A 115343-nucleotide genomic window follows, 5' to 3' on the forward strand; every position below is an offset into this window, starting at 1 on the left:
AGTAGCCGAACCAGCAGGCCGCGAAGAGGCCGAAGGCGATCCAGTCGAGCGGGCTGAGCGAGTGCATCGGGACGCTCCGGCGCGGCGGGCACGAAAAAGGGCGGGCCCCGGAAGGCCCGCCCCCGGCCGGGATTCAGGCCGCGGTCAGGCCATCGCCTTCTTCAGGTTCTCGTCGAGCTTCGCCAGGAAGGCCTGGGTGTTCAGCCAGGGCTGGTCCTTGCCGATGAGGATGGCGAGGTCCTTCGTCATGGAGCCGCTCTCGACGGTCTGGATGCAGACCCGCTCGAGCGCCTCGGCGAAGCCGGTGACCTCGGGGGTGCCGTCCAGCTTGCCGCGGTGCTTCAACCCACCGGTCCAGGCGAAGATCGAGGCGATCGGGTTGGTGCTGGTCTCGCGGCCCTTCTGGTGCTCGCGGTAGTGGCGGGTGACGGTGCCGTGGGCGGCCTCGGACTCGACGGTGTTGCCGTCGGGGGAGAGCAGCACGGAGGTCATCAGGCCGAGTGAGCCGAAGCCCTGCGCCACGATGTCGGACTGCACGTCGCCGTCGTAGTTCTTGCAGGCCCAGACGTAGCCGCCCTCCCACTTCAGCGCGGCGGCAACCATGTCGTCGATCAGCCGGTGCTCATAGGTCAGGCCCGCCGCGTCGAAGTCTGCCTTGAACTCGGACTCGAAGATCTCGGCGAAGATGTCCTTGAACCGGCCGTCGTACTTCTTGAGGATGGTGTTCTTGGTGGAGAGGTACACCGGGTAGTTGCGCTGCAGGCCGTAGTTGAACGAGGCCCGCGCGAAGTCCCGGATGGACGCGTCGAGGTTGTACATCGCCAGCGCGACGCCGCCGCCGGGGAACTCGAAGACGTTCAGCTCGGTGGGCTCACCGCCGTCCTTCGGCGTGAAGGTCAGCGTCAGGGTGCCCTCGCCGGGAACGACCAGGTCGGTGGCCCGGTACTGGTCGCCGAACGCGTGCCGGCCGACCACGATGGGCTTGGTCCAGCCCGGCACCAGCCGGGGCACGTTGGCCATGATGATCGGCTCGCGGAAGATCACGCCGCCCAGGATGTTGCGGATGGTGCCGTTGGGCGAGCGCCACATCTGCTTGAGGCCGAACTCCTCGACCCGGGCCTCGTCCGGGGTGATGGTGGCGCACTTGACGCCGACCCCGTGCCGCTTGATCGCCTCGGCCGCGTCGACGGTGACCTGATCGTCGGTGGCGTCGCGGTGCTCGATACCGAGGTCGTAGTAATCGAGGTTCACATCCAGGTACGGATGGATCAGCCGGTCCTTGATGAACTGCCAGATGATCCTGGTCATCTCATCGCCGTCCAGCTCGACGACGGTACCTACCACCTTGATCTTCGACATGGATCGCCTCTCGAGTGTGCGGGCGCCGCACCGGGAGCCCCGGTGGCGCTGCTTGCTCCGAAGTTTAGGCGATCACCCCTGCCGCCCGATCCGGGTGGCGCCGGGCGCCGGCGGCTTGGCTCCTGTCCGAATCGGGTATTAGGTTGCACAACTATGACTCCCCCCTCCACCGACGCCCCGACTGCCGGCGGTACGGCTCGTGATCGCACTGACGTGGACGCCCTCGCTGAAAGCCACCTCGACGCCCAACTCGAGCTCGACCCGCTGACGGCCACCTTCATCGGCGCTCCCGGCTTCGACGACCGGATGCCCGACCTGTCCCCGGCCGGCCTGCAGGCCCTGGCGGAACTGAACCGGCGCACGTTGCGGGAGCTGGGCCAGGCCAGCCCGGCGGACGACACCGACAAGGTGACTATCGCCGCGATGATCGAACGGCTGGGAGTCCAGGACGACCTGTACGAGCTCGGGATGCCGCTTTCGGAGCTGAACAACATCGCCAGCCCGGTGCAGAACCTGCGCGACGTCTTCGACCTGATGCCCACCGGCACCGCCGAGGAGTGGTCGCGGATCGCCAGCCGGCTCAGTGCCCTGCCGGCGGCGGTCGAGGGCTACCTGGAGTCGCTCCGGCTGGCCGCCAGCCGCGGTGACGTCGCGCCGCGCAGGCAGGTTCAGGCGTGCATCGTCCAGTGCGAGGACAACCTGGGCCCAGACGGCTTCTTCGCCGGCTTCGCCGCCGGGGCCCGCGACGCGGCGACGATCCCGGACTCGCTGCAAGCCGACCTGGACCGGGGCGCGCAGGCCGCCCAGGCCGGTTACCAGCGGCTGCGCGACTTCCTCGCCGACGAGCTGATCGGCCAGGCGCCGGCCACCGATGCCATCGGCGCGCAGCGCTACCCGGTGCTGTCGCGCCAGTTCCTCGGCGCGTCGGTGGACCTGGCCGAGACCTACGCGTGGGGCCTGGACGAGGTGGCCCGGATCGACCGGCTGATGGCCGAGACAGCCGACGAGATCAAGTCCGGCGCCACGGTGGCCGAGGCGATCGAGGTCCTGGACGCCGACCCGGTCCGCAAGCTGCGCGGCACCGAGCAGTTGCAGGCCTGGATGCAGGAGCGATCCGACGCCGCGATCGAGGCCCTGGCCGGCAGCCACTTCGAGATCTCCGAGCAGCTCCGCAGGCTGGAATGCCGGATCGCGCCCACCCACACCGGCGTCATCTACTACTCCGGTCCCTCGGACGACTTCTCCCGACCGGGCCGGATGTGGTGGTCGGTGCCGGCCGGAGTCACCGAGTTCGCCACCTGGCGGGAGCTGACCACCGTCTACCACGAAGGGGTTCCGGGGCATCACCTGCAGATCGCCCGGGCGGTTGAGTGCAAGGACTCGCTCAACCGCTGGCGCCGGCTGGCGTCCTGGGTGTCCGGGCATGGCGAGGGCTGGGCGCTGTACGCCGAATGGCTGATGGCCGACCTCGGCTTCATGGACGATCCGGGCAACCGGTTGGGGCTGCTGGACGGCCAGTCGCTGCGCGCGGCCCGGGTCGTGATCGACATCGGCGTGCACTGTGACCTGCCGGCGCCGGCCGAGGTCGGGGGCGGCTCGTGGACCTATGACAAGGCGTGGCAATTCCTGAGCAGCCACGCCAACATGGCCCCGGAGTTCCTGCGCTACGAGCTGGAGCGCTACCTGGGCTGGCCGGGCCAGGCGCCGTCCTACAAGATCGGCGAGCGGCTGTGGCTGCAGCTGCGCGATGAGACTCGAGCCCGCGAAGGTGTGGACTTCGACCTCAAGGCCTTCCACCGCCGGGCACTGGACCTCGGCGGGCTCGGCCTGGACATCCTGCGGCAGGCGGTGCTTCGCGAGCTGTGAGCCGGGGGCTGAGACGCTGAACCCGGCAGGCGATCGCGCCTGCCGGGCGGCCGGTTCAAATACAGCTCAGATCCAGCCCAGCTCAGAGCAGGCCCAGCTCGGTGACCGCGTCGCGCTCGCTGACCAGCTCGGCGACCGAGGCGTCGATCCGGGTCCGGGAGAAGTCGTCGATCTCGATGCCCTGCACGATCTGCCAGCTGCCGTTCACCGAGACTGCCGGGAAGCCGGCGATCAGGCCTTCGGGAATGCCGTACGAGCCGTCGGAGACCATGCCCACCGAGGTCCAGTCGCCCTCGGCAGTGCCGTTGACCCAGTCATGGACGTGGTCGATCGCGGCGTTGGCGGCCGAGGCGGCCGAGCTGGCGCCGCGGGCCTCGATGATCGCCGCGCCGCGCTTGGCTACCGTCGGGATGAACTCGTTCTCGATCCAGGCCTGGTCAGCCACCAGCTCGGCGGCGTTCTTGCCGGCCACCTCGGCCTGCCGGATGTCGGGGTACTGGGTGACCGAGTGGTTGCCCCAGACGGTGAGCTTGCGGATCTCGCCCACCGGGGTGCCGGTCCTCTTCGCCAGCTGGCTCAGCGCCCGGTTGTGGTCCAGCCGCATCATCGCGGTGAAGCGGTCCTTGCCGACGTCCGGCGCGTGCGCGGCGGCGATCAGGGCGTTGGTGTTCGCGGGGTTGCCCACCACCAGCACCCGGACGTCAGAGGCGGCGCCGGCGTTGATGGCCTCGCCCTGGGGCTTGAAGATGCCGCCGTTGGCCGTGAGCAGGTCACCGCGCTCCATGCCGGCGGTGCGCGGCCGGGCGCCGACCAGCAGCGCCACGTTCACGCCGTCGAAAGCGGCCCGGACGTCGTCGGTGATGTCGATGCCGGCCAGCAACGGAAAGGCGCAGTCATCCAGCTCCATCGCGGTGCCCTCGGCAGCCTTGAGCGCCGGGGCGATCTCGAGCAGCCGGAGTCGCACCGGCACGTCGGGGCCGAGCAGTTGCCCGGCCGCGATCCGGAACAGCAGGCTGTAGCCGATCTGGCCGGCGGCGCCGGTGACGGTGACATTCACGGGTGTTTTCGTCATGCCGGCGACATTACCGCGCCGCCTTCCGGCCGCCGCGAGCCACCGGATGATGGTGCGCCCGGTTGGCGTGAGTTCGTCAAAGCGGTCCATCCCCGGCGTCGCGGAAGCTACTCAGCCAGGCCTGTGCACGCGTCAAGGCAAGGGGATCGAGGCCTGGCACAGTGTCCAGCCGGTCGCGTAGCGTCTCGCGGTCGACGATCCCCGCGCGCAGCAGAGCACTGACGAAATCCAGGTCCTTCTCTCGCAGGGCGCAGAGTTTGGACACGCACAGGTCGCCGGCTTCAGGGCAGACGCCCACCACTGTCTGCTGCCCGACCACCGAGTACGACTCAAGTCTGATCGCTCGTTGCTGCCAGTGCAGCGGCAATAGAGCGGTGCTGACGCTGACACCGTCGACGTAATAGCCATTGATGTGGTCGAAGGCCGAGTCCTCACCCAACACCCCCGACAGGCGGTGCGACAGGGCTTCGTCGGGGTCGTGCCAGGCGGCGATGTCGGCTTCACGGGATCGTGTCGCTTGATCGGGCAGTTCGTCCTCGGGGCGAGTGGCCAGAATGGCTTGGCTGCCGAGCACGAGTACCTCATCGACTTCAGCCACGTCACATGCCGCGCGGATCGAATGAAGCAGGTCTGCGCGGTTCACTTGCGATAGGCCCTGTTCAAGGCCGCGTTGCGCTCGTCCTCGGTGACGATCCCCAGCAGTGGACTGACCTGGCGCAGGTTCTCGCCGATCTCCCCGCCGACCAGAAAAGCTTCGACCATGCGCTCAGCCGGCAAGCTGAGGATGACGGCCCACTCATCAAGCCACCGCACGGCTCCCGGGGTGCGGAGCTTGCGGCGCATTCGCGCCAACTCGGCCTCCGCACGTGAAGGTGACACCTTGCCCTCAAGGATGTGGCGCGCTATCTCGCGGTGCAGCTCGTAATGAAACCTCGCGTCTGGCCTGTCGTACCGCACTCGCGGCGGTAGCGCGGGCTCATCGCGCCGACCGGCCAGGATGCGGTGTACGGCGACCTGATTAGTCCCCAGAGCGGCGGCGATGGCTCGCTGACTCAAACCCGCCTCCGCCGCTCGCACTACGGCGTCGGTCAGCCGCAGACGTGCTTGGGACAGCTCGTAGCTCGCTCTCGCCAACTCGAGCTGAACTCGTTCGGTCTCTACCGCCCGCGTCATGATACAAATTGTATCAGGACAGTGTCAGCTCCGGAGGCAGGGCCACCGCGACCAAAAAGGTGAACACCGCCAGCCCCCAGTAACAGGCGACGTCGAAGGCCCGCCGGCGCACCCGCAGCAGGCCGGCCTGCTCATTGCTCAGGGTCAGCCGGAAGAAGCCGGCCACCAGCATCCCCACAGCCATGCCGCCCACCGCGCGAAGCCAGTGCTGGGGCGCCAGCGCCACCGACAGCACCGCGGTCAGCTCGATCAGCAGCACCACGCCGAACGGGACCTCTTTGAGGTCGCGGCCCGGCAACCAGCTTGTCATCGCTCAGCCCGCAGCCAGGCGCTCGGCGGCAGCCACCACATTGCTCAGCAACATCGCCCTGGTCATCGGCCCGACACCGCCGGGGTTCGGGGCCAGGCAGCCGGCCACCTCGGCCACGCCGGCCGCCACGTCACCGGCGATCCTGCCGTCCACCCGGCTGACGCCGACGTCCAGGACGGCGGCTCCCGGTTTGACCATGTCGGCGGTGATCAGGCCGGCCACCCCGGCGGCCGCCACCACGATGTCGCCCCGGCGCACCTGGCCGGCCAGGTCGCGGGTGCCGGTGTGGCACAGGGTCACCGTGGCGTTCTCCGAGCGGCGGGTCAGCAACAGCCCCAGCGGCCGGCCCACCGTCAGCCCACGGCCGATGACCACCGCATGCGCTCCGACGATCGGCACGTCATAGCGGCGCAGCAGCTCGATGACGCCCATCGGCGTGCACGGCAACGGGCCCGGCTGGCCGAGCACCAGCGAGCCCAGGTTGTACGGGTGCAGGCCGTCGACGTCCTTGCTCGGGTCGACCCGGCTCAGGATCGCGAACTCATCCAGCCCGGTGGGCTGCTGGACCAGGAACGCGGTGCAGGCCGGATCGGCGTTCAGCTCGTCCACCACGGCCAGCACCTCGGCCAGGCTGGCGGTGGCGGGCAGCTCGCGCTGGATGCTGGCGATTCCGATCTCGGCGCAGTCGCGGTGCTTGGCCGAGACGTACCACCGGCTTCCGGGGTCATCGCCCACCAGCACGGTGCCCAGGCCCGGCACCACTCCTCGGGCGGCCAGCGCGGCGATCCGGTGCTTGAGCTCGGACTTGATGCTCGCGAGGGTCGCCTTGCCGTCCAGGATCGTTGCGGTCACCCCGCTCATCTTGCCAGTCCCGCTTCGGTTGCCCGCCCGCCACGGCAGCAGGCGGATCAACCGATCCGGACGCCGAGGTACTGGGCGAAGGCGAGTGCCTGCTCGACCTCGACCCGGGCGCCGGTGAGGTCGACGATCCTGGGGTCCAGCCCCTCGATCACCGCCCCGCGCAGGTCGGCGTCGCGCAGCGAGGCCTGCCCCCAGCGCAGCCCGCGCAGGTTGGCCCCGCGCAGCACGCAGCGGTCCAGCTTGGCCCCGGTGACGTTGGCGTCCACCAGCTTGACGTCGGTGAAGTCCAGCTCGCGCAGGTCGGCCCCGCCCAGGGACACGGCGGTCCAGTCACCGCCGGAGATGGTGACCGAGCGCAGCGGCGTGTCGGCGAACACCGAGCCGGTCAGCTTGCACTCGATCAGGCTGGCGTCGTTGAACCGGGTCCGGTTGAACGAGCAGGCCACGAAGGCGGTGCGCAGGTGCGAGGAGCCGTTGAGCTCGGCCCGGTCGAAGCTGCAGTCGGTGAAGCTGCACGCCTCGGTGCTGAGCTCGTCCATGGACGCCTCGTCGAACCGGCACCGGGTGAACTGCAGCCGCCGCAGCGACAGCTCCCGCAGATCCGTGCCGACGAAGTCCTCGTCGGCGATCTCCGGCCCGCCGGCCAGCAGCTCCGCGAACCAGGCCGGCAGGTCGGGCCGGTCATCGGAACTCATGACTGCCTGCACATCAGTGCGCGAAGTGCCGGGTGCCGGTGAGGTACATCGTCAGGCCGGCGGCCTCGGCGGTGGCGATGACCTCGCCGTCGCGGATCGAGCCGCCGGGCTGCGCCACCGCCCGGACCCCGGCGTCGATCAGCACCTGCAGGCCGTCGGGAAACGGAAAGAAGGCGTCCGAGGCGGCGTAGCTGCCGGCGGCGCGATCAGCTGCCCGGGCCACCGCCAGCCGGGCCGAGTCCACCCGGTTGACCTGGCCCATGCCGACCCCCACCGTGGCACGGTTGCTGGCAAGCAGGATGGCGTTGGACTTGACGGTCCGCACCGCGCGCCAGGCGAACTCCAACTCAGCCAGCTCGTCCTGCGACAGCGCCGCCCCGCAGGCCAGCGTCCAGTTGGCCGGCTCGTCACCGGCGGCGTCCAGGGCGTCGGCGTCCTGCATCAGCACCCCGCCCGAGATCGGCCTGGGCTCGACGCCGCGTGGTCGCGGGCCGGGAACCATCAGAAGCCGCAGGTTCTTCTTCGCCGTCAGCGCCTCCAACGCGGCCGGTTCGAAGGCCGGCGCCAGGATCACCTCGGTGAAGACGTCGCCGACCTGTTCGGCCAGCGCCGCGGTGACCGGCCGGTTGACGGCGATCACGCCGCCGTAGGCCGAGACCGGGTCGCAGGCGTGCGCCAGCGCGTGCGCCACGGCGACGTCGGGGCCGAGGGCGATACCGCACGGGTTGGCGTGCTTGATGATCGCCACGCACGGCTCGGCGAAGTCGAAGGCGGCCCGGTAGGCGGCGTCGGCGTCGACGTAGTTGTTGAAGCTCATCGCCTTGCCGTGCAGCTGCTCGGCCTGCGCGATGCCCGGCTCGGCGCCCTGCTGGATGTAGAGCGCGGCCCGCTGGTGCGGGTTCTCGCCGTAGCGCAGCACCTCGGCCCGCTCGAGCGCCACCCCCACGTAGGGCGACCAGCAGGACGACTCGGTGTGCAGGGACTCGGCGGCGGCGTCAGCCAGCACGGTCTGCTCACCGAACCAGTTGGCGACCGCGGCGTCATAGGCGGCGGTATGGGCATAGGCCCGGCCGGCCAGGCGTTGCCGGCTCGCCTGGTCGAAACCGCCCGCTGCCACCGCGGCCAGCACCTCGGGGTAGCCGGCCGGGTCGACCACCACGGCGACCGAACCGTGGTTCTTCGCCGAGGCCCGCACCATCGCCGGGCCGCCGATGTCGATCTGCTCGACGATCTCGGACTCCGAAGCTCCCGAGGCGACGGTCTCGCGGAACGGGTAGAGGTTCACCACCACCAGCTGAAAGGTGTCGATGCCCAGTTCTCGCACGGTGGACAGGTGCTCGGGGTTGCCCTGGTCGGCCAGCAGGCCGGCGTGCACGTGCGGGTGCAGCGTCTTCACCCGGCCGCCGAGGATCTCGGGAAAGCCGGTCACCGAGTCGACCGCGGTCACCGGTATGCCCAGCTCGGCGATCCGGGCCGCGGTCGACCCGGTGGAGACGATCTCGACGCCGGATTCGTGCAGGCCCCGCGCCAGCTCAGCCAACCCGGTCTTGTCATAGACGCTGACCAGCGCGCGGCGAACGGGAATACGGGTCATGAATTCGACTCCTCATGATCTTCGGTGACGCCTCGTCCAAGGCACAGCTGGCGGATCGTGTCGAGAAACAAAGGCTTCTCGGCAAGCTGGATGCGTTGTCGCAAGGTGTCGACGGTGTCGCCGGGGCACACCGGCACCGCCGCCTGGGCCAGGATCGGGCCGGTGTCGACGCCGGCGTCGACCCGGTGCACCGTGACACCGGTGATCTTGACGCCGTGCGCCAGCGCGTCGGCGACGGCATGCCCGCCCGGAAACGACGGCAGCAGCGACGGATGGGTGTTGATCATCTCGAACCGGCTGACCGTGGCCGGGGCCAGCACTCGCATGAAGCCGGCCAGCAGCACCAGGTCCGGGCGGTGACCGGCGATCGCCTCGGTGAGCGCGGCGTTCCAGCCGGCGCGGTCGGCGTAGTCGGCAAGGGGCGCCGCGAAGGTCGGCACCCCGGCCTCAGCCGCGCGTCGCATCGCCGGGCACCCCGGCCGGTCGGTGCCGGCGGCCACCACCCGGGCGCCGAAGTCCGGATCGGCGGCGGCGTCCAGCACCGCCTGCAGAGTGCTTCCCGAGCCGGATGCGAGTACGACGAGCCGGACGGTCACCCGGCCACCCTACTGGGGCCCGGCCGGGGCCGATCCGCGTGCCGCTAGCTGGCGTTGCGCGAGCGCGCCGCCGGCTCGGTGACCGGCTCCGGCTCGTGCGAGCGGGGTTGCTCGCGGGCTTCGGCCGGCTCGGTGACCGGCTCGGACCTCAGCACGTACAGGCCGGGCCGGCCCCGCTCGGCGAGCCGGTCGCGCAGCAGTTCCACGCCCAGCCAGAGTGCGGCCGCCAGCAGCACCAGCAGCGCGCCGGCAAGGCCGACCGCCCACCACCGCGCCCCGACGCCACGCAGCGCACCCGGGCCCAGGTCGCCGGCGGCCAGTCCGGTCAGCACCGCCAGCAGCGCGCCGGCCAGCGCCGCCGCGGCAGCGCAGTCGGCCAGCCGGCGGAGCCATCCCTGGTCCGGTGGCGCGGCCTGGGCGGGTTGCGTCTCCTGCGTCTCCTGCGTCTCCTGCGTCCCCGACACGAGGCGCAGCACCGCCCAGCCGGCCAGCAGCGCCAGCACCAGGATCGCCAGCGAGCCGGCCACCGCCGCCGGCTGCTCGAGCGGCAGCCCGGCCAGCAACGGAAACACCGGTAACCGGCCGGAGCTCACCGCGAAGGCCGACACCGAAGTGTGGACGCCGATATCGAACCCCGGGCCGGTCAGGTAACTGACGCCGGCCAGCGTGGCGTTCGGAGTGGCCGAGATCGCCAGCAGCGCGACCGGCAGTCCCGCCGCCCCGGGCGCGAGCTGGCGTTGCAGTGCCACCGCCTCGGAGAAGTGGGTGACCAGCATGCCCGCTGACAGCAGCGCGCCGGCCGCCAGGTAGCCGGCTGTCACCAGAGCCGCCGCCCGGAACACCAGCCGCCACCGGGCCGGCAGCCGGGACCAGACGAGCTCGGCGGACCGGGCGCCGCCACCGACGGCGAGCACGAACACCAGCGCCGCCACCGTGCTGCGCGGCACCGGCGCGTAGGTGCTGCCCAGCCGCGACCAGCCCGCCAGCACCGCCGAGGCCACCGTGTAGCCCAACGCCAGGCCGGCAAACCCGGACCAGGAGTCCTGGCGTCGGGCGTGCCCGGCTACCAGCCAGCCGAGCAGGACGGTCACCAGCAGCGGGGTCAGCGTGACCTGGGTGCCGGCCAGCACGATCCCGCCGTGCGCGCCGGCCAGCGCGGTCAGGGCGGCGGCTTTGAGCGCCGAGGACGCCGGAGTGGTGTCCGCCCCGGGCATGAACCAAGCCGCGTAGCTGGCCAGGGCGCAACAGCCGACGGCGATCAGCAGCAGGCCTACCCCGGAGACCACGCCGTGGCGAAACCGGGTCAGCCAGCCAGGCGGGTGCTGCTGGTCGGCGGAACTCACCCATCCAGGCTCGCAAAGCGGGCCGCGATGTCGGACCAGGCGCGCCGGGTGTGGCGACTATCGCCCGACCGGCCGGCCGCGCCTTACCGCGCGGTGACTGCGCAGGCTCACCGCGGTGGCTGCGGCCACTGGCCCGGCTGACCGGAAGGCGGCTGCTCGGGCTGGCCCGATGGCGGCTGGCCCTGCTGGCCGGGCTGCTGACCCGACGGCGCCTGGCCTTGCGGCCCCCAGGTGGACTGGCCCGGCTGGCCGGGCTGCTGACCCGGCTGGCCCCAGGAGGACTGGCCGTAGTGCGTCGGCTGCCCGTACCCGGGTTGCCCGGCTCCGGACTGCCCGTACGGCGGCTGGGCATATCCGCCGCGACCATAGCTGGGCTGGCCATAGCCTGGCCGGCCGTAGCCGGGCTGCCCGTACTGCTGTTGGCCGTACTGCGGTTGGCCATAGCCCGGTTGCCCGTACTGCTGTTGGCCATAGGCCGGTTGGCCATACCCCGGTTGGCCATACCCCGGTTGGCCGTAAGGCGCTGAGCCGTACGGCGGCTGGCCGTATCCGGGATAGGCCTGGCTGGCTGCCACGTAGTCCGCGGCCGCCTGCTGGGCCTGCAGCGCCCGGACCCGATCGGCCCGCACCGTCTTGCCGCTGCCGCGCAGCCAACCGAACACCAGCGCGATCGCCTGGCCGGCCGCGGTCAGCAGGCCGGCCACCGAACCGGCCTGGACGGTGGCGCTGTCGGGTTTGGCGATCATGCCGCCGAGCACGATGATCGCCGCGGCGGCAGCCAGCATGGCGGCCACCGGCGGTGTCTCGACCTGGTGCGGCCGGCCGGCCAGTATCTGGTGCAGGGTCACCCCGCTGGCGGCGAGCACCAGGCCGATCCCGGCCGCGCCGGTGCCGGAGTGGAAACCCGACATGCCGCCGGCGGAGTCACCTACGGTGCCGAACCACCCCAGGAATCCCCAGAGCACCATCGGCGCGCCGAGCGCCGCCCCCACCACGTCCCATGGCCGGGCTCGCACCAGGGCGCCGGCGGCCAGCTGATCGAGCTGATTCATGCCCCTGAATCTAGGCGATAACGCACCGCGGCGGCTGGGGACGGGTTATCGTCCCCAGCCGCCGGGTAGCGCCACGGGTCTGACGGACGCGAAAGCGTCAGCCGGAAAGGCGTCAGCTCCGGGCCGGCAGGGTCCCGCCGGTCTCGGTGAACCGCTTGAAGGACAGGCCGGTGCCGGCCAGCACAGCCAGCAGGCTGACCCAGTAGCCGATGCCGTGGCCCTTGTCGATCTTGACTCCGAGCGCGGCGGCGGTGGCTCCGCCGTCGTTACCCGGCATCACGAACAGCGCGAGCAGCAGCAGCAGTGAGGCCAGGGCGAAAGCGCCCAGCACGACCAGCCGGACCGGGAACGCCAGCCGCACCTTGCCGATCACATGCACCGCCAGCAGCACCGCCGCGCCGACCGCCAGCAAGGTGGCCATCGGCGCCAACACGCCATTCCAGCCGTTGACCGACACCTTCTGCGAGAAGGGAGCGATCTCGACCTTGTAGGTGAAGTAACTGAACAGCGAGAAGAGGAAAGCCAAGGTGCCCGCGGCGATGATCCCCCAGTCCAGCGGGTTGACGCTCTTGGGGTCGAAGCCCTGAAGGCCGGTCCGACCGGCGGCTGGCTGGTTGTAGCCGGGCTGCTGAACCCCCGGCTGGCCGTAACCGGCCTGGCTGACATCCGGCTGGCCGTAGCCAGGCTGGGCGGCGCCCGAGGGCTGGCCGTAGCCGGGCTGCTGAACCCCCGGCTGGCCGTAGCCGGGCTGGCTGAGATCCGGCTGGCCGTAGCCGGAAGGGGGCGGTGTGGGTGGTTCCGGCGGCAGGTTGCCGGGGCCAGGTTGCCGAGGCTCTTCTGTCATGGTCGTCTCCCCGATCTATGAGAGGTGCATACCTGTTCAGCCACGCTCGACGCGCACCGAGTTATACCGCGCCAGGGCGGCAAAGCGCAGCTGCCGAGCGGCATCGTTCGCAGCTAGCCAGCCAGCTCATCGCAGTTGGTGGGCACCCACTAAGTCACCCGTCCTCAACCGAGAACGTTTTAGTCATAATTGATATCTGGTGAGGGGTTTACACATGAGTGGGCTTGAGGTCTACTTCTGAGAGAGCCCAAAAGCTACGAAAACCCCATTCACTCCCACTGTCACCGCGCTGAGTAATCACGCTGCGGTCTATTCAGGCACGCCTCTGCCGACTGAAGCAGCACTGAACACACCGAGAAACCGGACGGAGGTGAGAAATGAAGAAGATCACGATCCGCAAGGCCGGCTCGGTGCGCCTCACCAGCGCCGCAACTGCCGCCTATGGAGGCATCTGCGGACCGATGCCAAGCGGTTAGACGCTCACCGGCCGTCGACGGTGACTACAGCACGTCCGCAGTCACCGTCGACGGCAATCTTGAAGGACCGCGGAATCTCATGGTTGATCTGCAATCTCCAGGCAGTGCTGGAACCGACGTCCCGGTGCTCGATGAGGACCGGCCGGTCGCGATGTACCCCCTGACCTATCTCGACGAGGGGGACGAGGTGACGGTCGGTCGCCTCGACGAGGGCGGCTTCGTCGTGCTGCCCAAGGACGGCGCGGAGCTGCTGCGCGTGCTGGAGAACGGCACACCGCCAAAGCAGGCAGCGCAGTGGTACCTGGAGACCTACGGCGAGTCCGTGGACATCAGTGACTTCGTCGCCGACCTCGCCGAACTCGGTTTCGTCCGCCCCCCAGGCGAGGCTTCGGTCGCCTCGGCGGCCCAACCCGTTCGGTGGACGCGACTCGGCAGGGCGGTGTACTCGCCGGTCGGCATTGCGGTCTACCTGGTGGTGCTTGCGGTGTTTTTGGTCGAAGCCATTCGCACACCGGGCATAGCGCCGACCTATTCCAACCTGTTCTTCACCCAGTACACGTCACTGATGCTGGTGGTGACCTTCTTGGGTCAGATGCCGCTGATCCTGCTGCACGAAGCCGCGCACACACTGGCCGGGCGCAGGCTCGGGCTGCGTTCGAAGCTGTCCATCGGCCGGCGCCTGTATTTCGTGGTGTTTCAGACCACGATGGACGGCCTGGTCACCGTTCCGCGTCGCAAACGGGTGCTGCCGATCCTGGCCGGCATCTACTCTGATGTCGCCGTCCTGGCGGTGCTCAGCCTCTTCGCCGCCGCGCTGCGGCATTCGGACGGAAGCTTTCCCTGGCCGGCCGCGGTCGCGCTGGCACTGGCGTACATGACATTGCTACGGATCGTGTGGCAATGCTGGTTCTTTCTGCAGACTGACATCTACTACCTGGTCGTCACCGTCCTGGGCTGCGTTGACCTGCACACCACCGCCAAGCAGGTGCTGAGCAACGCCTGGCGCCGGCTGACCGGACGGCCGACTCATCACGACCCGCAGAGCTGGCATCCGCGCGACCGCCGGGCTGCCCGTTGGTACTCGGCCCTGATGGTGCTCGGCTACGGCTTCGCGATCATCACGTTGGCAGCTGGGGTGATTCCCGCGGCCATCAGGATTTTCTCCGAGGCGCTGGGCCGGTTCGTCGGCCATGGCGGTGACGGCAACCTCGGGTTGGTCGACAGCGTCGTCTTCTTGATCCTGAGCATCGGCGAGGTCCTGCTCGCGGTCTACCTGTTCCGTCGTGAGCGCCAGAACAAGCGGGCAGCAGCCTCGGCCGGCCGCCGACGTCCCGAACCAGCACTGTCTTGAATCCAGGAGTGGTGATGTCACCCGATCAACCCAACCGACGCCCCGATCACCAGGTGGTGCTGGGCGCTCATCAACGTGACCGTGCCGCGGGCATCGCCGAGCTGCCCTCGCTCGCGCTGGTGGCCCCGCCGATCTCGGCCCATCGCCGGCTCCGCGGGCCCTACACCGCGACTGGTCAACTGATGCGCGTACTGGCGCCAGAGGCGTTGCGCCGCTGGCCTGAGCTGGTGCATGCCCACCAGATCGAGCTGCTCTGCGTGTCACCGGAACTGCGTGAGCTGGTTCCGGCGACCCTCGAGACCTTGACGTCGCTGGCGATTCCAAACGAGCGAACCCGGTTCTATTCCCGGATGCGGACCCTGCGACTGGCCCATGGACTGGTGGAGTTCGTCGGCGAGCATCTCCGGCGGCTCGGCGACGGCCCCGGCCGGCTGCTCATCGACGACGTGCACGAAGCCGACCCGACCGACCAGGAATTCCTGGCTGTCCTGTTGCGCCGCATCGACCCGGAGTTGCTGAACGTCGTGCTCGGCTGCACTCCGGATTTCTTCGAGCTGAGCGATGACCGGCCCGGTCCCGAAGTCACCGCTCCGCTGGCCGGGGGGCTGCCCGCGGCACTGCGGCGGCACTGCCAGTCGATCCGCACCGAACCGGCAGCGGCGCAGGACCAGAGCACCGAAGACGACCTCACCCTCGCGCGGCGCTTCGTGGCCGGCGACGGGGTGGACGACGATCCCCAGGTGCTCGCGGCCTGCTCGCGGCTGGACCCTCGCCAGCTAGCCGAACTGCACGACGAGCGGGCCGATGAGCTCAAGGCGACCGGCGATCGCTCCAGCGTGTACGGCGCGATCCCGTATCACCGCGAACACGGCGCCCAACCCCGCGAAGTGGTCCTGGCGGCGCTGTTCAAAGCCATGGAACACGGGATGTTGATGGGCTTCTACGACAGCTGCATCGACATGTGCCACCGTGGCCGCGCGCTGCTGGACCCCGAGGTCGACTCCGCGGGCGACACCGATCTCTGGTGGACCTTCACCGCCAAGCTGCCGACGTCGCTGTCGATCCTGGGACGAGGCGAGGAAGCCGAATTGCTCTGCGAGAAGACCCGCGCCGAGTCCCGCAATCCACTGCTCCACATCCAGTTCGCCTATGCCTCGGCGATGCTCTACACCCGGCACCTGCAGACCGAGCGCCGCGATGACGAGCGCGCGTTGGGCTGGATCAACATCGCGATCGCGATCTCCTCACTGGTGCCCGATCCGAAACAGCGTGCGTTCCACTCGGTCTTCAACTACAACGGGCTGGCGCTGATCGAAGCGCACCGCGGCCGGCCGCTGCGCGCCCTGGAACTGGTCACCATCGGGCTGGAGCAGCTGGACGAGCAACTCGAGCCCGGCGAGCACGAGTTGCACCGGTCGGTGCTGCGATACAACCGGGCACAGGTGCTGGCCGGCCTGGGGCGGGTCGAGGAGGCGTTGCAGGAGTACCAGACCGTCCTTGAATCGGACCCCAACTACCCGGAGTACCACTTCGACATCGGCAACCTGCTGCGCCGGCTGGGCCGGGATGACGAGGCGCTCGCGGAATACGAGACCACCATGACGCTCAGCCCGCCGTTCCCCGAGGTGTATTACAACCGAGCCGACATCTACGCCGCTGCCGGTGACTTCGACGCGGCCTTGAAGGATTTCGACTACGTCCTCGAGCTGAACCCCGAGCATGTCGACGCCCTGCTCAACCGGGCCGGGATCCTGGCCGACCTGGAACGGCCGGCCGAAGCGAGCCGGGACGTCGAGGCCGGCCTGGCGCTGGAGCCGCGCAACCCGCACCTGCTCAGCCTGCGGGCCCGGCTCGCCCTGGAGTCCGGTGACCTGGCCACCGCCCGCACCGTGATCTCCGACGCGCTGGCGGTCGACCCGGCGATGCCGCAGGCCTGGGCGCTGAGCGGGGCGATCGAGTACGAAGCCGGCGACTTCGAGGCCGCCATCGACAACCTGTCGCGCGCGGCCGAGCTCGCGCCCGACGCCGACGTCCTGTTCAACCGGGGCAGCGTCCGGCAAGCGGTCGGCCAGTGGGCTCTGGCGATCGAGGACTTCGACGCGGTCCTTGCGCTGGCCCCGGAGGAGACCCAGGCCTGGCTACGACGCGCTCAATGCCGAGACGCGCTGGGCGATCACGCCGGAGCGGCTGCTGACGCCGCTCGCAGTACGGCGCTGGAACCCGACCTGGCGGCCGAGGCTGCCGAACTCAGATCCGACGCGGTGCCGGTCAGCGGCTGAGCAGGTCAGCTACCGCGCCGCCAGGAGCCGGGACTCGCTCAGGAGCCGAGCAGCTCCCGCATCAGCCGGGCCGCCTCGCTGGGCGTCCGGCCGACCTTGACGCCGGCGGCCTCCAAGGCTTCCTTCTTCGCCTGCGCCGTACCTGACGAGCCCGACACGATCGCGCCCGCGTGCCCCATCGTCTTGCCCTCCGGCGCGGTGAACCCGGCGACGTAGCCGACCACCGGCTTGGTGATGTGCTCGGTGATGTAGGCAGCCGCCCGCTCCTCGGCGTCGCCGCCGATCTCGCCGATCATCACGATGGCCTCGGTGTCGGGGTCGTCCTGAAAGGCCTGCAGGCAGTCGATGTGGGTGGTGCCGATCACCGGGTCGCCGCCGATGCCCACCGCTGAGGAGAAGCCGAGGTCACGCAGCTCGAACATCATCTGATAGGTCAGGGTGCCGGACTTGGACACCAGCCCGATCGGTCCGGAGCTCGTGATGTCAGCCGGGATGATGCCGGCGTTGGACTTGCCGGGGCTGATCAGGCCCGGGCAGTTCGGGCCGATGATCCGGGTCTGGGAGCCCTTGCTGACGTTGTAGGCCCAGGCCGAGGTGGAGTCGTGCACCGGCACGCCCTCGGTGATCACCACGCACAGCCCGATGCCGGCGTCGATGGCCTCGATGATGGCGCCCTTGGTGAACGCCGGCGGCACGAACAGCACCGAGACGTCGGCGCCGGTCTTGGCCATCGCGTCGGCGACCGAGCCGAACACCGGCACGTCGGTGCCGTCGACGTCCACGGTCGAGCCGGCCTTGCGCGGGTTCACCCCGCCGACGATGTCGGTGCCCGAGGCCAGCATCCGGCGGGTGTGCTTCATGCCCTCCGAGCCGGTCATGCCCTGGACGATGACCTTGGACTCCGCGGTGAGAAAGATCGCCATGACTCAGGCTCCTCTAGTTGGCACTGTGTGCGAGCTGGGCGGCCTTGTCGGCGCCGTCGTCCATGGTGTCGGCCAGCGTGACCAACGGGTGCGCCGCCTGGGTCAGGATCCGCCGGCCCTCCTCGACGTTGTTGCCGTCCAGCCGGACCACCAGCGGCTTGGTCGCCGAACCGCCCAGCATGCCCAGCGCGGCCACGATGCCGTTGGCCACCGCGTCGCAGGAGGTGATGCCGCCGAAGACGTTGACGAACACGGAGCGGACCGCCGGGTCGCCCAGGATGATCTCGAGGCCGCTGGCCATCACCTCGGCCGACGCGCCGCCGCCGATGTCGAGGAAGTTGGCGGGCTTGACGCCGCCATGGGCCTCACCTGCGTAGGCGACGACGTCCAGCGTCGACATCACCAGGCCGGCGCCGTTGCCGATGATGCCGACCTCACCGTCGAGCTTGACGTAGTTGAGGCCCTTCGCCTTGGCCTTGGCCTCCAGCGGGTCGGCGGCCGCGACGTCCTCCAGGTCGGCGTTGCCGGCCTGCCGGAAGTCGGCGTTCTCGTCGAGGGAGACCTTGCCGTCCAGCGCCACCACGTCTCCTGAGGCAAGCCGGGCCAGCGGGTTGATCTCGACCAGGGTCGCGTCCTGCGCCACGAAGACCTGCCAGAGCTTCACCACGGTCTCGGCGGTGCCCTCGATCACCTCGGCCGGAAAGTTGGCCTCGGTCAGGATCTCGGTGGCCTTGGCCAGGTCCACCCCGGCCATCGCGTCGACCGGCACCTTGGCCAACGCCTCGGGCCGCTCGACGGCCAGCTCCTCGATATCCATGCCGCCCTCGGCCGACGCCATCGCCAGGAAGGTGCGGTTGGACCGGTCGAGCAGGAAGGAGAAGTAGTACTCGGCCTCGATCTGGGCGCCGGGGTCGATCAGCACCCGGTGCACGGTGTGGCCCTTGATGTCCATGCCGAGGATGGCCCGGGCCGCCTCTTCAGCCTCGTCGGGGGTCTTGGCCAGCTTCACGCCGCCGGCCTTGCCGCGGCCACCGGTCTTGACCTGGGCCTTGACGACCACCACGCCGCCGATTCGCTCGGCTACCTCGCGGGCCTGCTCGGGAGTGTCGGCGGTCTCACCCAGGCCGACCGGAACACCGTGCGCGGCGAAGAGCTGCTTCGCCTGGTACTCGAACAGGTCCACGAGTTCTATTCCGTCCTCTCGACATGCCGGGAGTTGCCGTGCATCAGCTAGTCAGGCTAGCCCGTCGCCAGGGACGTCCCTAAACCCGCGGACGTGATCTTCGCCAACTGTCGCGCGAACCTCGCCCGCTACCGCGTGATCCTTGCCGGCTACCGCGTGATCTTTGCCGGCTACTGGACGCCGGCGCCGACGTTGTCGCGCACCCAGTTGACGATCTCTTCCATGGTCGCGCCCGGCGTGAACACCTTCGCCACCCCGAGCCGGTGCAGCTCGGGCAGGTCGGCCTCAGGGATGATGCCGCCGCCGAAGACCACCACGTCGGTGACCTCGCGCTCGGCCAGCAGCTCGGTCAGCCGGCGGAACAGCGTCATGTGCGCGCCGGAGAGCACCGACAGCCCGACGCAGTCGGCGTCCTCCTGGATCACCGTCTCCACGATCTGCTCCGGGGTCTGGTGCAGGCCGGTGTAGATGACCTCCATGCCGGCATCGCGTAATGCCCGGGCCACCACCTTGGCGCCCCGGTCATGTCCGTCCAGGCCCGGCTTGGCCACGACCACCCGGATCCGCTCACCCATGTTCACTCCCGATCTCGTCCGTGCCCCTACACCGGTGACTTGCGCGGCTTCAAGCGCCGAGAAAGCTCCTAGGGAGGGTATGCCCACCAGCCGGCGCCCGCGCCACGCCTGCCGTTTCCAATCGCGGTGATCCGGACCGTTGTGTAAGAGTGGTTAACAGCGAGTAGCCGGTATGACTTCAGAGCGGATTGCCTCCAGAGCGGGATTGTGCCGATGTCTGTGCGGGGTTGGGTGTCGCGGGGCCCGGTGCTGCTCCGGCGCACCCCGGCCGCGCTGGCCAACGGCGCGCTGGCCGCCGGCCAGGAACTCATCTGGCTGACCGCGCACGCGCTGACCTACCCGGTAGGGCTGCTGGCCGAGCAGGTCGCGCTGGAGGACTCCCGCTACCGGACCGACACCCTGTCACCGCTCACCCGGGGACTGATCCTGGCCGACGTCACCGCCGCCGGACGGCCGGTGGTGCTGGTGCACGGCATCGGCGACAACCGCTCGGCCTTCACCATCCTGCGCCGCGCCCTGCGCCGGCGCGGGTTCGGCAGGATCGTCACCGTCAACTACTCGCCGCTGACCTCCGACGTCCGCAAGGCCGCGGCCGACCTGGCCAGCCAGGTGGAGCGGGTCTGCCAGCAGTCCGGCTACGAGCAGGTGTTCCTGGTGGGGCACTCCCTCGGCGGCATCATCGCCCGCTACTACGTGCAGTGCCTGGCCGGCGACGCCCGGGTCAGCACCCTGGTCACCCTCGGCTCGCCGCACGCTGGCAGCCAGCTGGCCCGGATGGCCCCACTGCTGGTCGGCCGGCAGCTGCGGCCGAACTCCGAGCTGATGCGTGAGCTGGCCGGGCCGGCGCGTTGCAGCACCCGGTTCGTGGCCATCTACTCCGACCTGGACGCGGTGGTGCCGCACCGCAGCGCCCGGCTGGAGCACCCGGACCTGCTGGTCACCGCCCTGCGGGTGCGCGGGGTGGGGCACCTGTCGCTGCTGGCCAACAGCACGGTGGCGCACGCCATAGTGGCCGCCCTGACCACCGAGACCGGCCTGCCGGCCGACCGTCCGGAGCGGAGTTCGACCGACGGCGCGCCGATGCCGGCAGGGTGATTTGCTGCAGACAGAAGCCGTACGTTACGGTCGGGCTCGCGTCCCCTTAACATCATGTCGAACGATCAACTACTTCGAACGTGCCGGGATGTCGTTGCGCATCTAAGTGCGCGTTCACCCTGCAGGGCATGGATCGAAGGTACGGAGGAAGCTGAGTGGGACGTCATAGCGCGCCCCGTTCGCCCGCACCTCTGATACCCGAAGAACCCGTCAAGAGCGGCCCCCGGCACGCCCGGCCGGTCGCTGCTCGCCAGTTCGCTGTCCGAGGCATCCTCGGTGGCCCGCCGGCCGGCCCAGGTCACCATTCCAGCGCGCTGCACCGCTCCGGCCACCATTCCAGCGCGCTTTCCCGCCCAGCCCATCACCGGGCCGCGACCCCGGCGCAGCCCAACCGGCCTCCGCTGTGGCGGCGCTCCCCGGCGGTGCCGGCCGCGGTGGCCGTCCTCGCGGTGTGGAGCAGCGCCAACCTCCCGCAGATGCTGAGCAGCGGGCATGCCGGCTCCGGCGCTCGGGCCGCCAGTTCCGAAGTCGAGCGCAACACCCTGGCCGCCGCCGGCACTGGCCTCGGCGGGGGCGGGCTGGCCGGCGGCGAGGGGTCCGATGCCGACGGCGGTTCCACCGCCGAGGATGTCAACACCATGGTCGCCGCGGCGCGGCTGGCCGCTGACCGCCGGGTGTCCCGGGGCGATCGGACGCCGCTCGGCGCCGCCTTGAAGGCGCCGGCCCGCAAGGCGACCGCGGTCAAGCCGGCCCGCAAGGCGACCGCTGTCAAGCCGGCCACGAAACCCGCCGCACCCGCCAAGGCTGCCCAAGCCGCCCAAGCCGCTGTCGGTCGCTGGGTGCGGCCCAGCGCCGGCGGGCAATCCTCCTGCTTCTGCATGCGCTGGGGCAGGATGCACGACGGCATCGACCTGGCCGGCCCGAACGGCTCACCGATCGTGGCGGTCGGCGACGGCGTGGTGGTCGAGTCCGGCCCGGCGGCCGGCTACGGGATGTGGGTGGTGATCAGGCACTCCAACGGTGACTACAGCGTCTATGCCCACATGTACCGGACCTACGTCTCGGTCGGCGAGCACGTCCGGGCCGGCCGGCACATCGCCGATATCGGGTCCAACGGCTACTCAACCGGCCCGCACCTGCACTTCGAGATCGCCAAGGGCAGCCCCACCGGGCCCCGCGTCGATCCGGCGCCCTGGCTCAGGGCCCGTGGTGTCGAGGTCGGCCCATACAACCCGAACGCCTGAGAGCCGAGCTCAGCTCCATCGGCGATACTGCCAGGGCAGCGGCCGGTGACACCTGCCGAGCACGACACAGGGGGTGGCCAGGGCGATGAGCAGCTCCAGCGCGCTCAGGCGCCGGCCGCTACGCCAGCTCGAGCTGCCCTCGGCCATCGTCGCCCAGGGCCGGCACGCGATCGTGATGTGGTGGTTGCTCTCACGCTCGCTGACCCTGACCATCCTGGTGTTCGGGCACGAGGGCGACGTCACCGGCGACCCCAAGTACTACGCGCGCAGCCTGCACCAGCTGTTCGAGGGCGGCGGCCTGCGCAACACCCTGCAGGAGTACCCGCTGCCGGTGTTCCTGGTGATCCTTCCCCAATTCCTGCTGGGGTTTCTCAATCAGGTCGCCTTCAGCATCCTGTTCGCGCTGTCCATGCTCGCCGTGGACGCGGTGTTCACCCGCTTCCTGTGGCGAGGTGACGGCCGCCGGCGCGGCGACGCGACCAACCTGTGGCTGTGGTTCGTTCCCGCGATCGGGCCGCTGGCCTACTTCCGCTTCGACCTGGTGCCCGCCGTGCTGGCCGGCGGCGCGGTCCTGGTCGCGATCCGCCGGCCGGCGGTGGCCGGCGCGCTGACCGCGTTCGGGGCCGCCCTGAAGCTGTGGCCGGTGGTGATGCTGCCCACCTTCCTGATCCGGCGAGGGGACCGCCGGCAGGTGCTGGCCGGCTTCTTCGGCACCGCGATCCTGATCGGCGGCGCCGCCGTGGCGCTCGGCGGCATCGAGCGGACCCTGTCACCGCTGCGCTGGCAGTCTGCTCGCGGCCTGCAGATCGAGTCGATCGCCGCCACCCCGCTGATGCTGGCCAGGATGATGGATCCGGTCGGCACCTGGGAGGTGCGGCTTTCGCAGTACAAGGCCTTCGAGATCTTCGGCCCCGGCGTGCACCTGGCCAGCCAGCTGACCAGCGTGCTGACGGTGCTCGGCGGGCTGCTGCTGGTGACGCTCTGGTGGCGGGCGCACTCGGCCCCGGCGCCCTCGGCCGAGACGCTCGGCTGGATCTTCCTGGCGACCACGCTGATCGTCACGGTCACCAACAAGACCCTGAGCCCGCAGTACCTGCTGTGGCTGGGCGGTCCGGCGGCCGCCCTGGCCGTCCGGGCGCCGGCCAACCCGGCGGTGCGCACCTTCGCCCGGGTGCTGCTGGTCACCGCGGTGGCGACCCAGCTGGTCTTTCCGGTCGGTTACAACGCGCTGCTCAAGACCCACTCGAACATGTGGCTGGTGACCCTGGACCTGGCGCTGCGCAACGTCTTGCTGGTGTGGCTGACCTGGTATGCGGTGCGCCAGGTGTGGATCCAGACCCGGCGGCGGCAGTGACCCCGCTGGCCCAGGCGGCCCGGTCGGTCCGGTCGGCCCGGGCCCGGATGAGCGCGCACTGGCAGGTCACACTGCTGACGGCGCTGCTGTTCACGGCCTACAGCGGCTACGCCGTGACCAGGCACGCCACCTACTTGACCGCGGGCTATGACCTGGGGATCTTCGACCAGGCGGTGCGCAACTACGCCCGCTTCCGGACGCCCGAGGTGCCGCTCAAGGGCACCGACTACAACATCCTGGCCGACCACTTCCACCCGATCATCGCGCTGGCCGCGCCGCTGTACTGGATCTGGAACAGCCCGAACGTCCTGCTGGTGCTGCAGGTGGCGCTGATCGCGGCCTCGGTGCCGGTGGTCTACTCGTTCGCGCTGCGCCGGATGGCACGCGGCGGGGCGCTGGTGGTCGCGGTGTCCTACTCGTGCGGCTGGGCGATCCAGGCCATGATCGACTTCGATTTTCACGAGGTCGCCTGGGGTGTGCCGATCCTGGCGGTGGCGATCGATGCCCTGGACCGCCGTGATGACCGGACGCTGCTGATCTCGGCCGGGCTGCTGATGCTGGTGCGCGAGGACATGGGCGCGGTGCTGGTGATGCTCGGGCTGCTGCGGATGTCGCACCGGCCGCGGCGCACCGGCTACCTGCTGGTCGGGGCAGGCGTCGCCGGCTACCTGCTGGTGACCTCGGTGATCATCCCGGCCTTCGCCGCGAACGGGCAGTTCGCCTACTGGACCTTCGACGCGCTCGGAGAGGACCTGCCGCACGCCCTGCTCAACATCGTTCTGCACCCGGTGCGCACCGTCGAGTTGCTGTTCACCCCGGCAGTCAAGGCCCAGACCCTGGCCTATTTCTTCGTTCCGCTGGCGCTGCTGCCACTGCGCTCGCGCTACGCGCTGATCGCGGTGCCGCTGCTGGCCCAGCGGTTCTTCAACTCCCGTGACCACCTGTGGACGACGCACTTTCATTACAACGCGCTGCCCTGGCTGGTGCTGGTGCTGGCGATGGTCGACGGCGGCGCCCGGCTCGGAATCTGGAGCAGGCCCCGGCTCAACCGCCTGATGCTGGCCTGGCTGCTCATCGTCCCGATCTACCTGACCGCGGTCGCCAACATCACCGCACCGGTTCTCCGTCGGATGCTGATCGGCTCGGCGTGGGAGATGAACGCGCACCTGCGCGCCCAGCAGGCCGCGGTGCGCCAGGTGCCACGTGATGTCTGCGTGTCGGTCGATGACCGCCTTGCCACCAAGCTGACCAGGACCAACCGGGTGACGCTGCCCGGCATCCCCACCCCGAGGAACGACTTCGTGGTGCTGGACATGTCCCAGGAGCAGGTGGGCTTTCCGCTGGACTCACCACAGAAGGTGCTGGCCGACTCGCGGGCGGCCGGCTTCGTGCAGGTGTTCGCCCAGGGTGACCTGCTGGTGTTGCGCTCCCCCGACTACACCGGTCCTTCCAGCCTCTGCCGGCCGTGACCCGCGCTCTTGCTGACAGCCGGCGCGGCCCACGACGCGAGAAGGCCGAGCCGCTCGGCGGACGGGGATCCAGGCTCGGCCGTGTAGACGATGAGCGCGAGGCCGGGCTCGGCGGTGATGGCGAGTTCCTCGTAGGCGAGGTGAGCTCGCCCACGACGGGGTGGCAGAACCTCTTGGTGCCGGTGCCGTGGGTGCGGACGTTGTGGTCGGCCCACAGTCGCCTGAACGTCTCGCTGCGCGTGGAGAGTTCGCCGACGAGGTCCTGGAGGCCGCGGTCGTGCGGGTTGCGGCCGGCCTCAGCCCGCATGACGCCGACGCACATCTCGGCGAAGAGGTCCCAGTCCGGGTAGAAGTCTCGCGAGGCAGGGTCGAGGAACTGGAACCGGGCCAGGTTCGGCGTGCGGCCACCGTCGCCCAGGACGGGCGAGTAGAACCCTCGGCCGAGGGTGTTGGTGACCAGAAGGTTCTGGTGCGAGTCGCGGACGAACGCGACGCCGTGGGTGATGGCCTCCAAGGCCCACTGCAGGCTGGGCCGGGAGGCGGCCTTGGCCGGAGTGCGGCGCCTGGCACGACCTGACGTGGGGACGCCGTCGGCGGCTCGGGCGAGGTCGAGGAGGTGGGCGCGTTCGGTCTCGTCGAGCTGCAGCGCCCGGGCAAGGGATTCCAGGACGCCGGACGATGCGCCGGCGATCTGGCCCCGCTCGAGGCGGGCGTAGTACTCGACGCTGAGGCCCGCGAGGGTCGCGACCTCACTGCGCCGAAGTCCCGGAACTCGTCGGCTCCCAGTGGCCGGAAGCCCGGCCTGGTCCGGGGTGATGCGGGCGCGACGGGTGGTGAGGAACTCACGCACCTCGCGGCGAACGTCATGGCGGTTGTCCACGCCTTCGAGCGTAGGCCGCGCTGGGCCGCGGTCCGAGCGTGAGAGGTTCCCTGTCAATGCACCTCTCGACAGTGCCTTCCTCCCCTCTGCGGTGGCGGGTTCACTCGATGGGAGTGGGACGACTGCCCGCGAATGAAACTGAGCGCCGTACCGGAGAACCGATGCCCCCGAAACCCCTGTCACACACACTTCTGGCCACGGCACTGTCCGCAGTGGTCGGCCTGGCCGGTGTCGGGTGCGGCGCCGACGAGACCGGCTCCGGCCGGCCCGCGGCAGGTGCGTCCTCGACAGGTGCGCCCCCGACAGGTGCGCCCGCGGCAGGCGCGCCCCCGACAGCTAGCCCTACCCAGTCGCACAACCCGCCGCCGACCTCCGAGAGCCCGCAGGACGATCGCATGAGAATCAACATCACCATCGGCGAGCAGCGCTTTCAAGCCACGCTCTCCGACAGCGCCGCAGCCAGAGATCTTCTCGCCCAACTACCGGTGACCATCGACATGGCCGACCATGGCGGGGTCGAGAAGACCGGAGCCTTGCCGTCACCGCTCTCCCTGGACTCTCAGCCCGAGGGCGCGGACCCCGACGTGGGAGACCTCGGCTACTACGCCCCTGGCAATGACCTCGTCCTGTACTACGGCGACCAGGACTACTACTCCGGCATCGTGGTGCTGGGCCGGCTCGACGGGACCGCCGCGCAGCGAATCTCGGCCATGCAAGGCTCTGTCACGGCGACCGTCGAGGCCTTCGATGAGTGAGGGTCACCGCGGGCCCCGTGGACCGGTGGCGCTCTCCGGGCCGACCGGCGACGTGCCCGCTCCGGAGCTGCGGGACTTCCTCGACCACGTGAACCGCGGCGCGCTAATCGAAGGCGGCTCGAAGCACCACCGGTTTATGCACGGCGCAGCGCAGGACGCGCTGCGGATCGTCGCCCGGATCAACACCGGATACCGCACGCCCGAGGAAGTGCGAGAGCTGCTCGCCGAACTCACCGGCAAGCCGATCGACGACTCGGTCGCCGTGTTCCCCCCGTTCTACAGCGAGTTCGGCAAGAACCTGACCCTCGGCAAGGATGTCTTCATCAACATCGGGTGCCGTTTTCAGGACACCGGGGGGATCACGATCGGGGACGGTTCCCTGATCGGCCACGGCAGCACCCTGACAACCCTGAACCATGGCCTGGACCCCGATCGGCGGGCCGACATGATCCCCTCGCCGGTGAGGATCGGTCGCAAGGTGTGGCTCGGCGCCGGGGTGACGGTCCTTCCCGGCGTGAGGATCGGTGACGGCGCCATCGTCGGCGCCGGCTCGGTCGTGACCAAAGACGTGCCGGCCGACACAATCGTCGCCGGCGTTCCGGCCAAGCTCCTCCGGGCGACGGGCTTCGACGCCTTCGGAGCTGAGTCAGGACTTCGGACCGCCGAGACGACCGTTAGAGCTTGACCAGCGGCGCGAACCTCAGCACCAGCCACTTGCTGCCCAGCGAGCCGAAATCCACCTCGGCCTGGGCTTTCTCGGCGGTTCCGCGCAGCGCCACCACGGTGCCCATCCCGAAGCCGTCGTGGCTCACCCGGTCACCGACCTGCAGGCTGGGCATCGGCTTGCTGAGCTTGGCGGCGCCGAACGTCGAGGGTCCGGTGGCGGTCGCCTTTCGTTGCGGGCGCTGGGCCCGGTAGCCGTGGTCGGAGTACTGACCGGAGCCGGCGTCTTCGGGGTAGCCGGTGAAGGGCTGCCGGTCGACGGCGCCGCTCCACTGGACGTGCTCGATCGGCACCTCATCGAGAAAGCGGGACGGCGGGTTGAAGGCCGGCTGCCCCCACGAGGTGCGCGCGACCGCCCGGCTCAGGTACAGCCGCTGCCGGGCCCGGGTGATGCCGACGTAGGCCAGCCGCCGCTCCTCGGCCATCTCGCCGGGCTCGCCGAGGGTGCGCAGGTGCGGGAAGATCCCGTCCTCCATCCCGGCCAGGAACACCACCGGGAACTCCAGTCCCTTGGCGGTGTGCAGCGTCATCAGCGTGACCACGCCGCCGCTGGCGTCCGGGATGGAGTCGGCGTCGGCGACCAGCGAGACGTGCTCCAGAAAGGCGTCCAGGTCTGCCGGCTCGTCCAGCTGGGCGCGCTGCTCCTCGAACTCGGCGGCCACGCTGACCAGCTCGCGCAGGTTGTCGACCCGGCTCTCGTCCTGCGGGTCGTGGCTGGCTTCGAGCTCCTTGAGATAGCCGGTCCGGCTCAGCACCTCTTCGATGACGTTGCTGGGGGTGCCGTGCTCCTCGCTGGCCGCGATCTGTCGCAGGTCACCGAGCAGCCGGACGAACTCGGCGATCGCGTTCGCCGAGCGCGAGGCCAGGCCGGGGATGTGGTCGGCTCGGATCAGCGCCTCGGCGAACGGGATCTGCTCCTGGCTGGCGAAGGTCTCGACGAACAGCTCGGCCCGCTCGCCGATGCCGCGGCGCGGGGTGTTGAGGATCCGGCGCAGGCTCACCAGGTCGGTCGGGTTGGCGATCACCCGCAGGTAGGCCAGCGCGTCGCGGATCTCCTTGCGCTCGTAGAACCGGACGCCCCCGACGACCTTGTAGGGCAGGCCCAGCCGGATGAAGATGTCTTCGAACACCCGGGACTGGGCGTTGGTGCGGTAGAACACCGCCACGTCGGACGGCTTGGCGAACCCGGCGTCGCTGAGCTCATCGATCTTCTGCGCCACCCAGCGGGCCTCGTCATGCTCGTTCTCGGCGACGAAGCCCTCGATCTGCGCGCCGGCGCCGGCGTCGGACCACAGGTTCTTCGGCCGCCGGTCGGGGTTGCGGGCGATCACCGCGTTGGCGGCGCCGAGGATGGTCTGGGTGGAGCGGTAGTTCTGCTCCAGCAGGATGGTGGTGGCGTCGGGGTAGTCCCGCTCGAACTCGTCGATGTTGCGGATGGTCGCGCCGCGGAAGGCGTAGATCGACTGGTCGGCGTCACCGACCACGCACAGCTCGGCCGCCGGCAGGCCGCCCGCGCCGTCCGGCCCGGGCGGGACCGGCTTGCAGAGCTCGGAGACCAGGACGTACTGGGCGTGGTTGGTGTCCTGGTACTCATCGACCAGGACGTGGCGGAACCGGCGGCGGTAGTGCTCGGCCACCTCGGGCAAGCCCTGCAACAGGCTCACGGTGCGCATGATCAGATCGTCGAAGTCCAGCGCCTGGGACTCGGTGAGCCGGCTCTGGTAGCGCTGGTACACCTCGGCCAGCACCTTCTCGGGCGCGGTGCCGGCCTGCTCGGCGAAGCGGTCGGCCGGGATCAGCTCGTTCTTGAGGTTGGAGATCTGGACCGCCAGCGAGCGCGCCGGGTACCGCTTGGGGTCCAGGTTCAGCTCGCGCACCACCATCGTCAGCAGCCGGCGGGAGTCGTCGGCGTCATAGATGGTGAACGAGGACTTGAGGCCGATCAGCTTGGCCTGGGCGCGCAGGATGCGCACGCACATGGAGTGGAAGGTCAACACCCACATCGCGTTGGCGCGCCCGCCGATCAACTCCGCGACCCGGGTCTTCATCTCACCGGCCGCCTTGTTGGTGAAGGTGATGGCCAGGATCTCGCCGGGCGAGGCGGAGCGCGCGGTCAGCAGGTAACCGATCCGCTGGGTGAGCACCCGGGTCTTGCCCGAACCGGCGCCGGCCACGATCAGCAGCGGTGAGCCGGCGTGCTCGACCGCCCGGCGCTGCTGGGCGTTCAGCCCGGCCAGCAGGCTCTCGACCGACAGGCCGGTACGGCGGGCCGGCACTCTGGGCGGCTGCTCCGGCTCCTGATCCGGCGCGAGGGTGGGCACGTCGAACAGACCCGCGTCAGCTGCCACCGGAGCAGGTCGGCGGCGGGGCAGGTCGGTGGCGGTGGTGCGGGCGGCATCGGCGGTCATCGGGTCCCAGCCTACGACGGGCCACCGTCAGAACTGCGGGAATCTGCCCGACGTCGAGCGCCGCCACCACCGGCAAGAGTGAGGTTGCCGGCTGCGGCCGGCGGCGGTGCGGCCGAGGCAGGGGTCGACCCCGCCGCGATCGGCGTCCTGCGCGGCCAGATCGACGCCCTCGACAAGGCCATCGCCCGACTGGTCGCCGAGCGTATCCGGCTATCCGAGCGCATCCAGTCGGCCCGGCTGATTGCCGGCGGCACCCGAATGGAGCTGGGCCGTGAACGCACGATCCTCGGCACTACCGGACTAGGCTGGGCAACGAGGGCACCGCGCTTGCCGAGGCAGTGCTGTGGCTCTGCCGGGGCACTTGGTAGAGGCCGGAATACTCACTTCTCGCGGCCCTATTCCTTGCAGATATCTTCTGCGTCGGTTCCATGATGTGCGACTACTGCGGTGCGCCTCGCTCGGCGTACACGGATAAGCCACGCTATAGGCATGGGTGATCCTGACGAGGACGACAAAGCTAACAAGCCATCGCCAGGTACGGATGTGGCTAAGTGGCTGTTCATCAGCGCCGTAGGAGCGTTGATCCTGTCGACCGTCACTCAACTGCAGGCGGACTACAAGTGGACGGCGCTCGTGCCGTTGTGGGCTCTGGCTACTGTTGGCTTGGTCGTGTGGGGAAGTCGGCGCCCGGACACCCTCCCCCTCGTCCAACGCTTAACCCCAGTTGCCGCAGGCCTTGTCTACCTGGCAACAACGGTACTTCTCACGATTAATCCCGATATCCCGACTGTCTGGCGTGTCACCCTACCGGGGCTTGCCTTCGCCCTCTACGGCCTATCTGTGGCACTCACCGGAGAGTTGGATCGGCCGAGCTCAACGAGACGCATGCAGGCAGCCACTGTGGGAGGTGGTGTGGCGGCGCTCGGGTTGGGTGTGGCGGCGCTCGGGTTCGGTGTGGCGGTGCTGATGCACAGCGAGGTCGGATTCGGTGTGGCGGGGCTCGGGGCGGGGGTCGCGGCGCTCGGGATAGGCGTGGCGGCGCTGATGCACAGCGAGGTCGGATTCGGTGTGACGATGCTCGGGGCGGGGGTGGCGCTGCTCGGGATGGGGGCGGCGGCGCTGATGCACAGCGATGTCGGATTCGGTGTGGCGATGCTCGGGGCGGGGGTGGCGATGCTCGGGTTCGGTGTGGACTCGCTGATGCGCAGCGATATCGGGTTCGGTGTGGCGATGCTCGGGTTGGGTGTGGCGGTGCTGGGGTGGGGTGGGGCAGTGGTGAAGACCAGTCACAGCAGAGGCTAAGCAATCGGCGCGACGCATCCGATGGCGTGAGCAGTCCAATTTGATATTCGTTCGCTTCTCGCTCGTGCTCTCGCTGCGATGCAGCGCTAGTAGCGCCTCAGACGATCCGGCGGTCGGCCGCCCACCGGGTCAGCTGGTGGCGGGAGGACAGTTGCAGCTTGCGCAGCACGTTGGAGGCGTGGGTCTCCACCGTCTTGACCGAGATGAACAGCTCCGTACCGATCTCGCGGTAGGAGTAGCCGCGGGCCAGCAGCCGCATCACCTCCTGCTCCCTGGGGGTGAGCTGGTCCAGCTCCGGGTCGGTCGAGGTCACCGCGCCGCCGGGCCCGCCGCCGTCGCGGAAGGCGTCCAGGACGAAACCCGCCAGCCTGGGCGAGAACACCACGTCCCCGTCGGCCACCCGGCGGATCGCGTCGGTCAGGTCCGCGCCCGAGATGGTCTTGGTGACATAGCCGCGGGCGCCGGCCCGGATCACCGTGATCACGTCCTCGGCGGCGTCGGAGACCGACAGCGCCAGGAATTTGGTGTCGGGCAGCTCGGGCAGCACCGCGGCGACCACCGCCGGGCCGCCGCCGTCGGGCAGGTGCACGTCCAGCAGCACCACGTCCGGCGCGGTGTGCCGGATGACAGCGATGGCCTCGGCCACGCTGGCGGCCTCTCCCACGATGTCGAGGCCCGAGCCGATCTCGGCGCGGACGCCGGCCCGGAACATGGCATGGTCATCGACCAGCACTACCCGGGGCTGGCCCGGTCCCGCGTCTTTGCTCATCTCGCTCATTCCAGTTCCACCCGCAGTTGCACTTCGGTTCCTTGGCCCGGACTGGACCTGATGCTCGCCGTGCCCTGCTGGCGCTGCAACCGGCCCACGATAGAGCCACGGATGCCCTGCCTGCTCGGGTCGATCCGGTCGGGGTCGAAACCGGAGCCGCGATCGCGCACGAAGACCGAGGCGCCGTCCTCAGCAAGCTCGGCGTACACCGACACGCTCGTCACCTGCGCGTGCTTGGCGGCGTTGACCAGGGCTTCGCGGCTGGCCGCCACCAGCGCGTCCAGCCGGGCGTTCATCGGGTGATCGCCGACCACCACCACGTCCACCGTGATGGCATAGGTGTCCTCGACCTCGGCGGCGGCGGCCTGCAGCGCGGCCGCGAACTGGCCGTTGGGCACCCCGCCGCCGTAGAGCTTGGTGCGCAGTTCGCGTTCCTGGCTGCGCGCCAGCCGGGCGACCTCGCGGGGCTGGTCGGCGCTGCGCTGGATCAGCGCCAGGGTCTGCAGCACCGAGTCGTGCAGGTGCGCGGCGATATCGGCCCGCTCCTCGTTGCGGATCCGTTCCCGGCGCTCGGTGGACAGGTCCCGCATCAGCTTCAGCCACCACGGGCCGGTGATCAGGGCCAGGCCGCCGGCGGTGACCAGCACCGCGGCCAGGCCCGCGCCCGCCGCCGAGATGCCTGCCCGGGCCAGGATGAACAGCGCTCCGGCGAGCACCAGGGTGACGCCGGCGATGATCCGCAACCAGCCGATCCGGTCGGTGGCCCCGACGGCCAGCGACGAGCTCGACAACCGCCGCCAGCGCTCCCGCTCGGTCTCTGACGCCTGCCGCCAGAGCAGCGCCCCGCCGAAGCAGGCCAGCAACGAGGGCACGAACCACCAGCCCAGCGGCAGGGTGTGCAGGTTGATCAGCAGCACCACCACGGCCACCGCCGCGATCAGGTACTGCACCGCATAGCGCGCCGAGCTTTCCGTGCCGTCCTCGGCCCGGGTCCGCAGCACGATCCAGAACGCCCCGTAGAGCAGCACCCCCAGCCCGGCGCTGCCGGCCAGCAGGACGAAGGCCAGCCGGACGAGGCTGCGCCGCACGCCCAGATGGTCGGCCAGCGCCCCGGCCACCCCGCCGAGCACCCGTCCGCGCACGTTGCGGTAGAGCCGCGGCGCTTGCTGCGGCTCTACGGAGCTGGGCTCGGTGGACAGGGGCGTGGTCATCGTGTGCCCATTCTGGCTGCCGCCGGCCCCGGGCGGCATCAGGTGAAGGCCCGAGTTCGGCGCCGGTCCTGCTGAGCGCGGCTCAGGGACGGTTGGGGGTGGTTCCCGATACCGTGACGGAGGTCCATTCAGCAGGCTGAACGGCATGACGATGACTGATCCCGGCTCGGCCGGCCAACCGCCCGGCTCGGGGAACGTCCCTCCCACCCCGCCGCCGCCGCTGTGGCCTGCCCGGCCGGCGTCCTACGGGCCCGGCCCTGGCGAGTCGGGCCCGCGCCGGTGGCTGCGGCGCAGCCGCGCTGACCGGATGGTCTCCGGGGTCGCGGGCGGGCTGGGCGAGTACTTCGGCGTGGACCCGGTGATCTTCCGGGTGCTGTTCGCGGTGCTGTCGTTCTTCGGTGGCGTCGGCCTGGTGATGTACGGCCTGGCCTGGCTGCTGGTGCCCGAGCCCGAGGTCGACACCTCGGCGCTGGACAAGGCCATCCTGGCGCTGCGGGTGCGTCGGGTGCCGCCGTGGCTGGTGCTGATCGGCGGGGCGGTCGTGTTGTGGGTGGGCTGGTTCTCGTGGTGGTCACCGGGACCGACCTTCCCGGCGATCCTGCTGATGGCAGTGCTGATGCTGGTGCTGATCCGCCGGCTTGAGCGCTTCGACGCCTCAGCGCCGGGTTCCTCGCCCGTTCCGGGCCCGGCGCCCCTTTCTGGCTCCGCCTCGGGCGCCGGCCACGAGCAGGCCGGGGCTGCCGCCCCCGCCGCGGCTAGGGTTGACCTGCGCAAGCCCGGCACGCCGGAGAGCCCGACGCTGGAGTGGTCACCGCCGGTGGCAGGCGCCACGGCCGCCGGGGCGCCGCTGATCGCGCCGCTGAACGACACCCGGCGATCGATGCAGGCCTGGCTGAGCGAGGCCGGGGCCGCGCACCGCCAGCGGGTCCGCCGGCGGCGGCCGATCAAGGTCGGGGTGGTCCTGTGCCTGGCGATCGCCTGGACCGTGGTGGCCCTGCTGGACGGGTTCAGCCGGGTGCCGTTCCCGGCCTACCTCTGGGTCGGCCTGGCGGTGCTGGGGACCGGCCTGCTGGTGAGCCTGCTGACCCGGCGCTCGACCCTGTCGCTGCTGGTTCCGATCGTGATCCTGACGGCGGCCGTGTTCGCCCTGGGCGGCACCCGGACCAGCCTGACCGATGGCTCGGGCGAGGCCGCGTGGAAGCCCACCACGGCCGAGCAGTTGGTCGATCGGCACCAGTTCGCCGGCCGGGCCGCCTTTGACCTGACAGCCCTGGGCGCCGTTTCCACGCCCCGCACCGTGCACATCCGGCAGGCCGCCGGAGAGGTGCGGGTGCTGCTGCCGGCCGGCCTGAACGCCACGGTGATCGCTGACGTCCACCTGGGCGAGATCACCGACGGCAGCGACTACGACACCGCTGAGCACCTCGACGGCATGGACGTCCACCAGGAGCTCACGCCGCCGGCCGGGGTGACCGGGCAGCCGATCACCATCTACGTGGACCTGGAAGCCGGCCACATCCAGGTGGAGCGCGCCACCAGCTGAGGCGCGGGCTGGCGCTCAGGCCTTGCGGGACAGGGCGGGGTATCGGACCGACCCTGCGTCGTGAGAGCAGTTCACGTTGACAAGGGGCCGGGGTCGTCATCTGACAGGACCGGCCTTGCCCTCGAGGTCAACACTTGCCTATATGGGTATACGATGGCGCTCATGGCACGCGCCGCGACGACGTCGGACGTCTTCAACGCGATTGCCGAGCCGCGGCGCCGGGAGATCCTGGTGCTGCTGCAGGCGGGTGAGCGGCCGGTGACCGAGTTGGCCCTGGAGCTGGGGATGACCCTGCCCGGGGCGTCCAAACATCTGCGGGTGCTCCGGAAGGTCGGGCTGGTGCAGGACCGCAAGGCGGGCAAGCAGCGCCTGTACGGCCTTAACCCGCGCGAGCTGCGACCTGTCCATGAGTGGGTCAGCGGGTTCGAGCGGTTCTGGAACGAGAGCTTCGACCGGCTGGACGCCTATGTGCAGGACCTCAAGCAGGAAAGACAGGAGGAGTGACCCATGGCAACCACAGGACGGGACGCGCCGGCGCAGTCAGCGACGGCCGACCGCGAGATCGTGATCTCGCGGGTCATCAGTGCCCCACGGGAGCTGGTGTTCGAGGCGTTCACCGAAGTCCGGCACCTGACGCGATGGTGGGGACCGGAGGGTTTCAGCACCACCACGCGGGCGTTCGAGTTCCGCGTCGGCGGGGAGTGGGACTTCGTGATGCACGGACCGGACGGGACGGACTACCAGGAGTGGATCACCTGGGCCGAGATCGCCCCGCCGGAGCGGATCGCGCTGCTGCATGGGGAGTCCCGCGACGACCCCAACGCCTTCGAGTCGGTCCTCACGTTCGAACCCGAGGGCGCGGCGACCCGGATCGAGATGCGCACGGTGTTCGTCACCAGAGAGCAGCGCGACGAGGCGGTCGAGAAGTACCACGCAATCGAGGGCGGCCAGCAGACCCTGAGCAACCTGGCTGCCTACGTCACCGAAATCGTTCAGAAGGTAATCGAGGACTGATGGCCCGAATGGTGTTCTTCAGCGTGTCGATGTCGCTGGACGGGTACATCGCGCCTGAGTCCCCCGAGGACTTGATGGGGCAGCAGTGGATGGAACTGCACGCGTGGATGTTCCAACAGCGGTTCCTCCGGGAGAACCTGAAGCTCGGCGAGGGCGGCGAGGAGGGGCGCGACAACGACATCGTGCGGGAGACGTTCGAGCGCACCGGCGCGAACGTGATGGGCAAGCGCATGTTCGACGCCGGCGAGCGGTCGTGGCCGGAGGAGGCGCCGTTCCACACGCCGGTCTTCGTCCTGACGCACGAGAAGCGTGATCCTTGGGAGCGGCCGGGCGGGACCACCTTCCACTTCGTCAACGACGGTATCGAGACCGCGCTCGACCAGGCCCGCGAGGCCGCCGGCGACCGAGACGTCCGCATCTCGGGCGGCGGTGCAACGATCCTGGAGTACGTGAACGCCGGCCTGATCGACGAGTTCTCGATCGCGCTCTCACCCATGCTGTTCGGCTCCGGAATCCGCTTGTTCGAGGGCGTGGACGCGGGCCGCGTGGCCCTGGAGCCGGTCCGCGCGGAGCCGACTCAGCGGGTGACCCACCTGACCTACGCCGTCCGGGAGCGGTAACCGTCTCGAGCTGTCGGTTGCGACTTCCTCGCCAGCGAGCTACTTCAGCAACTGGCGGGCGATGACCATCCGGTTGATTTGGTTGGTGCCCTCGTAGATCTGGGTGATCTGCAGAAGGCCCGTTCGCGCCCCGGTTTCGCGGCTGTCGGCGGCGCGGCTGGCGCACAGCTGGCGCAGAACCCATTCCGCTCAATGCCCCCTCCTGCCGATGCCTGCCGCCCGGTGCCGGGGCTGATTGCGCGAATCGAGCTACGCCGGACAGGTCTGGCGATGACCGAGACAACTCACCTCACTGTCCCCGACCACCTGCTGCCGTGCACGCATTTGCCGGTCGGCTCCCCCGCCCGGTTCTCCTGGACCCTGGAGGACGTCGCCGCCGCCCTGCAGATCAGCGTGCGGCACCTCAAGACCATCCGCGACGAGGACCCGAGCTTTCCAGCGCCGCGGCTGCTCGGCACCGTGCCCCGCTGGGCGCCGGCGAGCATCGCCCGCTGGCTGGCCTGCGACTCCACGCCGAGGGCTTCAGCGAACGACGAGGACGACGCCCCTGCCGAGGCCGTCCCAGAGCCGGCCGGCGCCACCCGGCGGCGCAAGCCACCGGCAGGTAGACCAGCGGCCAAGGCCGCCGCGCAGAGCGCGAGCAGCACGGGTCCGGTGTGGCATGTCTGAGCACACTCCGCGTGGCGCCGTGCCCGCCCGCGTCGACAAGGACAACCGGGTCGCGTTCTACCCCAGCGGCCTGGCCGGCGTCGGGCCGCGCCGGTACTACCGGGCCAGCTCTACCGTCGAGGCTGAGTCCTTCGCCGAGGCCATCATCAGCCTCGGCCGCGGCGGCGGCCCGCTGGAGACCCACTACACCGAACCGGCGTTCATGGCGATGAAAGCGTTCATCGCGCACCTGCAGAACGCGGGCGCCCCGCGCGGCACCTGGGTCCAGTACCGGTCCAACTGGAACTGCTGGATGCCGAAGCAGGTCGCGCTCGCCCGTTGCAGCGACCTAGCCGAGTTGCACTGGGCGAGGGTGTTCGCCGCCGCGGTCGAGAACGGCGCCAGCGTCGGCACCCTGTCCGCCATCGGTCGCACCCTCGGGGCGCTGATGACATTCGGCATGCACCACGGCTACTTCCAGTCCGAGCCGTTCGGGCCGACCAGGATGCGCCGGGACGTCGTGCGCGCCGCCAAGCAGGCTGCCATCAGCCGCGACGGCGACAACGCCACCGGCATCACCATCGACCTGTGCCCGGACCCCGACGAGATATACGAGTACGCCGAGGCCTTCGAAAGGGTCTATCCCGGCTACGGCCGCCGGCTGGTACTGCTGGCCTTCCACTGCGGTGCCCGCATCATGGAACTGGCCGCGCTGCGAGCCGACGACATCGACCCCGACCAGCTCACCGTCGCCATCGGAGCACAACTCGACCGCAACCGGCCCTGGCCAGCCACCCGCCTGCCCAAAAATCACAAGGCCCGCACCGCAGACCTGTGGGCGGACGGTGACGAGAACGCCCGCTCCCTCATCGCCGACGCCCGGACCCGGCGGGGGCCACACGCAGGCTGGCTCCTCCCACCGCTACCAGGCATCACGAACTGGGCCGACAAGCTCTCCCACCTGGCCACCGACGCAGCCCGAGCCTGCAGCTGGAAGGACACCTGGACCTTCCACTGGGCCCGGCACTCCTACGCCACCTACAGCCTCGCCCCGACCGCCCGTGGCGGCTACGGCCTGGAGCCGCATACGGTGCAGGCATCGCTCGGGCACGCCGACCCCGCCACCACCCAACGCACCTACGTCCAGCAGCTCCCCCGCGACGCCGATCAGCTGCGGGCACTCACCTCACGGCCAGCCGGTCAGCTGGCCTAAATCCAACGCCCTGCTCGGCACGAGCCGACTAGCAGAGGGCCTGCCGGTGTCTCCCGGTATTCGGGCACCCTCGCGGCTCATTGCCGGGGTCTCCGCCTAATCGACAGACGAGCGGTAGGGATCTCTCGTTCCTAAGAACGATAAGAACCCTAGGATTGATGCTGCGGCAGCGCCGCACAACGGCTAGGGGGTCACGCATGCAAAGGGCATCTAGTGCGCCGTGTCTGATATGTGAAATCTTGGCCGGCCGCCCCGGGACGCCCTTTGAAGAGGTGCTGCCGAACGTTGAGCGCAGTCAACAGATACTTGCTCAGCGCTCGTTGATTGCCGTCGTCGCCGATGTTGCTCCCATCGGACGTGGGCATTGCTTGGTCGTCCCCAACCGTCATGAGCTCTCCGTCATGCAGCTTACGTCGCTGGAGCGAAGGCAGCTAGCTGATAGCGCCTACGCGGCAAGCCGAGCAATCTCGGCGGCGTTCGGGGGGCCGGTCCTCATGTTCGAACACGGCCAGTGCCATCACCGCTCCGGGGATCAGGATCCGTGCGGGATCGACCACGCGCACCTGCACGTGGTCGAGTCTGATGAGTTCGCGTGGCAGAGAATCACAACCGCCTTCAAATTTAAGCCGCACCCAGGCGTGAACGCGTTATGCGCAGTTGAGAATGAACATTCAGGATATCTATTTGTTGAAGTTCCCAACGTTCGGGCGGCGGTTTCGTTTCATCCGAATCCGCCCAGTCAAGTGCTGCGTCGATTAGTTGCGCGGCGCGATTCGACTTCAGGAATCCTTTGGAACTGGAAGGACATGGTGCTTCTCTCGGAGGTTGCCAGTCTGGGCACTCAAATTATGGAGACCATCGCCTTGTTTCGAGACAGCTCAGCATTTCAGGCGCATCTAAGTGATCCTTTCAAACTGGACCCAGCAATTGAGCCCACACCCAGACTCGAGGAGATCTCGTGACATTCACGGTCCAGTTCGCACAGAAAGCGCTAATTGTCCGCGACGGCTGCGTTCTGCTGATACAGAAGGGTCCGGGCGACGTCCACAATCCGTATCGATGGGAAGTCCCAGGTGGACGGCTAAAGTCTGCCGAATCACTTGATGATCATCTAAAGCGAGAGGTCCTGGAAGAGGTGGGCCTCCATGTCTGGGTAGGCATCCCATTATCGATGTGGTCCTGGCGGCTTGGCGCGGCTGTCGACTCGCCGACTGTGGTTGCGGTGCTCCGTCTTTGCGTTCCCCTCGCCGGGACACCGACCTCATCGAATCAGGATGAAACAGACTTCATTAGCTCTTGGGAGTGGACCCCGGCCGAAAAGGTTGCACAGTACGACCTGATTCCCAACGCACGCAAGGCGATACTGGATGCTATCCAAGTCATTCCTGAGTCGCTGGCATTAAACCACCGAATCTCTGATTTGTGAGGGCTAAGTGATAGGACCGAAGACTCTGGAACAAGAGACTTATACCCGCGATGCCGCGCAAAGGTAAATTCTGGCAAGGATTACGTGGTGCTGGTGGTCCAAGTGGCCGGGCAGAGTCGGATCCTAACCCGTATCAGGCGTCTCCACCTGATGCCCATCTATCGCTCGATCAAGTTGAAGCCGAAGGTGACATCGTTGCTCTTGTCGCCTCAGCGTCGGGCGACTCGGCAACGATTATGCAGTCTGTTATCAGCCCTGGCGTTATCAACGTATTTGCGTCGTCTGATTGGATGTTACGTCCTCGACAGCTAAAGCCTGCCCCATCGCCATTTGTAGGGCGCACCGACATTTTGGAAGAACTTGATCGTCTTTGCAGCCCCGGACAGAACCCAACTATCATATCGGCGATCGACGGAATGGGCGGCATAGGAAAGACCGCCACGGTGCTGCACTGGGCGCATATGCGTCGTGAATCTTTTGTGGACGGAGACCTATATATCGATCTTCACGGATTTGACTTCCGTGATCCCGTCCCGCCGGCGACCGCGCTAGTCAGATTCATACGCGCGCTCGGTTTTCCTACTAGCGAGATCCCACAGGGGCTTGACGATCTTGCATCGCTGTTTCGAACTTTAGTCCACCATAGGCGCATGCTTATCTTTCTTGATAATGCGCGCGATGCATCTCAAGTCGAGCCGCTTCTTGCGGCCGGCGAGGGGCTAACTACAATCATCACGAGTAGGAATCGCATCACATCGGTTGATGTCGGAGCCCCGCTCAGGTCAATCACATTGCCACCTCTAAGCGTCCAAGAGTCCATGACTTTGCTCGACGAGCTGTCGGGGTCTGGGCGCTTCTTCCAAGCACCCGAGGCTCTCGAGGAGCTGTCGCGAAGCTGCGGGTTCCTGCCTCTCGCCCTAAATTTGGTAGGTGGGCGAATGGCTGGGCGCCCGCATCTGGCAGTCTCAAGACTCGTCGACGAGATTCGAAATTCACATGGTGGTGCCCTGCTCGGAGCATTGCGCAGCGGAGCTGCCGACACGCCGCATCTTGATGAGATCTTCGCCTGGTCGTATCACGGCTTGACTGCCCGTCAGGCGACAACTTTCAGGTTGTTGGGACTGCCCAACGCTGCCACGATCAGCATCGATGTAGCGAGAGCCCTCACAGGCGCGTCCACGGTCGACGACAACATCGACTCGTTGGTCCGCGCAAGTCTGGTAAATGAGGCTGAGGAGGATCGCTTCTACCTTCATGACCTGCTTCGCACGTTCGCACGCAGTCGTGCCATGGCGGACGAGACGGAAGAGACACGATCTTCCGCTATCCGCCGAATGGCTGCGTGGTATTTGGGCAGCTCAACGGCGGCCAGCAATATCCTAATGCCGGAACGCGTACTGCCTAGGGGGCTGCAAGCCGATCTCGCCGACGTGAAGCAATTCCGGGTATACGAGACCGCGATGGCCTGGTGTGAGAGGGAACGTACGAGCTTCGCGAGCGCAGTTCACGATGCCGCTCAGTACGGATTCCATAACCTCGCATGGCGTATGGCGGTGTCGATGCGGGGCTTCTATAACATTCGGAAGCACTGGACCGAATGGGAGTCGACCCACCTAGTGGCTCTCGACTCGGCCCAGGCTGATGCCGATGTGGCGGGACAGGCTCACGTCCTGAACGGTTTAGGCACGCTTATGCGACAAACGCACGATGCGTCGCGTGCCGTCGCCTACCATTCCCAGGCGTACGAGATACGACTGCGGCTCAACGATGAGTTCGGCGCAGCAACGGCACTCGATGGTATTGGTGCCGCCTTGCTCGATCAAGGTGATTTCGCCGGCGCCATAGCCCGGTTCGATGAAGCTTACAGGCTTGGCCTGCGCATTGGCAGTGCGCATAAGCAGGGCTGGTCATTGAGCAACCTCGGAGAGGCCGAGCTTGCCCGCGGCGATTTTGAGGCGGCGCGGACATACTTCCGCCGGTCTCTCGACGTTCGGTCCACCGTCGCGGACCCGTGGGGTGAGGGCCGCACCCGTCACTTTGTCGGCAAGGTCGAACTTGACGCGGGCAATTACAACCAAGCTGCCGACCTGCTCGGTGATGCGGCCGCATTTCGCCGGAGGATCGGAGATATCTGGGGAACCGCTTGGAGTCTCGCTGGGCAAAGTGAGGCAAATCTAAATCGGCAGCAGTGGGAGATCGCAGTCCAACTCTTGGGCGAGGCTGTGGCTCTGCTCGAGTCGATACGTGATCCCGACGCTGATTTGCTTCGTCTTCGACTATGCTCACTTACCGAGTCCGGTCCTGATTTGGTGACCCCAGGCTTTGACCATCTGGGGTTTTGAAGGCGTAGAGCCTGGGTCGTTGTGACCCGCTATTGCACGGAAGGGTGGTTTACGTGGAGATGGACGGGTGGGTACTGATTTCTGTTGTGACCGCCGTAGGAATCGCCATGATCTTGACGGTCATCTTGGTGTTGCGACGTGGTCCTGGACGGGTATCCGCTCGCCTGCCCGGTGCCCGCTTCACTGCGCGTCGCGATCCTGAACAGCGACCCGCAGTTGACGCGCAAGATCTTCGTTCACGGAGTGGTTCTGTAGCGATCAAGGACGGCACGGGCCGCGGTGTCAACGCTCTACGCGTTGATGCTCAAAGGGACATAGGGATTGAAAGCCGCGCCCAGTCACCCGCTCCAAGGCAAACACCGCCGGAATAGTGGCTTGATTTCGACCTTATCAGCGGTGCCACGGGTTGCTTGCAATGTCCGCGCCCGCTCAACTATGCGCCGAGAGAACCGTACTCCTATCGCCGACGCTCGTAGATTCATACAGCGTCGATGGCGAGGATGCCATGCCTAAGGCGGTTTCCATAGGCGACGTCATGCTGGATACCGTGATCACGGGTTGCGGCGTCGATCTCTTCTCGCCGAATGCCTTGGTGGGGGTCAACTTTGGTTCGATTCAGATGTTACCAGGCGGGAATGGAGTGTTCTTCGCGCAGGCCGCACTCACTGTCGGATTTGATCCTACGGTAATTGTCGGGCGGATTGGTGGGCGTGACGGATCGCCGGACCCTATCGGGCAGATATTGATGAATAACTTGGTCAGCTCCGGCTTGGTTTGCGACTTGGAATTTGATGCGCATTATCCGACGGGCCAAGCGGTGTTGATATACCAAGATCGAGACCGTCGGATTGTGATTGCCGACCGTGGCGCGAGTGGTCAGAATGACCTTTCCCTTGCACGGCTTCAACCGCACCTTGAAGGTGCAGATGTGGTGCACGTTTCGGGATACCTCGCTATTCCAGAGTTGCAGCGTCGTCAAATCATAGCGGTCCTAGGTCACGCAAAATCAATGGCCGTGAAGGTAGCAATAGACGTAGCTCCGCACAACATCGTAACGTTGATCGGCCCCGCTGAAACAAGGCGGTTCGTCCGCTCCGGAGATTTCATTTCGTGCGAGTTGGAGACCTTTATAGCGCTTCAGTCATCACCTGACCCGGTGCAGCATCAGGACCCTCGCACCGTGCACCTCGCTAGCCGCGAGTTCTTCCGTCCGGACTCTAGTGTACTCATTCGACTGAATGCTCTAAGCGACTTTCTTTGGTCGACTAAGTCAACCTTTGAAGTGTTCCGGATTCCATACACGGAGGGTTCAGCGAGCCTTCGGTTTACGGATCAAGTATTTGCTCAATGCATTTCGAGAGCACTGGCGGGCGCAGGATGATCGACTCCGATAACGCTTATCTCCAGACGCGTGACGCATACAACCAGATTGCTCGACGATACGCCTCAATATGGACGGAGGAAACACTAGATGTTGACCTCCTTAAAATGTTTAGGACATCACTAAAAGTGGGTTCGACCGTACTAGATGTTGGATGCGGGCCAGGGCAGTACTCGCGCCAGCTGCGAGCACTACAGTATGAAGTCATTTCGGTTGACTTCTCCTCGGAAATGGCGCGGATCGTTGTTGAGAATGACCAGGCTGCGGCGGGGTCTACGTTGGTGATGGATATGCGCCACCTTGGCATCGGCGACACACGCATAGATGCGATCTGGGCGTGCGCATCGACAGTACACATTACTGCGTCCGACATGCCCTCCGTTTTATCGGAATTCCGGCGGGTCTTAAAGCCCAATGGTCGCATCCTTGTGAATGCGATTGTATCTCCACTTGGACTCAGAGTTGAAAGCGCTGCAGAGGTTGCCGGTCGATCGACCGTCGGACGTACATTTCAACATTACCCGAACGAGGAAGCATTCACATCCATGCTCGCTGATTCGGGCTTTGGAATCGTGCGAACATCGCGGAAACGCATTGAAAGTCGCGTCCTTGAATGCTCGCGACACCCCACGAACATGTGGGTCAATTTCTTGTGTAAGCGCGTGGACTCCTAGCGACAAGACACGCGGTACTAGCTGTGACGGTACCCAGCCGGAAGCTCTTTCATGCGACCGCCACCCCTCAGTCCCACGGACCGGTGTCGTTGTCGGTCACCATGTCGGCATACTTGGACGCGTACTCGGCTTCGAGGTCGGCCATGTCCGCGAGGTAATCGGCGTAATGCGAGCGCCACACGTCCAGATAGGTGTCGGCGCCTTCGGCGATCACCGCCCCGGCCTCCAGCAGCGCGACCGTGACGGGAAGGTCGAGCCAGAAGCCCTGCGCGACGGTCGGAGTCCTGGTGCCGTCCTCGGTGACGTGGTAGCTGTAACGGAACGTGACCGCGGCCGGGTCGAGGTGGTTGAGCTCGTTGACGGCCGCCTTCAACTTGGCCAGGTCCCTATTTGCGTGAGCCTTTGCCTGCTGCTCGCTTCGCCCTTCGACTGTGTTGATGTGCGTTAGCGTTGCGGTGATGTCGGCGAGGTCAAGCCGGTGCCCGCGCCCGTCCTGGCCGGCGTCGGCGCGGATGGCGCGCCCGATACGGGCGAGCTCTTTGAGCTGCAGCTCGAAGTACTGCCGGTAGCACCCAGCGCCGGCAGCAGCAGATGCTCGCCGGACCGGTTGTCGCAGGCGTGGATGAGCATGCGCGCTGCCTTGAGGTAGCCGCGACGTCGGAAGTAGTCGCCCTCGGCGATGTCGCCGGGCATCCACACCTTGTCGGCATGTGCGACGGGGTAGGGCGCCTCCTCACTAGACCAGCTGTCGGTTGTCATGACGCAGCCTCCCCCTCGGTGTGCTTGCGCCAAGGCGCGGCCGGGTCGGCGAGCGTGTCGAGCATGAACTCACACCACAACTTTGCCGAGGACACCGCCAGGTGCGCGTGCCTTGGCCCCAGCCCGGGCCGCCGGCCGGCGTCGCCGTGCCCGGTGCCGAAGCCCCGACGGCGTAGCTCGTTCACGCCGAGCGCAGCCGCTGTCGTCCCGCCGAGGATGCGCTTGACCGCGTCAGAGCCGTCCGGACCGGGGGTCGCTTGTTTTGGGTGGACCTCCAGCGCGGTCTGCGCGGCACGCACGAGCTCGGGGAAGTCGTCGCGGTCGCTGACCTGCTGCCCGCGGGTGCGGAGCACGAGCTTGGCGGTGGACTCGATGAGCTCCTTCGCGGAGCCGATGGCCTGCGCCGGGTCGTCGTCGGCCAGCGCTCGAGAGATGCGGTCCAGGTGCTCGCGGATAGCCCCCGGATCCTCCACAGCCGATAGCGACCCCTCCCTGACGGTCATCGCGATCGGCCCGCCCGTAATGCGCCCCTCGGCGAGGGTGTAGCCGTCCCTCTCGAGAGCACGGCGCACACCGGCCAGGTGCTGCTCGTCGAAGTCGGTCAGCGCGGTCTCGAACACCCGCAGCGCCCTAGCCACGTGCAAATGGTCGGTCCAGTCGACCTGGTCGAGATAGGACTGGAACCGCGACACTCGCTGACCGCCGACATCGGGGTCCTCTGCTCCGGGGGCAAATCCTTCGTCTTGCCACATACCGTCGATGTCACGCAGCACGGTGTCGCTCATCAGCTCCCGCACCGCGCGTCGTGTGCGGACGTGCACGAGCTCGGGCCGACCGTCGATCACCACTACTGCCCCCGTTGCTGCCTCTCGGCCTCTTTGGCCGGTGGACCCTGCTGCTCAATCATCACCGTCGCCGCGAACCGCATCGCCGCTACAGCTTCGACGCGGACGGCTTGTTCGCCCGCGCGTCAATGACCACGACATCGGGGTCGGCGTCCATGCCAAGCTCCTTCCGTACCCGCTTGGCCTTCTCCACCTCTGGGCACTGTGCCGGGTGAGGACGACCGGGCGCAGCAACGTTGACCTTCCCTTATATCTCTGCCAGAGCTTGCCGCACGATAGGCGCGCCGGGTCGACGGTCACCCGGAGACAGCGGTCTTCGTTGCTTTCTTCTAGGCGTCCATGCGCCAGATTTCGTAGGTCCACAGGGCGGCGTCGAGCACGCGAAGCTCGTCCTGCTCTCGTCCGTAATCCGCCCGGGTCCGGTCGGCGAGTCCGTCTTGCGCGGCGATGATGGCGGACCGGACGTCGTTGTCGAGTAGCAGTGCCCGGTACACCTGCCAGTCGATGCGCCAGGTTCCTTGAGGTTTGCCGCGGCCGATGAGCCCGAGTGCGGTGCACACGATGCTGTCGCGGACAGGGAACAGATCCGGTGCCTTGCGGGCGGCGATCTTGGACACAAGTACCCATGCCCATGGGTTGCTTGTGCTCTTGGTGCCGCGGCGTCGGCATGCGGCCATCAACGCCGTGGCGACGCCATCCATCGCCTGGAGCGCGTCGGGCCCGGCGTCGCGCAAGTGCCGTACGCCGAGGTTGTCGAGCGCGGCGAGTGCGCCGTTGACCTTCGTTGTGTGACCGTCGATGTTGTCGATGAGTGCTCGAGTGACAGCCGGCGGGACGCGTACGGACAGCAGCGACACTGCGTGTAGGTCGGCCACGGTGATGCGACGTGAGTCTGCCGAGGACCGGTGGGCGTCTTGGAGCTGGGTGAAGCTCGCTCCGGCGTAGTTGCCGCGCAACTCGTAGTAGGCCGCAAGCCGATCAGAGACGGGCCAGTCGCCCACGTCGCTCAGCGCGGCGGTCGCGCAAGCTTTCGCGTCGGCCAACTGCGGGTAGGTAGGTACCCGCCAGGTACCGGGGGTTGCGGCCACAACCAAGTCCATACCGGGCACGGTAGCCGCAGTGCCCATCATTTCCGTACGGTAGAGCAGCACTTCAGCGCTGGGGATCATCGAAGCGCCGGCTCGAAGTTCGGCAGGCGCTGGTCAGACCTCAACCTCAGCGGCCACATCGTCGTCAAGTACGACGAACTAACCCGGCAGACGAATGTCGCAGTTCCTGCTGGCTCGACCGCGCACTGCTGCTGCCCGTCTGAAATGCGAGGAGGTGACACCGACGGCTCTAGCTCCGGGGGCGGCCTCCGGCGCGGGCGATTTTCGCTAGCTGATCGACTCGTTGAGCGGAGATGCCCAGCCGGGCAGCAAGCTGGCGGTGCGACATGCCCGGCACGGTCGCCAGCACCTCGGTGATGGCTGCGTCCCGTTCGGCCGCGACCAGGCTCACCTGCTCCTGCAGGACGGCGATGAGCTCGCCGTACTTCACCGCCCGTTCCAGCGGGTCAGCCCGACGGCCGATACGGCGAGTCGTCCGAGCGATGGCTTCCACCATCGTCGAGAAGCTCGCCGCCGCCACAATCCCATCACAAAGTGCCAAGCGCCCTTGGTAGTGCGAGGCGCGCGGGGCTTCACTCGACACCAAGCCCGGTTGGCAAAACGTAGGTTTAGACCTACACTAAGGTTGTCATCATGCGCCCCGACCGGGAAGGGAGGGGTCGTGGCCCGTCAATACAGCCCGCCAGCCACCTACCTCGCCGAAGGCGGCACCTGGCCCGACGGCCCGTTCGGACCTGACGCGCCGGTCTTGACCGAAGCGGCAGCTCAGTACACCGCAGCGGTGCGCGCAGAGTTGGAGCGGCGAGGCTGGAGCATCGCCCGCCTGGCCCGCGAGACAGGGATGACCGCCCCGTGGGCGTCGCGGATGCTGCGCGGCCTCGCCTGGGCAGATCTGGACGCGGTCGTCCGCATCGAGCGGGTGCTGCAGGTCAGCTTCTTCCCCGAGGACAATGCGTGACCCTTCTCAGCTGAACGAGATGGGTGTCCGTCGGTGATCAGTCCCTGTCGGCGCGGCGTGGCAGACTTCGCCCATGCCACGCCGCCGCGGAGTCCTGGGACCACCCAACGGCTACCTAGCCCCCGACGGCGTGTGGCCCGACGGCCCGTTCCAGGACGACACCCCGCAGACGGTGCTGGTCGCCGCCCAGATCGCGGGCCGCCTCCGAGACGTCGTCGCCGAGGCCGGCCTCAACGTCACCCAGGTCAGCGACGGCCTCGGCATCGCCCGCAGCACCTACTACGACATCGTCAGCAATGGCGCCACCCTGCCCGACCTGCACACCATCGTTCGCGCCGAGGCTTTCCTCAACACCCGACTCTGGCCGCGGGCCTAAGGCTCAGCCGCGCTCCCTGCCCGGACTCTCCTTCCCCGAACTAGGACCTCTATACCGTCGGTGCTCCTCCATCGCCGCGGCAAGAGCCTGGAACAGGGGCAAGTCACACATGGCCAGGAAACCCTCCGGCGACGCACGCGCCACCGCGCCCGGGGCCAGTGACGGAGCTACCAGCACATTATCGGCTTCCTCATCGAGTGCCCCGGCCAGCAGAAGCAGGAAAGTCACCAAAGCGGCCACCACTTCCTCGCTCTGGAATGCCAACAGCGCATGCGCAGGCTCCCCCAGCCAGAAATCGTCGGTAACTGCTTCTCGGATAAGTCCCAGAAGTACTCGCCGATCACCACCCTCGGCCACCACACCTCACCCATCTCACTCAATTTTGTAGTACATATACTACAAGAAAGGCTCACGTCACGTTGCCCAACTCGCGCCAGACTCGTAGCTCTCACGACGAAACGCTGCTTAGGGCTGGCGCACGCACCATGCCCGGCTCGGTGCTGGATGTGACAGCTTCAAAGCTGTACGTGGATTCCAAGACTGGGACCCGTGACGCCGTCACGGACGCACCTGGTGGACGATGCTTTCTCGCGTCAGGGGCGCTACGCCCCCTCCACCCAGGTGAAGCCCTACCCTGGCAAAGGGCAAGATCGTCGCAAAGCCGCCTCAATGGAAGGACCGTCGGCCACCATGACCGCTGCTCGCGCGTTGCGCCCTGGTGAAGCACTGCCGTTGTCTGACCTTGGCCCGACCGCTGCAGCTGGTCTGACTGTCGGGTTGACCGCCGCAGGGACGACACCGGATCTGGTCGCGATGCTCGTCGGGGACAACGGCAAGGTCCGGACCGATGACGACCTCGTCTTCTACAACAACCCGGCCAGCGCCGACGGCGGCGTCACCTGGACCGGTCGATCTCAAGCGCCGCAGTGGCTGACCATTTCACCGGCCCGTCTGGACGCCGACGTCGACCGTGTCGTCCTCGGCGCCGCCGGCGGGCTGCTGGAGGCACCGGTGCCCGGGCTGCTCACGGTCACCGTCGCCGATACATTCGGGACGCCGCTGGCCGCGGCCTCGTTCCAGGCCGACGCGCATCTGGCAGCGATGATTCTGCTGGAGGTGTACCGGCGCGCCGGCGCGTGGCGGCTACGGCTGCTCGCGCAGGGCTACGCCGGAGGTCTCGCCGCGCTCGTCACCGAATTCGGCGTTGACGTCGACGATCCCGGCACCGCTGCGGCACCGGACTCGGCTCCCTCGGCGGCGCCAGCGCCGAGCCCTGCCCCGACACCAGCGCCACAGCAGCAGCCGGCCATGCCGCAGCCCCAACCCCAGTGGCAGGCGCCGGGCTACCCTCCGCCAGCACCTCAGCCACAAAGCCACCCGCCGTCGCCCCCACCGCAGCAGCCCGCCCACCAGCCCTATCCAGCGGCGCCGCCCGCCTACCCGGCTCAGCCGTATCCCGGTCAGCCCGGACCGCAGTGGACGCCGGAGCAGGGTCAGCAGGGCCGGCGGGGTTTGTTCACCTCACGCAAGCGCGCGCAGCTCGAAGCGCAGAACGCCGAGCTGAGCCGGCTGCTGACTGCGACCGGTGCGATGGACAACGCCGCACTCGACGCTGAGCGCCGTCGGCTGGTCGGCGAGATCGCCGACCTGTCCGCCGAGGCCGAGCGGCGCCGCGCAGACCTCGCCGGGCTCGAGCAGCGCCTCCAGCAGGTCCGCGCGGCGATCGCCGTCGCCGAAGGAGACATGGAGCTCACCGAGGTCGGCATCTACAACTACCGCCACCGCCTGGACGACTCCATCGCCTACAAAGCACAGCTCGACCAACTACGAGACCGCATCAAGATCGCCGCCAAAGTTGGCAACGCCGTCACCGGCTCCACGAGCTGGACCGTCAACGGTTCCGCCGCGCAGGGCCGCAAGATGGTCAACGAGGTGTCCAAGCTGATGCTGCGCGCCTACAACGCCGACGCCGACCACGCAGTACGCACAATGCGGCCGTACAAGCTCGACTCGGCCCTCGCCCGGCTCGACACCACCCGCTCGACCATCGCGCGACTAGGGCAGACCATGTCCATCGCGGTCACCGACTACTACCACCAACTCAAGCGCGCCGAGCTCGAGCTCACCTCGGATTATCTGAACAAGGTCGAGGAGGAGAAGGAGCACCAGCGCGAGTTGCGTGAGCAGCAGCGCGAGCAGGCCCGCGCCGACGCCGAGTACGCACGTGAGCAGGCCAAACTCGAGCGTGACCGCGACAAGTACGCCGATGCGCTCGTCCGGCTGGAGTCCTCCGGCGCCGACCCGCAGCACATAGCGCAGGTCCGGTCCCAACTTTCCTCGGTAAACGCAGCCCTGGATCAGGTCGCCTACCGGCGGTCGAACATGCGCCTGGGCTACGTGTACGTGATCTCCAACATCGGCGCGTTCGGCCAACAGATGGTCAAGATCGGCATGACTCGCCGCGTCGCACCCGAGGACCGCGTCCGCGAGCTCGGCGACGCGTCAGTGCCTTTCCGGTTCGACACGCACGCGCTCATCTTCAGCGAAGACGCCGTCGCCCTGGAGACCGCGCTCCACCAGCGTTTCGCTGACCAGGCAGTCAACCTCGTCAACCGCCAACGGGAGTTCTTCTACGTCACCCCCGCAGAGGTGCGGCAGGCGTTGGCCGAGATGAACCTGATCAACAACATCGTCGTCGAATACGACGAGCAGACCCCCGCCGACGAATGGCGCCGCTCCGGAGGACCGGACCGCGCGCTGCTACCCACCTGAGTCCCAACGAGACTTCAATGGCACTGTTCCGGCGACGTCCCCGGCCGGTCCACCACCGACACGGTGAGAGTCACCTTCCTCCCGACTTCAGGAGCCAGCGATGGACAGCGAGATCCAGCTCATCAGCGACGGCGATGGCCTGGCGGTCATCGGAGAACCGACGGCTGTCGAGCGCTTCCTCGTCGCTGAGGGACTGCCGTCGAAGGACCTCGGATTGCCGCGGCTCCGAACCGCCCTCACTACCGGGTCTGCAGCCGCACAGGCAGGTTCGGAGATCGCGGCCAACTCAGGTCGCTGGGTGAAGCTGACCAAGGAGTCCGCCCAGCTTGTCAAGAAGCACGGGCTGAGGAAAAGCTCCAAAACGGCCCTCGAAACAGGTGTGGTGAACGGGGGCAAGGGCCAGGTCAAGACCTTCGTCGAGTTCGCGAAGGGGCCCGGTTCGCTTCTGACCAACCCGGCACTTCTGGCTAGTGTCGCGGGCATCATGGCGCAGGTTGCGATGCAGCAGGCCATGGACGAGATCACCAATTATCTCGCGGTGATCGACGAGAAGGTCGACGACGTGCTCCGCGCCCACAAGGACGCGGTGTTGGCAGACATGATCGGCGTGGACCTCGTGATTGAGGAGGCCATGACCATCAGAGAGCAGGTGGGCCGGGTCTCAGAGGTCACGTGGTCAAAGGTGCAGGCCACGTCGGTGACGATCACGCGAACCCAGGCATACGCGTTACGTCAACTCGACGCACTCGCGGAGAAATTGGAGCGCAAGACCAAGATCGGCGATCTCGCCAAGACGTCCAAGGAGGCAGAGTCCCAGGTCCAGGAGTGGCTCGCTGTCCTGGCTCGTTGCTTCCAACTGCAGGACGCGCTCGCAGTGCTCGAACTCGACCGGGTGCTGGACGCAGCTCCGGACGAGCTTGACCGGCATCGCCTCGGGCTTCGGGCTGCCCGGCAGAACCGGCTGCAACTCATCTCACGGAGCACCGAGCGCCTGATGGCCCGCATGGACGCAGCCGCTGGCGCGGCTAACACGAAGGTGCTGCTATACCCGCACACGTCCCGTGATGTGGTGCATTCGACCAACCATGTCTCTACCGCCGTCGCCGACTTCCACGGACGGCTCGGGATCGAACGCGGGCGACAGTCATTGGAGGCCAGACGATGGGTGGACGCGGCCGCGGAGGCGAGGGACAAGGTACTCGGGACAGGAGCAGAGGGCGTCGACACCGCCAGGCGCCTCGGTAACGAGACCGTCGACCGAGCCAGATCGATGACGGGCAAGCTCTCCAACGGAATCGCTGAGCGAACGATCCGTCGACGCGGGAACGACGAGGAACGCGACGACGAAGGCTGAATGAGATGGTTCCTCGGTGCCGTCAGACATGCGCTGACGGTGGCCGGTCACTGTTGGAGACCGCGACTTCAGGCCTCACCTACCCCTCCATCGCGATGAGCCCCATATACGAAGTGAGGCACCGACCTTTGCGTGTCGTTCAGCTCCTGCCGCCATCCAATGACACGCCGCTGACACGCGAGAAGTGAAGGGCGACCTCACTCGGCCATGGGCGATCGCCGCCGGCGAGCAGCTCGTCAATCAGCTCAGCGAGCTCGTTGCTGAAGTAACGCTCTTCCGTGACGTCGCCATCTTCCATACGGCGCACCGTCCGACAGTCACTCCTCATGTCCAGGTGCTGAACGGCTCAGGCGACTATAGAAGACGTTCGCCCTGCGGGTTTGCCGCGCCGCCTGGGTCCTCCGAGTAACGGCTTGCCAAGCTACTTGCACTCCGAAACCCCACGGGGACCTTCTGCAGTGCCGCTCGAATCACTTCCTTCGGAGGCTCGATGAGTAGTGCGAACTGTGGATAAGGCTCCAGTCATCGAGCCGTTGACAACTGTAGGTTTTCTCCTACAGTGAGACGGTGTGGAGGTGGAAGCCAGCCCCGGCAGTTCGCTCTCTCGCGAGGTGCTGCACTCCTGGGCAGTGCTACTCGTCGCGGCCGACACAGGCCTGACCCCCACTACGACGAAGGAGCCCCCACATGGCCAAGAAACCACCGCATCCCGGCGGCCCCCGCCAGACCGGCCAGGACGACGCCCGCGGCAGGGGTGAGCGCAATCCGCGTCGATCGCCGGACCTAAGCCCGTCTAGCGGCAGGCACACGACCAGCGACGGCTCGGATGTGTGGGACCTCGACAAGGGCAAGGACCGCCCCGAGTGGATGGTGAGCATTCGGGAGTCCGACGAGCACGACCAGATGATGTTCGACGGGATGCGGGACCAGACCTATCAGCTGCTGCGGCATCTGCCGTTCATAGAGCAGGTGCGCAAGGCGGGCATGGAGCCGATGACCGCTGACGGCTCGTTCGAGCTGGAGGTCGCGGAGGGCGACGCTGGCTCGAGGCGGGCGGTGCAGGTGCGTCGGCTGCGGCGCGGAAATACAGCGGTGATCGTGTTCCGGTACGGCCCGGCTGTGCATGTGTGGTGCATGGCCTCGGCGGCGAAGATCCACAATGACGACCGGATCAACGACTTCACCTGGCTGCTGATGGAGTTGGTGCTGGCGTACCGGCCGAGGAACGTATTCACGGCGAACCTGTCGCGGGTCATCCGCTCCCTGGAGCAGGCGGGGCTGCTGCTTCATGCGCTGGTAGGGAACGTCGATGCTATTTGGCACGGCAGCCAGCGGCTGGCGTTGGCCGGCCCGGAGGCGTCGGACGGGCAAGTTCCAGTACAACATGCTGGCGTCCTTCGCTGCGATGGAACGGGTCGCGATCTTGCAGCGGTTGATGGCCGGGCGGGTGGCGCGGTTCCGAATGGGCCGGTGGGTGCCGGGCAGGAAGCTCGTCCCGCCGGGCTACGTGCTCGACGCGAAGACCGGTCTGCTGGAGGTTGATGAGCGCCAGCGCGACATGATCGCGGCAATGCTTGAGATTCTCGGCAGCGGAGCTCCTTCCCGGGCGACGCTCATGGCGATCGGCAAGATCGGAATGAAGATGCCGCACGCGGTCGATGAGGACGGCAACCCGGTGCCGGCGTCACATGCGACGACGTCCACCGCAACGACCGACGCGCTGCTGGCATGGCTCAACACGTGGATTCACGGGCAGTACCTGTACCGCTTCTCCAACGGAGGGCTGGAGATCGACGACCTGTCGGGCGTGCCGGTCGTGCGGCGCAACGACAGCGACATGGGTGAGTTCCAAATGCTGCTGAGCGTGCCGCTGCCAGAGGGCGGCTGGGCGTCAATGGAAGTCCTGGGCCGTGCGGTAGCAGTGGCGCGTGCCCGGTGGGCGGACTTCATCGACATGCGTGGCGAGCCGCGACCGCTGCACCCGTCCATCGAACACGCGTGCGTGGATCCGGAGTTGGCGCAAATGCAGTTCCGTCGGCGCAACACCGCCGGCAGCACCCTGCAGGTCACGCGCTCAGGCAAGCCTCGCCGCGGCCCGACCGGTGGCGCCGCCCGCGCGCAGGTCGCTCCGCTGATCGGCCGGCGCTGGAACAGGGACGGGATCGTGTTCCGCATCGGCGGAATGAACTCCGGCAAGTACCGAATCACCGCCACCGCAGCGGACGAGGACGTGGCGTGAGCGCGCTAGGCAACGCTGACGAGCTGGGCCGCACGGTCGCCACGTTCGACGCCGAGACGATCCACGCCTCGATCGCGCAAGCCGCGTCCGCAGCGCTACGCGCAGGGGTGGCCGGGCGGCATGAGTTAGCCGACCTGCGCCCCGCGGAAGACGCTGTCGCGTCACCGGAAATCGCGGCTGCGCAGCACGCGACCGACCAGGCGCAGTCAAAGGCGGTGGCTGCGTTCACCGCATTAGGTGTGTCCAGCATGAACGACTCCGGGCGCGACCAGCTGGCAGCGGCAGCTGACCGCGCCGCCGCCGATCTGGAGGCCGCGCGTACGCACCTGTCGCAGGTCACGCGCGCCACCCATGACGGCTCCGGAGCGAGCTCACGCGTGATCCTTGAGCAGTTCCGCACGGCGGTCGGCGCGCTGGCCAAGCCCGGCGGGAAGGTGTCGCAGGCCGAGGCCGCCGCGTTGGCGAGGGTCTTCTGCGATCTGGAGCTGCTGCCGGTCAACGCCGGGCAGTGGACCGGGCGTTGCTTCATGCGCCTGCCGCTGGCCGACGGATCGGTTCTGAGGTGCGGCCCCCTGGAGTGGGATGTCACCGTTCCGTTCGCTGCGGACTCCCGCCGCGTCGCCCTCGCTCTCGGCGCAGATGGCAACTTCCCGTGGGAGCGGTACCGGGCTCGCGCGCGGCTGCAGGACGCCGGAGTCCAGCGGCAGCAGGCGCGAATGATCAGCGGCTGTGCGTTCCGCTGGCTGCATCCGGTGGTGATGCATGTCGTAGCCGGCACACCGTTGCCCGAGGACATCCCGCAGGACTGGACGCAGGCGCAGTTCATGACGTGGGCAGCTCGGGTGTACACGACACGCGCGTGGAGCTGGAACGGGGGTGTGCACACCTACCTGCACTACGGGGCGCAGGCAGTCCTCGACGCCGTCGCGCAGCTCGGCGGTTCCGGCTGCGCACGCGATGTCGCTGCGCTGATGCCGCCGGTCAGCCCGGCGAAGGTCGCGGTGTGGATGTCGACCATGGACGCGGTCGACGACGACGGCGTCCGCCACTGGCTGGTCCAACGTGCCCGTCGGTCCTTCCCAAAGCACGACGGCGCCGGAGTGCCGATGGCCTTGCATCGGTGTCGGTGCGGCGAGCTGATCACCGGCATCGTGGATTGCCCGGAGGTGCCGGCGCGGCTGCTGTGCCGATGCAGACGAATGCCGTTCGCCGAGGCGTTCGGCATGGACCCGGAGACGCGCCTTCCCGCCGACTACCTGCGAGCAATCGCCTCGCCGGAGGACTGCCGACAGTACCTCGCGCGAGAGCGGCCGCAGCCCTTATGGCTCGGCTCGGGCGAGGTTGCCGTCCTGTCATCAGCGATTTTCGACAACGACGCCTGGGTGACCGTCGCCCAGATCGCAGACACCGTCACTCACGACGCCGACCGAGTGTCGAGCATCATGCGCCGCCTCGAAACGAAGGGACTGGTCGAGCGACATGACACCGGCGAGTCCCCTCGCTGGAACCCGCGCATGTGGCACCGTCTGCGCATCCTGGATGAGATCGAGTTCGAGCATCGCGGCCGCTGAAGGTTTGGCGCTGGCTCGGCGGCACGGCCCCGGTCAGCCGTCTGGTCGCATTGCACGAGAGCGAATTTCGGCGTCGTGACAAGGCCAGGCGCGCTCCGACAATCGGGTGCCGAGCTTGACTCGTGTGGACGCCGAGGGAGGGGTGCTCGCTGCAGCCCTGCGCCGTACGGGGCCAATTGAACGTGCCCTTACTCAACGTATCGGCGCGCGTGACTCAGGCCTTGAATGCCGCCTTCAACTTTTCGCCAGCGTGCATGTCGTCAAGGTCAACGACCGTCGCCGTCTTCTGGAGAAGCTTCACCAGCGATGCCGGGCGGTTCGAGATGTAGTGATCGACGATCGCTACCTTCTCAAACTGAGCTGGAACATGGTCAAATTTCCAGAGTGAGCCCGAGACGACATCGTCGCCAGCGCCGCGGAGGATCGTCTGCGCAACCGCAACGTGTCCGTTCTGCCACGCGTACGGGAACGTGAGCTCAACGTCGGGTTCGCCAACTGCCTTGACCTTGAAGCGCCGGCGAAGATGCGTCGAGTCGAGGATCCCTGCAGCGCGGAGCGCACGTTCGACTGGCCGGTCTTGCAGCGCTTCATCGGCTTCGGGCGGCAGGACGAGCTGCTCGAAGTAGGTCTCGGCGAGCTCGGCGACCGACTGGTGCGACTCGCCGATGAACTCAGCGGCTGTAAAGATTGGGTAAGACGGGCGCTGACGGCTGAGCAGCAGGTCGATGCTCTCGTCCGCCTCATACGAGGCAATCGTTGAGAGCCAGAACTCGCGCCACTGCTGGTATGTGTCGTCGACATGTTTGAGAGCAGCGTGCTCGCGGCCGCGTGTCACGCTTGGATTGAGCGTTTTGATCTCGACATGGTGCCCGTCGGTGATGATGACGCCCACGTTGCGCGGCTCATGACGACGCGGGTCGACGACGCACTGAATCAAGAAGACCCGCCGCACGGCTGGAGCCGACAGGTTGCCGACGGCCCAGTCGGCGCCTTGCATATCGAGCGCGCTCATGAGGTGGTCCAGTCTGCATTGGGGATGGCCTTGAACTCATCCTTTGCGGCACGGGCGAGGTCCTCGATGGTGTCTCGCCGATGCTTCAGGAAGTCGGCCAACGCGGCAGCGTCGGTCGAAGTGAAGGCTGGAGTAACCATTGCTGCCTCCTCGCAGATCTCGTCGATCGCAGCATCACTCAGTATGGTCCGCAGACGCTGGCACCACGCCAGTATCCCTTGCACAGAGGCCACGTGATCGAGCAGTACGCATCGGTTGCTCTCTGGTAACAGTGCGCCGTCGATGACCAGTTTATCCGTTATGCTACTCAAATAGTCAGCGACCGTCGGGTGACCAAAACGCACCAGGGCATGGGAGTGGTCAAACACTTCGAGGCGGTCGCCTGGCGCGGGCCCCCCAGCGGCGAGAACTGGCCCGGCGGTGAGCGCCAGGTTGCCGCCGTGACGATCGCTGTTGGCGATAAGGATGTCGAAAACGACGACACCGGCAGCAACATTAGGCAGCGCCGCCACGGCCTTGCCGGCGTTGACAGGCGGGAGCGCTCCTGGGGCGTTCAGGAAGCTCATCGTAACCCAGCCCGCACCTATAGCCGGCGCAGGGGTCGGTATCAGCATTCCCGGTGGAACCGGTAGGCCGATGAGCGCGCCGATGCGCGCAGCGACGAGTTCATTGACCACGACGTAGGGATTGTCGTCCGGTTCGGATACCTTCGCGTAGCCGAACAACTCGACGTAGCGCGTGCCGCTCACCCCGGTGCCAACAGGGCCGTGCCACACCCTTACGTAGTACAGGTGCGATGCAGGGCGCTCGGCTGCCATAGCCGGCGCAGGCGCCGCGGCGGTAGTACCACTGGAACCGGCCGGTGCACCGCTGCTGGCCATGGGACCCGTCCCCGAGCTCATCGACACCTCCATGTGGCCTATGCGACCACAGTTCATGATCAGCACGCTCTCCGGGCGCATGCTACGGCAGCGCACGAGTTGACCGCCTGACGATCGCCAGGGTGACCGAGTGTCGTATTTAGCCGACATTCGGTCCAGGGAGTCCGGACCCGAGCCGCGCACCGAACTGCGCGACGAGCCGTCGTCCCCATGGGGCCGCGCTGCACCCGCTTGCGGCTCCCCGGCTGGCCGAACTCCGGCTGGGGCAGCGACCATCCGCGTGCTCGCTTGGCTAAAACCTCCTCGCCCGTCGAGGTGCACGAGCAGCACGTTGAAGAACCAGCGGGCCCTGCGGTCGAAGTCCAGGTTGTCATCGGCTGCCGGCGGATCAGGCCGGGCGCGCGCTGCTGGGAAGATCCGGTCGTCGCCGGATACGGCGTAGTTTGGGCGAGGCCGCGGAGCCGCGTGGTTGCAACGTGCGGAATCTCGAAGGTGCAGCGGCGAGGACCGACAATCTGTGTCAGACCATCAACTTATGCTGGCCCCGTTCAAGTCAAGTTCTCCCTGAGAGGTCCTCAATGACTGAGGCATCACGCGTCCAGCACGTCGCCCAAGCTCTCGCAGCCATCAGCGCCAGCTCCGCGCCAAAAGAAACATTGAGGATTGAAATCAGTGGCAGCTCCCAATTGCTACCCGTCGTTGAGATTCCCCTCGACGTTCCCGTGCTGAATGCGCAAAGCTTCCGCATCGCCCCTCAGCTGGCTGACCATCCCCTCGCTGCGGAAATCGCGAAGGATCCGAATTCGGCCGAATCCCAGCGAGCGGTCGCCGAGCTTGTCCGGACATCCCACCGGTACGCAGAAGCGCTGAAAGACAGCCTCAAGGACGACGGCCAAGGCCAGCCTGGGGTCATCACCCGAAGCGGGAAGCTCATCAACGCAAACACCCGCTGCGTCCTGCTACGGGAACTCCGAGATGAGGGCCTGAGCAAGATCGCAACCATCCGAGTCGCGATCTTGCCCGTCGACTTCACCAACGAGCAAGAGCTCGAGCTCGAGAGCGTCCTGCAGAAACAACGCGAGCACAAGGACGACTACAACCTCGTCAGTGAACTTATGATGATCAAGAAGCTGCACGACGACGCGAAAATGTCTGACGCTCAGATATCGCGGCTGCTGAGGCTCGGCGGTGATGCGAAGGTCCGAGAACTGCGCGCTGCGCTGGTCCTGATGGAACGGGCACGGCGCCTGGTCGGTTCGACACCTCTTCCGCTATCGGAGTTCGTCAGTGAGCAGGACAAGAAGGAGAACTGGCTCGGCCTGCTCAGCCGCGTCCGCGGCATTGACGCAAGCGAGGGCAGAGCTGCTGGCGACGATCACGTTCGGCGTTGGCTGATCGCCTACCTGTCCGGCTGGGATTCGGTGCACATCCTGCGCCACGCTGTCGGAGACTGGGTGGAGGCCGACGTCATCGCCGACCTCGCAACCGGAAACACTACCGCGGTAAGCGTATCCGCGGCCGCCACGACGGTTTCGGCAACCGCAGGACCTACTGTCGGAGACGACCCCAGCGCGACCTCGAAACCCGGGGCCGACACCGCATCATCACCCGCGGCGCCGGCGGCCGGCGCCCCCGCGGGCGACCCAGACGGTCTCGACCTTCTCGGGGATGAGCCCGACACACCACGCGGTGCCAGTACGCTCACCGTGCAACGCGTCCTCGACATCACTGTCGCTGCGAAGAATGGCGGGGAAGTCAACATCACGCTGCCCGATGGAACGACCGCCCCTGCGGCGGACGTTCGCGCAGCGCTGTCTGAGTCCGTGAAACGGGGACTTGACGCAGTCAAGCGACGGCAAGCTGCGGGAAGCCGGATACGCCGTCCGGCGACCTCACTGACGCAGGCCCGCAACAATCTGCGCGACGCTCTCGACGCCCTCGATGAGGTCGGGGACGACGCGGGGTTCCTCGCCATACGTGAGGAGACCGTCGCGCTCGCCGACGACATTACAGGTCTGCTGAGCGAAATTAAGGCAGCGTTGGCGGAGGCCGCCGATATTCCGGCTGACGGCGACGATGAGTGATACCGCGACCCTCTCGGCGTCCCTGGCCGGCTCGCCACCGCAGTTCACTCTGCATCGTCGCGCGATTGTGGCGGAGGACTGGACCGAGATCGCCCTGACCGTGGCCGACGCCGAATCCCACATCGACGATGATGTGATCGTGTTGCCTCCAGAGAAGTTTTTCGCCGCAGTCCCGCTGCTGCGCGGACTGCTTCGGCAGTACAACATCGCATTCCGCGCCGACGACGCAGTCACCGCACTCCTGCGCCGGCACAACGACGATCGCCGCTCGTTGAACGCGGCGTTGAGGCGCCAAGGCACCGCGCCAGCGCAAGTCACGCATCAGGACGTGCGAGACGCTGGAGTCAAGCGCACCCTGCGCCAGTTTCAGCTACGCGACCTGACGCGTTTGTACGGGCTACAGCACGGAGCGAACTTCTCCGTACCTGGTGCCGGAAAGACCACAGTCACCTACGCGCTGAACACGCTCGAAAAGGCAGCCGGACGGGTTAATCGGCTGCTCGTGGTCGCGCCGCTGTCCGCGTTCGGGGCATGGGAGGAGGATGCTCACGAGGTACTTGCCGTCGCACCGACCGTCGGCCGATACACCGATACCGGCCCGCTGCCCGAGGTCGTGCTCGTCAATTACCAACGCCTCGCGCGCGCCATGCCCCGACTGTCGGCGTGGATGGCAGCCAATCACGTCCACCTCGTGGTCGATGAAGCGCACCGCGCCAAGCGCGGCGCCCTCGGAGAATGGGGGCGATCCCTGCTGCAACTCGCCCCACTCGCAGCGCGCCGGGACATCCTCACTGGCACCCCCGCACCCAACCATCCCAGAGACCTCAAAGCCATCCTTGACATCCTCTGGCCGGGCGGAGCCGCTACCGCAGCGTTGCCGGCGGACGCCCTGCGGACCGACCCTCCTGACTCCGCGATGTCGCAGATCAATCATGTGATCGCGCCGCTGTATGTACGCACCACGAAGCATGAACTGGATCTGCCCCGCGTCCGGGTTATCCCTGTGCCGGTGGAGATGGGTGAAATGCAGCAGCACATCTATGACGCGCTGCGCAGCCGCTACTCCGGACTGTTCGACGTCGACCAACGCGACGCGGCCATGTTCTCAATGCTTGGTGAAGTCACCATGTACCTGTTGCAGGCCGCATCGAGCCCTAAGCTACTCACCGCCAGCGCCGATCCCCGCGCCTATCGGTATCCGTCGCTGACAATCCCGCAGGGTTCCAGTCTGGCGCGCGTACTCAACGAATATTCCGACGTCGAGGTACCGGCGAAGATCGCCCGCGCCGCGCGCATGATCCACGCCCACGCCGCAGACGAGCGAAAAACCCTCTTGTGGTCGAACTTTCCCGCGAATCTGCTCGACCTCGAGCAGCAGCTGGCAGCCCTGCGCCCAGCCGTCGTCTACGGCGCCATACCCAGCGCCGAAGACGCCGAACCGGGTGTGCGCACCCGGGAGCGAGAAATTGAGCGGTTCCGCCACGACCCGACATGTCAGGTTTTGTTAGCTAACCCGGCCGCACTGTCGGAAGGCGTCAGCCTGCACGACGCCTGCCATGACGCGATCTACCTCGAACGGACGTTCAACGCGGGGCAGTATCTTCAGTCACTGGATAGGATCCATCGGCTCGGCCTGGAGCCGGGCGTTGAAACCCGCATCTACATTTTGACAAGCATCGGGACGATCGATGAGCGGGTCGGGCGCCGGCTGGCGGCGAAGTCGCAGCGTCTGTCCCGCATGCTCGACGACCCAGCTCTGCTGCGCATGTCGCTGCCCGACGAGGACGATCCCGGCGAGCCCCTCGATGAAGCGCTCGATTTGGAAGAAGTGCTTGCCCACCTCGGTCAGGAACCTGCATTCAACAGGGCCCTGGGCGGGATACCACAGCGGATCACCGGCCCGGGCGCCGACGGCGACCCAGGGCTAGGGTCACCTGATTAACATGGAACGAGAGGGAGGCTTGCGCAGGTGGCCGGGCGAGAACGTGCAATAGTCGGACGCGCTGCCGGGTCCGCGCCTGAGTCGAATGCATCTCACTGTCGATCCCGCAGTCTCTGGGTATGACACGAGTGCCGCCCCCGACCGAACTTGATCCGTGCCTCGTCGCGACCGCAATAACGAAATGGGCCCGCCTCGCGCCGGCGACAGGCACCGCTGAGGCCGCTTGTGGCCTCCCCGACGTACGTGGGACCAGCGACTCAGAGCGGGCAGCCCTCGCCCGGCTCGGAGCCCTTGCTGCGGCGCTCGCCGGCCGGGGGACCGCGCAATGGCCGGCAGCCTTGCAGTCCTGGGCACACCCGCTGGTAGACGGCGAAACGGTTCCCAGAGAGTTGCTCGAGCAGGTGTGTGCGCTCGCGGCAACGACGAGCGATGTGCTTGCCATGGCCTACTCCCAGATCGTGCGCGGTGTCAACCGACGCGTCCTAGGGACGTTTTTCACCCCCAGCCCTGTCGTCAGCCACATGCTTCGCCTCTGTCAGGATCTACAGCCTCAGACCGTCATCGATCCTGGCGCCGGCGTCGGCGCATTTTCACTGGCGGCCACCACAACGTGGGCGCCAGTGGACGTGCTCGCTGTGGACGTCAACGTGGTCACGCTCGGGCTGCTGGCCGCACACGAGGAACGCCTGAAATCCACCGGGATCCAAGCGAGATTGCATCTAGTCCACCAGGACTTCCTCACTTGGTCCTCCGCCATTCCAACCCTGCCGGGCCCTCGCCTGATATTGGGCAACCCGCCTTACACCCGGCACCAGCACATGACGGCACAGGACAAACAGGTCGCTCAACAAGCTGCCGGACCCTTGGTGGACAGCGGCCTGGCGGGGCTGTCGACTTACTTCCTCGCGGCGTGTATTCGAGCTCTATCGCCTGAGGACAGCCTGTGTCTGCTCCTGCCGGGAAACTGGTGTCAGGCGCGGTATGGACGCGAGGCACGCAAGTGGCTATGGACCGCCCGTGACAGAGAGGTGCGCCTGCAGTTCTTCCCCTCGACCGCTGAGGTGTTCCCGGGCACCCAGGTGACAGCGATGATTCTCTACGTCGGGCCACAGTCTGACAGCAGCACGCGCCCGTTCGCTGTTCAGAACGCAGAGATCATCGACGGAAAGGTCGCGCTGACCAACTACAAAAGGGTGGTGCGAACTGGCCCCACGCCGCCTAGGTTCACGCGACTCCACCGCATGCCGACCGATGACAGCAGCACCCTTCTGCTGAGCGATATCATCGGCGTCCGGCGCGGTGTGGCCACCGGCGCCAACCAGTTCTTCTTCATGACCGATGAGGTGAAGGAGACGTTGCCCGCTGATGTGGTCGTGCCCGCGCTACTGAGGGCTAGCCATGTCGAAGGCGATGTATTGGACGCGGCAACGTTCGCACTCAACGGTGAGCGCGGCCTACAACGGTGGTTGCTTCAAATTCCTGCTGAGCGCCCAATCACCGAGCCACCCCTTCGAAACCTGCTCGAACTTGGTGAACATAACGGGTACCACTTGCGGCACCTAACCAGCCGACGCCCGTCGTGGTATTCGGTCGAGCGGGTCGATGCGCCGGACATGTTCTTCAGCCCGTTCGCACACCGCAGCCACCGGGTCATCAGCAACGAGACAGGCGCGGTCGCATCAAACAACCTCTACGGAATCTATGTCAACGCGGACAGCGCGTGGAACAGCTCCCAGTTGGCTGAGTGGCTCCGCAGCGCCCCCGGTCAGGCCGCACTGGCTGACCGCGCCCGTGACTATCAAGGGCACTCGCATAAGCTTGAGCCCTCCGACCTACTTCGTACCCGGATTCCGGCGGCACCGCCTTAGGCTTTGATGAGGCCTCCCGCCTGGGTGCTGTTAGCCCGATTCCGGCGAGGAAGGCTCGGAGAGGTAGGCGCTGGGCAAGTCGGACTTGTCTCCGACCGGACGGCTCGAGGGCGCTCGGTCGCAGTGGACTGCAACCTCCGGATCGTCGCCGCTCGCGTTGCTAATGCCCAGACGCCTGCAGACAGGTCTAAGCCGCTAGTCGTCCTTCGCCATGGCGTGGGCGAAGTAGCTGCCGGGGCCGTAGCCGCCGTCGTAGTCATCCTCAACCCGGTCGTAGTAGTCGCCGTGCTCCTCGGGGTAGGCGCCCTCATCGGCATCGGCCAGCTCGTCATTCAGCGCCTCAACCATCTCGGCCCTGCTCGCGCCCTTGAAGTCGGCTAGGTCCAGCCCGGCCTCCTCCATCTTCTCCAGCAATCGCTGCCAACGGGCCTTCTTGAGACCGGCCCACTCCTGCCGCCAACGGACCTCGTCGTCGGCGAGCAAGCTCGGCTCAGCCGGCGCCACCCGGGTCGCATACAGCTCACGCGCCCACCGCTGCTTGTCCGGCGAGGCCAGGACCATCTGCTGGTCAGTCTTGGCGTGATGGCAGTCCTTGCACAGCAGTTGAAGGTTGGCCAGGTCGTTGGAGTCGCCGTCGATGTGATCGATCTCCTCGCCCGGCTTGCCGCACGCAACGCACTTGCCTTCGTCGCGGGCGAATACAAACTCGCGCAGCTCCGAAGTCAGCGCCCGGGCCTGCCGGTGGTAGCCACCGGCCAGCAGGTGCGCGACCCGCAGGTCGATCGCCTCGCGCACCGTCGAGTCCGCCTGGTACCGGCCGTCGCGAAGGGTCGCCCGCCAGTACCGCACGGTGTCGGCTGTCTGACTGCACAACTCGGAGCAGTACAGCTTCGGCTCGCCGTCGGGCAGTCGCTGGAGGCAGCTCGCGCAGTGGTCGTCGATGAATCGTCGGCTGATCGCACGGGTCTTGCGGCGCGAGGCTGTATACCGCTCGCCGGTGGCCTTCTGCCGGGTACGGGCGTCCTTCTTGGCGCAGTTGTTCTTGCTGGTCATGTCCACTCCGTCCCGCCGAGACCCGCGTCCTCGACGGTGGCTTGTGGGCATACCGAAGAAGGGACTCCGTACGGGCCGGTGGCCCTTGTCCATCGATGCCGGTCACCACGCGGGGGCGGCCAGCTCGGAGGCGAGCAGGTACGGCCTGCCATGCTCCAGCGTAAGCCCATCGCAGCAGCAGGTCTACTAGCGTTCACCGCAGAACTTGTCGTACTACCGAGTTTCCGCCCCGCCCGAATCCGGCGCTCAGCGTTTTCGCCAACGCCAAAGCCACTACCGCCTGCGCCGCTGAGGCTGGGCGGGTGCCTGCTCCGCGGAATCTGGCGCAGCTGTAGTGCCTGCTTCCACCGGCACGATGCTGGCTGCGCGCAGAACTCCGCTTTCGCTCATCCCGGCCGGAATCCCACCACGCATGATGAGGTTGGATGTCTAGTCACGCACTCACTCGGCCGCGCTAATCACCCTTCGGATCTCGTCGATGACCGTGTCGCCTCGACCGGCGATGCGAAGTGGAGTTGCGACGTCAAACGGTGAGTCACGAGCCATGCTTTCGATGGTCAACACGAAGCGACGGTCTGCGGTCAGGAATAGATCGCACTCCGCAAGATAGCCAGCATGTTGCGCGTCGAAGGGGCTGCTGTCCGTAACCTTGGAGACCATTTGATACCGCTGAGCCGTGAACGAGAGCCACTCGCAGGGCATGTGACTCGCTTCCACCTCTGCGAACCAGAACCTCGTGAACGCCTCCATGTCCCGTCTGATCACCGCCACATCGACGAAGCCCTCAAGCCAATCTGCAAGCGTTCGCACGGTACCGTCGCGCAAGCTGGGCCGAGCGATCTCCATAATCACCTTTCGCGACTGCTCCCAAGCCTCAAGACGCCAAAGATCTACCCAACCGTCCTCGGGAAGCGCCCGTTGGTACCACTGCGGACCGTTTGGTTTAATCTGCCCACGCGCTGCAGGAACATTGATCTTGAGTTCCAACATCGCCGATTTGAGCTTCGCCTGAGCCGTCCGGAGTAGCTCAACGTCCTCGGTAGGAGCAACCGCACCCGTGTCAACCACGGCTTGCCAGTCCCTACGGGCATGCCGCCAGAGTTCGACGGTCCAGAATCGATGAAGCTGCTTCCAATCACGGTCGTCCGGCCTGTTCAGCAGCCACTCCGGATGGAGGCGTCGAATCTCATCAAGAAGTTCGGTCGTCACTAGCTCGGCTTCAGTTGGCAAATGACGCCGGTGCCCCGCCAGGACCGCGTCTCGATCACGAGCAGATGCCTCGACGTTCGAGGAGCGAGCGATCTCAAGCAAGATGCTGGGCGCTACGACAACCTCGAAGTCCATCTCGCGGGCGAGGGCGTAGAAAGCGGGACCATTACCAGTGCGCCCCAGCATCGACCAGATGTTCGTGTCTAGGAGCACCCGCTGCTGCTTGGGTCTCTTCGGAATTCTGGCTGCGCTCATATCTCGCCTTAGATATCGCCGTCGGGATCCGGCCACTGCTACTTCTTGGCCCACGAGCGGTCCGCTAAGACTAGGGAGTCAAAGGGCGGGACGCTCCAGCGCCGGGGCCAGTCGTTGGCGCGCAGCTACAGCTCGAGCACCTTGGCGATCTCGTCCAGGACCGCGTCAATAGCGGCAGTGGAAAGCCCGTCTCGTTCGTCGGTCGTGAAAAGTGTCCGTCCTTCAACGAACCCGTTCGCCACGTACCATTGCCGCTTCCACGCCCACGATGCCTGGTAGCTCGGCACGTCCAGCATCCCCAGGTGCTCCAGCACGATCGGCTCGCCAGCGTCGGTCACTGCGGTGAAGTCCGGCAGCAGTCGGCCGCCGGTGACCACCCCCGGTAGTCGCTGTTCGTACTGGAAGATGTCCGGACCGAACCTCTCCAGCATGCGGTTCAGTATGACGACCTCACTCTTAGATCGGACCAGCGTTCCGTCAGAGGCGCGGTGTCGCAGATGCTCTGCGAACGGCTGCTCCTCCCCTGGCCGCCGCACCGCCGTCAGCGCGAACAGGTTGGTGTTGCGTCGCGCGGTTTCTGAGCGCTCTGCCCTGGTCAGGTCAAGCAGTACGCTGGGGTCGTCGCCCTCGACCAGCAGGACGAGTTTCTTGCGCGCCCGGGTCAGCGCGGTATACGCCAGTTCCCGCGAGAGCATTCGTGACGACTTGGGCAGCACGACCAGCACAGTCTCGAACTCCGACCCTTGCGCCTTGTGGACCGTCAGCGCGTACGCTAGCTCCAGCGCGCTGGTGTCACCGCCGCCCCCGAAGTAAAAGTGCTCGTGCTCGCGACGGGCCAGAGCCAGCGCCCACTGTGTGCCGTAGCCCTTGTTCGCCACCGACGCGATTAGTCCGACCTCGCCATTGGCCAGGTACTCCTCAACCTTGGTCTTGTGCTGGTGGTCCCAGCCTTTGCGGTAACCGTTGGTCACGCAGATGACCTTGTCTCGCACGACGATGTCCTCCGCTCCCAGCGCCCGGTGCTGCTTGCGGCCCTTGGCGAGCTCGGCGCAGCGGAATGTCGCCTGCATCAATCGGTTGAGCTCGTACACCCCGTGCGAGTTCATCCGTACTGGGGACAGGACCTGAAACTTCTCCGCGCCGGAGTGGTCACCGAACGGGACGTAGCCGTCGACGATGCCGAGTGCAGCGTCGAACCCAGCCGGGCTGTCCGCACCGATCTGCTTGGCTAGCTGCGCGAGCAGCGCCGCCCGCAGCTCCTCCGGGGACTTCCAGAACACGATTTCCAAATCGCCGATCTGCCGGACGCCGCCGGGCAGCACCTTTGCCAACTGCTGGCCGTACGCCTCTGCCCGGGCGACTGCGTCGTTCGGCTCGAATACAAGCGGCTGCTCCCCGCCTGGGCCGGCCAGGTCATCGCCCGCGGACTCGCCCGGCAGCAGCGCCGGGTCGCCGTCGAGCTCAGCCAGGATGCGATCCGCGTCGACCGGTTGGGTGTCGTCGGTGAACCACGCGGCGAGCGCCAGCGCCTTTGAGCCGCCGGCCGCGCGTAGCTGAACTTGCAGCCGAGCCAGCGCGCCGTTGGCGGCCCGCTGCGGGCTGCCCAGCGGTGCGTCGGCGGCCCGGTCCAGCAGCGATACTAGGTCCGCGAAGGGCCGACCTGGGCCGATCGGCGGCAGCTGGTTGGGGTCGCCGACCAGTATCAGGCGCTGGATGAACCCCAAGTTCAGCGCACCGATAACGGCGGCGAGGTCGTCCTCGGTCAGCATCGAGCACTCATCGACGACTACGGTGCGCTTGCCGGTGTAAAGACCCTTGGCCTTGGCCGCTGCGGTGCTCGCGGTCGTCAGTGGGCGCTGGCGCGCGCCGTCGTACCGGCCCTGCCGGTAGAGGAACTGACTGACGGTCATCGCCTCGCCGGCGGCGGCCTGAGCGAGCCGAACGCGGGCCTTGCCGGTCGGGGCTAGCAGCAGCACACCCTCCCCGACGAGCTTGCCGCTGCGCAGCAGCGCTCCCAGCACGCTGGTCTTGCCGGTGCCGGCTGAGCCGACGAGGCAGGACAGCTTGCGGGTCGTGATGCGCTCCAGCGCGTCGGCCTGCTCTTTCAGCGCGGCGACGTGCCGGTTGTCGGCCAGGTCGATCTTGGCCGTGCCGATCGCGTCGACGAGGAGGTCATGCCAATCCTCGCCCAGGCTCGGCGCGCTAACCCCGGCCCGGGCGAGCAGCTTCTTCGTCAGCGTGCTCGCGATGGTGGCCCGTTCGACGAGCTGGACGACTGGGACCTCCACGCCCTCGGGGTCTGGGGTGGTCGTCCGCAGCACCTCGATGTCCAGGTCGGGAAGTGCCTCCAGCGCGAACGGCGGCAGGACCAGCGGGCTGGAAAGGTCCAGCGCCGCCACCCGCTCGGCGGCCTCACCTTCGGCCAGCAGCGTATCCCCGCGCTCGGCGGAGTCGCGTAGCACCGCGACCAACGCCGCCCGGATCCGGCGCGGGTCCATGCTGCCGGCCAGCGGCGGGTTGACCGGCGCCGGTGTCGGCGCGGGCAGACCGCCGAGCAGGCCGCGGTCCACCGTGCCGACGGTGATTGGCCCCTCCCGGTTCTCGCCGCGGCCGCTGCCCAGGTCGACCTCGGCTAGCCGGTAGGGGTTGGCCAGTGCGTCGACATCCGATACCGGCGCACGGGTGCTCGCGTTCCGTCGCTGAGGATCCTGCCAACGGCTCGCGGCATCACTGGTGACGTCCAGACGGGACAGTAGGTGCAGGAACTCGCGGCGCTTGGCCGGCAGCACAGACCAAATCCGGCCCGCGATGGCGAGGTCCGCGGCGTACACAGGACGGGGCGGCGGCTGCCTGCCCTCCAGCAGCGCCGCGATCAGCGGCCAAGGGTTCTCGTCGTTGCGCAGCGTGCCCGAGCCGAGCAGCTCGCGGACCATGCTGGTTCCCAGCCGGAGCCCCATCCCTTCCAACGTCGCGCCCAATCCTGGGTAGGAGCCGCGAGCGGTCCACTGCTCAGCGATGCGCGCGTTGATCCACTCCTCGCGCTGCTCCCAGGGGCCGGTGGCGATGCCGTGGGCGCGCACGCTCCGGACCGCCTCGAGCGTCGCCGTCAGCATCGCCAGTGCGACGTCAGGACCGGCGAGCTCGCTGCCGTAGGAGAACGCCCGCACGTGTGCGTCGTCGACACCGATTGCGATCTGCTCGGCCAGGCCGGCGCGGTGCGCGTCCTCCTGCGGGTCGCCGGTGGGCCGCAGGTAGTCCTGGTAAGGCAGGAGCAACCCGTCGGTTCCGGTCGGCCGGATCGAGTGGCTAATCAGTCGGTCCCAAAGCGGCTGGTCTGGGCCGGTCGCGGACTTGTCGTACAGAAGCGTCGAGCTGATCTGGCTAAGCGTCCCGATGCCGAGCAGAAGCCGGTTATGCCGCTCATCGAGCGGGTGGCCAGTCTTGGTGTAGATCATGACCAGTGAGCTGTCGACGTCAAGCTGGCCGAAGATATGCTCGAGAAGCTGACGCTGCCGCCGGCCGTTGAACACCCACTTGCTTTCGAATGGCAAATCGACCAGCTCCGGGTCCAGCGGGTCAGGCAAACGCTCCTCGATGCTCTGTTGCTGGCGGGCCAGCATCCAGGCATACGGCACGGCGAAGGTTGAGTACGGCGGTACGACAATCTGCGTCGACGCCAGATGCCCGTGCGTCATCTTGGTGTTGGCGCTGTGGGCGTACGGGTGCTCAAACGTGCGCGTCCACGGCGTCGCGTTCATAAAAGGCGTGCCTTCGGCGGCGCACGGCGGGTGCTGCTTACTGCTCAACTCCGACAGCAGCCGGCCGGCCAGCGCATCCTCGGCGGCGTCGTTACGCTCCTCGCGGACCCGGTCCAATGCCAGGCAGAAGGAGTTGCGTGACGGAGCCGCGCACACGCGCGCATCCCAGCCGCTGTCATGCCAGGCGACGCGGACGGTCAGGTGACGCATAGGGACGTCCTTCCTCGGGCTGCTGCGCTGATTGTGCCCCTTCTCTGACATTTGGTCGCTACGTCCCGCTCGACACTGGCGGTATTTGGGCACGGCCCTTGCGGCACGGGCAAGTCAGCTGCCGTCGCGTCCGCTGGACGATCCGGTTTGCGAGACAAGAAACCAACCCCGCCCGCCGCACATATCAGCGCGACGTTGAGTCGACGATTGACCGCGACGCCGCGCCATATTCGGCGATCTTCGCCATCCTCCAACCGAGCTGGATCGACCGAGGCCGCGTACCCACGAGGGCGAATTTGAAAGCCAGCCCTGCCGAGCGCTCGCCGCGGCTTGTTCGGAGCCAATCGGCACACGGCGGCGAGCCGGGGCGCTGTCGGACCTCACGAGGGGCGGCGGCGTGGTCGCGTCCAGGATGGCCGAAGCACAAGCAAGGACCTCCCCGCACGCATCCTGAAGAGGGCTGCTTGTCGATTGCAGGGGCCGGCCGCCGGAGCCACGAGTAAGTAACAGTTAGCTACGCGTAACGCCGACGGCGAGTCAGCTTGCCCCGGTCGCCCAAGTAGTGGCGAGCGCCAGCCAGCTCGCGCACGGAACGACTGAGTCGGCCACAATCTCGACCTTTTTCGCGCATCGCCCGTGCTCCGCAGGCTGGCAGCCACGGCTGCAGCCTAGGGGTACCGCAGAGAGTCGTTTTAGTCCTACACTAAATGCTGACCGTTGGCCCGGACGGCAAGCTCTTGAATGCATCGACATTTGGCACACAAGCCGTGCCGCGGCGTGCCGACGCCTGCCGCCGCATGCCGAGCGCGAAGAAGGAGGCCGGGATGCCTTCCAGCCCCGAAAACCACCCGCAGGCCCGTGATTCCGAGCCCGACGAGCTACTTCAGGATCTGGCGCGCGATGACCATCCGGTTGATCTGGTTGGTTCCCTCGTAGATCTGGGTGATCTTGGCATCGCGCATCATCCGCTCCACCGGAAAGTCCTCGGTGTAGCCGTAGCCGCCGAAAAGCTGCACCGCGTCGGTGGTGACCTTCATGGCGACGTCGGAGGCGAATGCCTTCGCCGAGGCCGAGTACCAGGTCAGCCCCGGCTCGCCGCGTTCGGCCTTCGCGGCCGCGGCGTAGATCAGCTGGCGGGCCGCCTCGGTCTGCATGACCATGTCAGCGAGCATGAACTGCAGACCTTGGAAGTCGGCGATCGGCTTGCCGAACTGCCGCCGCTGCTTCATGTAAGCGATCGAGGCGTCGATCGCGCCCTGGGCGATTCCCAGCGCCTGGGCGCCGATGGTGAGCCGGGTGTGGTCCAGGGTGGCCAGGGCGGTCTTGAACCCGGTTCCGGGCTCGCCGATGATCCGGTCCGCCGGGATGGCGCAGTTGTCGAAGTGGATCTCACAGGTCGGCGAGCCCTTGATGCCCATCTTGCGCTCGTGGGTGCCGACCGAGAAGCCGGGATCGTCCTTGTGCACCACGAACGCCGAGATGCCGCGGGCGCCCTGGGACGGGTCGGTCACCGCCATCACGGTGTAGTGGGTGGACACGCCGGCGTTGCTGATCCAGCACTTGGTGCCGTTGAGCACCCAGTGGTCGCCGTCCAGCACCGCCCGGGTGCGCATCGCCGCGGCGTCGGAGCCGGCCTCGCGCTCGGACAGCGCGTAGGAGAACATCGCCTCGCCGGAGGCGACCGGCGGCAGCACCTGCTTCTTCAACTCCTCCGACGCCGACAGCAGCAGGGGCATCGTGCCGAGCTTGTTCACCGCCGGGATCAGCGAGGACGACGCGCAGACCCGGGCGACTTCTTCGATCACGATGGCGGTGGCCAGCGAGTCCGCGCCGGCGCCGCCGTACTCCTCGGGAATGTGGGTGGCGTGGAAACCCGCCCGCACCAGAGCGGCCAGCACATCGTGCGGGAACTCGGCCGTCCGGTCCACCTCGGCTGCCCTGGGCGCGATCTTGTCCTCGGCCAGCGAGCGCACCGCCTCGCGCAGCATCGTGTGCTCGTCGGTGAGCCGGTAAGTGTCGAAATTCGGATTGAGCGCCATGGTGTTAAGCGTCACCTATCCCCTAGCGCTGCGCAACGATCTGCGCCCATCATCACTGCCGGCACGGCCCGGCATCGCGGGCGCTCGGCCGGCACGTGCCAGCCGCCGGCCAGCCCTGCGCTGCCGCCAGCCGACCAGTGTCTGACGGCCGGGCCGGACGGGCAATCAGCGGGCTGTTCGGCGAGCGAAAACGGTGCTAAGGCGCCGACGCGATAGCCTCGGGGCAGCCCGGCCACACCGCCGAGCGTCCTCTCCATGGGGGACCACCTAGCAGGAGTGAAAGATCTATGACTCAGCGTCCTCGCCTCTCGGTGATCGGAACCGGCTACCTGGGGGCCACCCACGCGGTGTGCATGGTCGAACTCGGCTACGACGTCATCGGCCTGGACGTCGACATCGCCAAGATCGAGGCGCTGCGCGGTGGCAAGATCCCGTTCTTCGAGCCCGGACTGCCTGAGCTGCTGGCCAAGCACATCGACTCGGGCCGGTTGCGTTTCACCACCGACTACGCAGAGGTGGCCGAGTTCGCCGACGTGCACTTCATCTGCGTCGGCACTCCGCAGAAGAAGGGCCAGTACGCCGCGGATCTGAGCTATGTCTCGGCCGCGTTCCGCTCGCTGGCTCCGCACCTTGATCGGCGGGTTCTGGTGGTCGGCAAGTCCACCGTGCCGGCCGGCACCGCGGTGCGGATGGCCAAGGTGCTGGCCGACCTGGCTCCGAACAAAGAGGTGGAGCTGGCCTGGAACCCCGAGTTCCTGCGGGAGGGTTTCGCCGTCGAGGACACCCTGCGTCCGGACCGGCTGGTCTTCGGCGTGCACAGCGAGTGGGCCGAGCAGACGTTGCGCTCGGCGTTCGCGCCGGTCATCGAGGCAGGCACCCCGGTGATCGTGACCGACTTCGCGACCGCCGAACTGGTGAAGGTGGCGGCGAACTCGTTCCTGGCCACCAAGATCAGCTTTATCAACGCGATGGCCGAGGTGTGCGAGGCAACCGGCGCCGACGTCACCCAGTTGGCCGACGCGATCGGTCACGATGCCCGGATCGGGCGGCGTTTTCTCAATGCCGGCCTCGGTTTCGGCGGCGGCTGCCTGCCCAAGGACATCCGGGCCTTCATCGCCCGGGCCGGCGAACTCGGTGTGGATCAGGCGGTGTCGTTCCTGCGCGACGTCGATGAGATCAACCTGCGCCGGCGGGCCCGCACCGTCGAACTCGGCCTGGACCTGCTGGACGGCTCCTACCGCGGCACCCGGGTGGCGGTGCTGGGCGCGGCGTTCAAGCCGAACTCCGACGATGTCCGTGACTCCCCCGCCCTGGACGTGGCGGCCGCGGTCGGCCGGCGCGGTGCGAGCGTGCTGGTGTATGACCCCGAGGCCAACGGCAGCGCCCAACGGCTGCACCCCGAACTGTCCTACGCCGCTTCGTTGGAAGAGGCGGTCGAGCAGGCCGACCTGGTCATGCTGCTCACCGAATGGTCGATCTTCCGGGCGATGGACCCTGACACCATCGGGGCCCGGGTCGCGCAGCGCAACCTGGTCGACGGGCGCAACGTGCTCGACCCGCAGCAATGGCGGGCCGCCGGCTGGGCCTACCGGGCTCTGGGTCGCCCGTAGCTCTGGACGGAGTTCACAGGCCTGGCTTCGGCTGCCGCTTTGCACGCTGATATCTGCAGAATCACTAACCTGCCTTGAACATCGGCGTCCTAAGTAGCGTTGTGGGGCTCCACCGGGGCCGGTTATTCTGCGGCTCGTTAATCCGTCCAGTGGCTTGCCCCTACATGATGCGGAGAGATGAGTGAACGCGAATAAGGCATTGTGGGAAAAGGGCGATTTTACGCGTCTCGCTGAAAGTATGAGGACCAGCGGTGAGGCAATCGTGGCTGGACTCGGCATCGCCTTCGACTCCAAGGTCTTAGATCTTGGGTGTGGTGACGGAACCACCGCTATTCCTGCGGCGAAGTACGCCGCGCAGGTGGTGGGTGTCGATATCGCAGAGAACTTGGTCGCGGCTGGAGCGCGCCGGGCCGACGAGCAGGGGCTTACGAATGTGACCTTCCAGCAAGGCGACGCGTCGGACCTCAGCGAACTCGCGGATGACACATTCGACCTGGTTATAAGCTTTTTTGGTGCGATGTTCGCGCCGCGCCCCTTTGACGTCGCGAAGGAAATGGTTCGCGTTACCCGGCCCGGTGGTCGAATAGTGATGGGTAATTGGATCTCTGGTGATCCGACACTGGTGGCGCAGATTCTCAAGATCAGTTCCGCGTACTCTCCGCCTCCGCCGGAAGGCTTCATCAGCCCCATGACCTGGGGGATCGAGGACAACGTCAGAGAGCGCTTCGGCGCCGCAAGAGTTCCTGCCGACAACATTTCCTTCATCAGGGACACCTATACCTTTGAGACCGAGGGAAGCCCGTCAGACTTCCTGGCTACGTTCAAGACCTATTACGGCCCCACCATGAATGCTTACGAGGCAGCGGAAGCGAACGGCCGCGCAGCCGAACTGCAGGACGAGCTCGAAGCACTGTTCACCAGCCAGAACACGAGCACCATCGACACGGCGACACGCATTCCCGCCACCTTCCTCCGCGTCACGGTTAACCTCTAAGTTCGAACCTTGATCCTCCGGCACGGCAGCGCATGTCGGTGGGCTGAATGCTGACTTGTGGATAGCCAACGAGTTGTCCACAGGCGAGAAGAGGTTGTCGTACCCCTGCCTTAGTGTCTGATGTATGACAGCAATGGCGACGACACCAGTGGCAGCAGCCGCCGCGTTGTGCGCCGATGTCGCCGAGCTGATGACCATTCCACTGTCACCGCTTGGCGAAACCGAGCTACTGGACATGCTGCGGCTGGCCGAGCAGGCCCGCCGGCAGCTCGAGCATCTGGACCAGTTGCTGATCGCCGAGGTCGAGGCCCGCAACGTGCCGGCCCGCTACGTGCAGCGCGGCACCAGCTACTTCTTGGCCGGGCTGCTCAACCTGGCACCGGGTGAGAGTTCGCTCCGGGCCAAGCGGGCACGCGAGCTGTCTTCGCGACTGTCTCCCACCGGTGAACGGCTGGAGCCGCGGCTCCCCGCCACGGCCGCCGCCCGGGCTGACGGAGCGATAACCGCCCAGCATGCCGACGTCATCGCCAACGCGATCGATAAGGTTCGCAGCAGTCTGAGCGTCGCTGAGGTGTCCGAGGCCGAGTGCTTCCTGGTCGAGCAAGCCCGGCTCTTCGACGCGAGGGTGCTGTCCGGCATCGCGCGGCGGCTGCTCGACACCATCTACCCGGACGGCCGGCTCGCCGACGAGCGTGAGCAGCGACGACGGCGCCGGCTGACCTGCGTTGCCAGCGGCGACGGGATGTATCGGATCAACGGTGACCTCGACAGCGAGACCGCCGCACTCACGCTGACGGTGCTGCACTCGCTCGCCGCGCCGAAGCCGACGGACGTCGGCGGGCCGGACGAGCGCCACGCGGGTCAGCGGCTGCACGACGCCTTCCGGTCAGTGCTCAAGCTCGCGCTGCGCTCCGGTGAGTTGCCTGCTAGCGGCGGCGTTCCGGCGACCGTGCTGATCACGATGACCGCCGAGCAGTTCGAGACGGGCACCGGTCTGGTGACGACCAGCTTCGACCAGCAACTGCACGTCGCTCAGGCGCTGCGCCTTGCCGGCGAGGCCAGCATCGCCTGGGTGGTGCATGACAGCTCGGGCGCGATCCTGCGCTACGGCCGGACCCGACGGCTGGCCACAGCCGGCCAGAACCTGGCGCTGATCGCCCGTGACCAGGGTTGTGCCTTTCCCGGCTGCACCGACCCGCCCGAATGGACGGAGAAACATCACATCACGCCCTGGGCACAGGGAGGTTCGACCGATCTGGACAATCTGTGCCTGCTGTGCGACTTCCACCATGACCGGTTCGAAAAACAGGGCTGGCGAATCACCATGCTTGACGGCGTGCCCTGGTTCGTGCCACCTGCCTGGCTTGATGCCCACCAGGTGCCCAGACGCAACTACCGGGCCAGCAGGCAATGATCGGTGGGACCCGCCGGAACAGGTGCTGCCCCCGTTCATGAGGGTGCAACATCATGTGGTTAACTCACTAATATGGTGACGACGCCTCCCACAGCCGCAGCCTTCGTCGATGCCCTCGATTGCCTGATGGAAGTAGTGATGCTCATGGAGAGCGACATGCAGAGCGAGCTGAGCGCCCGGGGGCTCACGAAGGCCCGCACGCACGTGCTGTGGGAGCTGAACCGGCGACAAGACGCTCATCAGCGCCAGTTGGCCGATGCCGTCGGCGTGACACCACGGACCATGACCGGGCTCATCGACGGGCTGGAGTCCACCGGGTTCGTCGTCCGCCGGCCCGATCCGCGCGATCGCCGCGCCATCCACATCGAACTGACAGCGAAGGGACGCGAAGCCGCCGACTGGCTGGTGGCAGGTCATACGAGCCTGGCGAGCAGCCTGTTCGGCCAGATGAGCGCAGCCCGCTACACCTGCTTCGCGGCAGGGTTGACCGAGGTGCGCGACCGCCTGCGCGCGGCTATCGACGGTGCGGCAGTTCAGGGCAGAACCACATGAACGGGCTGCGACGCGGCGCCGGCCTGGTGCGGCGGTACGCGATCCTGGAGGTGAAGCTCTACGCCGCTCTTGCTCGGTGGTGCCTGCGGCGCAAGGACGTGCCGCCCGGGGCCGAGCCCTGGGGATACGCCCAGCTCGTCACCCCCATGATGTGGCTCTGGGTGTTCGGCTCGGCGACGGAGCTGGTAGTCCTGCACCTCATCATCCCGTGGGAGCGCATCCGTTTCATCGTGGACCTCATCAGCGTATGGGGCCTGTTCTGGATGCTCGGCACGCTGGCCGCCTACCGGATCCGCCCGCACCTACTGCTCCACAAGCAGCTGCGTGTCCGCAGCGGCGTCTACCACGACATCGTCATCCCGAAGGGCGCCATCGCCTCAGCTTGCGTTCGGGAGGCCGACTTGCCCTCCGCGATGTTCACCCTGCACGTCGAAGCAGGCGACAACGTCAATGCCGGTGAGAACGCCGCAGGTGAGAAGGGCGACCAGGTCAGCCTGGGTGTGTCTGGCCGCACCAATGTCGTGGTCAGGTTGCGGGCGCCGACCCCGATCTCCACGGCCAAGGGCGTCGTTCCTGCCGGCACCGTGCGGTTATGGGTGGACGAGCCGCGCCAGTTCGTCGCTCGGTTGAACGCCGATATCAGCCATGAGGGAGCCGATATCAGCCACGAGGGAAAGGTGAGCCGCGAGGGAAAGGTGAGCCGCGAGGAGGACGCCGCAACGTAATACCTCGCTCAGCTGGTGATGTCCTTGCGGGCGAACCGGGTCCAGGCGAGGGTGAAGAACACGGAGCTGTAGATCACCGCCAGCGCGCAGCCCCGGATCATGTCCTCCCAGCTGATCGCCGGGGTGAGGGCGTCCAGCCACGAGTACTGGAAGTGGGTGGGCAGCACCACCCGGTACGGGTCCAGCGCGGTGATCGAGTCCAGGATGTTGGACACCACCACCAGGAACACCGCCCCGCCGACCGCGGCCAGCGGCGCGTCGGTCAGCACGCTCAGCAGGAACGCCAGACTGGCCACCACCAACGCCTGGCCGGCGGCGTACAGCGCGACGATCAGCAACCGCTGCAGCGTCTCGGTGTGGGTGAAGCTGCCCCCGAACGGCGAGCGTGCCGGGTCCCAGCCGAAGAACACCCCGCCCACCACGTACGCCCAGGCCGGCAGCAGCAGGTTGACCCCGAACGAGAACGTCAGCGCCACCACCAGTTTCTGGCGCAGCAGCCGCCCCCGCGGGATCGGCATCGCCAGCAGGTAGCGCAGCGATGACCAGCTCGCCTCGCTGGCGATGGTGTCGCCGCAGAACATCGCCACGATCACCACCAGCAGAAAGCCGACCGAGGCGAACTCGGTGAAGAGCGCGAAGTTGCCGGCCCCCGCGGTGGCCAGGTCGACCAGCGCCGGGCGGTCGCCGTCCGAGTCGCCCGACCCGCCGATCTGAAAGGCCAGCGCCATGACGATCGGCAGCGCCAGCAGCAGCAGCCCGACCAGCTGGGTGCGCCGGCGGGTCAGCTGGCGGGCGAACTCGACCCGTAGCGGCATGGTGCGCCTGGTGTTGAAGGCCGGCTGGGCCGAGCTGCCCTGCTCGGCCGACAGCGGGGGCAGCTGGGCGAGCCGGGAGTGGACGCCACGCCTGGTCGGCGGCACCCCCGCGGGACCCGGGGCCGAGGCCGGGCCAGGGACGCGGCCCGGGGCAGAACCGTCGCTAGTCAACGCGCTCACCGATCAGATCCAGAAAGACGTCCTCCAGGGCCCGACGGGCCGGCACCACCCGGGCCGGCATGCCTGCGGCCACCAGCACCTCACGGGCCCGGTCGACATCATCGACGGCCAGCTGGGTCGAGCCGGAACCGGCCACCTCGGCGACCGAGCCGGCCGCCACCAGCCGGCCCCGGTGCATGACCACCACATGGCTGCAGGTCTGCTCGACCTCGGCAAGCAGGTGCGAGGACACGATCACGCTGCGCCCGGTCGCCGCGTAGCGGCCCAGCACCTGCCGCATCTCGGCGATCTGCGGCGGGTCCAGGCCGTTGGTCGGCTCGTCCAGCACCAGCACCTCGGGCAGGCCCAGCATCGCCTGGGCGATCGCCAGCCGCTGCTGCATGCCATGGCTGTAGGTCTTCACCCTGCGCTCCAACGAGTCCCCCAACCCGGCGATCTCGAGCACGGTCTCGAACTGGGCCTGCTCGACCGGCCGGCCGGACGCGGCCCAGAACAGCCGCAGGTTCTCCCGGCCGCTCAGGTGCGGCAGGAAACCCGGTCCCTCGACGAAGGCGCCCAGCCTGGACAGCACCTTCGCCCCGGGCACCACCTCGTGACCGAACACCCGGATGGAGCCCGCGGTGGGCAGGATCAGACCCATCAGCACCCGCAGCGTGGTGGTCTTGCCGGCGCCGTTCGGGCCCAGCAGGCCCAGCACCTGACCACGCTCGACCCGGAAGCTCACCCCGTCCACCGCGCGGTAACCGTCGGCATAGACCTTCGCCAGGTCCGAGACCACGATCGGCACCTGCGCCAGTGCCGGGTCGGCATCGCCGGGTCGCCGGGACCGCAGCCGCCACCAGCCGTAGGCCAGGCACAACAGCAGCACCAGCGCAGCCACGATCAGCCAGTTGCGCGCGCCGCTGGTGCGCACCTCGGTGACCGGCAGCGACGCCAGGTTGAGGGTGGCGCCGGACTCGGCCAGGGTCTCGCCGAGCTCCACGGTGTAGGTGGCGGGCTCGGTGGGCAGCTGGTAACCGTAGTCGGTGGTGGCCACCTCGACCGCGATCCGGTGCCCGGCCGGCACCTGGGCCACGATCCACGGCAGCCGGGCCGTCACCAGCTGCACCTGTCCCGGCGGGCCGGTCAGCTGGATCGGTGACACCAACCGGGCCGGCAGGGTGTCCGAGCCGTCCGGGCCGAGATCGCGCAACGACAGGAACAGGGTGGCCGTACCGGTCCGGCCGGTCGTCACCCTCAGCCGGACCTCGGACGAGCCGATCACCAGCGTCGACTCGGTAAGCGGGTCCGAGCTGAACAGCACGCTCTGGCCGGGCAGCCGGGACAACCCGGCCGCGCCACCGAGTCCGGCCCCGGCCGCGCCACCGATCAGGTCGCCAAGTCCGGGAACGGTCGACACCGCGGCCGGTGAACCGCCGGCAGGTGCGCTGATCTGGCGAGGCGGGCCCCGCAGCGTCACCGGCCGGCTGGTGAAGTCCGGACGTCCGGGCAGGCCCGGGTAGCCGAAGGCCCGAAGGGTGGTGGCGACCGTGCGGCCACTACTGGACGAGATTCCCGCGCCCGGCTGGGAAAGCAGGAACTCCGGACTGGTGCCGCCCTTGCCGCGCAGCTTCTGATCGAAGAACTTTCGCTGCATGCCGGTGACATCGTCACCGGCGCCGGGAGCGTCGTGGCCGCCGGAGCGCCACCGGACCTGCACCTGGGCGCCGGCCGCCGCGATCTGCCGGGCGTTGGCATCGGCCTCGCTGAGCGGGAACAGCGAGTCCTGCTCGCCCTGGGTCAGCAAGGTCGGCGCCCGCATCCCGGCCAGCACCGAGGCGGGGCTGGACTCGGCCAGCAGGGTGGCCAGCCGCAGGTCCAGCGGGTCGCCGGCGACCGCCCGCTGGTAGCTGGCGCAGAGTTCGGCAGCGAACCTGCCGCAACTGCTGAAGCCCGCCTGGGGCGCGCCCGGCCCATTGCCGGAACCGCTGGCGCCGCCGGCGCCGCCCGTGCCACCAGCACCGCCCGTGCCGCCCGTGCCGCCCGTGCCGCCGGAACCGTCAGTACCGCCGGAGTCAGCCTGGCCGTCCGGAGCGGCGGCGAAGCCGCTGGAGAACAGGTAGCCGGCCCAGAGCCTCTTGAACACCCCGGCCCGCTGGTCAGCGCCCCCGGCTCCGTTGGGAAACAGCGACCTGGCCAGGTTGTTCCAGGTGATGTCGGCCGCCACCGCCCCGACCCGGCGGTCGGTGGCCCCGAGCATCAGGGCCAGCGCGCCGCCGTAGGACGAGCCCGCTACCCCCACCACCGGCCGGTCCCCGGTCCGGGCGACCTCGGGACGGGCCTGCAGGAAGTCCAGCAGCCGGGAGCCGTCAGCGACCTCGTAGCGCCGGGAGTCCAAGTGGATCCGGCCACCGGAGGCGCCGAACCCCCGGGCGCTGAAGGTCAGCACCACGTAGCCTGCTCGGGCCAGCCTGCGCGCCGGGCCGTCCAGGCCGGCCTTCGACCCGCCAAAGCCGTGCGCCAGCAGGATCGCCGGGGCCGGAGTGTCCTGGGGCAGGTAGAGCGAGGTGTCCAGCGATACCGCGCGGCCGTCCGGCTCAGGCGTGCCGGTGACCGACTGGGCTGACACCTGGATGGCCGGCTCCCGGTTCAGCACCACCAGCAGCCCGATGACCAGCAGGGCAGCCAGGGCGGCGGCGGCGAGCTGCCTGCTTCGGCGCGAGCTCAGCCAGCCGCGCCAGCCCCGGCGGCGGCGCGAGCTCAGCCCAGCCCGGCGGCGCGAACTCAGCCCATCCCGGCGGCGCGAGCGCAGCTGATCCGGTGGACCCGTCCACCTATGGCGTGCCATCGACGCCTACCCAGGTGCTCACCAATCGAGCGTACGTACCTTTTCCGCCAGCGCCCGATCCTTGCCGAGGGCGATCTCAGCCAGCTCGGCCTGGAAGGCTTCGATCCGGCCGCGCAACCGCTCGTCGGCGGCCGCCAGGATCCGGACCGCGAGCAGGCCCGCGTTGCGGGCGCCGCCGATCGACACGGTGGCCACCGGCACCCCGGCCGGCATCTGGACGATCGACAGCAGCGAGTCCAGGCCGTCCAGGTACTTCAGCGGCACCGGCACCCCGATCACCGGCAGCGGCGTCAACGAGGCCACCATGCCGGGCAGGTGGGCGGCGCCGCCGGCCCCGGCGATGATCACCCGCAGGCCGCGGCCGGCAGCGGACCGGGCGTAGTCGAGCATCGCCTCCGGCGTCCGGTGCGCCGAGACCACCCGGACCTCGAACGGCACCTCGAACTCGGCCAGCGCCTCACCGGCCGCCGCCAGCACCGGAAAGTCCGAGTCGCTGCCCATGATCACCCCGACCTGCGGCGGCCGGCCGGACTGCTCAGGCTGTTGGGTCATGGGCATCCACCTTCGCTCGCCGGCCCAGGGACAGGTAATCCGCCGCCGCCCGGGCCCGGCCGCGCACCAGCGCCAGGTCATCGCCCAGCGCGGTGACGTGGCCGACCTTGCGGCCGGGACGGAATCCTTTTCCGTACAGGTGAATCTTGACGTCCGGCCAGTGGGCCATCAGGTGGTGCACCCGCTCGTCCAGCGCCGGTTCGGTGTCCGGCGGGCCGCCGAGCACGTTGGCCATCACCACCACCGGCGCGGTCTGGGCGGTCACCCCCAGCGGGTAGTCGAGCACCGCCCGCAGGTGCTGCTCGAACTGCGAGGTGCGCGAGCCCTCGATCGTCCAGTGCCCGGAGTTGTGCGGGCGCATCGCCAGCTCGTTGACCAGCAGCGCGCCGCCCCGCTCGACGAACAGCTCCACCGCCAGCACCCCGACGACGTCGAGCTCGGCGGCGATCCGCAGCGCCAGCTGCTGGGCCGTCTCGGCCTGCTCCTCGCTCAGCCGCGGGGCCGGGGCGATCACCTCGGTGCAGATGCCGTCCTGCTGGACCGTCTCGACCGGGGTCCAGGCCGCGCCCTGGCCGAACGGCGAGCGGGCCACCACCGCCGCGATCTCGAAGTCCAGCTCGACCTTGGCCTCCGCCAGCAGCGCCGTGCCGGCCGCCAGCAGCGGCTCGGCGTCGGCCATCGAGTCCAGGATCCAGACGCCCTTGCCGTCATAGCCGCCCGAGATCGCCTTGAGCACCACCGGCCAGCCGACCTGCCCGGCGAACTCCTCTAGCGCCCGGCGCGGATCGGCCTCGACCGACAGGTCCCGCCAGGGCGGCGCGGCCACTCCCAGCTCGGCCAGCCGGCGGCGCATCTCGGCCTTGTTCTGGGCGAAGCGCAACGCCGGCGCGGAGGGCAGCACCAGCACCCCGTCGGCGGCCAGCGCCCGCAGGTGCTCGCCCGGCACGTGCTCGTGGTCGAAGGTCAGCACATCGCAGCCGGCCGCGAACCGGCGCAGGTCGGCCAGCGACCGGTAGTCCCCGAGCTGGACGTCACCAGCCACCATGGCCGCGCCGTCGTCGGCGGAGTCGGCGAGCAGCCGCAGCGACTGTCCCAGGGCGATGGCGGCCTGGTGGGTCATCCTGGCCAGCTGGCCCGCGCCCACCATGCCCACGACCGGCAGACCGGTTCGGCTATCCACAGTCGTGGAATCTAGCGCCTGCGCCGCCGACCGCTGACCGGCGCGGCGCCGGCCGGGTTGGGCGGGGTCGCGGGCGCCGGAGCCTGGGTACGGTGACAAGCATGATCACCGCCACCCCGCACCTGTCGGTGGAGACCGGCCGGCATCCCAGCCAGGCCGTCGTCCTGGTGTTGCACGGCGGCCGCGAGTTGAGCACCGACCCGGTGCGGGCCCGCCAGCTGGCGGTGCTGCGGATGATCCCGTTCGCCCGTCGGATCGCCCGCCGCGGCGGGGGGCGGGTGGCGGTCGCCCGGCTGCGTTATGCCAGCCGGGGCTGGAATGCCGCCGCGGGCGGCCCGGCTCCGGTCGCCGATGCCGAGTGGGCCTTGCGGCAGTTGACCGAGCGCTTCGGTGACCTGCCGATCGGCCTGGTCGGGCACTCGATGGGCGGTCGGACCGCCCTGCGGGTCGGCGGTCACCCGCAGGTCCAGGGAATCGTGGGCCTGGCCCCGTGGCTGCCGGCCAGCGAACCGGTCAGCCAGCTCGCCGGCCGGCGGGTGCTGCTGGTGCACGGCAGCGCCGACCGGATGACCTCACCAGCCGGCACGGCGGCCTACGCCGCCCGGATCGAGGCTGCCGGTGCGGCGGTGAGCCTCGTGTCGGTGTACGGGGAGGGGCACGGAATGCTGCGCCGGGCCCAGCTGTGGCACGAGTTGGCCGCCCAGTTCGTCCTCAGCACCGTCCTGGAGGATTTCGAGCCGCCCGGCTGGCAGGGCAGTCCGCAGCTGATCTCCCAGGTGGTGCGAGGGGCGGTCCGGCTCAGCTGCTGACCCGGCCGCATCGCCACCGTGCGACGCGATGCCTGACACCGGCGTGACGCCATGCCTGACACCAGCGCGAGGATCGTTTTACCGAACCGTCCGGGAAGTACACTCGACGGCAATGTTCTCCTCACTCGTCAACCACGTCCGCGGCTCGTGGCGCATCCTGGTCAAAGAGATCACGGCATTCGGCATGGTGGGTGCGGTGGGTTTCATCATCGACCTGCTGCTGTTCAACCTGCTCTTCAATCACGGCCAGATCACCGCCAAGGCGGTCTCGACCGCGGTCGCCACCGGCGTGACCTATGTCGGCAACCGCAACCTCTCGTTCTCACACCGGGCCCGCAGCAAGCTCGCCCGGGAGGCCGGGTTCTTCTTCCTGATCAACCTGATCGCCCTGCTGGTGGCGCTGGTGATCATCGGGATCTTCTCCTACCCGCTGCACTTCAAGCATCACGTGCTGGTGATGAACGTGGTCAACCTGTTCACCATCGGCCTCGGCACGATCTTCCGGTTCTGGGCGTACAAGCGCTTCGTATTCCTGCACCCGGACCGGGTGGCGGCCGGGCTGCCGGATCTTGACCCGAACGACCCCAACGACCGCGATGACCCGGACGCCGACACCGAGCCGGTGCTGCGCGCCGGCTGAGGCCACGGCTCGGCCCCGCTGAACGCGGCGAGATCAGCTGCGCGAGTGCTCCAGCCTGCTCAGCCGCTGCCGGATCTCCTCCAGGATCGAGCGGATCGGTGCGCTCACACCGCTCAGTGACAGGGTGGTCTGGGCGTAGTTGATCGCGCTCAGCGCCACCCGGACGGCGGCGCGGCACCTGTCCAGCTCCAGCCCGAGCGTGCGCAGGGTGGCGGTCGCCAGGTCGTGCTCCGGACCTGCCAGCACTCCCAGCAGCAGGTGCTCGCAACCGATGTAGTTGTGGCCGAGCAGCAGGGCGGCCTGTGCTGCCGCCTCGCACACCTCGTCCAAGGTGGCGGCCTGCCGGGTCTCCGACGCGCGCCGGACGGCCGACTCGGTGGCGCGCAGCTCGCTGCGCAGGTCCTCCGGATCGATGTCCAGGCCGCGCAGCACCGCCAGCGCGAGGTTGTTGCCCTCGACCAGCAGCCCCTCGATCAGCTCGATCGAGGTCGCCGGACGGTGCGCCGCAGCTGCTTGCTCAGTAGCCACCGCCAGCGCCTTCTCGGCCCGCTGGGTCAGTCGGGACCGCAGCTGAGCGGACTTCTCGCTCTGCCCGGCGCCCGGCTGCCCGGTACCCGGCTGATCGGCGCCAAGCCCCCCGTCGACGGCTGCTACGGCGTCGGCCAGCGCCCGTTGGCAGACCGCGGACACCGGGACGCCGGCATCGCGCACCGCGATGGCCAGGCTGTCGGGTAGGTAGACGTTGATCTTGGGCACCGGGCCTCCAGGCAGCAAGGGAGTTAGGGTTACATTAGGTTTATAACCCCTTAGGGGTTATAGCGTCAAGACCTCACCAGACCGAGCGCGGCGGCTGGTGACTGCGGAATGGGCCAGCTGACTGCAAGATCTACATTGACATAATCGAACAACTATTCGAAAATAGTCAGATGACCGCCGCCGGCTTCCAGGACCTTCCGGAAGCGGAGGACGCCCACGAGCGTGACCTCGAAGCCGAGCAGTTCGACGACAGCGACGGCGCCTACGCGGTCGCCGAGCCTGACCCGTTCAGCCAGCCGGCGGTCCCGCTGCGCCGACCGGCCCTGCGCCCCGAGCTGCGAGCAGCGCTGGACTCCCAGCAGCCCGGCGACCTCAACACCCTGACCACCCCGGCGCTGCCGCCGCTGCCGGTGCCGTCCGGGCTCGGGCAGTTGCTGCCGGACGGGCTGCGCCGGGGCAGCACCGTCGCGGTCACCTCGTCGGTGTCGTTGCTGCTCGCCCTGCTCGGCCCGGCCTCGGCGGCCGGCGCCTGGACGGCGATGGTGGGCATGCCGGCGATCAGCGCGGAGGCCGCGCTCGAGGCCGGCATCGAGCTGGAACGGCTGGCGATCATCAGCGCGCCGGAGCCGGGCTGGACCGGGGCGTCGTGGACCACCGCGGTCGGCGCCCTGCTCGACGCCGTGGACGTGGTGGTGGCCCGGCCGGGCGGAGCCGGCGCCGACCCCGGGGCGATGCAAGGAACCAGCGGGGTCACCGACGGCGACGCCCGCCGGCTCAACGCACGAGCCCGCAGCAAGGGCGGCATCCTGGTGCTGTTCGGCCAGCAGGCCGCGTCCTGGCCTGCCGTCGAGATCGAGCTGTCGGCCACCCACGACCGCTGGATCGGGATCGACCGGGGATACGGCCGGCTGCGGCAGCGCCAACTGCGGGTGATGGCGACCGGCCGGGGCCGCTCGGCCCGCCCCCGCAACACCGACCTGTGGCTATGAGCGGGTGGCTATGAGCTCGCCACCCCGGATGGCCGCGGTCTGGTGCCCGGACTGGCCGGTCACCGTCGCCCGGACCGCGGCCGGCCTGGCCGACACCGAACCGGTCGCGGTGTTCACCGCCAACCGGGTGGTGGCCTGTTCGCACGCCGCGCGCAAGCTCGGCATCAGGCGCGGCCTGCGCCGCCGGGAGGCCCAGGCACGCTGCCCCGAGCTGGCGGTCCTGCCACGCAACCTGGCGGCGGAGGCCCGCGCCTTCGAACCCATCCTGGCCGCGATCGAGTCCGTGGCGCTCGGAGTGGAACTCGGACGCCCGGGGCTCGCCATGATCGGGGTCCGCGGTGCCACCCGGTACTTCGGCGGCGAGACGGCCGTCCTGCATGCCCTGGCGCAAGGCATCGCCGAGCACACCGACGACGTGCTGATCGGGGTCGCGGACGGGGCTTTCGCCGCCGAGCAGGCAGCCCGCCGCGGCATCATCGTCGCGCCGGGCGGCTCGGCGGAGTTCCTCGGCGAGCTGCCGATCGGCACGCTGGAGGACCCGGGCCTGGTCGACCTGCTGAAACGGCTGGGTATCCGCACCCTGGGCGCCTTCGCCGCGCTGCCGATCGCCGACGCTCAGGCCAGGTTCGGGCCGACGGGGGCCTGGGCGCACCGGCAGGCAGCCGGCCTGGACAGCCGGCCGATCGCCGGCCGGCTGCCGCCGACGGAGTTCGAGGTCAGCATCGAGCTCGAACCGCCGCTGGACCGGGTCGACACCATCGCCTTCAGCGCCCGCGGCGCGATCGAGCGGTTCGTCTCGGAGCTGGCCGAGCACGGCCAGGCCTGCACCTGCTTCGAGCTGGTCGCCCAGACCGACCGGGGCGAGGAGACGGTACGGCGCTGGCGCCATGCCGGGGTGCTCACCGCCGTCGACGTGACCGACCGGGTCCGCTGGCAGCTGGAGGGCTGGCTGAACCGGGCGGCCGGCGAGCTGAACGCGCCGTCCGGGCCGGTGAGCCTGCTGCGGCTGACTCCGGTCGAGACGGTTCCCACCGGCACCCATCAGCGCGCCCTCTGGGGCGGTGAGGGGGCGGTGGACGAGCGTGCTCACCGGGCGCTGGCCCGGGTGCAGACCCTGCTCGGCCACGGCTCGGTGCGGACCCCGGTGCTCGGCGGCGGCCGGGGGCCGGCCCAGCGCACCAGGCTGGTGCCGTGGGGTGATGACCGCGAGCAGCCCGCTGACCAGCCGTGGCCGGGCCGGCTGCCGTCCCCGGCGCCCTCGGTGATCATCGACCCGCCCCAGCCGGTCCAGGTGCTCGACGAGACGGGCCGGACGGTGCTGGTGACCGACCGGGGCACGTTGCCGGCCGCGCCGGCTCGCTATGTCGGAGCCGCTGACCCCGCTGCGCCGGCCGCCGCGGTGACCGCCTGGGCCGGTCCGTGGCCGGTGGACGAGCGGTGGTGGGACCCCGAGTCGGCCAGGCAGCTGGCCCGGATGCAACTGGTCGACGTCAACGGGCGGGCCTACCTGGTGTGCTTCGACCTCGCCGCCCAGCAGTGGCTGCTGGAGGCGCTGTATGACTAGCGGCTACTTGGACTAGCGGCTACTTCTTGGGGCTAGCGGCTACTTCTTGGACGTCAGCGAGCGCAGGAAGAACGTCAGGTTCGCCGGCCGTTCGGCGAGCCGGCGCATGAAGTAGCCGTACCACTCGTCGCCGTAGGGGACGTAGACGCGCATCCGGTGACCGGCCGCGGCGAGCGAGCGCTGCTCCTCCGGCCGGATCCCGTACAGCATCTGGAACTCGTAGCTGTCAGCCGACCGCTTGTTCTGCACGATCAGCGAGCGGGCGGCGGCGATCATCGCCGGGTCGTGGCTGGCCACCATCGGATAGCCCTGGCCGCCGAACAGCACGCCCAGGCACCGGCGGTAGGAGTCCTCGACCTCCTCGCCCTGAAAGGCCACCGACTCGGGCTCGGCGTAGGCGCCCTTGCACAGCCTGATCCGGGAACCGGGCGTCGCCAGCTCGCGGCAGTCGGCCTCGGTCCGGCGCAGGTAGGCCTGCAACACCGCGCCGACCCACGGAAAGTCCTGCCGCAGCTTGCCGACGATGTCCAGCGTCGAGTCGGTGGTGGTGTGATCCTCCATGTCGATGGTCACCGTGGTGCCCACGTTCGCCGCCGCCTGGCAGATCCGGCGGGCGCCCTCCAGCGCGATCCGCTCACCGTCGCCGGGCAGTGCCTGGCCGATCGCCGACAGCTTCACCGAGACCTCGGCGTCACCGGCCGGCGCCAGTCCAGCCAACCCGGCCAGCACCGACTCGTACGCCCGGACGGTGTGCTCGGCCTGCTCGGCGGAGGTGGTGTCCTCGCCGAGGAAGTCCAGGGTGGTCAGCAGCCCTGCCGCTGCCAGCTCGGCGGTCACCCGCAGCGCGTCGGCCTCGGTGGCGCCGGCCACGAACCGGTTCACCACCGGGCGGGTCAGCCTGGACTTCTCGGCCACCGACCGCAGCCGCGGCGAGCGGGCGGCGGCCAGCAACGGCTGGCGAAGCAGGGCCATCGCGGCTACTCCCCCGCCGGTTCCGGCGCTGACTCTGGCTGCTGGGCGGGGTACTCGACGGAGGTGGGCGCCACGAAGGTCTCCTTGATGGCTCGGGGCGAGACCCAACGCTGCAGGTTCAGCACCGAACCCGCCTTGTCGTTGGTGCCCGAGGCGCGCGAACCGCCGAAGGGCTGTTGGCCCACGACGGCGCCGGTGGGCTTGTCGTTGACGTAGAAGTTGCCGGCCGTGAACCGCAACCGTTGCTGGGCCTGGGCGATCGCCTGCCGGTCGGTGGAGATCACCGCGCCGGTCAGGGCGTACGAGGCGCCGGAGTCGACCACGTCCAGGACCTTGTCGAACGCGGCGTCGGCGCCGGCGCTGTCGTCATAGACATGGATCGACAGGATCGGCCCGAAGTACTCGGTCGAGAACACCTCGTGGGTGGGGTCATCAGACACCAGCACGGTCGGCCGGATGAAGAAACCCTCGCTGTCGTCAGCGGTTCCGCCGGCGATGATCTCCAGCTTCGGATCGTTCTTGGCCCGGTCCAGGACGGCGGCCAACCGGTCGAAGGACCGCCGGTCGATCACCGCGCCCATGAAGTTGCCGAAATCGGTGACGTCGCCCATGGCCAGCGCGTCGACCTGGGCGGCCAGCTCGTCCTTGAGCCGGGACCACAGCGAGGCCGGCAGGTAGGCCCGCGACGCGGCCGAGCACTTCTGTCCCTGGTACTCGAAGGCGCCCCTGATCAGCGCGGTGCGCAGGACGTCGAGGTCAGCGCTCGGGTGGGCCAGCACGAAGTCCTTGCCGCCGGTCTCACCGACCACCCGCGGGTAGGTCCGGTAGCCGGAGATGTTGGTGCCGACCTCTTTCCACAGGTGCTGGAAGGTCGCGGTCGAGCCGGTGAAGTGGATGCCGGTCAGGTCAGGATGGGGCAGCACCGCCTCCGAGACGGCCAGGCCGTCACCGGTGAGCAGGTTAATCACCCCCGGGGGCAGGCCGGCCGCCTCGAGCAGCAGCATGGTGAAGTGCGCCGAGAGCAGCTGGGTCTCCGACGGCTTCCAGAGCACCACGTTGCCCATCAGGGCCGGCGCGGTCGGCAGGTTGCCCGCGATCGCGGTGAAGTTGAACGGCGTGATCGCGTAGACGAACCCTTCCAGCGGCCGGTGGTCCAGCCGGTTCCAGACGCCGGGTGAGGAGATCGGCTGCTCCTGCTGCAGCTGCGAGCCGAAGGCCACGTTGAACCGCCAGAAGTCGATCATCTCGCAGGCGGCGTCGATCTCGGCCTGCACCACGGTCTTGGACTGCCCGAGCATGGTGGCGGCGTTCAGGGTGGCCCGCCACGGGCCCGACAGCAGGTCCGCGGCGCGCAGGAAGACCGCGGCCCGGTCGTCGTAGGACAGTGCCTGCCAGGCCGGAGCGGCCGCCTTGGCCGCGGCGATGGCGTCCAGCGCGTCCTGCTGGTCGGCGTGGGTGTAGGTGCCCAGCACGTGGGAGTGCTTGTGCGGCTGGACGACCTGCCCGAGCCGGCCGCTGCCCATTCGGTGCTCACCGCCGATCACGCAGCTGATCTCGACGGGTTCGGCTGCCAGCTCGGCGAGCTTGCTGGTCAGGGCGGCGCGCTCGGCGGAGCCGGGCCGGTACTCGAGCACCGGTTCGTTGCGCGGTACGGGAATCTGGGTGACGGCGTCCATGACGTCCACGGTAGGCCGTTCGAGGCCACCGTGGCTGCTCGAAATGGATAACATCGCAATTGTGAATTCCGCCTATGCAAGCAGGGACGCCGCGATCGCCCTCCTGCGGCGCTTCCCGGCGGCCACCGCGGTCGCGGTCGCCGACCCGCAGGACCCGGGCGCGCCGCTGGCGGCCGGGGACCTGGTGCTGGGCGTCGGCGTCGACCCGGCCGGCGCCGCCGAGCTGCTGGCCAGCGCCCGGGCGGCCGGGGCCGCGGCGGTGCTGCTGCGCCGGCCGGCCGCCCCGGACGAGCAGGACGAGCTGGAACGACGGGCGGCCGCTGAGCAGGTGCGGCTGGACTGGCTGGGCCCCGAGCACAGCTGGAGCGAGCTGCACCGGCAGCTGCTGAACCGGCTGACGCCGGCGGCCATCCGGGCCGATGACGAGCTGGCCGAGCTGGCGCAGACGATCGCCACCCTGACCGGTGGCCTGGTCACTATCGAGGACACCTCGGCGCGGGTGCTGGCCTACTCGCGATCCAGTGACGAGGTCGACGAGCTGCGGCGGCTGTCGATCCTGGGACGCAGCGGGCCGTCGCAGTACCTGGCGCTGCTGCGCGAATGGGGCGTCTATGACCGGCTGGCCTCCTCGGAGGAGGTGGTCGAGATCGCCGAGCACCCCGAGTCCGGGGTACGCCGGCGGCTGGCAGTCGGGGTGTTCGCCGGTGACCGGCAGCTGGCCACCATCTGGCTGCAGCAGGGCAGCGGCGACTTCGAACCGCACGCCGAGCAGGCGCTGCTGGGCGCGGCCCGGATCACCGCCGCCCAGCTGGTCTCGCGGGGCAGGCAGCCGGCCGGTTCCGAGCTGGCCGGCCTGCTGGGCGTCGGCCCGGACAGCGCCGGCCCGGACAGCGTCGGCCGGGACAGCGCCGGCCCGGACAGCGCCGACCCGCCCAGTCCTGCCAGCGCCGCAGTGCCCAGCGTGCCGGCCCGGCTCGGGCGGGCGGCCCGGCAGCCGTGCGCGGTGGCGGTGGTCGAGCTCGGCCCGGAGCCCCGCGATGCCGCCACCGCCGGATCGCAGCTGGACGAGCTGGCCGCGATCCTCACCGTGCACGCCGCCGCCTACCGGCGCGCCGCCCTGGTCGAGCAGCTCCAGGGCCGGGTGTACCTGCTGTTGCCGGCGCTGGACAGCGTGAGCGCCGCCACGGCGATGCTGCGCCAGGCGATGGGCGCGGTGCGCCGTCATCTGGACCCGGCAGCTCGGGCGGCGATCGGCCCGATCGTGGATTCGGTACTGACCGCGGCTCAGTCGCGCCGGGGCGCCGAGCTCGCGCTCACCGTCGCCCGAGCCGGTCCAAGAACAGACCCGGTGGCCGGTTTCGACACCGCACGACCCCGACTGCTGATCACCGCGATCGAGAATTGCCTATCCGAACAACAGCATTTGCTCGATCCGCGGATCAGCTCCTTGATCGAGTCCGACCCTGACGGCGCGTGGACGCTGCTGAACTACCTGGAAGCGGGCTCGGACGTGGGCCGGGTCGCGACCCAGATGCACCTGCATCCCACCACCGTCCGGTACCGGCTGCGCAGGGCCACCCAAGCGACTGGAATTGACCCATCCGGAGGAGCGGCTAGATTTGCTATGCATGTCCAACTGCGTTGCGGCTTGCGTCCCGAGCTATCCGAGGGATGATTCAAGGGGTCTGACGGGGGCCAGAACCACAAGGTTGCGCACCACGGGGAGAAAGGCTCACCGCCATGACGAACGAGCCGATGCCCGAGAAAAGGCTGCCGGTCGCGCTCATCGCCGAGGACGACCGCGACATCCGCGAGCTGGTGAAGGCGAAGTTGAGCGCCGCCGGCTACCAGGTCATCGCCTACAGCAACGGCCCTGAGGCGCTGGCAGCGACGCACCAACACCGGCCCGATGTCGCCCTGCTGGACGTGATGATGCCTGGCATCTCCGGCATCGAGATCCTCACCCGGCTGCAGAAGGACCCCGGCACCCGCACCATCCCGGTCATCCTGCTGACCGCCAAGAGCCAGGAATTCGACATCAACTCAGGCTTCGCCGTCGGCGCCGCCGATTACATTGTCAAACCGTTCAGCCCCAGGGATCTGGTCTCGCGCGTGAATGCGGTGCTCGGGTGGACGCCCGCGTGACCAATAGCGTCGTCTCCGCCGACTCGCGTGACGCGGTCGGCACCCGACTGCGCAGGCTCGTGCTGTTGTTGCTGTTACTGCTGGTCGCAGTCGGGACGGCCGGCGTGCTCGCCGTCCAGGCCGCCACCGACCACGCCACAGACCTTGCCAGGGGATACGGCCCGGCCGGTGAGGAGCACGACGCGGCGCTGACCCTGATGCTCGACGCGGAAACCGCTGTCCGTGGTTACCTGCTCTTCGGCGAGAAAGCCTTCCTGGAGCCCTACCAAAGCGCTCGCAGCAAGATCCTGCCCGCTCTGGACGCCACCGGCGCCCACCTGCACGAGATCGGCGAGCACGGCCTGGACGCCGCGCTCGCCACCGAGCGGGCGCTGGCCAAGCAGTGGCTGGAGTCCTACGCCGACCCGATCGCCGACTCGGCTCGCCCCGCGAAGGCGGTCGCGGCAGCCCAGCAGCAGAGCGCCAAGCGGCTTTTCGACCGCTTCCGCCAGGCCGACGCGGTGGTCGGCACCAGCCTCGACGACAACCGCCGCCGGCTGCGGGAGCAATCCCAGCGGCTGGGCAACCTGGCCATCCCGGTGCTGATCGTCACGACCGCGCTGGCGGTGCTGATCGCCGCGATCCTGGCCTTCCGGATCGCTGCCGGCCTGAGCCGTCCATTGCGAGCGCTGCGCACGGTGGTCGGGCGGCTGGACCGCGGTGACCTCGGCGCCCGCGCCAACGAGCAGGACGGCCCGTCAGAGGTGCGGGCGCTGGCCCGGGCGGTCAACGCGGTCGGCCGCCGGGCCCGGGCCGAAGCCATCGTCGACCGGGACGCCGAGGTGTTCCGCCAGCGCACCAGGCTGATCGCCTCCACCATCCGGCGTACCACCAACGGCGCCCAGATGGCCGATCTGCTGGTCCGTGGCCTGGGCGACGCGATGGAGGCCGACCGGGTCTGGCTGCAGATCTTCGCCGACGAGCGGGTGCCCCAGCTGACCGCGCAGTGGCAGCGCGAGCCGTTGAAGCCGTTGCCCGACGGCGGGCCCGAGCAGCTGGAGATGACGCGGGCGCTGGCCAACCGGCTCTGGGAGACCGCCCACATCATCACGATCGACGATCACCGGACCTACGAGCCGACCATCGCCGGGCGGGGCTCGTTCGCCCTGGCCCAGGCGATCGGCGCCAGCGCCTCGCTGGTGGTGCCGATCGGCGACAGCGCCAGCGCCTTCGGCCTGCTGTGGGTGTCGATGGCGGGGCACTCCAGGCACTGGACGCTCACCGAGACCGGCATCACCCAGCACCTGGCCGCCGACCTGGCGCACAGCCTGGTGCAGTCGCACGTGATCGAGCGGCAGAACCAGGCGGTTCAGTTGCTGCGTGAACTCGACCAGGCCAAGGCCGACTTCATCGCCACCGTCTCGCACGAGCTGCGCACGCCGTTGACCTCGATCAGCGGTTACCTGGAGATGCTGCAGGACGGCGACGCCGGGCAGCTGCCGGACAACGCCGCGGCGATGTTGGGCATCATCGACCGCAACGCGACCCGGTTGCGCAACCTGATCGAGGACCTGCTCACCCAGTCCCGGATCGACGCCGGCCGGCTGCGGCTGGAGCTGGCCACCGTGCAGCTGCGGCCGTTGCTGCAGTCGGTGCTGACCGCGATGGCGCCGCTGGCCTCGGCCAGCGACGTCAAGCTCGAGCTCGGCGTCTCCCAGGACAGCCTGAGCGTGCAGGCCGACCCGCAGCAGCTGGAGCAGGTCTTCACCAACCTGATCTCCAACGCGTTGAAGTTCACCCCGGCCGGCGGCAGCGTGCTGGTCACCCTGGAACCGGCCGATGACGATGACGGCGTGCTGATCCAGGTCCGCGACACCGGCATGGGCATCCCGCCGGATGAGTACCCGAACCTGTTCACCCGGTTCTTCCGGGCCTCCAATGCCGCCGAGGCCGCGCTGCCGGGCACCGGCCTGGGGCTGGCCATCGTCCAGGAGATCGTGCACCGGCACGGCGGCGCCGTCGACATCGAGTCCGAGCTGGGCGTCGGCACCACCCTCACGGTCTGGCTGCCGGCCGCGCCTCAGGACACCCGGCTCAACAGCCCTACCAGGTAACCGGCCTGTCCGGCGTGTTGCAGGTCATCGGACAGCACGCTGACCAGCCGCACGCCCAGAGTCACCGGCGGGTCCCAGGAGTCGTCCACGATCCGGGCCAGGTCTCGCTCGGACAGCCCTGCCAGGTACTGCCGGGATTGGGAGAAGACGGCCTGGTGGTAGTCCAGCAGCAGCTGGACCGACGGCACCCGGACGGCGGCCACCTGCTCGGGCTGGTGGCGGTAGCCGGTGTCGGAGCTGTCGAAGGGCAGTTCGAACCGCTCGTGCCAGCCACCGGCGGTCCAGACCTGCTCGAGGCCGGCGACGTCGGCGATGTGGTCGTCCTGGATCCGGGTCAGGTGCCAGATCAGCCAGCCGATCGAGTTCGATCCCGGCGCCGGCGCATAGGCCAGCTGCTCCGGTGACAGGGCGGTCAGCGTGTCCTGAACCTCCTGTCTGATCCGGTCGTAGCCGTCCACCAGCAGTTGCGCCACTGTCACTTTGTCGTCCATCCCCCTATTTGATCAGGCCGAGGTTGAGTACCAGCCCTTGGGACACCGCCGGTTGGCATGGATAAACGCATGCCCGGCGGCACGCCGGGCTTACCCTGACGGGCATGAGCATCGTCACCGCCGACACTCCGGCCCCGAGCAACGGCAACGCCCCGCCGGAAACCGCGCTGCTGCGCCGGGTCCGGGACTCGGTGATCGGCGATGACCAGGTGATGCCCGGCCCGTACGGGCCCCGGCGGGTGACCTACGCCGACTACACCGCCTCCGGACGGGCCCTGGGCTTTCTCGAGGACTTCATCCGCGACGAGGTGCTGCCCCGCTACGCCAACACCCACACCGAGTCCAGCGGCACCGGCCTGCAGACCACCCGGCTGCGCGAGGACGCCCGCCGCATCATCCGGGACGCGGTGGGCGGCGACGACGACACGGTGGTGATCTTCGCCGGTTCGGGCTGCACCGCCGCGATCGACAAGCTGATCGGCATTCTGGGGCTGCGGATCCCGGCCGGCCTGGAGGACCGCTACCAGCTCAGCCACGCGATCCCGGCGGCCGAGCGCCCGGTGGTGTTCATCGGCCCGTTCGAGCATCACTCCAACGAGCTGCCGTGGCGGGAGTCGATCGCCGATGTGGTGATGATCGAGCAGGACGCCGACGGCCACCTCGACGCCGACGCGCTGGAACGCCAGCTGCTGCACTACGCCGACCGGACGGTGAAGATCGGCTCCTTCTCCGCGGCCAGCAACGTCACCGGCATCGTCACCGACACCGCCCGGATCGCGGCGTTGCTGCACGCGCACGGCGCGCTGTCGTTCTGGGACTTCGCCGCCGCGGCGCCCTACGTCGGCATCTCGATGAACGCCGGTTCCGACAGCGATCCGCTGGCCTACTTCGACGCCGTCTTCCTCAGCCCGCACAAGTTCATCGGCGGCCCCAGCACCCCCGGCGTGCTGATCGCCCGCCGGGAGTTGTTCACCAACCGGGTGCCGGTGGTGCCCGGCGGCGGCACGGTGGCCTACGTCAACCCGGACGAGCACCGTTACCTCAGCGATCCGACGCATCGCGAGGAGGGTGGCACGCCGGCCATCGTCGAGTCGATCCGGGCCGGGCTGGTGTTCCAGCTGCAGCAGGCCGTCGGCCTGCCGGTGATCCGGGCGCACGAGGAGCACTACCTGCGGCGCGCGGTGCAGGCCTGGATGCGGGAACCGGCCATCGAGATCCTGGGCAACCTCGATTCCGAGCGGCTGTCCATCGTGTCGTTCGTGGTGCGCAGCGGCGAGTCGGGCACCCGGCCCTACCTGCACCACAACTTCGTGGTGGCGCTGCTCAACGACCTGTTCGGCATCCAGGCCCGCGGCGGCTGCTCGTGCGCCGGACCTTACGGCCACCGGCTGCTGGGCATCGACATCGAGCGCTCGCACGCCTTCGAGCGCGAGATCACCGGTGGCTGCGAGGGGATCAAGCCCGGCTGGGTCCGGGTCAACTTCAATTACTTCATCTCCGAGCCGGTCTTCGACTACATCGTCGAAGCGGTCCAGCAGGTGGCCCGGAACGGCTGGCGGCTGCTCGGTGACTACCAGTTCGACCCGGTGACGGGACTGTGGCGCCATCGCCGTGGCCCGGCCGAACCGCCGATGCGGCTCAGCCAGGTCAGCTATGACGAGCAGGGCGAGATGAGCTATCCGCGTCAGCAGGAGCGTGCTCCGGAGAGCGAGCTGCGCCGCTACCTGGCCGAGGCCGACACGTTGTTCGCCGCCGCCGCCGCCGAAGCGGCTGAGGCCACTGCCGCTGAGGCGCTCGGCGGGCCGACTGCCCCACCCGCAGCCCGGTTCGTCTCGACGGACTTCGAGGGCCTGCGGTGGTTCGAGCTGCCAGCCGGCTGCCTCGTCCCCGCTCCGGTCACCACCTCGGTCCAGGACTGAGGCCGGACTAGGTCCAGGACTGAGGCCGGCCTCAGTCGGACTGAAGTCGGCAGGGCCGGCTGCCGGGAAGCGCTACAGCGGCCCGCCGCCCAGGCCCTGGCTGCTGACGGCGATGCCGAACCGGAGCGCGCTGGCCTGCTCATCGGACAGCCCGGGCTTGTCGTAGCTGATGTCACGCTCTGACTTGCGGCTCCACCAGTAGAGCGCCCCGAACACCGCCAGAATGATCACCGCTGCGATGATCAGAAGAGTCGTCGACATGGCGCGCTCCTTATCCCTCGTAGGGCAAGGATAGGGCCTGAGCACCCGTGGTGTCCGCTTCTTTTATACCGATTGGATACTCCGGGGCCGGCTTCAGCCGGTCAGGCCCAATGTGAACGGGTATACCTCCCCCGCGCCGGCTGCCCGTAGCAGCCTGGCCACCACGGTCAGGGTCCAGCCGGTGTCACAGAAGTCATCGACCAGCAGCACCGGCGCCCCCCGGTGCTCACCGGCCAGTTGCTCGCCCAGGCGGGCCGGCAACCGGTAGCTGTCCCAGCAGCCCTTGAGCCGCTGGGCGCTGTTGGACCGCCCGGTCTCTGACCGCCCGAGGTGCTCGACCGGGCCGAGGTCAGTCAGCCGGCCGATCCGGCTCAACTGGGCGGCGAGGTCGGCGACCAGCAGCGGCCGGCGCAGCGAGCCGACGTGCAGCACTGCCACCGGACGGGACTGCCAGCCCCAGTCAGCCAGCACGCTGACGCTGGCCGTGATCAGCTCCGGGGGAACCGGGCCGTCCGGGCCGGCCTCGGACAGCGCTGCCCGGACCCGGCTGCCGTAGCCGAGGTCGGTGAACCGGGCGATGGCCCGTCCGGGCTCGGCCGACTCGGCGGCGGCGATCTTGCCCCGGACCGGCACCCCCAGCGATTCCATCGCCGACGGCCACTGCCGGCGCGGCTCCAGCACCACGCCGGGGCGTTTCAGGCTGGCCTCGGCCTCGGCGACCGCGGCGGCCGGGGCGGCGGCGCTCAGCGACAGCCCGCCGCAGTTGTCACACCGTCCGCAGTCCTCGGCGGCGGGGTCGTCGAGCTGGGTCCGCAGGTAACGCATCCGGCACGAGGTCAGGCGCAGGTACTCGCGCATCGCCTGCTGCTCTGCACGGCGCACCTCGTTGAGCCTGGTGTAGCGCTCGGCGTCGTACTGCCACGGCTGCCCGGTCGCGACCCAGCCGCCCTTGACCCGCCGCACCGCGCCGTCGACGTCCAGCACCTTCAGCATCGTCTCCAGCCGGGCCCGGGACAGCTCGATCCGGGGCTCCAGCGCGGCGGTGCTCATCGGGGCCGGGCTGCTGCCGAGCACCTCCAGCGCCTGGCGGACCTGGCCCGGGCCCGGAAAGCCGACCGAGGCGAAGTAGTCCCAGACCGCCTGGTCCTCGGGGCCGGGCAGCAGGATCACCGGCGCGCGGTCCAGCCGCCGGCCGGCCCGTCCGACCTGCTGGTAGTAGGCGATCACCGAGGCCGGCGCGCCGAAGTGGATCACGAAGCCGAGGTCCGGCTTGTCGAAGCCCATGCCCAGCGCGGAGGTGGCCACCAGCGCCTTCACCCGGTTGTTGATCAGGTCGTCCTCGGCAGCCAGCCGTTCGGTCTGCTCGGTCTGGCCCGAGTAGGCCGCCACCGGATGACCGCGCTCGCGCAGGTAGCCGGCGACCTCGTGCGTCGCGGCCACCGTGAGGGTGTAGATGATGCCGGAGCCGGCGAGCGTGCCGAGCTGGTCGGCGAGCCAGGCCAGCCGGTGCGCGCTCGAGGCCAGCGACAGCACGCCGAGCTGCAAGGACTCGCGGTCCAGGCTGCCGCGCAGCACCAGCACCTCATCGCTTCGCTGACCCGGCGCCTCACCGGCCGGGCTGCCCAGCCCGAGCACCTCTGTCACGTCCGCCACCACCCGGCTGTTGGCCGTCGCCGTGGTGGCCAGCACCGGTATGCCGTCCGGCAGCTGCGGCAGCAGGGTGCGCAACCGGCGGAAGTCCGGCCGGAAGTCGTGGCCCCAGTCGCTGATGCAGTGCGCCTCGTCCACCACCAGCAGGCCGCAGGTGGCCGCCAGCCGGGGCAGCACCTGGTCGCGGAACTCGGGGTTGTTCAGCCGCTCCGGGGACAGCAGCAGCACGTCGAGCTCGCCCCGGTGCACCGCCGCGTAGCTGGCCGCCCAGTCCTCCAGGTTGGTCGAGTTGATCGTCGCGGCCCGGATGCCGGCCTGTTCGGCGGCGGCGATCTGGTTGCGCATCAGGGCCAGCAGCGGCGAGATGATCACGGTCGGGCCGGCGCCGCGAGCGCGCAGCAGGGCGGTCGCGACGAAGTAGACGGCCGACTTTCCCCACCCGGTGCGCTGGACGACCAGGGCTCGACGCCGGTCCACCATCAGGGCCTCGATCGCCGTCCACTGATCCTCTCGCAGCTCGGCGGCCGGGCCGGCCAGCGCCCGCAGGGTCGCCTCGGCCTGCTCGCGCAGCTGTGCCCGGTCCTCGCTGGGGCGCGGCAGGTCCTCGCTGGGGCGCGGCGGGTCCTCGCTGTGGCCCGCCACCGGAGCCGAGAAGGTCATGGCTGATGTCTAGCAGTCGGATGCGACGATGCTGGCATGAGGCAAACCCCGAACCGGCTCAGCGAACTTCTCGAGCTGCGTCGCAGCACCCTGCTCGACATCGACTCCGAGCAGCGGCTGCTGGTGGGCAATGACGACAGCGGCTCGACCCAGCTCTACGAGCTGTCCGGCGACGGCGGCTGGACCCAGCTCACCGACCTGGGCGAGCCATGCAGTGGGCGCTACCTGCCGGGTGAGCGGGCGGTGGTGGTGTCGGCCGACACCGGCGGCACCGAACGCACCCAGCTGTCGCTGCTGCGCCTGGATCAACCGGGTCAGGCGGATCAACCGGGTCAGGCGGATCAACCGGGTCAGGCCGATCGGCCGGCCGGCCTGCAGCCGCTGGTCCATGACCCGGACTTCATCCACAACCTGCTCGACGTCCAGCCCGGCCGGTTGGTCTATGCCACCAACCGCCGCAACAGCGTGGACTTCGACGTCGTCGTGCACACGCTGGAGACCGGTCACGAGCAGGTGCTGTGGAACAGCGGCGGCTGGTTCACCGACGCCCGGCTGTCACCGGACGGCCGCTGGCTGGCGCTGTCCCGGCTGACCACGGTGGCTGCCTCCTCCGAGCTGTTGCTGGTCGAGACCGGCACCGGGCAGGCTGAGCCGATCACCGACGCGGGAGTGCCCGGCAACTGGTCCAACCTGCGGTGGCTGCCGGACTCGACCGGGTTGCTGGCCTCCTCCGACGCCGGCGCGGAGTTCGTCTCGCTGCGCCACTTCGAGCTGGCCGGCCGGCGCTGGTCGACCGTGGCGCAGGCGCCCGAGTGCGACGTGTTCGGCTGGGCCGCGCCCGACGGCCGGCAGGTCGCGGTGGTGAGCACCCGCGACGGCGCCGACGAGCTCGCGATCACCGACTGGGACGTCACCGGGCTCGGCGCCGGTCGGCCGGTCCGCTTTCCGCATCCCGGGGTGCTGACCTTCTGGGCGGACCCGGTCTGGGCGCCGGACTCCAGCGCGCTCGGCATGACGTTCGGCTCGCCGGTGCAGCCGCCGGAGGTCTACACCTGGCGGGCCGGTGACACCGCCGAGCGGCGGAGCACCAGCAATCCGGCAGCCGCCACCGAGGGCCTGGCGCAGCCCCGCTCGGCGCGGGTGCCGACGCCGGACGGCGAGCAGATCCCGGTGCTGGTGCTGACCCCGCCCGAACCGGACGGCTCGGCGGTGCTGATCATCCACGGCGGCCCGGAGGCCGCGTCGGTGCGCAGCTGGAACCCGGTCGCGGCCGCCCTGACGCTGGCCGGGCACACCGTGGTGCTGCCCAATGTCCGGGGCTCCACCGGTTACGGCCGGCGGTGGCTGTCACTCGATGACGTGGACAAGCGCCTGGACTCGGTGGCTGACCTGGTGGCGGTGCGCGACTGGCTGCCGACGGTGGGAGTCGACCCCGGCCGGGTGGCGCTGTACGGCGGTTCCTACGGCGGATACATGGTGCTGGCCGGCCTGGCGTTCCATCCCGGGCTGTGGGCCGCCGGCGTCGACATCGTCGGCATCTCGTCGCTGGTCACCTTCTTGCAGAACACCTCAGCCTACCGGCGGGCTTACCGGGAAAGGGAATACGGCCGGTTGGCCGAGGACCTGGCGGTGCTCGAGGCCGCCTCGCCGCTGCCGATCATCGACCGGGTGCGGGCGCCGCTGCTGGTGATCCACGGCGCCAACGACCCGCGGGTGCCGCTGTCCGAGGCCGAGCAGGTGGTGGCCGCGGTGCGCGCCAACGGCGTCGAATGCCAGCTGCTGGTCTATTCGGACGAGGGTCACGGCCTGGCCAAGCGCGCCAACCAGCTCGACGCCTACCCGCAGGTGCTGGACTTCCTGGCCCGCCAGCTGAGCTGAACACCCTTCTGAACACGAAGTAAGTCCTGAATACGGAATTGGTGACAGCTATTTCGTGTCAGGTGAAGGCTTTTCCCTCCGGATGGCGCTGGACAGCTATAACGTGCGCCGCACGATGACCGCGCCGAACTGCCGTAAGCGCCGTTCCGCAGTCACCTTTAGAAGAAAGGGGACTCTACGTGCGGAAACTCTTTTCTCGGCGGTTCCTGGCCAGCACCGTCACGATCCCAGTGGTAGCCGGGGGCCTGGTGTTCGTGACCCCGGGCGTCGCCGAGGCGGTGACCTGCGGCCAGAGTTGGTCCAACAAGGACCCGGGCGGGGGAGCGGGAATCACCATCCCCAGTGAAGGGCAGTACACCTTTCCGCTGCACACCGGGATGTACGGCGACTGCCGGGTGACCTGGAATGTCAGCACCGGCATCAGGCTGCGCTATGACTGCTACCGGCGAAACTCCTACGGCAACACCTGGACCCACCTGAAACTCGCCAGCAACCCAGAGGTCCGCGGTTGGGCATGGGACAACTACCTGAACGACGGCGGCTCGGTCTATCCCTGCTGACACCACAGCGCCATTCCCGATCGGCAACGTTGACTGAAAGGTTTGACATGAGCATTCGAAAGCTGTTCTCCCGGCGGTTCCTGGCCAGCGCGGTGACGGTTCCGCTGGTGGCCGGGAGCCTGGTGTTCGTGACCCCCGGCGTCGCCGAGGCGGTGACCTGCGGCCAGAGCTGGTCCAACAAGGACCCGGGCTGGGGAACGGGCACCCACTCCGCCGAGAGCCCCTACACCGTTCCGTTGCACAGCGGCATGTACGGCGACTGCCGGGTGACTTCCAGGGTCAGCACCGGCATCAAGCTCTGGTACCACTGCTACCGGCGCAACTCCTACGGCAACACCTGGACGCACGTGCGTATCGACGGCACGGACTGGAAGGGCTGGGTGTGGGACGAGTACCTCAACGACGGCGGGTCGTACTACCCCTGCTGAGCCGGCATCGGTTGTGCCGGCATCGGCTGAGCCGGCATCGGTTGTGCTGGCATCGGTTATGCCCTCCTGTTGATCGACGCGTAGCGGTTTCGAACGCCCTGACGACCGGAACCGCTACGCGTCGGCCCAGGCGGTCGCCTCCCGACGCTCACCTCAGCCGCTCACCGGGCGGGCCTGGTCGGTGGCGATCTTGACCGCCAGCACGCCGAGCACGGTGCCCATCAGGTAGCGCTGCGCGCGCAGCCAGCCGGGTCGGTGGGCGAAGAACGAGGCGAGGGTGCCGGCGGCCAGCAGGATGAGCAGGTTGCCGGTCAGTGCCACCGCGATCTGCACGCCGCCGAGCACGAAGCCCTGCAGCAGCACGTGCCCGGCCTCCGGGTGCACGAACTGCGGGATCAGCGACAGGTACAGCACCGCGATCTTGGGGTTGAGCAGGTTGGTCATCATGCCCATGGTGAACAGCCGCCGGTCCGAGTCCGGCGCCATCGCGGTCGGCGCGAAGACGGCGGTGCCGCCCGGCCGCAGCACGTTGAAGGCCAACCACCCCAGGTAGCAGGCGCCGGCGATCCGCAGCGCGAGGTAGAGCTCGGGCACGGCCACGAAAATCGCGGACAGCCCCAGGTTGGTGGCGGTCAGGTACACCAGAAAGCCGACCGCCACCCCGCCGAGCGAGATCACCCCGGCCCGCCGGCCCTGGGTGATGCTGCGCGAGACCAGGTACATCATGTTCGGCCCGGGCGTCAGCACCAGGGCCAGCGCCACCAGGAACACGCCGAGCAGCGCCGATTCGGTGACCACCGGGCCGATGCTATGCAGGCCCGCGCCGCCTGCCAATCTCCCCCCGGGAAAGTCGCTGCGTCGGCTCAAATTCGAACATATGTTCAGTACACTTCGTCTATGGGGTTCGACAATCCGGTAGTGCCGTGGCGTGAGCTGGAACGGCGGCTGTCCGGACGTTCGAAGCCCACCGCGGGCCAGGACGCCGAACCGGAGGCCAGCCAGGACAGCGAACCACTGGCCTTCAAGCGCCGGGGCCACACCAGCGACCACGGCCCTGATGGTGGCGACGCGCCGCTGTGGAGCCGCAAGCGGCTGGCCTACGAGGCGCCGCAGATCCCGCTGGCCCCCTCCAGCCCGGTGCCCTACGCCGAGCTGCACGCCCACTCCTCCTTCTCCTTTCTCGACGGCGCGTGCGACCCCGAGCAGCTGGTCGAAGAAGCGGTCGCCCTCGGCCTGCAGGCTCTGGCGCTGACCGACCACGACGGGATGTACGGCGTCGCCCGATTCGCTGAAGCGGCCGATGCCCTGGGATTGCCGACGGTGTTCGGCGCCGAGCTCAACACCGGGATCGAGCTGCCCAGCACCCGCGCCGAGCGATCGATCGCCGCCCGGTCCGGCGTGCCCGACCCGCCCGGCACCCACCTGCTGGTGCTGGCCCGCAACCCGGCCGGCTACGCCAGCCTGTGCCGGGGGATCAGCCAGGCCAACCTGCGCGGCGGCGCCAAGGGCCGCCCGGTCTACGACTTGGATGAGCTAGCCGAACTGTCCAATGACAACTGGCTGATCCTCACCGGCTGCCGCAAGGGCAGCGTCCGGCAGGCCCTGGAAAGCAGCGACGGGGGCGGCGGCTTCGCCCTCGACCCGGCCAGGCACGCGCTGGACGAGCTGATCGGCCGGTTCGGCCGGGACAACGTCGCCGTCGAGCTCACCCATGCCCTGGAGCCGCTGGCCGACGAGCGCTACGCGGCGCTGGCCGAACTGGCCGGTGAGCAGCGGCTGCAGCTGGTCGCCAGCACCGCCGCGCACTACGCCGCTCCGCGCAACCGGCCGCTGGCCACCGCGATGGCCGCGGTCCGGGCCCGGACCAGCCTGGACGCCCTGGACGGCTGGCTGCCGGGCTGGGCCGGCCAGCACCTGAGGTCCGGAGCCGAGGTCGCGGCCCGGCTGCGGCACTACCCGCAAGCCGTGGCGGCAGCGGCCCGGCTCGGCGCCGAGCTGGCCTTTCCGCTGCGGCTGGTGGCGCCGAAGCTGCCCCCGTTCCCGGTGCCCGACGGCGTGGCCGATGAGATGAGCTACCTGCGGCAGCTGACCTACGCCGGGGCCCGCATCCGGTACGGCCCGCCCGGCCCGGCCACTGACCGGGCCTACCGCCAGCTCGAGCACGAGCTGACGGTCATCGACGAGCTCGGCTTCCCCGGGTACTTCCTGGTGGTCTGGGAGCTGACCCAGTTCTGCGCCGAGCGCCAGATCCTCTGCCAGGGACGGGGCTCGGCCGCCAACTCCGCGGTCTGCTTCGCGCTCGGCATCACCGCCGTGGACTCGGTCGGGCACAACCTGCTGTTCGAGCGGTTCCTGGCGCCCGAGCGCGACGGCCCGCCCGACATCGACATCGACATCGAGTCCGACCGGCGCGAAGAGGTCATCCAGCACGTCTATGAACGGCACGGCCGCCAGCACGCCGCCCAGGTCGCCAACGTCATCACCTACCGGCCGCGCTCAGCGGTCCGCGACATCGCGCGGGCGCTGGGCTACGCCCAGGGCCAGCAGGACGCCTGGAGCAAGCAGGTCGGCCACGGCTACGCCCGCGCGGCGCCCGGCGAGCAGCCCCGCGCGGCGCCCGGCGAGCAGCCCGGCGCGGCGCCCGGCGAGCAGCCCCGCGCGACGCCCGGCGAGCAGCCCGGCGCGGCGCCCGGCGAGCAGCCCGACGCGGTGCCCGAGCAGGTGCTGGCCCTGGCCGCGCAGCTGCAGAACGCCCCGCGGCACCTCGGCATCCACTCCGGCGGCATGGTGATCTGCGACCGTCCGGTGATCGAGGTCTGCCCGGTCGAGTGGGGCCGGATGCCCGGCCGGACCGTGCTGCAGTGGGACAAGGACGACTGCGCCGCCACCGGCCTGGTGAAGTTCGACCTGCTCGGGCTGGGCATGCTGTCGGCGCTGAAGTACTGCTTCGAGTTCGTCGAGGACTACCACGGCCACCGGTACGGCCTGCACGAGATCCCGCCCGAGGACCCCAAGGTCTATGACATGTTGTGCGCCGCCGACACCGTCGGGGTGTTCCAGATCGAGTCCCGGGCCCAGATGGCGACGCTGCCCCGGCTCAAGCCCCGCACCTTCTACGACCTGGTCGTCGAGATCGCGCTGATCCGGCCGGGCCCGATCCAGGGCGGCGCGGTGCATCCCTACCTGCGCCGCCGCAACGGCCAGGAGCCGGTCAGCTATCCGCACCCGAGCCTGCGGCCGGCGCTGGAGCGCACCTACGGGATCCCGCTGTTCCAGGAACAGCTGATGCGGGTGGCGATCGACGCGGCCGGCTGCAGCCCGACCGAAGCCGATCAGGTCCGCCGGGCGATGGGCTCCAAGCGCAGCGAGGAGAAGATGGCGCGGCTGCGCGACCGGCTCTATGACGGCATGCGGGCCAACGGCATCACCGACGAGGTCGCCGACGACATCTACACCAAGATCAAGTCCTTCGCCGCCTACGGCTTCGCCGAGAGCCACTCGATCAGCTTCGCCTTTCTGGTCTACGCCTCGTCCTGGTTGAAGCTGTACTACCCGGCGGCGTTCTGCGCGGCGCTGCTCAACGCCCAGCCGATGGGCTTCTACTCACCCCAGTCGCTGGTGCAGGACGCCAAGCGGCACGGGGTGGCCGTCCGCGGCCCGGACATCAACGCCTCACTGGCGCCGGCCTGCCTGCAGGACGCCGAGGCGGGTGAGTCCAGCTACTCCGGTCCCGGCCCCGGCCAGCCGGCGGTGCGGCTGGGACTGTCCAGCGTCCGGACGATCGGCGACGAGCTGGCCCAGCGGATCGTGACCGAGCGCGAGCACTCCGACTACGCCAGCATCACCGAACTGGCCCGCAGGGTGGGCCTGAACACCGCCCAGCTCGAGGCGCTGGCCACCGCCGGGGCCTTCGAGTCGCTGGGCGCCAGCCGCCGCGAGGCGCTCTGGGTGGCCGGCGCGGCCGCTGACCACCGGCCCGGCCAACTCGAGCTGACCTCACCCAGCGAGCAGCGCATCCCGGCGCTGCCGCCGATGACCGAGCCGGAGCAGCTGATGGCAGACCTGTGGGCCACCGGCATCACCCGCGACTGCTACCCCACCGCACTGATCAGGGAGCGGTTGGACTCTCTCGGCGTGATCGACTCGAACCGGCTGCGCGGGCTGGATGACCGGACCAGGGTCGTCATCGGCGGCATCGTCACCCACCGGCAGCAGCCGGCGACCGCTCGCGGCATCATCTTCCTCAACCTGGAGGATGAGTTCGGAATGATCAACGTGATCTGTGATCCGGTGGTCTGGCAACGCCATCACCGGGTCGCGGTGGAGTCCGGCGGCCTGCTGATCCGCGGCATGCTGGAGCGGGTCGACGGCGTGCTCAACGTGGTGGCGGAGCGGATCGAACGGCTTCCGCTCGGCCTGCGCACCACCTCGCGCGATTTCCGCTGAGCGCCTCAGATCTGCCGGGAACCCCCCGATAGGGACTTCAGGTGGTCCTACCGCACCCGTCGATAAATCCCCCGGTCCTCGGGTGAGGTAGGTCCCACCACCTGTTCCAGGAGGAGCCATGGACCCCGCACTGCGAACCATCGTCACCGCACTTCGCGGGCGCGGCATGGATGACGGTGTGCTCGATCGTGCCATCGAGACGGCCAAGGTCAGCGGCCGGCCGCTGCGCGCGGTGCTGGTCGACGACCAGATCGTCACCGACCTCCAACTCGCCCTGGCCACCGCCGACGCCTACGGCGTCGAGGCCGTGGAGCTGTCCGCCTTTCCGGTGGACCCGCTGGCCATGGCCAGGGTCCCGCTGACCCTGGCCCGCCGGCACAACATGTTCCCGATCGCGGTCAACGACACCACGATCACGGTGGCGGTCGGCGATCCCGGTGACGTGCTGGCCCTCGACGACATCCGGGCCGCCACCGGCCTGATGGTCCGGCCGATGGTGGTCACCAAGGAAGACCTGAACCGGCTGCTGGACCGCTACACCCGCGAGAGCACCGATCTGGACGAGGCAGCCGCCCAGGCCGAGGCCGAGGACGGCTCGGCGAACTCCGACGGCCTGAACTCCGTGAACGAGGACGCTCCGGTCGTCCGCTACGTCAACTCGTTGCTCGAGCGCGCCATCAGCTCCCGGGCCTCGGACATCCATCTCGAGCCGAGCGAGTTCGACCTCAAGATCAGGTTGCGCATCGACGGCGTGCTGCACGAGGTCGACGCCGTTCCGCGCGGCATCCAGGCCGCGCTGATCTCGCGCCTGAAGATCCTGTCAGGCCTGGACATCACCGAGCGCCGGGTGCCGCAGAACGGCCGGATCACCAGGGACCTGGGCGGGCGCAGCGTGGACCTGCGCGCGGCCACCCTGCCCACGGTGTGGGGCGAGAAGGTCGTGCTGCGGGTGCTGGACACCGGCGGCATCGACCTGGAGCTGCGCAAGCTCGGGTTCACCGACTACAACTACCAGCGGTTCTCCAACAGCTTCCGCAAGCCGCACGGCATGGTGCTGGTCACCGGCCCGACCGGCTCGGGCAAGTCCACCACCCTGTACGCCACGCTGGGCGAGATCGCCCGTCCCGAAGTCAACGTGATCACCGTCGAGGACCCGGTCGAGTACCGGATGGACGGCATCAACCAGGTGCAGGTGAACCCGAAGGCCGGCCTGACCTTCGCGGCCGTGCTGCCGGCGATCCTGCGGTCAGACCCCGACGTGGTGCTGATCGGTGAGATCCGGGACCGGGCCACCGCGCAGCTGGCCGTCGAGGCGGCCCTCACCGGCCACCTGGTGCTCTCGACCCTGCACACCAACGACGCCCCCAGCGCCCTGCCGCGGCTGGTCGAGATGGGGATCGAGCCCTTCCTGGTCGGCTCGTCGCTGGACTGCGTGCTGGCCCAGCGGCTGTGCCGCCGGCTGTGCGAGTGGTGCAAGCAGAGTTACACCCCGGCCCACAAGGAGCTGGCGGCGGTGCACTGGAACTATGAGGAGTTCGGCGAGCCGGGCAACCTGTGGCAGGCCGTCGGCTGCCGGTCCTGCTCCCAGACCGGCTATCGCGGCCGGCTGGCGCTCAACGAGGTGATGCCGGTCTCCGAGCAGATCGAGCGGATGGCCGTCGAGCACGCCTCAGCCAGCGAGATCAAGAAGATCGCCACCGCCGAAGGCATGGTGACCCTGCGCGATGACGGCCTGCGCAAGGCCCTCGATGGCCTCACCACCCTGGAAGAAATGCTGCGGGTGACCGTATGACCGCCACTGACCTCACCACTACCAAGGGATCTTCATGAATCCGCTGATCGCGCTCGAGGCGCCCTTCGCCATGCACGAGGCGAAGAACGAGCTCGACGAACTACTCACCATGCTCGTGGAGCTGGGCGGCTCGGACCTGCACATCACCGCTGGCATCGCGCCGTGCATGCGCATCAACGGAACCCTGGAACCGCTGGCCGGGCGCAACAAGCTCGCCCCGGTGGACACCGAGACGCTGATCCGCTCGGTCATCAGCTCGAGCCTGTGGGACCGCTTCGACAGCACCCAGGAGCTCGACACCGCCTACGCGATACCCGGCGTGAGCCGGTTCCGGGTCAACGTCTACCGCCAGCGCGGCGCGGTGGGCGCGGCGTTCCGAGCCATTCCGCACAAGATCCGCAGCCTCGACGAGCTCGGCCTGCCCCGCTCGGTGGAAAGCTTCGCCCACCTGACCCGGGGCCTGGTGCTGGTCACCGGCCCGACCGGCTCAGGAAAGTCCACCACCCTGGCCGCGCTGCTCGATGTCGCCAACCAGACCCGGTCCTCGCACATCGTCACCATCGAGGACCCGATCGAGTACCTGCACTCGCACGCGCGCAGCGTGGTCAACCAGCGCGAGGTCGGCTCGGACACCGCCGACTTCGCGGTGGCCCTCAAGCACGTGCTGCGCCAGGACCCCGACATCATCCTGGTCGGCGAGCTGCGCGACCTGGAGACCACCTCGGTGGCCGTCACCGCCGCCGAGACCGGCCACCTGGTGCTGGCCACCCTGCACACCCAGTCCGCGGCCCAGACCGTGGACCGGCTGATCGACATCTACCCGCCGCACCAGCAGACCCAGATCCGGGCCCAGCTGGCCAACTGCCTGCAGGGTGTCGTGACCCAGGCGCTGGCGCCGCGCAAGGACGGCATGGGGCGCGCGATCATCTGCGAGATCATGGTCGCCACCGCCGCGATCCGGAACCTGATCCGGGAGGGCAAGGTCCACCAGATCCCGTCCTTCCTGCAGTCCTCGGCCGACGCCGGGATGCTCAGCTTCGACCAGCACCTGGCGCAGCGCTTCAGCGAGCAGCTGGTGAGCAAGGGGACCGCCCTGGAGCTCGCCCACGATCCGAACGAGTTCAAGCGATTGGCGAGGTTGTAAAGCCATGGCGACCAAGACATTCGCGTACGAGGCGCTCGACCGGAGCGGCTCGCTGCTGAAGGGCAAGCTCGAGGCGGGGTCGGCACAGGCCGCGGCGAACTCCCTCGCTGACCAGAAACTGCTGCCGCTGTCGGTGGAGCTCACCGGCCAGGGCCTGCAGAAGGAACTCAAGATCCCCGGGCTGGGTGGCCGGACCAGCCTGAAGGACCTGGCGATCCTGTCCCGGCAGTTCGCCTCGATGACCTCTTCGGGCCTGACGCTGCTGCGCTCGCTGGCCATCCTGGAAGACCAGTGCACCAAGCCCAAGCTGCGGCTGGCCCTCAGCCAGATCCGCAGCGACGTCCAGGGCGGCGCCACGCTGTCCAAGGCGATGGCGCTGCATCCGGACCACTTTCCGCTGCTGATGATCAACATGGTCAAGGCCGGTGAGACCGGCGGCTTCCTGGACGAGGCGCTGACCCGGATCGCCAAGATGTACGAGGACGACTCGAATCTGCGCGCCAAGATCAAGGCCGCCATGACCTACCCGGTCATCGTGCTGCTGTTCTCGCTGCTGCTGGGCACCGGGGTCATCGTCTTCATCGTTCCGGTGTTCGAGAAGATGTTCGCCCAGCTCGGCGGCAAGCTGCCGCTGCCGACCAAGATCATGGTGGTGCTGTCGCACAACGCCTACTGGGTGATACCGGTGACCGTCGTCGGCTTGCTGGTCGCGCTGAAGTCCTACCGCCGGGCGATGCAGAAGAACTACGCCTTCCGGCTGAAGGTCGACCGGCTCAAGCTGCGGCTGCCGGTGTTCGGGAAGCTGTTCACCAAGCTGGCCATCAGCCGCTGGGCCCGCAACCTGGGGACTCTGCTCGCGGTGGGCGTGCCGATCATCCAGGCTCTCGAAGTGGTCGGCGGCACTGCCGGCAACGCGGTGGTCTCCGAGGCGATGGACGATGTCCGGGCCGCGGTCCGGGTCGGGCAGCAGATGTCGGGGCCGCTGGCCAAGCACCCGCTGTTTCCCAACATGGTGGTGCAGATGATGGAGGTCGGTGAGGAGACCGGCCAGATCACCGAGATGCTGGACAAGGTCGCCGACTTCTACGACCACGAGGTCGAGACGGCCACCGAGTCGCTGACCTCGGCGATGGAACCGCTGCTGGTGGTGCTGCTCGGCGCGGTGATCGGCACGATGGTGATCTGCCTCTACCTGCCGATGTTCTCCATCTACCAGCACATCCAGGCCGGCTGAGCCCAGCACCGAACGACCGTCCGGTCCGCCGCGGGGCGGGTCCCCAGGTCGGACTCGACCGCGCGACACGGTTGCTAACTGAAAGTTACCAAACCGATACCGTGTGTGACTGATTCGCTGAGCTGAACGCTAAGCCCGCGCCAGATCATGCCGATTTAACTTTCGAAGAAACTCAGCAGGCCTAGGCCCCTCTGCCGACGCCCACTCCGAACGAGCCAGGAGGCTCTTATGCTCAACAAGCTGCACCAGCTCCGTGAGGAGCGCACCAAGGGTGACAAGGGCTTCACCCTGATCGAACTGCTGGTAGTGGTCGTGATCATCGGCATCCTGATCGCCATCGCGATCCCGATGTACCTGAACTACCAGAAGGGCGCCAAGAACAAGTCGGCCGCCTCCGACACCCGCAACGCCATCGCCGTCGTCGAGCAGTGCTACGCCGACGGTGGAAACACCTACCCGGCCGCCGCGGTCACCGTGACCAACACCGGCAACATCACCTGTGGCTCCGGCGCAGGCGCCGCCACCGGCACCATCAACGTCTCGACGGGCAACTCCCTGGTCCTGACGCCGGCCGCCGGCTCCTACACGATCGCCACCACGGCAGGCAGCCCGGGCGACAAGATCTACACCTACAGCAGCAGCACCGGTCAGACCACCGTCACCTGATCCTTCGCTGTCGGCAGCTGGGCGGGTGGTCACGACCGCCCGCCCAGCTCGCATTTCCTCACCACCCCCCCAGTCCGGCCGATACCGAGAAGGTGCAGGCATGAACCCACCGATGACCCTCCGGTCCTTCGCTGGGCATGTCGGCGTCTTGTCCCGGATCCTGCGCGAGGACAAGCAGGCCAGCACCCGCCAGAGCGATCCGCCGCCGGCCGACGCCGACGATGACGGGTTCACCCTGGCAGAGGTGGTCGTCTCGCTCGCGCTCTTCACCGTGGTGTCCTTCGCGGTCATGATGGCGATGGTCACCCTGGTGAAGCTGACCGGCGTCACCCAGCACCGGGTCGCCGCCTCGAACCTCGCCCGGCAGGAGGTCGAGAAGCTGCGCGGTCAGAACAGCACCGCCAGCCAGCTGAACGCCACCGCCACGACCGTCACCCTCAAGGGCACCAGCTTCACCATCACCCCGATCATGACGCCGGCCGCGACCGCGACCTGCGCGCCCGGCGCCGCCCGCAACGTCACCGTCAAGGTCAGCTGGAATGACAGCTCGACCCGCACGGTCCGCTACGACACGGTGCTCTCATGCTGAGCGGGCTCAGACGGGCGGTGCGCTCGCGGCTCGGGGCCGATCAACCGCGGCTCGGGGCCGATGACCGGGGCGTCACCCTCGCCGAGCTGATGGTCAGCATGATCCTGACCACCATCCTGGGCACCATGGCGGTGCTGTTCTTCGTCGGCTCCAGCAGCGCCGGTTACAAGAGCGTGCTGACCAATCAGAACTCCGGCGACGCCCGGCTGACCCTGGACAGCTGGACCTCGATGCTGCGGGTGGCCGGCTGGCTGGACCCGAGCATCAAGGCCGACCGGTTCGAAGAGGTCACCAGCACCAAGATCGTCTTCTACGCCAACCTCGGCAACCGCGCGACCAACGTCAGCGGCTCCTTCACCGCACCGGCCGCGACCACCAAGATCGCGCTGATGCTGCGGGTCAGCAACACCAGCACCGGGGTCGGCCAGCTCATCGAGGTGGTCTTCGAGCCCGACAACACCACCGTGCGCTCGGTCCGCCAGCTCGGCTTCAACGCCAAGGCCACCGCCGGCCTACCGGTCTTCCAGCCGTACTCGCGGATCGGCAGCGCGCTCGACCTCACCCAGCTGGGCTGCCTGAACGGCACCACTCCCACCCCCGGACTGTGCCTGCAGAGCGGGCAACCCGGCTCCGGAATGCCCGACCCCAGTATCGGCGCCGGCTCGCTGGCCGTCAGCTCGGGAAACCTGCGCGGCAACCCGGCGCACAACGTCGACACGGCGCTCAACCAGATCGGCAGCGTCGCCATCGCCTTCACCGCCCTGGACCCCTCCAACACCAGCAGCATGGCCTTCACCTCGCTGGCCTCGGTGAGCTCAGGGTTCCCGTCATGAGATCGGGGTCCAGCGTCATGAGAACCGCATCGAGCCGGCCGTCAGGCCCGTGGGCCGCCACGCGAGGCAACCTGCTGGCCAGGCTGCGACGCGAGGACGGCGGCCAGAGCCTGGTGCTGGTCATGATGATCAGCATCCTGGCGATGCTGATGCTCACCACGGCCACCACAGCGCTGACCGGCCAGATCAAGCCGGCCCAGGCCAGCGTCGACTCCGGCGAGGCGACCGCCGCCGCCCAGGCCGGGATCGAGAGTTTCCTCAGCTGGGTCAACACCAACTGCCCGCCGACCGACGGTTTCGAGTGCCCCGCGCTGGCCACCGGCATCACCAACAAGAGCGGCATCACCGACCCGTTGAACGAGCAGGGGGTGGTGATCACCGGCGGCGACGGCGTCGCCAGCGTCGAGTCCTACTGGTGGACGGTCACCTTCGCCACCTCCGGCCTGGCCCGGGTCAAGTCGGTCGGCCAGGTGCCCACCGGCAAGCCCAACCCCAAGTACCTCATCAAGACCCTGGTCGCCGACATCGACGCGATGCCCAGCTTCAACAACTTCCAGTACTACACCAAGTACGAGACCTACGCCGCGGAGTTCGTCAACAGCTTCTACCGGCCGCGCTCGGTGCAGGTGACCTCGGCGGCGAACCTCAACGGCACCTCGATCAGCAGCAAGGGCAAGCCCGGCATCCTGCAATGGGTCGGCACCTGCACCTACGTCGATGCCAGCACCACCCCGCTGTGCGACCCCAACCACAGCACCAACGTCTGCGATGACCTGTACTACCCCAACGGCGCAGGGCCCGGCCGTGGCACCGACACGGGGTGGAACAACGCCAGCCGGCGGCCCTCGACCGCCGTCCAGACCGCGATGGGAACCGACTCGAGCTTCGCCTACTTCACCGAGGGCGGCACCTACACCCCCGCCACCGGCACGGCGGCCGCGGTGACCCACAACGACACCTGCGATTCCTCGATGGAACCGAACATGGTGATGAACGGGCCGGTCTACAGCCAGGACGCCTACCTCGTCGACCGCGGCAAGGACACCGGAAACTCCAAGAACAGCAAGCCGAACTTCGACGCCGCGGCCTACTCGGTGTGGACCGGCGCGATCAACGGCAGCCAGCAACCGCTGGGCCCCAACGGCGGTTACATCCGCGCCTACCCGGGAACCAACGGCGAGGCCACCATCAACAGCAACTACCCGACCTACGGCTCGGGCAGCCCGGTGTTCCCGATCTACCAGTCCACCGCCCTGGAACTGCCCGAGAACGCCAGCGAGGCGCTGCCGCTGGCCCAGTGCGTCTACACCGGGCCCACCCAGATCACGGTCCAGGGCAACACCGCCCGGATCACCAGTCCGATGACGCCGGCCGGCACCTCGGCCTGCTACCAGAGCACCGGCACCTTCACCAACGTCAACACCATCGACAGCGAGGGCCAGAGCACCACCGACCCCTCGGGCGGGGTGATCAACGCCGTGGTCCCGATCTCGCGGACCCTGATCTACGTCAAGAACCCCGGCTCGTCGGTCAAGCCCAACCAGGCGACCGCGGCCAGCCCGATCTTCAACACCACCACCGGGCTGAGCCTGCCGGCGACCACCACCGCCAACGGCCTGGCGGGCACCTGGACTGACAACGCCTCCTACGACGCCACCGCGGCCTGCCCGGCGGTCAACCCCGCCAAGCGCCGCAACTTCGACTGCGAGACCGGTCAGGGCAACCCCAAGAACGACGTCCTGGCCGCCATCAAGACGGCGACCGACACCGTGCTGGCCACGGCGAGCCCCACCCCGGCCGCCTTCACCAGCGCGGTCACCTCTCAGCTGAGCACCCCGTCGCAGAAGGTCGGCACCACCGCCGGCTCGGTCTGGTACACCGTCACCGTCACCGCCGCAACGCCGACCACGACCACCACGACGCCCGAGACGGCCACCGGCACCTTCCTGCAGACGGCGGTGGGCAAGGGCTACACCACCACCACCAGCGACTGGACGGTCAAGGTGAACCGGGTGGTGTGCGCCTCGCTGTCAAAGAAGGACGACTGCGTCAACACCACCACGCCGATCGTGCAGGGCGTGCTCAGCAAGACCGCCAGCACCGCGGCGGGCTCGCCGCTGAACACCACCCGGAACTTCCCGTGGCATGGCAAGCAGCCCGGTGACAGCGGCTACGACGCCAGCAAGACCTACACCGACCCGGACAACGACGTCACCCCCCACTACCACGGCTACGGCGACGTCTACGTCCAGGGCCAGGTCAGCGGCAACCTCTCGGTCGTCGCCGAGCACGACATCGTCATCACCAATGACCTGACCTACAGCAACTCCTCGGTCACCAACACCAGCGACGGCATGGCCATGATCGCCAACCACAACGTGC

The 115343-nt window shown here is 68.4% G+C and carries 95 protein-coding genes (1 of these 95 running past the window's edge); 54 read left to right on the forward strand and 41 right to left on the reverse strand.

All coding sequences use genetic code 11. The features are described from left to right. Positions 1-144: 144 nt before the first annotated feature. A complete protein-coding gene (locus VF557_11370) occupies positions 145-1359 on the reverse strand; it encodes an NADP-dependent isocitrate dehydrogenase (protein ID HEX8080802.1) in 1215 nt (404 codons plus the stop codon). 153 nt (positions 1360-1512) lie between these two features. On the opposite strand from VF557_11370, the gene VF557_11375 reads away from it, so the two are divergent. After that, complete coding sequence (locus VF557_11375) at positions 1513-3225, forward strand: DUF885 domain-containing protein (protein HEX8080803.1); 1713 nt, start codon at positions 1513-1515, stop codon at positions 3223-3225. Positions 3226-3307: 82 nt separating this feature from the next. Here the strand turns inward: VF557_11375 and VF557_11380 are convergent, their stop codons facing one another. The 11 genes from VF557_11380 to VF557_11430 all read right to left on the reverse strand — a co-directional run bounded on the left by VF557_11380 (position 3308) and on the right by VF557_11430 (position 12765). Further along, positions 3308-4297 carry a malate dehydrogenase gene (locus tag VF557_11380; protein ID HEX8080804.1) on the reverse strand — a complete coding sequence of 330 codons (990 nt, stop codon included), beginning with the start codon at positions 4295-4297 and terminating at the stop codon, positions 3308-3310. Positions 4298-4373: 76 nt separating this feature from the next. Continuing rightward, a complete protein-coding gene (locus tag VF557_11385; protein ID HEX8080805.1) occupies positions 4374-4940 on the reverse strand; it encodes a DUF6036 family nucleotidyltransferase in 567 nt (188 codons plus the stop codon). Then, the gene (locus VF557_11390) at positions 4937-5470 is read right to left on the reverse strand and encodes a hypothetical protein (GenBank protein HEX8080806.1); all 534 of its coding nucleotides are present in this window, start codon (positions 5468-5470) and stop codon (positions 4937-4939) included. Before VF557_11390 ends, VF557_11385 begins: the two co-directional genes overlap by 4 nt. Positions 5471-5483: 13 nt before the next feature. Next, positions 5484-5780 (reverse strand): DUF3017 domain-containing protein, encoded by a 297-nt coding sequence (locus tag VF557_11395; GenBank protein HEX8080807.1) that lies wholly within the window; start codon positions 5778-5780, stop codon positions 5484-5486. A gap of 3 nt (positions 5781-5783) precedes the next feature. Further along, on the reverse strand, positions 5784-6632 hold the full coding sequence (locus tag VF557_11400; protein ID HEX8080808.1) for a bifunctional methylenetetrahydrofolate dehydrogenase/methenyltetrahydrofolate cyclohydrolase: 849 nt from the start codon (positions 6630-6632) through the stop codon (positions 5784-5786). A gap of 56 nt (positions 6633-6688) precedes the next feature. Further along, positions 6689-7336: a pentapeptide repeat-containing protein gene (locus VF557_11405; protein ID HEX8080809.1), complete on the reverse strand. Its 648-nt coding sequence runs from the start codon at positions 7334-7336 to the stop codon at positions 6689-6691. 13 nt (positions 7337-7349) lie between these two features. Next, a complete protein-coding gene (gene purH / locus VF557_11410) occupies positions 7350-8930 on the reverse strand; it encodes a bifunctional phosphoribosylaminoimidazolecarboxamide formyltransferase/IMP cyclohydrolase (protein HEX8080810.1) in 1581 nt (526 codons plus the stop codon). Further along, positions 8927-9526 carry a phosphoribosylglycinamide formyltransferase gene (gene purN, locus VF557_11415; protein ID HEX8080811.1) on the reverse strand — a complete coding sequence of 200 codons (600 nt, stop codon included), beginning with the start codon at positions 9524-9526 and terminating at the stop codon, positions 8927-8929. The genes purH and purN overlap by 4 nt, the downstream gene beginning before the upstream one ends. 44 nt (positions 9527-9570) lie before the next feature. Further along, positions 9571-10869 (reverse strand): DUF6350 family protein, encoded by a 1299-nt coding sequence (locus VF557_11420; GenBank protein HEX8080812.1) that lies wholly within the window; start codon positions 10867-10869, stop codon positions 9571-9573. Positions 10870-10976: 107 nt separating this feature from the next. Beyond that, on the reverse strand, positions 10977-11921 hold the full coding sequence (locus VF557_11425) for a hypothetical protein (GenBank protein HEX8080813.1): 945 nt from the start codon (positions 11919-11921) through the stop codon (positions 10977-10979). A 112-nt stretch (positions 11922-12033) separates the two neighbouring features. After that, positions 12034-12765, reverse strand: a complete 732-nt coding sequence (locus tag VF557_11430) for a hypothetical protein (GenBank protein ID HEX8080814.1) — start codon at positions 12763-12765, stop codon at positions 12034-12036. 555 nt (positions 12766-13320) lie between these two features. Between VF557_11430 and VF557_11435 the strand changes: the two genes are divergently transcribed. Both VF557_11435 and VF557_11440 read left to right on the forward strand, forming a co-directional pair. Beyond that, positions 13321-14592, forward strand: coding sequence for a hypothetical protein (locus tag VF557_11435; protein ID HEX8080815.1), 1272 nt, complete (start codon positions 13321-13323; stop codon positions 14590-14592). Positions 14593-14606: 14 nt separating this feature from the next. Then, positions 14607-16871 (forward strand): tetratricopeptide repeat protein, encoded by a 2265-nt coding sequence (locus VF557_11440; protein ID HEX8080816.1) that lies wholly within the window; start codon positions 14607-14609, stop codon positions 16869-16871. Between the two features lie 38 nt (positions 16872-16909). On the opposite strand, the gene sucD is transcribed toward VF557_11440, so the two are convergent. The 3 genes from sucD to VF557_11455 all read right to left on the reverse strand — a co-directional run bounded on the left by sucD (position 16910) and on the right by VF557_11455 (position 19552). After that, positions 16910-17794 carry a succinate--CoA ligase subunit alpha gene (gene sucD, locus VF557_11445; GenBank protein ID HEX8080817.1) on the reverse strand — a complete coding sequence of 295 codons (885 nt, stop codon included), beginning with the start codon at positions 17792-17794 and terminating at the stop codon, positions 16910-16912. 13 nt (positions 17795-17807) lie between these two features. Continuing rightward, positions 17808-18977 carry an ADP-forming succinate--CoA ligase subunit beta gene (sucC, locus tag VF557_11450; protein HEX8080818.1) on the reverse strand — a complete coding sequence of 390 codons (1170 nt, stop codon included), beginning with the start codon at positions 18975-18977 and terminating at the stop codon, positions 17808-17810. A gap of 170 nt (positions 18978-19147) precedes the next feature. Next, positions 19148-19552 (reverse strand): cobalamin B12-binding domain-containing protein, encoded by a 405-nt coding sequence (locus tag VF557_11455; protein HEX8080819.1) that lies wholly within the window; start codon positions 19550-19552, stop codon positions 19148-19150. Positions 19553-19765: 213 nt separating this feature from the next. Here VF557_11455 and VF557_11460 point away from each other — a divergent pair, with 213 nt between their 5' ends. The 6 genes from VF557_11460 (at position 19766) to VF557_11485 (ending at position 27034) form a co-directional block, all read left to right on the forward strand. After that, positions 19766-20647: an alpha/beta fold hydrolase gene (locus tag VF557_11460; GenBank protein HEX8080820.1), complete on the forward strand. Its 882-nt coding sequence runs from the start codon at positions 19766-19768 to the stop codon at positions 20645-20647. A gap of 155 nt (positions 20648-20802) precedes the next feature. Next, a complete protein-coding gene (locus tag VF557_11465; protein ID HEX8080821.1) occupies positions 20803-21891 on the forward strand; it encodes a M23 family metallopeptidase in 1089 nt (362 codons plus the stop codon). Positions 21892-21976: 85 nt separating this feature from the next. Beyond that, on the forward strand, positions 21977-23245 hold the full coding sequence (locus tag VF557_11470) for a glycosyltransferase family 87 protein (GenBank protein HEX8080822.1): 1269 nt from the start codon (positions 21977-21979) through the stop codon (positions 23243-23245). After that, a complete protein-coding gene (locus tag VF557_11475) occupies positions 23218-24714 on the forward strand; it encodes a DUF2079 domain-containing protein (protein HEX8080823.1) in 1497 nt (498 codons plus the stop codon). Before VF557_11470 ends, VF557_11475 begins: the two co-directional genes overlap by 28 nt. Positions 24715-25989: 1275 nt before the next feature. Further along, on the forward strand, positions 25990-26349 hold the full coding sequence (locus VF557_11480) for a cyclophilin-like fold protein (protein ID HEX8080824.1): 360 nt from the start codon (positions 25990-25992) through the stop codon (positions 26347-26349). Further along, entirely contained in the window at positions 26342-27034 is a 693-nt protein-coding gene (locus VF557_11485) for a sugar O-acetyltransferase (protein ID HEX8080825.1), read from the forward strand. Before VF557_11480 ends, VF557_11485 begins: the two co-directional genes overlap by 8 nt. Here VF557_11485 and pcrA read toward each other — a convergent pair. After that, the gene (pcrA, locus tag VF557_11490) at positions 27024-29480 is read right to left on the reverse strand and encodes a DNA helicase PcrA (GenBank protein ID HEX8080826.1); all 2457 of its coding nucleotides are present in this window, start codon (positions 29478-29480) and stop codon (positions 27024-27026) included. The genes VF557_11485 and pcrA overlap by 11 nt on opposite strands. Positions 29481-29969: 489 nt before the next feature. Here pcrA and VF557_11495 point away from each other — a divergent pair, with 489 nt between their 5' ends. Next, positions 29970-30782, forward strand: a complete 813-nt coding sequence (locus VF557_11495) for a hypothetical protein (protein HEX8080827.1) — start codon at positions 29970-29972, stop codon at positions 30780-30782. Positions 30783-30879: 97 nt separating this feature from the next. Here VF557_11495 and VF557_11500 read toward each other — a convergent pair whose 3' ends face one another. After that, a complete protein-coding gene (locus VF557_11500; GenBank protein HEX8080828.1) occupies positions 30880-31551 on the reverse strand; it encodes a response regulator transcription factor in 672 nt (223 codons plus the stop codon). 5 nt (positions 31552-31556) lie between these two features. Continuing rightward, the gene (locus VF557_11505) at positions 31557-32762 is read right to left on the reverse strand and encodes a PspC domain-containing protein (GenBank protein ID HEX8080829.1); all 1206 of its coding nucleotides are present in this window, start codon (positions 32760-32762) and stop codon (positions 31557-31559) included. Positions 32763-32907: 145 nt separating this feature from the next. On the opposite strand from VF557_11505, the gene VF557_11510 reads away from it, so the two are divergent. From VF557_11510 to VF557_11555, 10 genes are all read left to right on the forward strand, one after another. Beyond that, positions 32908-34305 (forward strand): PspC domain-containing protein, encoded by a 1398-nt coding sequence (locus VF557_11510; GenBank protein HEX8080830.1) that lies wholly within the window; start codon positions 32908-32910, stop codon positions 34303-34305. 162 nt (positions 34306-34467) lie between these two features. Then, the gene (locus VF557_11515) at positions 34468-34809 is read left to right on the forward strand and encodes a metalloregulator ArsR/SmtB family transcription factor (GenBank protein ID HEX8080831.1); all 342 of its coding nucleotides are present in this window, start codon (positions 34468-34470) and stop codon (positions 34807-34809) included. 3 nt (positions 34810-34812) lie between these two features. Further along, positions 34813-35319 (forward strand): SRPBCC family protein, encoded by a 507-nt coding sequence (locus tag VF557_11520; GenBank protein ID HEX8080832.1) that lies wholly within the window; start codon positions 34813-34815, stop codon positions 35317-35319. Between the two features lie 8 nt (positions 35320-35327). Further along, positions 35328-35939: a dihydrofolate reductase family protein gene (locus tag VF557_11525; protein HEX8080833.1), complete on the forward strand. Its 612-nt coding sequence runs from the start codon at positions 35328-35330 to the stop codon at positions 35937-35939. Between the two features lie 270 nt (positions 35940-36209). Then, positions 36210-36608, forward strand: a complete 399-nt coding sequence (locus VF557_11530) for a hypothetical protein (GenBank protein HEX8080834.1) — start codon at positions 36210-36212, stop codon at positions 36606-36608. After that, complete coding sequence (locus tag VF557_11535) at positions 36601-37800, forward strand: site-specific integrase (protein ID HEX8080835.1); 1200 nt, start codon at positions 36601-36603, stop codon at positions 37798-37800. Before VF557_11530 ends, VF557_11535 begins: the two co-directional genes overlap by 8 nt. Positions 37801-38039: 239 nt before the next feature. Then, the gene (locus VF557_11540; protein HEX8080836.1) at positions 38040-38762 is read left to right on the forward strand and encodes an HIT domain-containing protein; all 723 of its coding nucleotides are present in this window, start codon (positions 38040-38042) and stop codon (positions 38760-38762) included. Continuing rightward, complete coding sequence (locus tag VF557_11545; protein ID HEX8080837.1) at positions 38759-39226, forward strand: NUDIX hydrolase; 468 nt, start codon at positions 38759-38761, stop codon at positions 39224-39226. The genes VF557_11540 and VF557_11545 overlap by 4 nt, the downstream gene beginning before the upstream one ends. 50 nt (positions 39227-39276) lie before the next feature. Further along, positions 39277-41568, forward strand: coding sequence for a tetratricopeptide repeat protein (locus VF557_11550; protein ID HEX8080838.1), 2292 nt, complete (start codon positions 39277-39279; stop codon positions 41566-41568). A 505-nt stretch (positions 41569-42073) separates the two neighbouring features. Further along, the gene (locus tag VF557_11555) at positions 42074-42949 is read left to right on the forward strand and encodes a PfkB family carbohydrate kinase (protein ID HEX8080839.1); all 876 of its coding nucleotides are present in this window, start codon (positions 42074-42076) and stop codon (positions 42947-42949) included. Between the two features lie 741 nt (positions 42950-43690). On the opposite strand, the gene VF557_11560 is transcribed toward VF557_11555, so the two are convergent. From VF557_11560 to VF557_11580, 5 genes are all read right to left on the reverse strand, one after another. Then, positions 43691-43996, reverse strand: a complete 306-nt coding sequence (locus tag VF557_11560) for a hypothetical protein (GenBank protein HEX8080840.1) — start codon at positions 43994-43996, stop codon at positions 43691-43693. Between the two features lie 71 nt (positions 43997-44067). Then, positions 44068-44382, reverse strand: coding sequence for a hypothetical protein (locus tag VF557_11565; protein HEX8080841.1), 315 nt, complete (start codon positions 44380-44382; stop codon positions 44068-44070). After that, positions 44379-45230: an abortive infection family protein gene (locus tag VF557_11570; protein ID HEX8080842.1), complete on the reverse strand. Its 852-nt coding sequence runs from the start codon at positions 45228-45230 to the stop codon at positions 44379-44381. Before VF557_11570 ends, VF557_11565 begins: the two co-directional genes overlap by 4 nt. A 326-nt stretch (positions 45231-45556) precedes the next feature. Further along, positions 45557-46396 (reverse strand): DUF6308 family protein, encoded by an 840-nt coding sequence (locus tag VF557_11575; protein HEX8080843.1) that lies wholly within the window; start codon positions 46394-46396, stop codon positions 45557-45559. Between the two features lie 169 nt (positions 46397-46565). Next, on the reverse strand, positions 46566-46856 hold the full coding sequence (locus VF557_11580) for a hypothetical protein (protein ID HEX8080844.1): 291 nt from the start codon (positions 46854-46856) through the stop codon (positions 46566-46568). Between the two features lie 141 nt (positions 46857-46997). Between VF557_11580 and VF557_11585 the strand changes: the two genes are divergently transcribed. The 4 genes from VF557_11585 to VF557_11600 all read left to right on the forward strand — a co-directional run bounded on the left by VF557_11585 (position 46998) and on the right by VF557_11600 (position 51796). Continuing rightward, entirely contained in the window at positions 46998-47294 is a 297-nt protein-coding gene (locus tag VF557_11585) for a helix-turn-helix transcriptional regulator (protein HEX8080845.1), read from the forward strand. A 73-nt stretch (positions 47295-47367) separates the two neighbouring features. Beyond that, a complete protein-coding gene (locus VF557_11590) occupies positions 47368-47670 on the forward strand; it encodes a helix-turn-helix transcriptional regulator (protein HEX8080846.1) in 303 nt (100 codons plus the stop codon). Positions 47671-48243: 573 nt separating this feature from the next. Then, a complete protein-coding gene (locus tag VF557_11595) occupies positions 48244-50442 on the forward strand; it encodes a DUF4041 domain-containing protein (protein HEX8080847.1) in 2199 nt (732 codons plus the stop codon). 100 nt (positions 50443-50542) lie between these two features. Further along, positions 50543-51796, forward strand: coding sequence for a hypothetical protein (locus VF557_11600; protein ID HEX8080848.1), 1254 nt, complete (start codon positions 50543-50545; stop codon positions 51794-51796). A gap of 139 nt (positions 51797-51935) precedes the next feature. Here VF557_11600 and VF557_11605 read toward each other — a convergent pair whose 3' ends face one another. Further along, positions 51936-52094 carry a hypothetical protein gene (locus VF557_11605; GenBank protein ID HEX8080849.1) on the reverse strand — a complete coding sequence of 53 codons (159 nt, stop codon included), beginning with the start codon at positions 52092-52094 and terminating at the stop codon, positions 51936-51938. Between the two features lie 389 nt (positions 52095-52483). Here VF557_11605 and VF557_11610 point away from each other — a divergent pair, with 389 nt between their 5' ends. The 3 genes from VF557_11610 to VF557_11620 are packed head-to-tail and all read left to right on the forward strand — an operon-like array spanning position 52484 to position 55606. Further along, positions 52484-53338 carry a hypothetical protein gene (locus VF557_11610; protein HEX8080850.1) on the forward strand — a complete coding sequence of 285 codons (855 nt, stop codon included), beginning with the start codon at positions 52484-52486 and terminating at the stop codon, positions 53336-53338. Beyond that, positions 53304-54035 (forward strand): hypothetical protein, encoded by a 732-nt coding sequence (locus VF557_11615; GenBank protein HEX8080851.1) that lies wholly within the window; start codon positions 53304-53306, stop codon positions 54033-54035. The genes VF557_11610 and VF557_11615 overlap by 35 nt, the downstream gene beginning before the upstream one ends. Further along, positions 54032-55606 carry a hypothetical protein gene (locus VF557_11620; protein HEX8080852.1) on the forward strand — a complete coding sequence of 525 codons (1575 nt, stop codon included), beginning with the start codon at positions 54032-54034 and terminating at the stop codon, positions 55604-55606. Before VF557_11615 ends, VF557_11620 begins: the two co-directional genes overlap by 4 nt. Before the next feature lie 214 nt (positions 55607-55820). Here VF557_11620 and VF557_11625 read toward each other — a convergent pair whose 3' ends face one another. Both VF557_11625 and VF557_11630 read right to left on the reverse strand, forming a co-directional pair. Further along, on the reverse strand, positions 55821-56618 hold the full coding sequence (locus VF557_11625) for a hypothetical protein (GenBank protein HEX8080853.1): 798 nt from the start codon (positions 56616-56618) through the stop codon (positions 55821-55823). Beyond that, positions 56615-57565, reverse strand: a complete 951-nt coding sequence (locus tag VF557_11630; GenBank protein ID HEX8080854.1) for a hypothetical protein — start codon at positions 57563-57565, stop codon at positions 56615-56617. Before VF557_11630 ends, VF557_11625 begins: the two co-directional genes overlap by 4 nt. Positions 57566-58077: 512 nt before the next feature. Here VF557_11630 and VF557_11635 point away from each other — a divergent pair. The 3 genes from VF557_11635 (at position 58078) to VF557_11645 (ending at position 63393) form a co-directional block, all read left to right on the forward strand. After that, entirely contained in the window at positions 58078-59583 is a 1506-nt protein-coding gene (locus VF557_11635; protein HEX8080855.1) for a hypothetical protein, read from the forward strand. After that, on the forward strand, positions 59576-61525 hold the full coding sequence (locus VF557_11640; protein HEX8080856.1) for a DEAD/DEAH box helicase: 1950 nt from the start codon (positions 59576-59578) through the stop codon (positions 61523-61525). The genes VF557_11635 and VF557_11640 overlap by 8 nt, the downstream gene beginning before the upstream one ends. A gap of 389 nt (positions 61526-61914) precedes the next feature. Continuing rightward, complete coding sequence (locus VF557_11645; protein ID HEX8080857.1) at positions 61915-63393, forward strand: Eco57I restriction-modification methylase domain-containing protein; 1479 nt, start codon at positions 61915-61917, stop codon at positions 63391-63393. Between the two features lie 195 nt (positions 63394-63588). On the opposite strand, the gene VF557_11650 is transcribed toward VF557_11645, so the two are convergent. From VF557_11650 to VF557_11665, 4 genes are all read right to left on the reverse strand, one after another. Beyond that, complete coding sequence (locus tag VF557_11650; protein ID HEX8080858.1) at positions 63589-64446, reverse strand: HNH endonuclease signature motif containing protein; 858 nt, start codon at positions 64444-64446, stop codon at positions 63589-63591. Positions 64447-64887: 441 nt separating this feature from the next. Beyond that, positions 64888-65910, reverse strand: a complete 1023-nt coding sequence (locus VF557_11655) for a hypothetical protein (GenBank protein ID HEX8080859.1) — start codon at positions 65908-65910, stop codon at positions 64888-64890. A 125-nt stretch (positions 65911-66035) separates the two neighbouring features. Further along, on the reverse strand, positions 66036-69878 hold the full coding sequence (locus VF557_11660; protein ID HEX8080860.1) for an AAA family ATPase: 3843 nt from the start codon (positions 69876-69878) through the stop codon (positions 66036-66038). Positions 69879-70756: 878 nt separating this feature from the next. Then, complete coding sequence (locus VF557_11665) at positions 70757-71917, reverse strand: acyl-CoA dehydrogenase (protein ID HEX8080861.1); 1161 nt, start codon at positions 71915-71917, stop codon at positions 70757-70759. Positions 71918-72204: 287 nt separating this feature from the next. On the opposite strand from VF557_11665, the gene VF557_11670 reads away from it, so the two are divergent. The 5 genes from VF557_11670 (at position 72205) to VF557_11690 (ending at position 77212) form a co-directional block, all read left to right on the forward strand. Then, positions 72205-73527: a UDP-glucose/GDP-mannose dehydrogenase family protein gene (locus VF557_11670; GenBank protein ID HEX8080862.1), complete on the forward strand. Its 1323-nt coding sequence runs from the start codon at positions 72205-72207 to the stop codon at positions 73525-73527. A gap of 181 nt (positions 73528-73708) precedes the next feature. Next, positions 73709-74521 (forward strand): methyltransferase domain-containing protein, encoded by an 813-nt coding sequence (locus VF557_11675; GenBank protein ID HEX8080863.1) that lies wholly within the window; start codon positions 73709-73711, stop codon positions 74519-74521. Between the two features lie 124 nt (positions 74522-74645). After that, the gene (locus VF557_11680) at positions 74646-75935 is read left to right on the forward strand and encodes a DUF222 domain-containing protein (protein HEX8080864.1); all 1290 of its coding nucleotides are present in this window, start codon (positions 74646-74648) and stop codon (positions 75933-75935) included. 72 nt (positions 75936-76007) lie between these two features. Then, the gene (locus VF557_11685; protein ID HEX8080865.1) at positions 76008-76487 is read left to right on the forward strand and encodes a MarR family transcriptional regulator; all 480 of its coding nucleotides are present in this window, start codon (positions 76008-76010) and stop codon (positions 76485-76487) included. Next, positions 76484-77212: a hypothetical protein gene (locus VF557_11690; protein HEX8080866.1), complete on the forward strand. Its 729-nt coding sequence runs from the start codon at positions 76484-76486 to the stop codon at positions 77210-77212. Before VF557_11685 ends, VF557_11690 begins: the two co-directional genes overlap by 4 nt. Positions 77213-77220: 8 nt before the next feature. On the opposite strand, the gene VF557_11695 is transcribed toward VF557_11690, so the two are convergent. The 4 genes from VF557_11695 to VF557_11710 are packed head-to-tail and all read right to left on the reverse strand — an operon-like array spanning position 77221 to position 82766. After that, positions 77221-78207 carry an ABC transporter permease gene (locus VF557_11695; protein ID HEX8080867.1) on the reverse strand — a complete coding sequence of 329 codons (987 nt, stop codon included), beginning with the start codon at positions 78205-78207 and terminating at the stop codon, positions 77221-77223. After that, entirely contained in the window at positions 78191-81034 is a 2844-nt protein-coding gene (locus VF557_11700; GenBank protein ID HEX8080868.1) for an alpha/beta fold hydrolase, read from the reverse strand. Before VF557_11700 ends, VF557_11695 begins: the two co-directional genes overlap by 17 nt. An 18-nt stretch (positions 81035-81052) precedes the next feature. Next, the gene (purE, locus tag VF557_11705; protein HEX8080869.1) at positions 81053-81586 is read right to left on the reverse strand and encodes a 5-(carboxyamino)imidazole ribonucleotide mutase; all 534 of its coding nucleotides are present in this window, start codon (positions 81584-81586) and stop codon (positions 81053-81055) included. After that, positions 81570-82766 carry a 5-(carboxyamino)imidazole ribonucleotide synthase gene (locus VF557_11710; protein ID HEX8080870.1) on the reverse strand — a complete coding sequence of 399 codons (1197 nt, stop codon included), beginning with the start codon at positions 82764-82766 and terminating at the stop codon, positions 81570-81572. The genes purE and VF557_11710 overlap by 17 nt, the downstream gene beginning before the upstream one ends. 92 nt (positions 82767-82858) lie before the next feature. Between VF557_11710 and VF557_11715 the strand changes: the two genes are divergently transcribed. Both VF557_11715 and VF557_11720 read left to right on the forward strand, forming a co-directional pair. Then, the gene (locus VF557_11715; protein HEX8080871.1) at positions 82859-83575 is read left to right on the forward strand and encodes an alpha/beta fold hydrolase; all 717 of its coding nucleotides are present in this window, start codon (positions 82859-82861) and stop codon (positions 83573-83575) included. Between the two features lie 112 nt (positions 83576-83687). After that, on the forward strand, positions 83688-84215 hold the full coding sequence (locus VF557_11720) for a GtrA family protein (GenBank protein HEX8080872.1): 528 nt from the start codon (positions 83688-83690) through the stop codon (positions 84213-84215). 33 nt (positions 84216-84248) lie between these two features. Here VF557_11720 and VF557_11725 read toward each other — a convergent pair whose 3' ends face one another. Continuing rightward, complete coding sequence (locus VF557_11725; protein HEX8080873.1) at positions 84249-84971, reverse strand: Clp protease N-terminal domain-containing protein; 723 nt, start codon at positions 84969-84971, stop codon at positions 84249-84251. 170 nt (positions 84972-85141) lie between these two features. Here VF557_11725 and VF557_11730 point away from each other — a divergent pair, with 170 nt between their 5' ends. Then, complete coding sequence (locus VF557_11730; protein ID HEX8080874.1) at positions 85142-85960, forward strand: hypothetical protein; 819 nt, start codon at positions 85142-85144, stop codon at positions 85958-85960. A gap of 10 nt (positions 85961-85970) precedes the next feature. Further along, a complete protein-coding gene (locus tag VF557_11735; GenBank protein HEX8080875.1) occupies positions 85971-87524 on the forward strand; it encodes a DNA polymerase Y family protein in 1554 nt (517 codons plus the stop codon). A 39-nt stretch (positions 87525-87563) separates the two neighbouring features. Here VF557_11735 and VF557_11740 read toward each other — a convergent pair whose 3' ends face one another. Both VF557_11740 and pruA read right to left on the reverse strand, forming a co-directional pair. Next, entirely contained in the window at positions 87564-88496 is a 933-nt protein-coding gene (locus VF557_11740; protein HEX8080876.1) for a proline dehydrogenase family protein, read from the reverse strand. 5 nt (positions 88497-88501) lie between these two features. Further along, entirely contained in the window at positions 88502-90172 is a 1671-nt protein-coding gene (gene pruA / locus VF557_11745; GenBank protein ID HEX8080877.1) for an L-glutamate gamma-semialdehyde dehydrogenase, read from the reverse strand. 61 nt (positions 90173-90233) lie between these two features. Here pruA and VF557_11750 point away from each other — a divergent pair, with 61 nt between their 5' ends. From VF557_11750 to VF557_11760, 3 genes are all read left to right on the forward strand, one after another. Continuing rightward, complete coding sequence (locus VF557_11750) at positions 90234-91847, forward strand: helix-turn-helix domain-containing protein (GenBank protein ID HEX8080878.1); 1614 nt, start codon at positions 90234-90236, stop codon at positions 91845-91847. 65 nt (positions 91848-91912) lie between these two features. Continuing rightward, positions 91913-92317, forward strand: a complete 405-nt coding sequence (locus VF557_11755) for a response regulator (GenBank protein HEX8080879.1) — start codon at positions 91913-91915, stop codon at positions 92315-92317. After that, positions 92314-94410 carry an ATP-binding protein gene (locus tag VF557_11760; GenBank protein HEX8080880.1) on the forward strand — a complete coding sequence of 699 codons (2097 nt, stop codon included), beginning with the start codon at positions 92314-92316 and terminating at the stop codon, positions 94408-94410. The genes VF557_11755 and VF557_11760 overlap by 4 nt, the downstream gene beginning before the upstream one ends. Here the strand turns inward: VF557_11760 and VF557_11765 are convergent. After that, positions 94377-94901 (reverse strand): DinB family protein, encoded by a 525-nt coding sequence (locus VF557_11765; GenBank protein ID HEX8080881.1) that lies wholly within the window; start codon positions 94899-94901, stop codon positions 94377-94379. The two genes, VF557_11760 and VF557_11765, sit on opposite strands and share 34 nt — an antisense overlap. Positions 94902-95005: 104 nt before the next feature. Here VF557_11765 and VF557_11770 point away from each other — a divergent pair, with 104 nt between their 5' ends. Continuing rightward, positions 95006-96820, forward strand: a complete 1815-nt coding sequence (locus VF557_11770; GenBank protein ID HEX8080882.1) for an aminotransferase class V-fold PLP-dependent enzyme — start codon at positions 95006-95008, stop codon at positions 96818-96820. Positions 96821-96892: 72 nt separating this feature from the next. Here the strand turns inward: VF557_11770 and VF557_11775 are convergent, their stop codons facing one another. Then, on the reverse strand, positions 96893-97081 hold the full coding sequence (locus VF557_11775; GenBank protein HEX8080883.1) for a hypothetical protein: 189 nt from the start codon (positions 97079-97081) through the stop codon (positions 96893-96895). A 93-nt stretch (positions 97082-97174) separates the two neighbouring features. Beyond that, positions 97175-99391, reverse strand: a complete 2217-nt coding sequence (locus tag VF557_11780) for a DEAD/DEAH box helicase (GenBank protein HEX8080884.1) — start codon at positions 99389-99391, stop codon at positions 97175-97177. Positions 99392-99427: 36 nt separating this feature from the next. On the opposite strand from VF557_11780, the gene VF557_11785 reads away from it, so the two are divergent. From VF557_11785 to VF557_11795, 3 genes are all read left to right on the forward strand, one after another. Continuing rightward, positions 99428-101269 (forward strand): S9 family peptidase, encoded by a 1842-nt coding sequence (locus VF557_11785; protein ID HEX8080885.1) that lies wholly within the window; start codon positions 99428-99430, stop codon positions 101267-101269. 179 nt (positions 101270-101448) lie between these two features. After that, on the forward strand, positions 101449-101829 hold the full coding sequence (locus tag VF557_11790; protein HEX8080886.1) for a hypothetical protein: 381 nt from the start codon (positions 101449-101451) through the stop codon (positions 101827-101829). 47 nt (positions 101830-101876) lie between these two features. After that, positions 101877-102257: a hypothetical protein gene (locus VF557_11795; GenBank protein HEX8080887.1), complete on the forward strand. Its 381-nt coding sequence runs from the start codon at positions 101877-101879 to the stop codon at positions 102255-102257. Positions 102258-102410: 153 nt separating this feature from the next. Here VF557_11795 and VF557_11800 read toward each other — a convergent pair whose 3' ends face one another. Then, a complete protein-coding gene (locus VF557_11800) occupies positions 102411-103055 on the reverse strand; it encodes a LysE family translocator (GenBank protein HEX8080888.1) in 645 nt (214 codons plus the stop codon). A 99-nt stretch (positions 103056-103154) separates the two neighbouring features. Between VF557_11800 and VF557_11805 the strand changes: the two genes are divergently transcribed. The 8 genes from VF557_11805 to VF557_11840 all read left to right on the forward strand — a co-directional run. Then, a complete protein-coding gene (locus VF557_11805; GenBank protein ID HEX8080889.1) occupies positions 103155-106703 on the forward strand; it encodes an error-prone DNA polymerase in 3549 nt (1182 codons plus the stop codon). A 118-nt stretch (positions 106704-106821) separates the two neighbouring features. Next, positions 106822-108495, forward strand: a complete 1674-nt coding sequence (locus tag VF557_11810) for an ATPase, T2SS/T4P/T4SS family (GenBank protein ID HEX8080890.1) — start codon at positions 106822-106824, stop codon at positions 108493-108495. A 34-nt stretch (positions 108496-108529) separates the two neighbouring features. Further along, positions 108530-109639 carry a type IV pilus twitching motility protein PilT gene (locus tag VF557_11815; GenBank protein HEX8080891.1) on the forward strand — a complete coding sequence of 370 codons (1110 nt, stop codon included), beginning with the start codon at positions 108530-108532 and terminating at the stop codon, positions 109637-109639. 4 nt (positions 109640-109643) lie between these two features. Further along, a complete protein-coding gene (locus tag VF557_11820; GenBank protein ID HEX8080892.1) occupies positions 109644-110873 on the forward strand; it encodes a type II secretion system F family protein in 1230 nt (409 codons plus the stop codon). A 228-nt stretch (positions 110874-111101) separates the two neighbouring features. Next, positions 111102-111539 (forward strand): prepilin-type N-terminal cleavage/methylation domain-containing protein, encoded by a 438-nt coding sequence (locus VF557_11825; protein HEX8080893.1) that lies wholly within the window; start codon positions 111102-111104, stop codon positions 111537-111539. Between the two features lie 100 nt (positions 111540-111639). After that, positions 111640-112128, forward strand: a complete 489-nt coding sequence (locus VF557_11830; GenBank protein ID HEX8080894.1) for a hypothetical protein — start codon at positions 111640-111642, stop codon at positions 112126-112128. Then, positions 112122-112961: a prepilin-type N-terminal cleavage/methylation domain-containing protein gene (locus VF557_11835; protein HEX8080895.1), complete on the forward strand. Its 840-nt coding sequence runs from the start codon at positions 112122-112124 to the stop codon at positions 112959-112961. Before VF557_11830 ends, VF557_11835 begins: the two co-directional genes overlap by 7 nt. Positions 112962-112978: 17 nt before the next feature. Then, positions 112979-115343: the 5' portion of a hypothetical protein gene (locus VF557_11840; GenBank protein ID HEX8080896.1), read on the forward strand. Its footprint extends 500 nt past the window's final position; the window shows 2365 of its 2865 coding nt (coding positions 1-2365); its start codon is at positions 112979-112981; its stop codon lies off the right edge, out of view.

The sequence above is a fragment of the Jatrophihabitans sp. genome (genome assembly GCA_036389035.1).
Taxonomy (GTDB): domain Bacteria; phylum Actinomycetota; class Actinomycetes; order Mycobacteriales; family Jatrophihabitantaceae; genus Jatrophihabitans_A.

Coding starts and splice junctions, on each gene's coding strand:
- VF557_11370 (HEX8080802.1), bottom strand. CDS start 1,359: ATGTCGAAGATCAAGGTGGTAGGTACCGTCGTCGAGCTGGACGGCGAT.
- VF557_11375 (HEX8080803.1), top strand. CDS start 1,513: ATGACTCCCCCCTCCACCGACGCCCCGACTGCCGGCGGTACGGCTCGT.
- VF557_11380 (HEX8080804.1), bottom strand. CDS start 4,297: ATGACGAAAACACCCGTGAATGTCACCGTCACCGGCGCCGCCGGCCAG.
- VF557_11390 (HEX8080806.1), bottom strand. CDS start 5,470: ATGACGCGGGCGGTAGAGACCGAACGAGTTCAGCTCGAGTTGGCGAGA.
- VF557_11395 (HEX8080807.1), bottom strand. CDS start 5,780: ATGACAAGCTGGTTGCCGGGCCGCGACCTCAAAGAGGTCCCGTTCGGC.
- VF557_11405 (HEX8080809.1), bottom strand. CDS start 7,336: ATGAGTTCCGATGACCGGCCCGACCTGCCGGCCTGGTTCGCGGAGCTG.
- purH (HEX8080810.1), bottom strand. CDS start 8,930: ATGACCCGTATTCCCGTTCGCCGCGCGCTGGTCAGCGTCTATGACAAG.
- VF557_11425 (HEX8080813.1), bottom strand. CDS start 11,921: ATGAATCAGCTCGATCAGCTGGCCGCCGGCGCCCTGGTGCGAGCCCGG.
- VF557_11430 (HEX8080814.1), bottom strand. CDS start 12,765: ATGACAGAAGAGCCTCGGCAACCTGGCCCCGGCAACCTGCCGCCGGAA.
- VF557_11435 (HEX8080815.1), top strand. CDS start 13,321: ATGGTTGATCTGCAATCTCCAGGCAGTGCTGGAACCGACGTCCCGGTG.
- VF557_11440 (HEX8080816.1), top strand. CDS start 14,607: ATGTCACCCGATCAACCCAACCGACGCCCCGATCACCAGGTGGTGCTG.
- sucD (HEX8080817.1), bottom strand. CDS start 17,794: ATGGCGATCTTTCTCACCGCGGAGTCCAAGGTCATCGTCCAGGGCATG.
- VF557_11455 (HEX8080819.1), bottom strand. CDS start 19,552: ATGGGTGAGCGGATCCGGGTGGTCGTGGCCAAGCCGGGCCTGGACGGA.
- VF557_11460 (HEX8080820.1), top strand. CDS start 19,766: ATGTCTGTGCGGGGTTGGGTGTCGCGGGGCCCGGTGCTGCTCCGGCGC.
- VF557_11470 (HEX8080822.1), top strand. CDS start 21,977: ATGAGCAGCTCCAGCGCGCTCAGGCGCCGGCCGCTACGCCAGCTCGAG.
- VF557_11480 (HEX8080824.1), top strand. CDS start 25,990: ATGAGAATCAACATCACCATCGGCGAGCAGCGCTTTCAAGCCACGCTC.
- VF557_11485 (HEX8080825.1), top strand. CDS start 26,342: ATGAGTGAGGGTCACCGCGGGCCCCGTGGACCGGTGGCGCTCTCCGGG.
- pcrA (HEX8080826.1), bottom strand. CDS start 29,480: ATGACCGCCGATGCCGCCCGCACCACCGCCACCGACCTGCCCCGCCGC.
- VF557_11495 (HEX8080827.1), top strand. CDS start 29,970: ATGGGTGATCCTGACGAGGACGACAAAGCTAACAAGCCATCGCCAGGT.
- VF557_11500 (HEX8080828.1), bottom strand. CDS start 31,551: ATGAGCAAAGACGCGGGACCGGGCCAGCCCCGGGTAGTGCTGGTCGAT.
- VF557_11505 (HEX8080829.1), bottom strand. CDS start 32,762: ATGACCACGCCCCTGTCCACCGAGCCCAGCTCCGTAGAGCCGCAGCAA.
- VF557_11510 (HEX8080830.1), top strand. CDS start 32,908: ATGACGATGACTGATCCCGGCTCGGCCGGCCAACCGCCCGGCTCGGGG.
- VF557_11515 (HEX8080831.1), top strand. CDS start 34,468: ATGGCACGCGCCGCGACGACGTCGGACGTCTTCAACGCGATTGCCGAG.
- VF557_11520 (HEX8080832.1), top strand. CDS start 34,813: ATGGCAACCACAGGACGGGACGCGCCGGCGCAGTCAGCGACGGCCGAC.
- VF557_11525 (HEX8080833.1), top strand. CDS start 35,328: ATGGTGTTCTTCAGCGTGTCGATGTCGCTGGACGGGTACATCGCGCCT.
- VF557_11530 (HEX8080834.1), top strand. CDS start 36,210: ATGACCGAGACAACTCACCTCACTGTCCCCGACCACCTGCTGCCGTGC.
- VF557_11535 (HEX8080835.1), top strand. CDS start 36,601: ATGTCTGAGCACACTCCGCGTGGCGCCGTGCCCGCCCGCGTCGACAAG.
- VF557_11550 (HEX8080838.1), top strand. CDS start 39,277: ATGCCGCGCAAAGGTAAATTCTGGCAAGGATTACGTGGTGCTGGTGGT.
- VF557_11555 (HEX8080839.1), top strand. CDS start 42,074: ATGCCTAAGGCGGTTTCCATAGGCGACGTCATGCTGGATACCGTGATC.
- VF557_11565 (HEX8080841.1), bottom strand. CDS start 44,382: ATGACAACCGACAGCTGGTCTAGTGAGGAGGCGCCCTACCCCGTCGCA.
- VF557_11575 (HEX8080843.1), bottom strand. CDS start 46,396: ATGATCCCCAGCGCTGAAGTGCTGCTCTACCGTACGGAAATGATGGGC.
- VF557_11590 (HEX8080846.1), top strand. CDS start 47,368: ATGCCACGCCGCCGCGGAGTCCTGGGACCACCCAACGGCTACCTAGCC.
- VF557_11600 (HEX8080848.1), top strand. CDS start 50,543: ATGGACAGCGAGATCCAGCTCATCAGCGACGGCGATGGCCTGGCGGTC.
- VF557_11605 (HEX8080849.1), bottom strand. CDS start 52,094: ATGGAAGATGGCGACGTCACGGAAGAGCGTTACTTCAGCAACGAGCTC.
- VF557_11610 (HEX8080850.1), top strand. CDS start 52,484: ATGGCCAAGAAACCACCGCATCCCGGCGGCCCCCGCCAGACCGGCCAG.
- VF557_11625 (HEX8080853.1), bottom strand. CDS start 56,618: ATGAGCGCGCTCGATATGCAAGGCGCCGACTGGGCCGTCGGCAACCTG.
- VF557_11635 (HEX8080855.1), top strand. CDS start 58,078: ATGACTGAGGCATCACGCGTCCAGCACGTCGCCCAAGCTCTCGCAGCC.
- VF557_11640 (HEX8080856.1), top strand. CDS start 59,576: ATGAGTGATACCGCGACCCTCTCGGCGTCCCTGGCCGGCTCGCCACCG.
- VF557_11650 (HEX8080858.1), bottom strand. CDS start 64,446: ATGACCAGCAAGAACAACTGCGCCAAGAAGGACGCCCGTACCCGGCAG.
- VF557_11655 (HEX8080859.1), bottom strand. CDS start 65,910: ATGAGCGCAGCCAGAATTCCGAAGAGACCCAAGCAGCAGCGGGTGCTC.
- VF557_11660 (HEX8080860.1), bottom strand. CDS start 69,878: ATGCGTCACCTGACCGTCCGCGTCGCCTGGCATGACAGCGGCTGGGAT.
- VF557_11665 (HEX8080861.1), bottom strand. CDS start 71,917: ATGGCGCTCAATCCGAATTTCGACACTTACCGGCTCACCGACGAGCAC.
- VF557_11670 (HEX8080862.1), top strand. CDS start 72,205: ATGACTCAGCGTCCTCGCCTCTCGGTGATCGGAACCGGCTACCTGGGG.
- VF557_11680 (HEX8080864.1), top strand. CDS start 74,646: ATGACAGCAATGGCGACGACACCAGTGGCAGCAGCCGCCGCGTTGTGC.
- VF557_11685 (HEX8080865.1), top strand. CDS start 76,008: ATGGTGACGACGCCTCCCACAGCCGCAGCCTTCGTCGATGCCCTCGAT.
- VF557_11690 (HEX8080866.1), top strand. CDS start 76,484: ATGAACGGGCTGCGACGCGGCGCCGGCCTGGTGCGGCGGTACGCGATC.
- VF557_11700 (HEX8080868.1), bottom strand. CDS start 81,034: ATGGCACGCCATAGGTGGACGGGTCCACCGGATCAGCTGCGCTCGCGC.
- purE (HEX8080869.1), bottom strand. CDS start 81,586: ATGACCCAACAGCCTGAGCAGTCCGGCCGGCCGCCGCAGGTCGGGGTG.
- VF557_11720 (HEX8080872.1), top strand. CDS start 83,688: ATGTTCTCCTCACTCGTCAACCACGTCCGCGGCTCGTGGCGCATCCTG.
- VF557_11730 (HEX8080874.1), top strand. CDS start 85,142: ATGACCGCCGCCGGCTTCCAGGACCTTCCGGAAGCGGAGGACGCCCAC.
- VF557_11735 (HEX8080875.1), top strand. CDS start 85,971: ATGAGCTCGCCACCCCGGATGGCCGCGGTCTGGTGCCCGGACTGGCCG.
- VF557_11740 (HEX8080876.1), bottom strand. CDS start 88,496: ATGGCCCTGCTTCGCCAGCCGTTGCTGGCCGCCGCCCGCTCGCCGCGG.
- pruA (HEX8080877.1), bottom strand. CDS start 90,172: ATGGACGCCGTCACCCAGATTCCCGTACCGCGCAACGAACCGGTGCTC.
- VF557_11755 (HEX8080879.1), top strand. CDS start 91,913: ATGACGAACGAGCCGATGCCCGAGAAAAGGCTGCCGGTCGCGCTCATC.
- VF557_11765 (HEX8080881.1), bottom strand. CDS start 94,901: ATGGACGACAAAGTGACAGTGGCGCAACTGCTGGTGGACGGCTACGAC.
- VF557_11770 (HEX8080882.1), top strand. CDS start 95,006: ATGAGCATCGTCACCGCCGACACTCCGGCCCCGAGCAACGGCAACGCC.
- VF557_11775 (HEX8080883.1), bottom strand. CDS start 97,081: ATGTCGACGACTCTTCTGATCATCGCAGCGGTGATCATTCTGGCGGTG.
- VF557_11780 (HEX8080884.1), bottom strand. CDS start 99,391: ATGACCTTCTCGGCTCCGGTGGCGGGCCACAGCGAGGACCCGCCGCGC.
- VF557_11785 (HEX8080885.1), top strand. CDS start 99,428: ATGAGGCAAACCCCGAACCGGCTCAGCGAACTTCTCGAGCTGCGTCGC.
- VF557_11795 (HEX8080887.1), top strand. CDS start 101,877: ATGAGCATTCGAAAGCTGTTCTCCCGGCGGTTCCTGGCCAGCGCGGTG.
- VF557_11805 (HEX8080889.1), top strand. CDS start 103,155: ATGGGGTTCGACAATCCGGTAGTGCCGTGGCGTGAGCTGGAACGGCGG.
- VF557_11810 (HEX8080890.1), top strand. CDS start 106,822: ATGGACCCCGCACTGCGAACCATCGTCACCGCACTTCGCGGGCGCGGC.
- VF557_11815 (HEX8080891.1), top strand. CDS start 108,530: ATGAATCCGCTGATCGCGCTCGAGGCGCCCTTCGCCATGCACGAGGCG.
- VF557_11820 (HEX8080892.1), top strand. CDS start 109,644: ATGGCGACCAAGACATTCGCGTACGAGGCGCTCGACCGGAGCGGCTCG.
- VF557_11825 (HEX8080893.1), top strand. CDS start 111,102: ATGCTCAACAAGCTGCACCAGCTCCGTGAGGAGCGCACCAAGGGTGAC.
- VF557_11830 (HEX8080894.1), top strand. CDS start 111,640: ATGAACCCACCGATGACCCTCCGGTCCTTCGCTGGGCATGTCGGCGTC.
- VF557_11835 (HEX8080895.1), top strand. CDS start 112,122: ATGCTGAGCGGGCTCAGACGGGCGGTGCGCTCGCGGCTCGGGGCCGAT.